The organism is Limnohabitans sp. MMS-10A-192 (assembly GCF_003063335.1).
In the GTDB taxonomy this organism is placed as follows: Bacteria; Pseudomonadota; Gammaproteobacteria; order Burkholderiales; family Burkholderiaceae_C; genus Limnohabitans_A.
Genome location: NZ_NERX01000003.1, coordinates 1 through 114,870, shown reverse-complemented (window position 1 = coordinate 114,870; position 114,870 = coordinate 1). Strand labels below are relative to the sequence as shown.

General features: G+C 58.6%; 107 protein-coding genes and 1 tRNA gene (1 of these 108 only partly in view). 79 read left to right on the top strand and 29 right to left on the bottom strand.

Going from position 1 to position 114,870, the window contains the following annotated elements; genetic code table 11:
• The 8 genes from ubiE to aspS form a co-directional block, all read left to right on the top strand.
• A protein-coding gene (gene ubiE / locus B9Z43_RS07705) for a bifunctional demethylmenaquinone methyltransferase/2-methoxy-6-polyprenyl-1,4-benzoquinol methylase UbiE (RefSeq protein WP_108324265.1) crosses the window boundary here: on the top strand, positions 1-378 show its 3' portion. It extends 354 nt beyond the left edge of the window; only the last 378 of its 732 coding nucleotides appear in the window; its start codon lies beyond the left edge, outside the window; the stop codon is at positions 376-378.
• Positions 379-416: 38 nt separating this feature from the next.
• A complete protein-coding gene (locus B9Z43_RS07700; RefSeq protein WP_108324264.1) occupies positions 417-1,391 on the top strand; it encodes a Tim44 domain-containing protein in 975 nt (324 codons plus the stop codon).
• Positions 1,392-1,438: 47 nt separating this feature from the next.
• Positions 1,439-1,987, top strand: coding sequence for a hypothetical protein (locus tag B9Z43_RS07695; RefSeq protein WP_108324263.1), 549 nt, complete (start codon positions 1,439-1,441; stop codon positions 1,985-1,987).
• Positions 1,984-3,549, top strand: a complete 1,566-nt coding sequence (gene ubiB, locus B9Z43_RS07690; protein WP_108324262.1) for a ubiquinone biosynthesis regulatory protein kinase UbiB — start codon at positions 1,984-1,986, stop codon at positions 3,547-3,549. The genes B9Z43_RS07695 and ubiB overlap by 4 nt, the downstream gene beginning before the upstream one ends.
• 30 nt (positions 3,550-3,579) lie before the next feature.
• Positions 3,580-5,025, top strand: a complete 1,446-nt coding sequence (locus tag B9Z43_RS07685; protein ID WP_108324261.1) for a sodium:solute symporter family protein — start codon at positions 3,580-3,582, stop codon at positions 5,023-5,025.
• Between the two features lie 102 nt (positions 5,026-5,127).
• Positions 5,128-5,439 (top strand): FmdB family zinc ribbon protein, encoded by a 312-nt coding sequence (locus B9Z43_RS07680; RefSeq protein WP_108324260.1) that lies wholly within the window; start codon positions 5,128-5,130, stop codon positions 5,437-5,439.
• A 21-nt stretch (positions 5,440-5,460) separates the two neighbouring features.
• The gene (locus B9Z43_RS07675) at positions 5,461-6,126 is read left to right on the top strand and encodes a DUF502 domain-containing protein (protein WP_108324259.1); all 666 of its coding nucleotides are present in this window, start codon (positions 5,461-5,463) and stop codon (positions 6,124-6,126) included.
• A 62-nt stretch (positions 6,127-6,188) separates the two neighbouring features.
• Positions 6,189-8,003, top strand: a complete 1,815-nt coding sequence (gene aspS, locus B9Z43_RS07670) for an aspartate--tRNA ligase (RefSeq protein WP_108324258.1) — start codon at positions 6,189-6,191, stop codon at positions 8,001-8,003.
• 205 nt (positions 8,004-8,208) lie between these two features.
• On the opposite strand, the gene B9Z43_RS07665 is transcribed toward aspS, so the two are convergent.
• The gene (locus B9Z43_RS07665; RefSeq protein ID WP_108324257.1) at positions 8,209-8,595 is read right to left on the bottom strand and encodes an RNA-binding protein; all 387 of its coding nucleotides are present in this window, start codon (positions 8,593-8,595) and stop codon (positions 8,209-8,211) included.
• Between the two features lie 364 nt (positions 8,596-8,959).
• On the bottom strand, positions 8,960-9,604 hold the full coding sequence (locus tag B9Z43_RS07660; RefSeq protein ID WP_108324256.1) for an ATP-binding cassette domain-containing protein: 645 nt from the start codon (positions 9,602-9,604) through the stop codon (positions 8,960-8,962).
• Positions 9,605-9,645: 41 nt separating this feature from the next.
• Between B9Z43_RS07660 and nudB the strand changes: the two genes are divergently transcribed.
• The 6 genes from nudB (at position 9,646) to B9Z43_RS07630 (ending at position 14,158) form a co-directional block, all read left to right on the top strand.
• Positions 9,646-10,110 carry a dihydroneopterin triphosphate diphosphatase gene (gene nudB / locus B9Z43_RS07655; RefSeq protein ID WP_108324665.1) on the top strand — a complete coding sequence of 155 codons (465 nt, stop codon included), beginning with the start codon at positions 9,646-9,648 and terminating at the stop codon, positions 10,108-10,110.
• The gene (locus tag B9Z43_RS07650) at positions 10,110-10,862 is read left to right on the top strand and encodes an endonuclease/exonuclease/phosphatase family protein (RefSeq protein WP_108324255.1); all 753 of its coding nucleotides are present in this window, start codon (positions 10,110-10,112) and stop codon (positions 10,860-10,862) included. The genes nudB and B9Z43_RS07650 overlap by 1 nt, the downstream gene beginning before the upstream one ends.
• A 2-nt stretch (positions 10,863-10,864) precedes the next feature.
• Complete coding sequence (gene clsB / locus B9Z43_RS07645) at positions 10,865-12,094, top strand: cardiolipin synthase ClsB (protein WP_108324254.1); 1,230 nt, start codon at positions 10,865-10,867, stop codon at positions 12,092-12,094.
• 85 nt (positions 12,095-12,179) lie between these two features.
• Entirely contained in the window at positions 12,180-12,908 is a 729-nt protein-coding gene (gene folE / locus B9Z43_RS07640) for a GTP cyclohydrolase I (protein WP_108324253.1), read from the top strand.
• 2 nt (positions 12,909-12,910) lie between these two features.
• A complete protein-coding gene (locus B9Z43_RS07635; RefSeq protein WP_108324252.1) occupies positions 12,911-13,333 on the top strand; it encodes a BLUF domain-containing protein in 423 nt (140 codons plus the stop codon).
• Positions 13,334-13,339: 6 nt separating this feature from the next.
• Entirely contained in the window at positions 13,340-14,158 is an 819-nt protein-coding gene (locus tag B9Z43_RS07630; protein WP_108324251.1) for a DUF429 domain-containing protein, read from the top strand.
• A gap of 52 nt (positions 14,159-14,210) precedes the next feature.
• Here B9Z43_RS07630 and B9Z43_RS07625 read toward each other — a convergent pair whose 3' ends face one another.
• Positions 14,211-15,488: a DUF4113 domain-containing protein gene (locus B9Z43_RS07625; RefSeq protein WP_108324250.1), complete on the bottom strand. Its 1,278-nt coding sequence runs from the start codon at positions 15,486-15,488 to the stop codon at positions 14,211-14,213.
• A 136-nt stretch (positions 15,489-15,624) separates the two neighbouring features.
• On the opposite strand from B9Z43_RS07625, the gene B9Z43_RS07620 reads away from it, so the two are divergent.
• From B9Z43_RS07620 to B9Z43_RS07605, 4 genes are all read left to right on the top strand, one after another.
• On the top strand, positions 15,625-16,068 hold the full coding sequence (locus B9Z43_RS07620; RefSeq protein WP_108324249.1) for an SRPBCC family protein: 444 nt from the start codon (positions 15,625-15,627) through the stop codon (positions 16,066-16,068).
• Between the two features lie 159 nt (positions 16,069-16,227).
• Complete coding sequence (locus B9Z43_RS07615; RefSeq protein WP_108324248.1) at positions 16,228-17,523, top strand: SRPBCC family protein; 1,296 nt, start codon at positions 16,228-16,230, stop codon at positions 17,521-17,523.
• Positions 17,520-18,002, top strand: a complete 483-nt coding sequence (locus B9Z43_RS07610) for a nuclear transport factor 2 family protein (protein WP_108324247.1) — start codon at positions 17,520-17,522, stop codon at positions 18,000-18,002. The genes B9Z43_RS07615 and B9Z43_RS07610 overlap by 4 nt, the downstream gene beginning before the upstream one ends.
• A 17-nt stretch (positions 18,003-18,019) precedes the next feature.
• A complete protein-coding gene (locus B9Z43_RS07605; RefSeq protein WP_108324246.1) occupies positions 18,020-19,006 on the top strand; it encodes a tripartite tricarboxylate transporter substrate binding protein in 987 nt (328 codons plus the stop codon).
• A 12-nt stretch (positions 19,007-19,018) separates the two neighbouring features.
• On the opposite strand, the gene B9Z43_RS07600 is transcribed toward B9Z43_RS07605, so the two are convergent.
• Genes B9Z43_RS07600 through B9Z43_RS07585 form a run of 4 tightly spaced genes read right to left on the bottom strand, consistent with a single transcriptional unit; the run spans position 19,019 to position 24,038 of the window.
• Positions 19,019-20,704, bottom strand: a complete 1,686-nt coding sequence (locus tag B9Z43_RS07600) for a SulP family inorganic anion transporter (RefSeq protein ID WP_199222274.1) — start codon at positions 20,702-20,704, stop codon at positions 19,019-19,021.
• A 23-nt stretch (positions 20,705-20,727) separates the two neighbouring features.
• On the bottom strand, positions 20,728-22,062 hold the full coding sequence (locus tag B9Z43_RS07595) for a sulfatase (RefSeq protein WP_108324245.1): 1,335 nt from the start codon (positions 22,060-22,062) through the stop codon (positions 20,728-20,730).
• A gap of 4 nt (positions 22,063-22,066) precedes the next feature.
• On the bottom strand, positions 22,067-23,044 hold the full coding sequence (locus B9Z43_RS07590) for a tripartite tricarboxylate transporter substrate binding protein (protein ID WP_108324244.1): 978 nt from the start codon (positions 23,042-23,044) through the stop codon (positions 22,067-22,069).
• Between the two features lie 34 nt (positions 23,045-23,078).
• Positions 23,079-24,038 (bottom strand): tripartite tricarboxylate transporter substrate binding protein, encoded by a 960-nt coding sequence (locus B9Z43_RS07585; protein ID WP_233249960.1) that lies wholly within the window; start codon positions 24,036-24,038, stop codon positions 23,079-23,081.
• Between the two features lie 133 nt (positions 24,039-24,171).
• On the opposite strand from B9Z43_RS07585, the gene B9Z43_RS07580 reads away from it, so the two are divergent.
• Positions 24,172-24,726: a MarR family winged helix-turn-helix transcriptional regulator gene (locus B9Z43_RS07580; protein ID WP_108324661.1), complete on the top strand. Its 555-nt coding sequence runs from the start codon at positions 24,172-24,174 to the stop codon at positions 24,724-24,726.
• A 5-nt stretch (positions 24,727-24,731) separates the two neighbouring features.
• Entirely contained in the window at positions 24,732-25,253 is a 522-nt protein-coding gene (locus tag B9Z43_RS07575; protein WP_233249959.1) for a thermonuclease family protein, read from the top strand.
• A gap of 65 nt (positions 25,254-25,318) precedes the next feature.
• On the opposite strand, the gene B9Z43_RS07570 is transcribed toward B9Z43_RS07575, so the two are convergent.
• The 3 genes from B9Z43_RS07570 to gpmA form a co-directional block, all read right to left on the bottom strand.
• Positions 25,319-26,074 carry a molybdopterin-synthase adenylyltransferase MoeB gene (locus B9Z43_RS07570; RefSeq protein WP_108324657.1) on the bottom strand — a complete coding sequence of 252 codons (756 nt, stop codon included), beginning with the start codon at positions 26,072-26,074 and terminating at the stop codon, positions 25,319-25,321.
• Between the two features lie 5 nt (positions 26,075-26,079).
• Positions 26,080-27,534: a S41 family peptidase gene (locus tag B9Z43_RS07565; protein ID WP_108324242.1), complete on the bottom strand. Its 1,455-nt coding sequence runs from the start codon at positions 27,532-27,534 to the stop codon at positions 26,080-26,082.
• Positions 27,535-27,657: 123 nt separating this feature from the next.
• A complete protein-coding gene (gene gpmA, locus B9Z43_RS07560) occupies positions 27,658-28,395 on the bottom strand; it encodes a 2,3-diphosphoglycerate-dependent phosphoglycerate mutase (RefSeq protein ID WP_108324241.1) in 738 nt (245 codons plus the stop codon).
• 113 nt (positions 28,396-28,508) lie between these two features.
• Between gpmA and B9Z43_RS07555 the strand changes: the two genes are divergently transcribed.
• From B9Z43_RS07555 to B9Z43_RS07540, 4 genes are all read left to right on the top strand, one after another.
• Complete coding sequence (locus tag B9Z43_RS07555) at positions 28,509-28,910, top strand: rhodanese-like domain-containing protein (protein WP_108324240.1); 402 nt, start codon at positions 28,509-28,511, stop codon at positions 28,908-28,910.
• An 11-nt stretch (positions 28,911-28,921) separates the two neighbouring features.
• Positions 28,922-29,182 (top strand): glutaredoxin 3, encoded by a 261-nt coding sequence (gene grxC / locus B9Z43_RS07550; protein WP_108324239.1) that lies wholly within the window; start codon positions 28,922-28,924, stop codon positions 29,180-29,182.
• A 124-nt stretch (positions 29,183-29,306) separates the two neighbouring features.
• Positions 29,307-29,768, top strand: coding sequence for a protein-export chaperone SecB (gene secB, locus B9Z43_RS07545; protein WP_108324238.1), 462 nt, complete (start codon positions 29,307-29,309; stop codon positions 29,766-29,768).
• An 18-nt stretch (positions 29,769-29,786) separates the two neighbouring features.
• On the top strand, positions 29,787-30,785 hold the full coding sequence (locus B9Z43_RS07540; protein WP_108324237.1) for an NAD(P)H-dependent glycerol-3-phosphate dehydrogenase: 999 nt from the start codon (positions 29,787-29,789) through the stop codon (positions 30,783-30,785).
• Positions 30,786-30,792: 7 nt separating this feature from the next.
• On the opposite strand, the gene B9Z43_RS07535 is transcribed toward B9Z43_RS07540, so the two are convergent.
• The 4 genes from B9Z43_RS07535 to metG form a co-directional block, all read right to left on the bottom strand.
• On the bottom strand, positions 30,793-31,644 hold the full coding sequence (locus B9Z43_RS07535) for a ScpA family protein (RefSeq protein WP_108324236.1): 852 nt from the start codon (positions 31,642-31,644) through the stop codon (positions 30,793-30,795).
• A gap of 33 nt (positions 31,645-31,677) precedes the next feature.
• Positions 31,678-31,881 (bottom strand): DUF3460 family protein, encoded by a 204-nt coding sequence (locus B9Z43_RS07530; protein WP_108324235.1) that lies wholly within the window; start codon positions 31,879-31,881, stop codon positions 31,678-31,680.
• A 69-nt stretch (positions 31,882-31,950) separates the two neighbouring features.
• Complete coding sequence (locus B9Z43_RS07525; RefSeq protein ID WP_108324234.1) at positions 31,951-33,630, bottom strand: SulP family inorganic anion transporter; 1,680 nt, start codon at positions 33,628-33,630, stop codon at positions 31,951-31,953.
• Positions 33,631-33,645: 15 nt separating this feature from the next.
• Positions 33,646-35,754, bottom strand: coding sequence for a methionine--tRNA ligase (gene metG, locus B9Z43_RS07520; RefSeq protein WP_108324233.1), 2,109 nt, complete (start codon positions 35,752-35,754; stop codon positions 33,646-33,648).
• A 104-nt stretch (positions 35,755-35,858) separates the two neighbouring features.
• Here metG and apbC point away from each other — a divergent pair, with 104 nt between their 5' ends.
• Positions 35,859-36,947: an iron-sulfur cluster carrier protein ApbC gene (gene apbC / locus B9Z43_RS07515; protein ID WP_108324232.1), complete on the top strand. Its 1,089-nt coding sequence runs from the start codon at positions 35,859-35,861 to the stop codon at positions 36,945-36,947.
• A gap of 47 nt (positions 36,948-36,994) precedes the next feature.
• Here apbC and B9Z43_RS07510 read toward each other — a convergent pair whose 3' ends face one another.
• The gene (locus tag B9Z43_RS07510; RefSeq protein WP_108324231.1) at positions 36,995-38,560 is read right to left on the bottom strand and encodes a benzoate-CoA ligase family protein; all 1,566 of its coding nucleotides are present in this window, start codon (positions 38,558-38,560) and stop codon (positions 36,995-36,997) included.
• Between the two features lie 64 nt (positions 38,561-38,624).
• Positions 38,625-40,196, bottom strand: a complete 1,572-nt coding sequence (locus tag B9Z43_RS07505; protein ID WP_108324230.1) for a 3,4-dehydroadipyl-CoA semialdehyde dehydrogenase — start codon at positions 40,194-40,196, stop codon at positions 38,625-38,627.
• Positions 40,197-40,388: 192 nt separating this feature from the next.
• Here B9Z43_RS07505 and B9Z43_RS07500 point away from each other — a divergent pair, with 192 nt between their 5' ends.
• From B9Z43_RS07500 to B9Z43_RS07290, 44 genes are all read left to right on the top strand, one after another.
• Positions 40,389-41,303 (top strand): helix-turn-helix transcriptional regulator, encoded by a 915-nt coding sequence (locus tag B9Z43_RS07500; RefSeq protein WP_108324229.1) that lies wholly within the window; start codon positions 40,389-40,391, stop codon positions 41,301-41,303.
• Between the two features lie 161 nt (positions 41,304-41,464).
• Complete coding sequence (gene boxC / locus B9Z43_RS07495) at positions 41,465-43,123, top strand: 2,3-epoxybenzoyl-CoA dihydrolase (protein ID WP_108324228.1); 1,659 nt, start codon at positions 41,465-41,467, stop codon at positions 43,121-43,123.
• A gap of 88 nt (positions 43,124-43,211) precedes the next feature.
• Positions 43,212-44,639 (top strand): benzoyl-CoA 2,3-epoxidase subunit BoxB, encoded by a 1,428-nt coding sequence (boxB, locus tag B9Z43_RS07490; RefSeq protein ID WP_108324227.1) that lies wholly within the window; start codon positions 43,212-43,214, stop codon positions 44,637-44,639.
• Positions 44,640-44,952: 313 nt separating this feature from the next.
• Positions 44,953-46,242, top strand: a complete 1,290-nt coding sequence (boxA, locus tag B9Z43_RS07485) for a benzoyl-CoA 2,3-epoxidase subunit BoxA (protein ID WP_108324226.1) — start codon at positions 44,953-44,955, stop codon at positions 46,240-46,242.
• A gap of 6 nt (positions 46,243-46,248) precedes the next feature.
• Positions 46,249-47,970 (top strand): NADH-ubiquinone oxidoreductase-F iron-sulfur binding region domain-containing protein, encoded by a 1,722-nt coding sequence (locus B9Z43_RS07480; RefSeq protein WP_108324225.1) that lies wholly within the window; start codon positions 46,249-46,251, stop codon positions 47,968-47,970.
• A 271-nt stretch (positions 47,971-48,241) separates the two neighbouring features.
• Positions 48,242-51,031 (top strand): formate dehydrogenase subunit alpha, encoded by a 2,790-nt coding sequence (gene fdhF, locus B9Z43_RS07475; protein ID WP_108324224.1) that lies wholly within the window; start codon positions 48,242-48,244, stop codon positions 51,029-51,031.
• Positions 51,032-51,110: 79 nt separating this feature from the next.
• Complete coding sequence (locus B9Z43_RS07470) at positions 51,111-52,601, top strand: sensor histidine kinase (protein ID WP_146183881.1); 1,491 nt, start codon at positions 51,111-51,113, stop codon at positions 52,599-52,601.
• 14 nt (positions 52,602-52,615) lie between these two features.
• Positions 52,616-53,173 (top strand): DUF3305 domain-containing protein, encoded by a 558-nt coding sequence (locus tag B9Z43_RS07465; protein WP_369910083.1) that lies wholly within the window; start codon positions 52,616-52,618, stop codon positions 53,171-53,173.
• Positions 53,170-53,820 carry a DUF3306 domain-containing protein gene (locus B9Z43_RS07460; protein WP_108324221.1) on the top strand — a complete coding sequence of 217 codons (651 nt, stop codon included), beginning with the start codon at positions 53,170-53,172 and terminating at the stop codon, positions 53,818-53,820. Before B9Z43_RS07465 ends, B9Z43_RS07460 begins: the two co-directional genes overlap by 4 nt.
• Complete coding sequence (locus B9Z43_RS07455) at positions 53,747-55,873, top strand: 4Fe-4S binding protein (RefSeq protein ID WP_233249958.1); 2,127 nt, start codon at positions 53,747-53,749, stop codon at positions 55,871-55,873. Before B9Z43_RS07460 ends, B9Z43_RS07455 begins: the two co-directional genes overlap by 74 nt.
• Positions 55,874-55,879: 6 nt before the next feature.
• On the top strand, positions 55,880-56,506 hold the full coding sequence (locus B9Z43_RS07450; RefSeq protein WP_108324219.1) for a molecular chaperone: 627 nt from the start codon (positions 55,880-55,882) through the stop codon (positions 56,504-56,506).
• Between the two features lie 147 nt (positions 56,507-56,653).
• Positions 56,654-57,772: a TRAP transporter substrate-binding protein gene (locus B9Z43_RS07445; protein WP_199222273.1), complete on the top strand. Its 1,119-nt coding sequence runs from the start codon at positions 56,654-56,656 to the stop codon at positions 57,770-57,772.
• Positions 57,773-57,844: 72 nt separating this feature from the next.
• A complete protein-coding gene (locus B9Z43_RS07440) occupies positions 57,845-58,471 on the top strand; it encodes a TRAP transporter small permease subunit (protein WP_108324218.1) in 627 nt (208 codons plus the stop codon).
• Positions 58,468-60,417, top strand: coding sequence for a TRAP transporter large permease subunit (locus B9Z43_RS07435; RefSeq protein WP_108324217.1), 1,950 nt, complete (start codon positions 58,468-58,470; stop codon positions 60,415-60,417). The genes B9Z43_RS07440 and B9Z43_RS07435 overlap by 4 nt, the downstream gene beginning before the upstream one ends.
• 229 nt (positions 60,418-60,646) lie before the next feature.
• Positions 60,647-60,853, top strand: a complete 207-nt coding sequence (locus B9Z43_RS07430; RefSeq protein WP_108324216.1) for a formate dehydrogenase — start codon at positions 60,647-60,649, stop codon at positions 60,851-60,853.
• A 47-nt stretch (positions 60,854-60,900) separates the two neighbouring features.
• Positions 60,901-63,861, top strand: a complete 2,961-nt coding sequence (locus tag B9Z43_RS07425) for a formate dehydrogenase subunit alpha (protein WP_108324215.1) — start codon at positions 60,901-60,903, stop codon at positions 63,859-63,861.
• Positions 63,862-63,871: 10 nt separating this feature from the next.
• Positions 63,872-64,474, top strand: coding sequence for a formate dehydrogenase FDH3 subunit beta (gene fdh3B / locus B9Z43_RS07420; RefSeq protein ID WP_108324214.1), 603 nt, complete (start codon positions 63,872-63,874; stop codon positions 64,472-64,474).
• Positions 64,475-64,476: 2 nt separating this feature from the next.
• Positions 64,477-64,713, top strand: a complete 237-nt coding sequence (locus B9Z43_RS07415) for a hypothetical protein (RefSeq protein WP_108324213.1) — start codon at positions 64,477-64,479, stop codon at positions 64,711-64,713.
• An 18-nt stretch (positions 64,714-64,731) separates the two neighbouring features.
• Positions 64,732-65,898, top strand: coding sequence for a formate dehydrogenase subunit gamma (locus tag B9Z43_RS07410; RefSeq protein WP_108324212.1), 1,167 nt, complete (start codon positions 64,732-64,734; stop codon positions 65,896-65,898).
• Between the two features lie 14 nt (positions 65,899-65,912).
• A complete protein-coding gene (locus B9Z43_RS07405; protein WP_108324211.1) occupies positions 65,913-66,254 on the top strand; it encodes a hypothetical protein in 342 nt (113 codons plus the stop codon).
• 73 nt (positions 66,255-66,327) lie between these two features.
• Positions 66,328-67,212 (top strand): formate dehydrogenase accessory sulfurtransferase FdhD, encoded by an 885-nt coding sequence (locus tag B9Z43_RS07400; protein WP_108324210.1) that lies wholly within the window; start codon positions 66,328-66,330, stop codon positions 67,210-67,212.
• 130 nt (positions 67,213-67,342) lie between these two features.
• A complete protein-coding gene (locus B9Z43_RS07395) occupies positions 67,343-69,856 on the top strand; it encodes an ABC transporter permease (protein ID WP_108324209.1) in 2,514 nt (837 codons plus the stop codon).
• Between the two features lie 181 nt (positions 69,857-70,037).
• A complete protein-coding gene (locus tag B9Z43_RS07390; RefSeq protein ID WP_108324208.1) occupies positions 70,038-70,442 on the top strand; it encodes a group II truncated hemoglobin in 405 nt (134 codons plus the stop codon).
• Between the two features lie 37 nt (positions 70,443-70,479).
• Positions 70,480-71,118 carry a Smr/MutS family protein gene (locus tag B9Z43_RS07385; protein ID WP_108324207.1) on the top strand — a complete coding sequence of 213 codons (639 nt, stop codon included), beginning with the start codon at positions 70,480-70,482 and terminating at the stop codon, positions 71,116-71,118.
• 122 nt (positions 71,119-71,240) lie between these two features.
• Positions 71,241-72,068: a symmetrical bis(5'-nucleosyl)-tetraphosphatase gene (locus B9Z43_RS07380; RefSeq protein ID WP_108324206.1), complete on the top strand. Its 828-nt coding sequence runs from the start codon at positions 71,241-71,243 to the stop codon at positions 72,066-72,068.
• Positions 72,069-72,469: 401 nt separating this feature from the next.
• Complete coding sequence (locus tag B9Z43_RS07375) at positions 72,470-72,763, top strand: GIY-YIG nuclease family protein (protein WP_108324205.1); 294 nt, start codon at positions 72,470-72,472, stop codon at positions 72,761-72,763.
• A gap of 119 nt (positions 72,764-72,882) precedes the next feature.
• The gene (locus B9Z43_RS07370; RefSeq protein WP_108324204.1) at positions 72,883-74,172 is read left to right on the top strand and encodes a hemolysin family protein; all 1,290 of its coding nucleotides are present in this window, start codon (positions 72,883-72,885) and stop codon (positions 74,170-74,172) included.
• A 92-nt stretch (positions 74,173-74,264) separates the two neighbouring features.
• Positions 74,265-74,561: an H-NS family nucleoid-associated regulatory protein gene (locus B9Z43_RS07365; protein ID WP_108324203.1), complete on the top strand. Its 297-nt coding sequence runs from the start codon at positions 74,265-74,267 to the stop codon at positions 74,559-74,561.
• Positions 74,562-74,717: 156 nt separating this feature from the next.
• A complete protein-coding gene (locus tag B9Z43_RS07360) occupies positions 74,718-75,269 on the top strand; it encodes a transcription termination/antitermination protein NusG (protein WP_108324202.1) in 552 nt (183 codons plus the stop codon).
• Between the two features lie 109 nt (positions 75,270-75,378).
• Positions 75,379-76,101 carry a polyprenyl diphosphate synthase gene (gene uppS / locus B9Z43_RS07355; RefSeq protein WP_255417089.1) on the top strand — a complete coding sequence of 241 codons (723 nt, stop codon included), beginning with the start codon at positions 75,379-75,381 and terminating at the stop codon, positions 76,099-76,101.
• A gap of 343 nt (positions 76,102-76,444) precedes the next feature.
• Positions 76,445-77,575 (top strand): dTDP-glucose 4,6-dehydratase, encoded by a 1,131-nt coding sequence (gene rfbB, locus B9Z43_RS07350; protein ID WP_108324201.1) that lies wholly within the window; start codon positions 76,445-76,447, stop codon positions 77,573-77,575.
• 287 nt (positions 77,576-77,862) lie between these two features.
• A complete protein-coding gene (gene rfbA / locus B9Z43_RS07345; RefSeq protein ID WP_108324200.1) occupies positions 77,863-78,735 on the top strand; it encodes a glucose-1-phosphate thymidylyltransferase RfbA in 873 nt (290 codons plus the stop codon).
• Between the two features lie 4 nt (positions 78,736-78,739).
• Positions 78,740-79,039 (top strand): nucleotidyltransferase domain-containing protein, encoded by a 300-nt coding sequence (locus tag B9Z43_RS07340; RefSeq protein WP_108324199.1) that lies wholly within the window; start codon positions 78,740-78,742, stop codon positions 79,037-79,039.
• Positions 79,036-79,512 carry a hypothetical protein gene (locus B9Z43_RS07335; RefSeq protein ID WP_108324198.1) on the top strand — a complete coding sequence of 159 codons (477 nt, stop codon included), beginning with the start codon at positions 79,036-79,038 and terminating at the stop codon, positions 79,510-79,512. Before B9Z43_RS07340 ends, B9Z43_RS07335 begins: the two co-directional genes overlap by 4 nt.
• Before the next feature lie 47 nt (positions 79,513-79,559).
• Complete coding sequence (gene rfbC, locus B9Z43_RS07330) at positions 79,560-80,111, top strand: dTDP-4-dehydrorhamnose 3,5-epimerase (protein ID WP_108324197.1); 552 nt, start codon at positions 79,560-79,562, stop codon at positions 80,109-80,111.
• 22 nt (positions 80,112-80,133) lie between these two features.
• Positions 80,134-81,018, top strand: coding sequence for a hypothetical protein (locus tag B9Z43_RS07325; protein ID WP_146183880.1), 885 nt, complete (start codon positions 80,134-80,136; stop codon positions 81,016-81,018).
• A gap of 14 nt (positions 81,019-81,032) precedes the next feature.
• Positions 81,033-82,301, top strand: a complete 1,269-nt coding sequence (locus B9Z43_RS17035; protein WP_146183879.1) for a hypothetical protein — start codon at positions 81,033-81,035, stop codon at positions 82,299-82,301.
• Positions 82,298-83,521, top strand: a complete 1,224-nt coding sequence (locus B9Z43_RS07320; protein ID WP_108324195.1) for an oligosaccharide flippase family protein — start codon at positions 82,298-82,300, stop codon at positions 83,519-83,521. Before B9Z43_RS17035 ends, B9Z43_RS07320 begins: the two co-directional genes overlap by 4 nt.
• Positions 83,522-83,545: 24 nt before the next feature.
• Positions 83,546-84,328: a glycosyltransferase family A protein gene (locus B9Z43_RS07315; RefSeq protein WP_108324194.1), complete on the top strand. Its 783-nt coding sequence runs from the start codon at positions 83,546-83,548 to the stop codon at positions 84,326-84,328.
• A gap of 4 nt (positions 84,329-84,332) precedes the next feature.
• Complete coding sequence (locus B9Z43_RS07310; protein ID WP_108324193.1) at positions 84,333-85,436, top strand: glycosyltransferase; 1,104 nt, start codon at positions 84,333-84,335, stop codon at positions 85,434-85,436.
• A gap of 16 nt (positions 85,437-85,452) precedes the next feature.
• A complete protein-coding gene (locus tag B9Z43_RS07305; RefSeq protein WP_108324192.1) occupies positions 85,453-86,601 on the top strand; it encodes a glycosyltransferase family 4 protein in 1,149 nt (382 codons plus the stop codon).
• A complete protein-coding gene (locus B9Z43_RS07300; protein ID WP_108324191.1) occupies positions 86,585-87,178 on the top strand; it encodes a sugar transferase in 594 nt (197 codons plus the stop codon). Before B9Z43_RS07305 ends, B9Z43_RS07300 begins: the two co-directional genes overlap by 17 nt.
• Complete coding sequence (locus B9Z43_RS07295; RefSeq protein WP_108324190.1) at positions 87,175-87,828, top strand: acetyltransferase; 654 nt, start codon at positions 87,175-87,177, stop codon at positions 87,826-87,828. Before B9Z43_RS07300 ends, B9Z43_RS07295 begins: the two co-directional genes overlap by 4 nt.
• 19 nt (positions 87,829-87,847) lie before the next feature.
• Positions 87,848-89,056, top strand: coding sequence for a DegT/DnrJ/EryC1/StrS aminotransferase family protein (locus tag B9Z43_RS07290; RefSeq protein WP_108324189.1), 1,209 nt, complete (start codon positions 87,848-87,850; stop codon positions 89,054-89,056).
• Here B9Z43_RS07290 and B9Z43_RS17540 read toward each other — a convergent pair.
• Positions 89,025-89,366 (bottom strand): hypothetical protein, encoded by a 342-nt coding sequence (locus B9Z43_RS17540; protein WP_369910081.1) that lies wholly within the window; start codon positions 89,364-89,366, stop codon positions 89,025-89,027. The two genes, B9Z43_RS07290 and B9Z43_RS17540, sit on opposite strands and share 32 nt — an antisense overlap.
• Here B9Z43_RS17540 and B9Z43_RS07285 point away from each other — a divergent pair.
• A complete protein-coding gene (locus B9Z43_RS07285; RefSeq protein ID WP_369910080.1) occupies positions 89,356-90,990 on the top strand; it encodes a polysaccharide biosynthesis protein in 1,635 nt (544 codons plus the stop codon). The two genes, B9Z43_RS17540 and B9Z43_RS07285, sit on opposite strands and share 11 nt — an antisense overlap.
• 31 nt (positions 90,991-91,021) lie before the next feature.
• Here B9Z43_RS07285 and B9Z43_RS07280 read toward each other — a convergent pair whose 3' ends face one another.
• From B9Z43_RS07280 to purT, 4 genes are all read right to left on the bottom strand, one after another.
• Positions 91,022-92,275: an O-antigen ligase gene (locus tag B9Z43_RS07280; protein ID WP_108324187.1), complete on the bottom strand. Its 1,254-nt coding sequence runs from the start codon at positions 92,273-92,275 to the stop codon at positions 91,022-91,024.
• A 7-nt stretch (positions 92,276-92,282) separates the two neighbouring features.
• Positions 92,283-93,296 (bottom strand): UDP-glucose 4-epimerase GalE, encoded by a 1,014-nt coding sequence (gene galE, locus B9Z43_RS07275; RefSeq protein WP_108324651.1) that lies wholly within the window; start codon positions 93,294-93,296, stop codon positions 92,283-92,285.
• Between the two features lie 145 nt (positions 93,297-93,441).
• Entirely contained in the window at positions 93,442-94,770 is a 1,329-nt protein-coding gene (locus B9Z43_RS07270; RefSeq protein WP_108324186.1) for a protein kinase, read from the bottom strand.
• Positions 94,771-95,017: 247 nt separating this feature from the next.
• On the bottom strand, positions 95,018-96,154 hold the full coding sequence (purT, locus tag B9Z43_RS07265) for a formate-dependent phosphoribosylglycinamide formyltransferase (protein WP_108324185.1): 1,137 nt from the start codon (positions 96,152-96,154) through the stop codon (positions 95,018-95,020).
• A gap of 127 nt (positions 96,155-96,281) precedes the next feature.
• On the opposite strand from purT, the gene B9Z43_RS07260 reads away from it, so the two are divergent.
• The 3 genes from B9Z43_RS07260 to B9Z43_RS07250 are packed head-to-tail and all read left to right on the top strand — an operon-like array spanning position 96,282 to position 99,438.
• Positions 96,282-97,508 (top strand): efflux RND transporter periplasmic adaptor subunit, encoded by a 1,227-nt coding sequence (locus B9Z43_RS07260; RefSeq protein ID WP_233249957.1) that lies wholly within the window; start codon positions 96,282-96,284, stop codon positions 97,506-97,508.
• 12 nt (positions 97,509-97,520) lie between these two features.
• Positions 97,521-98,753, top strand: a complete 1,233-nt coding sequence (locus B9Z43_RS07255) for an FtsX-like permease family protein (protein ID WP_108324184.1) — start codon at positions 97,521-97,523, stop codon at positions 98,751-98,753.
• Positions 98,746-99,438, top strand: a complete 693-nt coding sequence (locus tag B9Z43_RS07250) for an ABC transporter ATP-binding protein (protein WP_108324183.1) — start codon at positions 98,746-98,748, stop codon at positions 99,436-99,438. Before B9Z43_RS07255 ends, B9Z43_RS07250 begins: the two co-directional genes overlap by 8 nt.
• A gap of 539 nt (positions 99,439-99,977) precedes the next feature.
• Here B9Z43_RS07250 and B9Z43_RS07245 read toward each other — a convergent pair.
• From B9Z43_RS07245 to B9Z43_RS07230, 4 genes are read right to left on the bottom strand one after another with little or no spacing between them, the layout of a single operon-like run.
• On the bottom strand, positions 99,978-100,979 hold the full coding sequence (locus B9Z43_RS07245) for an adenosine kinase (RefSeq protein WP_108324182.1): 1,002 nt from the start codon (positions 100,977-100,979) through the stop codon (positions 99,978-99,980).
• Between the two features lie 44 nt (positions 100,980-101,023).
• On the bottom strand, positions 101,024-101,887 hold the full coding sequence (rapZ, locus tag B9Z43_RS07240) for an RNase adapter RapZ (RefSeq protein WP_199222284.1): 864 nt from the start codon (positions 101,885-101,887) through the stop codon (positions 101,024-101,026).
• The gene (gene recN, locus B9Z43_RS07235) at positions 101,884-103,539 is read right to left on the bottom strand and encodes a DNA repair protein RecN (protein ID WP_108324180.1); all 1,656 of its coding nucleotides are present in this window, start codon (positions 103,537-103,539) and stop codon (positions 101,884-101,886) included. Before recN ends, rapZ begins: the two co-directional genes overlap by 4 nt.
• 6 nt (positions 103,540-103,545) lie before the next feature.
• The gene (locus tag B9Z43_RS07230; RefSeq protein WP_108324179.1) at positions 103,546-104,439 is read right to left on the bottom strand and encodes an NAD kinase; all 894 of its coding nucleotides are present in this window, start codon (positions 104,437-104,439) and stop codon (positions 103,546-103,548) included.
• Between the two features lie 28 nt (positions 104,440-104,467).
• On the opposite strand from B9Z43_RS07230, the gene hrcA reads away from it, so the two are divergent.
• From hrcA to B9Z43_RS17495, 3 genes are all read left to right on the top strand, one after another.
• Positions 104,468-105,472, top strand: coding sequence for a heat-inducible transcriptional repressor HrcA (gene hrcA, locus B9Z43_RS07225; RefSeq protein WP_108324178.1), 1,005 nt, complete (start codon positions 104,468-104,470; stop codon positions 105,470-105,472).
• Between the two features lie 34 nt (positions 105,473-105,506).
• Positions 105,507-105,583: transfer RNA gene (locus tag B9Z43_RS07220), tRNA-Ile, on the top strand.
• Positions 105,570-105,962 (top strand): IS3 family transposase, encoded by a 393-nt coding sequence (locus B9Z43_RS17495; RefSeq protein WP_108324177.1) that lies wholly within the window; start codon positions 105,570-105,572, stop codon positions 105,960-105,962. The genes B9Z43_RS07220 and B9Z43_RS17495 overlap by 14 nt, the downstream gene beginning before the upstream one ends.
• A gap of 179 nt (positions 105,963-106,141) precedes the next feature.
• Here B9Z43_RS17495 and B9Z43_RS07210 read toward each other — a convergent pair whose 3' ends face one another.
• Complete coding sequence (locus tag B9Z43_RS07210; RefSeq protein ID WP_108324176.1) at positions 106,142-107,191, bottom strand: LacI family DNA-binding transcriptional regulator; 1,050 nt, start codon at positions 107,189-107,191, stop codon at positions 106,142-106,144.
• A 321-nt stretch (positions 107,192-107,512) separates the two neighbouring features.
• On the opposite strand from B9Z43_RS07210, the gene B9Z43_RS07205 reads away from it, so the two are divergent.
• From B9Z43_RS07205 to B9Z43_RS07195, 3 genes are all read left to right on the top strand, one after another.
• The gene (locus B9Z43_RS07205; RefSeq protein ID WP_158270083.1) at positions 107,513-109,699 is read left to right on the top strand and encodes a TonB-dependent receptor; all 2,187 of its coding nucleotides are present in this window, start codon (positions 107,513-107,515) and stop codon (positions 109,697-109,699) included.
• Between the two features lie 62 nt (positions 109,700-109,761).
• The gene (locus B9Z43_RS07200) at positions 109,762-111,447 is read left to right on the top strand and encodes a glycoside hydrolase family 3 protein (RefSeq protein ID WP_158270082.1); all 1,686 of its coding nucleotides are present in this window, start codon (positions 109,762-109,764) and stop codon (positions 111,445-111,447) included.
• A gap of 11 nt (positions 111,448-111,458) precedes the next feature.
• The gene (locus tag B9Z43_RS07195; protein WP_108324173.1) at positions 111,459-112,724 is read left to right on the top strand and encodes an MFS transporter; all 1,266 of its coding nucleotides are present in this window, start codon (positions 111,459-111,461) and stop codon (positions 112,722-112,724) included.
• 111 nt (positions 112,725-112,835) lie between these two features.
• Here the strand turns inward: B9Z43_RS07195 and B9Z43_RS07190 are convergent, their stop codons facing one another.
• From B9Z43_RS07190 to B9Z43_RS07180, 3 genes are all read right to left on the bottom strand, one after another.
• On the bottom strand, positions 112,836-113,678 hold the full coding sequence (locus B9Z43_RS07190) for an alpha/beta fold hydrolase (protein WP_108324172.1): 843 nt from the start codon (positions 113,676-113,678) through the stop codon (positions 112,836-112,838).
• Positions 113,656-114,525, bottom strand: coding sequence for an alpha/beta hydrolase (locus B9Z43_RS07185; RefSeq protein ID WP_108324171.1), 870 nt, complete (start codon positions 114,523-114,525; stop codon positions 113,656-113,658). The genes B9Z43_RS07190 and B9Z43_RS07185 overlap by 23 nt, the downstream gene beginning before the upstream one ends.
• A gap of 29 nt (positions 114,526-114,554) precedes the next feature.
• Positions 114,555-114,870: biopolymer transporter ExbD (locus tag B9Z43_RS07180; protein ID WP_108324170.1), on the bottom strand; the 316-nt coding region annotated here is incomplete at its 5' end.

Here is a 114,870-nt window from a genome sequence, read left to right as displayed (position 1 = left end):
AAGTTGCCTTTTCCGGACAACCATTTCAACGTGGTCAGCGTGGCCTTTGGCTTGCGCAACATGACGCACAAGGATGTGGCGCTCAAAGAGATGTGCCGTGTGCTCAAGCCTGGTGGCAAATTGCTGGTGCTGGAGTTCTCCAAAGTGGCCAAGCCGCTGGAGAAAATCTACGACTGGTACAGCTTCAAGATCCTGCCGCACATGGGCAAGCTGGTCGCCGGCGATGCCGACAGTTACCGCTATTTGGCTGAGTCCATTCGTATGCATCCCGGCCAGGAAGAGCTGAAAACCCTTATGAAAAACAGCGGATTTGGCCATGTGGATTTTCATAATTTATCGGCAGGGGTGGTAGCCTTACACGCAGGCATCAAGTGTTGATGCCAGATTTGTGAGTTTTGTTATCCATTGGAGACACCGTGAACAAGTTCTTGACCCTTTTGCTCGCTGGCGTTTTGGCCCTGGGCAGTTTGAATGCTGAAGCTGCCCGTCGCATGGGCGGTGGCAAATCCATTGGCCAGCAATCGAACCAAGTGACGCAACGTGAAGCTGTGCGTCCACAACAAGCGGCAACCCCCGCGCAGCAAGCGGCGCCTGCCGCTGCAAAACCTCCGGTCGCAGCACCTGCAGCCAAGAAGCCTTGGGGTGCGATGCTGGGCGGTTTGGCAGCTGGCTTGGGCTTGGCTTGGCTGGCCCATTCCTTGGGCATGGGTGAAGCTTTTGGCAACGTCCTGATGTTCTTGTTGATTGGCGTAGCCGTGATGGCGGTGATCGGCATGATCATGCGCCGTAAAAGTGGTGCAGCCCAACAAGGGGGCCTGGCTTACCAAGGCGCAGGCGCGTCTGCTGAGCAGCCTGCATCGTTCAAACAATACAAGCCCGAGACAGTCGGCAACGATGCTTCGGCCCGTCCCTGGGAAGCCCAGGGGACACAGTTTGACGGCTCAGCAGCCGCTCAAACCGGTGGTTCGATGATTGGCTCTGCCTTGAGTGGCTCTCAGGCCTGGGGTATTCCTGCTGACTTTGATGTGGCCGGTTTTGTGGCTGCCGCCAAACAGAACTTTGTCACCTTGCAAGACGCTTGGGACCGTTCGGACATCGCCACTTTGCGCTCCATGATGACCGACACCATGGTGTCCGAAATTCGCAGCCAATTGACTGAGCGTGAAAGCCAGTTCCCTGGCCAGCCCAACAAGACCGAAGTGGTGATGCTTGAGGCACAGTTGTTGGGCACCGAAGAGCAGGCTGAGGCTTATCTGGCCAGCGTCGAGTTCAACGGCATGATCCGCGAAGATGCTTCGGCAGGCCCCAGCCCCTTCCGCGAAGTCTGGAACATGACCAAGTCCAAACACGGCGGCGGCTGGTTGGTTGCTGGCGTGCAAGCGCTGCAATAAAACACCGGCCCCAGGCGGGGCCTTTGTTTCGGGAATAATCGGGGACTATGGCAACACAGTCCCCTTTTTCTTGGGCCGCTCAGGCGCTACCCCAATTCGCTTCCAACTTTCAGCCACCCGCCTGGGTGGTCGATGAGTCGGTCAATCGCCTCGTCCTGTTCCTCAACCATGTGCTGCAAAGCGAGCCTGAGGCCATGGCCCGTCTGGCCCGCCAAAAAGGGCAGCGCATCGAGCTGGTCTGGGACCGCATCCAGCTGCAGCTGACACCCACGCCCGCCGGCTTGCTTGAACGCGGCCGCTTCGAGGGCTTTGATTTGCGCCTGACGGTGACCGAAGCGTCCCCGGTGTCTTTGGCCTCGGCCCTGGCCAAGGGCGATAAACCCAAAGTGCGCATCGAAGGCGATGTGCAACTGGCCGCCGAGATCAACTGGTTGATCGACCATGTGCGTTGGGACGCTGAAGAAGACCTGGCCCGCCTGGTGGGGGATGCCATGGCCCACACGCTGGCACAAGCGGCCCGCAAAGCCATGGAAGCCCTGCGTGGCTTTGTGGCCAAGCGCCCTGGCAACGACATCGTTTCCGGTAGCGCAGCATGAGCCGCCTCGGCCGCGGCGCGTTCATCGTCTTCATTGTCCTGCGCTATGGCCTGGACGAGTTGGTGCTCTCCAGTTTCCAAAAGCCCTGGATCCGCCTGTTGGCCCGCGTCCTCTCGGTGGGGCGTGACCTGCGCTCGCCCCGTGCGGTGCGCCTGCGCGAGGCGCTGGAGCGCCTGGGTCCGATCTTCGTGAAGTTCGGTCAGGTCTTGTCCACCCGGCGTGATTTGCTGCCATTGGACATCGCCGAAGAGCTGGCCAAACTGCAAGACCGCGTGCCGCCGTTCAGCTCGGACATTGCTGTGGCCACCATCGAGCGGGCTTTTCGCAAGCCCGTGGACACGATCTTTGAAAGCTTCGAGCGTGAACCCGTGGCCAGCGCATCGATCGCGCAGGTGCACTTTGCGACCTTGCGCAGCAAGTCTGGTGAACTGCGCGAAGTGGCGGTCAAGGTCTTGCGCCCGGGCATGTTGCCCGTCATTCAAAAAGACCTGAGCCTCATGCGCATGATGGCCGGCTGGGTCGAAAGCCTGAGCGCCGACGGCAAACGCCTCAAACCGCGCGAGGTGGTGGCCGAGTTCGACAAGTACCTCAACGACGAGCTGGACTTGGTGCGTGAAGCCTCCAACGCTGCCCAGCTGCGCCGCAACATGGAAGGACTGGACCTGGTGCTGATCCCCGAGATGGTCTGGGACTATTGCCAGCCCGAAGTGCTGGTGATGGAGCGCATGCACGGTGTGCCCATCAGCCACGTGGACCGCTTGCGCGACGCCGGAGTGGACATCCCCAAGCTGGCCCGCGATGGCGTGACCTTGTTCTTCACGCAAGTTTTTCGTGACGGTTTTTTCCACGCCGACATGCACCCCGGCAACATCCAGGTTAGCCTGGCGCCCGAGACTTTTGGTCGCTACATCTCGCTGGACTTTGGCATCGTGGGCACGCTGACCGAATACGACAAGGAATACCTGGCGCAGAACTTCACTGCTTTCTTTCGCCGTGATTACAAGCGCGTGGCCGAGCTGCACATCGAGTCAGGTTGGGTGCCGGCTGACACGCGTGTGGACGAACTTGAAGCCGCGATCCGTGCGGTTTGCGAGCCTTACTTTGACCGTCCGCTCAAGGAAATTTCTCTGGGCATGGTGTTGATGCGCTTGTTCCAGACTTCGCGGCGCTTTCATGTCGAAATCCAGCCCCAGCTCGTGCTTTTGCAAAAAACCTTGCTAAACATCGAGGGCCTGGGGCGCCAGCTCGACCCCGAGCTGGACCTGTGGAGCACCGCCAAGCCCTTTCTTGAAAAGTGGATGCTGGACCAAATCGGACCCAAAAAGCTCTGGGAAGAGCTCAAGGCCCAGGCGCCGCATTACGCCAAGTTGTTGCCGCAGCTGCCGCGCCTGTTGCACGATTACCTCAAGCAGCCGCGCCAGGGGGATGCACGCCAGTTGGAGCAGCTGCTGGCTGAGCAGCGCCGCACCAACCGTTTGCTGCAAATCCTGCTGTATTTGGGCATGGGATTCCTGCTCAGCTTGCTGGGGCTGCAGGTCTGGTCGCACTTGCAGTTGTACTGATTTTTCGTTTCTCAAACAGGAGACATTGCCGTGTTGCTGACCCTCGTGATCGCCTACCTGCTGGTGACCATCGCGATTGGCCTGGTGGCTGCCAAGCGCGTGAAAAATTCTGCCGACTTCGCCATTGCGGGTCGGCATTTGCCCTTGGCCATGATCATCACCACCACCTTTGCCACCTGGTTTGGCTCCGAGACGGTGTTGGGCATCCCGGCCAAGTTCGTCAACAGCGGCCTCAATGGTGTGGTGGAAGACCCCTTTGGCGCGGGCAGTTGCCTGATTTTGGTGGGCCTGTTCTTTGCTGCCAAGCTCTACCGCATGACCTTGCTGACCATCAGCGATTACTTCCGTGAGCGCTATGGCCGCAGCGTGGAGGTCATCTGCTCGGTCATCATCATGGTCAGTTACCTGGGTTGGGTCACGGCGCAGGTCACGGCGCTGGGCTTGGTGTTCAACGTCTTGTCCGACGGCACCATCAGCATGCCGCTGGGCATGGTGATCGGCGTGGTGTCCATCCTGGCCTACACCTTGTTTGGCGGCATGTGGTCGGTGGCCATCACCGACTTCATGCAGATGATCATCTTGGTTGTGGGGCTGGCCATCCTGGCGGTATTTGCGGGTCACCAAGCCGGTGGTGCAGAAAAAGTGCTGGCGCTGGCGGTGAGTCAGGACATGTTCAAGTTCTGGCCAGAGCCCAATTTCAAGGACATCATTTTCTTTTTTGCCGCATCCATCACCATCATGTTGGGGTCGATTCCGCAGCAGGACGTCTTCCAACGCGTCATGTCGGCCAACAGCGAGTTTGCGGCCACGCGGGGCCCGGTCATCGGTGGCATTTGCTACATCCTGTTTGCCTTTGTGCCCATGTTCCTGGTGGTCAGCGCCATGATCATCATGCCCGAGCAAGCGGCCAAACTGATCGCCGAAGACCCGCAAAAAGTCTTGCCCACGCTGGTCATGACCCAGATGCCCTTCATCATGCAGGTGCTGTTTTTCGGGGCCTTGCTCTCCGCCATCAAGTCCTGTGCTTCGGCCACCTTGCTGGCCCCCAGCGTGACCTTCACGGAGAACATCTGGCGCCAGTTTTTCCCGCACCAAAGTGACCAACAAGAGCTCAAGGCCATGCGCATCACGGTGCTGGTGTTCAGTGTTCTGGTGCTGATTTATGCCATCGCGATGCAGGGCACTTCGATCTACGAAATGGTTTCTGGTGCCTACCAGGTCACGCTGGTAGGGGCATTTGTGCCCCTGGCCTTTGGGCTGTACTGGAAAAAAGCCAGCACCCAGGGTGCCTTGCTGGCCATCGTCTTGGGCTTGTTGACCTGGCTTTTGTTCATGCTCACGGCTGTGGGCGAAGAGTTTCCGGCGCAGTTGGCGGGTGTCTTGGCCAGTCTGGCGGGCATGTGGCTGGGCTCTGTGGCGCCACAATGGCTGGCCAACCAGCATGCAGGGCATCACAAAGTGGTGGGCTTGGAGTAATCCTCGATCGAAACCAGGCTCAAAGCGTCGGCGGGGCTTGAAGAGTCGCCCCCCGCCTATAATTGAGGGTTTTGAATTTTCAACCTGAAAAGAGCCCTCTTCATGCCCATTTACGCCTACAAGTGTGAGTCCTGCGGACATGCCAAGGATGTTCTGCAAAAAATCTCCGACGCGCCTTTGACCGACTGCCCAGCCTGCGGTGCCCCCAAGTTCAGCAAACAGCTCAGCGCCCCGGGTTTCCAGCTCAAGGGCTCTGGCTGGTATGCGACCGATTTCAAAGGCGGCAGTGGCGGTGTGACCGGTGCTGCTGCGGCTTCCAGCCCTGCCACCAGCGCGGAGCCTGCGGCGGCGGCTGCCGATACCTCGATCCCAGCGGCTGCTGGCGGTTGCGGTACCTCCTGCGCTTGCCATTGATCCCCAACTGATCGCCACTTCATGAAAACACGCAGCTTCAAACAGTACTTCATCACCGGTCTGCTGGTGTGGCTGCCCATGGGCATCACCGTCTGGGTCCTGACCTGGCTGGTGGGCTTGCTGGACGGCATATTTTTGGCCGTGTTGCACGCGGCAGATTCATTGATTCCCGGCATGCACAAGCTGGCCGAAGCTTTGCGGGGTGTACCTGGTCTGGGCGTGATCCTGGTGGCCTTGGTGATTTTTGCAACAGGCGTGTTTGTCGCCAACATGTTTGGCCAGTGGTGGCTGCGCAAGTGGGACAACCTGATGAACCGCATCCCTGTGGTGCGAACCATTTACACCAGCGTCAAACAGGTCGCCGACACCTTGTTTTCGGGCAGCGGCAATGCGTTTTCCAAAGCCCTTTTGGTGCAGTACCCTCGCCAAGGTTCCTGGACCATCGCCTTTTTGACCGGCACGCCTGGTGGCGAAGTGGCCAAGCACCTTGCGCAGCCCATGGTCAGCGTGTATGTGCCCACCACGCCCAACCCCACTTCAGGTTTCTTTTTGATGATGCCCAAGGCCGACGTGATCGAACTCGATATGAGTGTGGACGATGCCCTCAAGTACATCATTTCCATGGGCGTGGTGGTGCCCGGTGGTCCTGATCAAATTTCCTCGGTTGAAGCCTCAGCCCTCAAATAATCCTCGTGAATGTGGTGATCGCCTGAAGGCCGATGACCGATTGAATTAAGAAAGCAAAAAACATGTCCATGCGTTCCCACTATTGCGGTCTGGTGACCGAAGCCTTGAGCGGCCAAACCGTGAGCCTGTGCGGCTGGGTCAACCGTCGCCGTGACCACGGTGGCGTGATCTTCATCGACTTGCGCGACCGCGAAGGCTATGTGCAAGTGGTGTGCGACCCCGACCGCCCTGAGATGTTCAAAGTGGCCGAAGACGTGCGCAACGAGTTTTGTGTGCAGATCAAAGGCGTGGTGCGTGCCCGCCCCGATGGCACAAGCAATGACAACCTGAAAAGCGGCAAGATCGAGGTGCTGTGCCATGAACTGATCGTGCTCAACGCCTCTGTCACGCCGCCTTTCCAGATCGACGAAGAAAACCTGTCCGAGACGACCCGCCTCACGCACCGCGTGTTGGACCTGCGCCGTCCGTACATGCAGAACAACCTGATGCTGCGCTACAAAGTGGCGATGGAAGTGCGCAAGTACTTGGACGAAAACGGCTTTGTGGACATCGAAACCCCTATGCTGACCAAGAGCACGCCTGAAGGCGCGCGCGACTACCTGGTGCCCAGCCGCGTGCACGATGGCCAGTTCTTTGCCTTGCCCCAGTCGCCCCAGCTGTTCAAGCAGCTCTTGATGGTGGCGGGCTATGACCGTTACTACCAGATCACCAAGTGCTTCCGCGACGAAGACTTGCGCGCTGACCGCCAGCCCGAATTCACACAGATTGATATCGAAACATCGTTCCTGACCGAAGAAGAAATCCGCGACATGTTCCAGGGCATGATCAAGCGCGTGTTCCAGAAGACCATCGGCGTGGACTTGGGTGAGTTCCCGGTCATGACCTACCAGGACGCGATGCACTTGTACGGTTCTGACAAGCCCGACTTGCGCGTGAAGCTGCAGTTCACTGAAGTGACCGACGTCATGGGCGATGTGGACTTCAAGGTGTTCTCGGGCGCAGCCAACATGAAAGGCGGCCGCGTGGTCGCCTTGCGCGTGCCCAATGGTTCCGTTGAAGGCGGCGGCATCAGCCGTGGCGAGATCGACGCCTACACCGAGTTCGTCAAGATCTACGGTGCCAAGGGCCTGGCCTATATCCGCGTCAACGACCTGTCCAAAGGCCGTGACGGTTTGCAGTCGCCGATCGTCAAGAATATCCACGACGCCGCATTGACGGCTGTGCTGGAGCGCAGCGGTGCACAAAACGGCGACCTGATTTTCTTCGGCGCTGACAAAGAAAAAATCGTCAACGATGCCATCGGTGCCTTGCGCATCAAGATCGGCCACAGCGCCTTTGGCAAAGCCAATGGCCTGTTTGAAGACCGTTGGGCCCCGATGTGGGTGGTCGACTTCCCGATGTTCGAATTCGACGACGAAAACCAGCGCTACACCGCTGTGCACCACCCCTTCACCGCGCCCAAAGACGGCCACGAAGACTGGATGGTCACGGCCCCCGAGAAGTGCATCTCCAAGGGCTACGACATGGTGTTGAACGGTTGGGAGATGGGTGGCGGCTCGGTGCGTATCCACCGCGCCGACGTGCAGCAAAAAGTGTTTGACGCTTTGAAGATCACGCCCGAAGAAGCCCAGCTCAAGTTCGGCTTCCTGCTCGACGCGCTGCAATACGGCGCGCCTCCACACGGCGGCTTGGCCTTTGGTTTGGACCGCATCGTCACCTTGATGACCGGTGCCGAGTCCATCCGCGACGTGATTGCCTTCCCCAAGACGCAACGTGCTCAGTGCTTGCTCACGCAAGCGCCAAGCCCAGTGGACGAAAAGCAGCTGCGCGAATTGCACATCCGCTTGCGCAATGTGGATGCCGTCAAAGCCGCTTAAGCTGCCGTAAGACCCACCAAAAGCCAACGCCACCTTCCGGTGGCGTTGGCTTTTTTGTGGCTTTAAATCCGGCCGGGCACTGCGCAACCGGGCCACAAAAAAGGCCTCAAAACCGAAGTTTTGAAGCCTTTGATGTCTGTGCTCAGCGGTGAGGCCGAGTCAGAAAATGTGCAACGGCCTTCAGGCCGTTGAAGGGGTGCAGGGCTTAGTAGCCGCCGCGACCGCCGCCGCCGTAGCCGCCACCGCCGGAGCGATCGCCACCGCCGTAGCCGCCACCGCCTGAACGGCCGCCACCGCCGTAACCGCCACCACCACCGAAACCACCGGTACGTGGAGGACGAGCTTCCATCGGACGGGCTTCGTTCACGGTGATGCTGCGGCCACCCAAAGATTGGCCATTCATGCCTTCAATAGCGGCTTGCGCTTCGGCATCGCTGCCCATTTCGACAAAGCCGAAACCTTTAGAACGACCTGTGTCGCGTTCCATCATGACTTTGGCGCTGGTGATGGCGCCGAATTCGCCGAATGCCTGTTGCAGGTCTTCGTCGCGAACGGTGTACGGCAGATTGCCGACGTAAAGTTTATTGCCCATGGGGACTCCTCAGAAATACAAAAAAACAAAGCGATGGGGTCCCGAAAGCACAACAAACTGAAAACTGCCGCCGTAGCGCGCGAAACTGACCGATCACCTGACATGTGCCGTATAAAAAAATACGCACAGACACATTATGGGGCATCACGGCAAAAAGACATAAGCCTTTCTTGTCGATTTGTTTGTAAACGCACATGTGACAGGGCATTGACTACATCTCAAGTGATCAATTTGCGGTTTTCGGCGTTGAGCATGACCGTTTGTGTGGTCTGGCGACCACTCGTGTGTTGTGCCACCTGTGGCCATCGCCCTCAATCAAGTCCGACGTGCGCAGTGATCAGCTTCACGGTGTCGGCTTGTTTTCTCAAGTCCCGCTTTCTTCTCCCACTGAGCGATGGCCGCTCCGTGAGTCCAGATCGAGTACACCCCGATGCGGCCATCCCGCCGGCACTTCGTAGTCCGCCACGATCCATGCACGTTGGGGGTGCTCAGCGGCTTCGCTCAAAAAATCTTGGATTGTCTGAATCGAGGCCAGGTCGAGTGACACAAAGGGCTGGTCCAGCAATGTGACGGTGGCGCCTGAGGCCAGCGCCCCAATGACCATCACTTTTCGTCGGCTGCCGGTGGACAACATGTTCAGCCGTTTATGGCGGTGCTGATCCATATCGAGATCGCTGATCAGTTGTTGCAGGAGTTCTTCATTCCATCGCGGGCAGTTTTTGCGCATGGCATCCCAGCAGTCTTGAACCAAGACCTGGTCGTGTGCAGCACCTTGCAGATCTACCCAGAACACGCCGCCTTCTGGCCTGCTCACGCTGCCCGTCATGGTGGGTAAATCGCCCGCCAGCAGTCGGAGCAAGGTGGTTTTGCCGGTGCCTTCGTCACCGCAGATCCAGTGGACTCCGGCGCTCCAAGCATGCGTCAAATTTTGAATGAGGGGCAAGTTACCCGGTCCTCCGCTCAGGGCCGTGACGTGCAGGTGGGAGGGGGCGTGTGAGAAAGACGACATGGCGCAATCCTAGCAAGCTTGCGCCTGCCTAGAATGGGGTGGTGACCTCCATTGATTACAAAATCCCCGAATCCGTGCTGGTGGTGATCTACACCCCCAGCCGTCATGTCTTGCTGATCCGCCGCGTGGATGCGGGCACCTGGCAGTCGGTCACCGGTAGCAAGGATTTTCTGCACGAAGACTGGGCCGAGACGGCCGTGCGTGAGGTGCAAGAGGAAACCGGCATCGATGCGCTTCACCCGCAGTGCCAGCTGCAAGACTGGCAGCTCGAAAACACTTACGACATCTACCCGGCCTGGCGCTGGCGTTACGCGCCTGAAGTCAGCCGCAACACCGAGCGGGTGTTTGGCCTCTTGGTGCCCGAGGGCACGCCTGTGACGCTGAGCCCGCGCGAGCACACCGAATGGCAGTGGCTGCACTGGCAGCAGGCCGTGGACACCTGTTTTTCGCCATCGAACGCAGAAGCCATTTTGATGCTGCCGCGCTTTGCCCAAGGGTGTACCTGATGCCTCAGCGCCACGAACACCCCACGCTGCGGGTGGCCACCTGGAACATCCACAAAGGTGTGCAGGGGCTGGGGCCTGTGCGGCGGCTGGAGATCCACAACATTGGCCATGCGGTGGAGCAGCTCGATGCCGACATCGTTTGCCTGCAGGAAGTGCGGCGCATGAACCGGCGCGAAGCACTTCACTTTGCCCATTGGCCTGCCCAGCCGCAGGCCGACTATTTGGCGCCCGAGGGTTACGAAGCGGTGTACCGCACCAACGCCACCACGCGCCACGGCGAACATGGCAACGCCATGCTCTCGCGCTGGCCCGTGCTGTCGCACCAGCACCGCGACATCTCGGACCACCGGTTTGAGCAGCGCGGCTTTTTGCACACCGAAGTGCAGGTGGTGGACCGCGTGGTGCATGTGATCGTGGTGCATCTTGGGCTGGTGCCCGCCAGCCGCGTGCGTCAGACGCAAGCTTTGCTGGACTACATCGCAGCCCACATTCCGAGCCACGCGTCAGTGTTGGTGGCGGGGGATTTCAACGATTGGGGCACAGGACTTGGGCGGCGCATGGCGTCTGCGGGCTTTGCCGAGTGGCGCGATCAGCCGACACCCACTTACCCCTCTCGCTTGCCCTTGAACCAGCTCGACCATGTCTATGCCCGTGGCCTTCGCCCAGTGCGCGCCATGGTGCCCGCCGGGCGCATCTGGCCACGCATGTCTGACCACTTGCCGCTGGTGGCCGAGCTGGCCTGGACCGACTGACGATGCGCTACAGCCCGCCCCTGCGAGACGGCCACCAGATCAAGCTGATCGAGGGCGGCCAGGCCTACTTCGAGTCGCTGGTGTCGGCGCTCGAGCAAGCCCGCTCGCAGGTGCACATGGAAACCTATATTTTTGATTTCCACGGCGCAGCCTTGATGGTGGCCGAAGCGCTGGAGCGCGCCGCCTTGCGAGGCGTGCGGGTTTGGCTGGTGGTGGACGGTGTGGGCACCCCACGGCTGCCTGCCGAGTGGCGTGAGCGTTTCGAGCGCGCCGGTGTGGCCTGGCACATTTATTCGCCCTTGGGCACTTTGGGGCTCTTGATTCCCAGCCGTTGGCGCAGGCTGCACCGCAAGCTGTGCGTGATCGATGGGCACCTCGCGTTTTGCGGCGGCATCAATATCCTGGACGATTGGTATGACCCGCATCATGGCGCCTTGCCCGAGCCCCGCTTTGATTTTGCAGTGTGCGCCCGAGGGGCCTTGGTGCAGCAGATGCAAGAGACCATGTCGCAGCTGTGGTGGCGCATCCAGGGCGTGCGCCATGTGCGCCAGCAAAAGTTTCCCGAGGCCTTCAGCTCCTTTCGGGCGGCGGGTCTACACTTGCCCTGGTCGCACGAGGCCGGTGGCGCTGCCGGCGCCCATGTCGTGGCCAAAGCGGGTTTGCTCTTACGCGACAACGTGCTGCACCGCACGCAGATCGAGAAAGCGTATTTGCGGGCCATCGGCGCGGCGCGCCATGAAATTGTCATCGCCAATGCCTACTTTTTGCCCGGGCGCCGTTTGCGCAAGGCCTTGATCCATGCGGCGCAGCGGGGCGTGCGGGTGCGTTTGCTGCTGCAAGGGCGCTACGAATATTTCATGCAGTACCACGCGACCCGGCCGGTCTATGGCGTGTTGTTGGCCGCAGGGGTGGAGATTCATGAGTACGAAGCCAGTTTTCTGCACGCCAAGGTGGCTGTGGTCGACCCTGATCACGACCGCCCCTGGGCCACGGTGGGGTCGTCCAACCTGGACCCTTTGAGTTTGCTGCTGGCTCGGGAGGCCAATGTGGTGGTGGCCGACAAGGTGTTTGCGCGGCAATTGCACCAGCGCTTGAGCCGCGCCATCGATGAGCAAAGCAGCCCTGTGGTGGTCGATACCTACACCCAAAGACCCTGGCCGCAAAGGCTGCGCGACCGCGTGGCCTTTGGCCTGATGCGCCTGGCCTTGTTTTTGAGCGGCAACCGTTACTGAAGCCGTAGTCCTTCGCCCGGGCATGGGTGTTGGCCGGGCGGCCGGGCCAGCTTGATCAATCGCTGTTACGATCCTTGCCATGTTAATGAAAGCCCCAGACGCCATGACTGCTTCTGCCGCCACGCCCGAAGACGAAGGCGTTCCTGTTTCCGTCAAAATCCGCGAGCGCATCCATGCGGCCCGCAAACGCTTCCACGCCAACGACAACATCGCCGAATTCATCGAACCCGGTGAGCTGGACAAGTTGTTGGACGAAGTCACCGCCAAGATGGAAGGTGTGCTCGATTCGCTGGTGATTGACACCGTGAACGACCACAACACCGGCGACACCGCCCGCCGTGTGGCCAAGATGTATTTGAAGGAAGTGTTCAAAGGCCGTTATGTGGACGGCCCCGAGATCACCGAGTTCCCCAACGCCGAGCACCTCAACGAGCTGATGATCGTCGGCCCCATCACCGTGCGCAGTGCTTGCAGCCACCACTTTTGCCCCGTGATCGGCAAGATATGGATCGGCGTGTTGCCCAACGAACACACCAACGTGATTGGCCTGTCCAAGTACGCTCGCCTGGCCGAATGGATCATGGGCCGCCCCCAGATCCAGGAAGAAGCCGTGGTGCAACTGGCCGACCTGATCCAGCGCAAAACCCAGCCCGATGGCCTGGCCATCGTCATGGAGGCCAGCCACTACTGCATGGGCTGGCGCGGCGTCAAAGACATGGACAGCAAGATGATCAATTCGGTCATGCGTGGTGCCTTCCTCAAGGACCCGAACCTGCGCCGTGAATTCCTGTCCCTGATTCCTGGAAAGAACTGACCATGTTGGTACGCCTGCTTTACGCCAGCCGCGCTGTGGACACCCGTGCGGAGACCATCGAATCCATCCTGGCCCAGTCGCGCCAGTTCAACCCGAGCAGTGGCATCACCGGCATCCTGTGCTACGGCGGTGGCATCTTTTTGCAAGCCATCGAAGGTGGGCGCAACGCCGTGAGCGAGCTGTATGGGCACATCCAGAAAGATGCGCGCCACAAAGAAGTGGTCTTGCTGCACTACGAAGAAATCTCCGAACGCCGCTTTGGTGGTTGGACCATGGGTCAGGTGGATGCCTCGCGTGTCAACACCAACATTTTGCTCAAATACTCCGAGCGCGCCGAGCTGGACCCCTACAGCGTCTCGGGCAAAGTGTCCCTGGCCCTGCTTGAAGAGCTGATGGCCACGGCGTCCATCATCGGCCGCGCCTGATCGGTCGTGGCGTCTCTGATCGGCTGCGACTTTTCCAGCAGCCCCAGCAAGCGCAAACCCATCGTGCTGGCGCTGGGCCAAGCCCGGCAGGGCCGGGTGCAACTGCAAGCCCTTCAAACCTTTGACAAGCTGAACGCATTTGGCGATTGGCTGGCGCAGCCTGCCGATTGGGTGGGCGGCTTTGATTTGCCCTTTGGGCTGCCGCGTGAACTGGTCGAGACGCTGGGCTGGTCTACCGACTGGGCCGCCTGCATGGACCATTACTGCGCGCTGGAGCGCCCCCAAATTCGCGAACAATTTGCCGCCTTTTGCAATGCCCGCCCCGTGGGTGGCAAGTTCGCCCACCGCGCTGCAGACAAACCCGCAGGCTCGAGCCCATCCATGAAGTGGGTCAACCCGCCCGTGGCCTACATGTTGCACGCGGGCGTACCGCTGTTGCGCCAAGCGGGTGTGCACCTGCCCGGTTTGCACGCGGGCGATCACCGCCGTGTGGCTTTGGAAGCCTACCCCGGCCTGCTGGCGCGCGAGGTGTTGGGCAGCCGCAGCTACAAAAGCGACGACAAAGCCAAACAAACACCCGAGCGTCTGCTGGCTCGGCGTGAGCTGCTCGGTGCATTGGAGCGCGGCCAGACCCGTCTGGGCCTGCGTCTGGTGGCCAGCAATGCGCTGTTGGGCCGCTTGGCCGACGATGCCAGTGGCGATGCGCTCGACGCCACGCTGTGCCTGATGCAAGCGGCCTGGGCGCAGCAGCAACACGAAGCCGGACACCCGCAATACGGCTTGCCGCCCTGCGATCCGCTCGAAGGCTGGATCGTCACGGCCTGAGCGCTGTTGCTTCTGATCGCGAGCGCAGCCATGGCGGTCCATGGCCAGCACATCAGCGCTCTGTCTCCAGATCCGGAATCCGGTTGAACGCGATGCGCATGGGTGCGGCATCCAGCGTGTGGTGTGCGCTGGCAAAGTAGACCGCGTTTTTGCCATGCGTGCGGTTGAGCGCGTCCATGGCCGACATCAAGCGGGTCCGGTCACGCTGCACCGGGTGGTTTTGCAGGGCCTGCGCGGTCGTGATGGGGGCTTCTTCCAGCATCTCAAACAAATCGGGCGTGTGTTGACTGGCCAGCACCAGACCGCACAACTGCACACCCACCGCTTTGGGGTGTTGCAACAAATGCAGCCCGCTGAACCACAGCTGGTCGAGTGTGTGCAGCAAAAACCCGGTGTCCTGCGTCTCGCCCACATGCACATAGCGCTCGCCACCGGCCTCGCGCTGCCAGCGGTGCGCGCAATGCACAAACACCTGCATAGCCGTGGCATAAAAGCCCTGCTTGCGCAGCCGCATGGCGGCCTTTTGCGTCAGCCGGTGCAGCACCTGGCGCGCCCCTTCCGGGTGGCGCAAGTCGGGTGGCAACACATGCGAATGTCCCAGCGACCTTGCCACCGTGGCGCGTGGCCCGTACCACTGGCCGCGCAGCTTGTCGTACATGTCAGCCCCCGCCAAACCACCCCAGGCCGTGTGCAGCAAATCACGCGGCGCGGCATAAAGCTGCGCCATCGTCTCGATGCCGCAGCGCGACAAGCGCTCGCGCATGCGCGGGCCAATGCCCTGGATGTCCGACAGCTTCAGATGAAACAAGCGCTCGGGCAACTCGTGCTGCTCGATCACCGTCATGCCATCGGGCTTGTGCATGTCGGAGGCCAGCTTGCCCAGCAGCGTGTTGGGCGCGATGCCAATCGAGCTGCGCAGGCATTCGCCCACGCTGCGCTGCACCTCGGCCTTGACCTGATGCGCCAATGCGATGGCCCGGTCACGTTCACGCCAGCGACCGGTCAACTCGCACTCCATCTCGTCAATCGACAGCACCTGGCGCACCGGCACGATCCGGTCCACCGCCGCCACGGCTTGCTGGTGAATCTCGACATATTTGGCATGGTCGGCCAGCACGATGGCGATGCCCGGACACAAACGCTTGGCCTCGGCCACGCCCGTGCCCGTCTTCACCCCGAAGGCCTTGGCCTCAATGCTGGCCGCAATGCAGCACGAAGAATCGGCCATGACCGGCACCACCCCCACCGGCCGCCCACGCAGGGCCGGGTTCAGGTGCTGCTCGACCGAGGCGAAGTAGCTGTTGAAGTCAACGAAGAGGGTGCGGAGCATGCCTTGAATATACTGTAAATAAATACAGTATTTTTACCATCCATCATCCCTTGACGAACAGAAAGTGTGAAGCATCGGGCGAGCAGGCTGTTGTGCCCCTGATAAGCTTCAAGTCCCTCTGAAGGAATGACTCCCCATGACCCACACCGTCCGTTTTCAACGTGTCCTGCGCGCTCCCGCCGAGCGGATTTTTCGTGCATTCATCGACCCCGATGCCATGGCCAAGTGGTTGCCGCCGCACGGTTTCACAGGCCGGGTCCACGAGATCGATGCCCGCTTGGGGGGCAGCTACCGCATGTCGTTCACCAATTTGGGCAATGGCCAGTCCCACAGCTTTGGCGGCACCTTTTTGGAGCTGGTGCCCAGCGAGCGTTTGAGCCACACCGACACTTTTGACGATCCCAATTTGCCTGGGCAGATGACCACGACGGTGACTTTCAAGCCTGTCTTGGTGGGCACCGAGGTGAACATCGAGCAGTCGGGCATTCCCGAGATGATCCCGCCAGAAATGTGTTGTCTGGGTTGGCAAGAGTCATTGACTTTGCTGGCGCTGCTGGTCGAGGCGGAGATTCCAAGTTGAACTTTTGAGTTACTGCGCATGCGCAAGCCTGTCGGCTCATTGGGAAATGCGTGCTCTGCACGCGGGTTGGCTCAGTCATCTGCATGACAAGTGCCCTGAGGACTTGGCCTTATGTTTGGGCTGAACCACTCTCCAACGTGAAAGCCCAGCTTGACCGATATGAACACGCCAGCCCATGCCAGCCACGAAGCCGTGGTGCGCGGCCCCACCAGCTCTCGAGAAAAGACCGCCCGCCCATGGCCTGCTGAGGGCTATACCCGGGCCCCGTATTGGGTTTACACCGATCCGGACATTTACGCCCAAGAGCAAGTCAAAATTTATCGGGGCAAGACTTGGAACTATTTGGGCCTGGAGGCCGAAGTGCCCGAGGTGGGCAGCTTCAAAACCACTTACATCGGTGACCAGTCGGTGGTGCTGACCCGGGCGGAAGATGGCTCACTGCATGCGGTGGTCAACCGCTGCGCGCACCGGGGCAATATGCTGTGCCGCGATGCGTTTGGCCAGGCCAAGAAGCTGTATTGCGTCTACCACGCCTGGAACTACAACCTCAAGGGTGACCTCACGCACGCGGCTTTCAGCCACGGTTTGCGGGGTGAAGGCGGCTTGCCCAAGGACTTTCAACTGTCCGAACATGGTCTGCACAAATTGCGTGTGGAAACGATTTGCGGTCTGGTCTTTGCGACCTTCTCGGACGAGGTTGAGTCCCTGCAAGCCTGGCTGGGTGATGTGGCCGCAGGCATCCGACGTGTGCTGCACAAGCCTTTGAAGGTGCTGGGCTACGACACCCAGCGCATCCATGCCAACTGGAAGACGTACCACGAGAACCCTCGGGACTCTTACCACGCCAACATCCTGCACACTTTCTACGGCACCTTTGGTTTGTCGCGCCAGTCCCAAGAGTCGGGGATGACGCTCGATCAAAGCGGCCGCCATGTGTATTTCTACACCAAGGCCGGCACCGAAAAAAAGTCGGAAGACTTTGACAAAACCAGCGCCGCCTTGCGGTCCGTGAACGACGACATGAAGCTGGAGGACCCCAGCATCCTCAAGTGGCGTGACGAGTTTGGTGATGGCGTGAGCGTGCAGATCCTGACGACCTACCCCAGCTTCGTTCTGCACCAAATTGCCAACAGCTTGGCGACCCGGCAGCTCATTCCGCGCGGTGTGGGTGAGTCGGATTTGGTCTGGACTTATTTTGGTTTCGCCGATGACGACGAGGCCACCACGCAAAGCCGCTTGGTGCAAGCCAATCTGGCTGGATCGGCCGGCATGATCTCGGTGGAGGATGCGGCTGTTTGCGAGATGATGCAAAAAGCCATGGCCGATGGGCAAAGCGGCGAGAGCTTCATTGAAATGGGCGGCAAAACGCTGGAAAGCGGCGGCACCAGCAAACTCTCGGAGCGCGCCATCCGCAACTTCTGGCACAACTACCGATCAGACATGGATTTGGCATGAGCGCGCAACACGAACAACATTTCCGGGCAGTTGAAAACCTCATCTACGAATGGGCCCGCGCCATCGACGAAGACCGGGTGGAAGCCATTGCAGAGCTCTTGCTGCCCGATGGCCGCTACACCGTGCAGTCGCGCTTCAACCATGACCGGGGCTTGCCCATGGCCATCATCGACGCCCGCAGTGCCGCGCAGCTGCGCGACCGCATCAAGTCCATGCGCGTGGCCAACATTTACGAGCCGCACCACTACCGGCACATCCTGTCGGGTGTGCAAATCGTGGGTGAGGCCGATGGCGTGCTGCAGGTGCGCTCGAATTACCTGGTGGTGCGCACCATGTCGCTGGACGGTGACATGGCGATTTTTTCCACCGGCCAATGCCAAGACGAAGTCGTGATCACGCCCGACGGGCCGCGCTTCAAGCGGCGCTTGTTCTTGTACGACTCGCGCATCATCGAAACCTTGTTGGTCATTCCCCTTTGAAACGCTGAAAGCTTGCCATGACACACCACCGTCGCCGTGAATTCTTGAGTGCTTCTTTGGCCCTGAGTCTGCCTGGCTGGGCCACCACGGCGGGGGCGCAAAGTCCTGCAGCCTGGCCGCAAAAGACCATCAAGATTTTGGTGCCCAACCCCGCAGGCGGCAGCGCTGACTTGTTCCCCCGCTTGGTCTCGGAAGCCCTGTCCAGCAAGCTGGGGCAAACGATCGTGATTGAAAACAAGCCGGGTGCAGCAGGCAACATCGCTGCCGAAATGCTCTTCAATGCCGAGCCCGATGGCTACACCTTGATGGCTGCGCCGCCGCCGCCCTTGTCGATCAACGTGAGCCTCTACCCCAAGCTCAATTACGACCCGGCCAAGTTCGTGCCGATCACGGTGTTCTCTTTGGTGCCCAATGCCTTGATGGTGCACCCCTCGGTGCCTGCCAATTCGGTTCAGGAATTGATCGCTTATGCCAAAGCCAATCCTGACAAGCTCAGCTATGCCTCGCAAGGCAACGGCTCCACCGCGCACCTGACGGCAGAGTTGTTCAAGCAAAAAACCGGCACCAAGCTGGTCCATGTGCCTTACAAAGGCGATGCGCCTGCCGTAGCCGATTTGCTGGCCGGACATGTGAATGTGATGTTCGGCAATGTGGCGCAAGCATCGGCCCATTTGCGCAGTGGCAAGCTCAAGGTTTTGGCGGTCACCAGCGCCAAGCGCATACCGAGCATGCCGCAGACGCCTGCCTTGCAGGAGATCGTCCCAGGCGTGGTGGCGGTGGCCTGGTTCGCCTTGGTGGCACCGCCCAAAACGCCCGTGGCCATTGCGCAGCGTCTGTCCAGCCTGATTGGCGACATCTTGCGCACCCCTGAGATGATGCGCCGTTTTGCCGAGGTGGGTGCCGAGCCTGTAGGCAATACGCCAGAAGAGATGGCGCAATGGATGAAGGAAGACACCGAGCGTTGGCGTCAGGTCATCAAAAACGGTGGCGTGACCATCGACTGACCCACGCCTGTTTCAGATGTTGGCCGCCGCGATGTCATTAGGCAGCGGCGCCAACTGTGCCAAGGCTTGCAGCGCATCGGCATCGGTGCGGTACATCTTCAGCAGCGGGTTGGCGGGCAACTCGCCGGCACGTCTGAGGGCCGTCTCTACCGGCAGCTTGATGCCGCTGATGTGCAGTGTGATGCCTCGGCTGAACAATTGTCTTTGCAGCTGACCGAAGGTTTCCACACCCGTGGCATCGACCCGGTTGATCGGGTGTGCAAACAGGCACACATGCGCCACCTCGGGGTTGAGCGCCAAGTGTTCGGTGATGGCGCGTTCGAAACCGCTGGCAGCGGCAAAGTCCAGCTCGGCGTCCATGCGCAAGGCATACAAATGGGGTGCCAGAGGCGGCAGCTTCCACAGGTGGCGATCGCGCAAGCTGCCATCGGGGTGCAGGCCCACTTCGATGATGCGCGGGTGCAGCCGTGTGTGCAAAAAGTGGCTCAGGCCCACCAGCACGCCCGCCATCACACCCCAATAGATGCGCGGTGCCGTGGCCAGGGTGATCGCAAAAGTCACCGCCGCGGTCATGGTCTCGACCCGGTCAATGCGCCAGAGTTTGAGGAACTGTTTGGGCTGGAACAAGTTGAGCACGGCCACGATCACCGCAGCGGCCATGACCGAGCGCGGCACGTATTGCAGCGCGGGCATGAGCAGCAGCAAAGCCAGCAAGACAAAACCAATGGATGCCACCACGGCCCAGCCCGAGCGGGCACCCGCGTACAGCATCAGGGCCGAGCGTGAAAACGAGGTGCTGGTTGGGAAGCTGCCTGAGAAAGCCGAGGCCAGTTTGGCCAGGCCTTGTGCAAACAACTCGGTGCTGTCGTCCCAGCGTTTGCCGTCGCGCTGGCATTCGATGCGGGCGCTCGATGCGGTCTCCAGAAAGCTCACCAGGGCGATCACCATCGCTGGCACCCACAGCTGGTTGAGCATGTCCAGACCAGGCCAGTGTGGCCAGTAAAAGTCAGGCAGGCCAGCAGGCAACAGGCCCACCACGCTGCCGTGTTGTTCATACCCGCTGGCATAGCCCAGCGCCGAGGCCGCCGCCATCACCAGCATGATGCCGGGCCAGCGCGGCTTGAATTTGCGCAACAACAAGAGCGCGATCAGGCTTGCCAAGCCAAACAAGGCAGGCCATCCAGTCATCCAGACACCCCAGGTCTGCACGTCCCAGCTCCAGGCTTTCACACCCAGCAAGGCGGGCACTTGTGAGGCCATGATCAGCAAGGAAGCCGCTTGCGTGAAGCCCATCATCACCGGGGAGCTGACCAGGTTGATGAGCCAGCCGTAATTGCCCAGCCCCAGCAGCAGCTGGATGCCGCCCGACAACAATGACAGCCACACGGCCAGTGAAACCCATTCAGGCGAGCCTGGTTCGGCCATGCCTGTCAGCGATGCGCCAATCAGCACGCAGGTCAGCGCAGCAGGGCCGACCGACAAGCGGTTGGCACTGCCCAGCAAAGCGGCCAGCAAAGCGGGCACCAGGCAGGTGTAGAGCCCTGTGACCAAGGGCATGCCCGCCAGGCCCGCATAGGCCACCGCCTGGGGCACCATCACCAGCGCGACCGTCAGTCCGGCCAGCACTTCGGTGCGGGCCAGATCAGCGCTCAGGCGCGGCCAGTGGCGAAAAGTCAAAAAACGTTGCATGGAAGCCATGCTTGATCTTAGCCGCCCGCGCCTCAGCGCTGAGGCATGTCTTTGACAGAGTAGCCCAGGCTCACCGTCGCGTCCTCGGGGATGGCGGGCACGGTGGCGTCCCATGCCTCCCACGCAGCGCGCATGGCTTGCAATCGCTCGGCTTGGCGCCCGCCCAGGTTCGCGCGTTCGCGTTCGTCGGCGGGGATGTTGAACAGGTAGTCGTTGCCGTCCACCCGCAGGTACTTGTAGTCGCCCATGCGCAGGGCGCGCTGGCCCCGGTGGTTCATGCGCCAGTAAAGCGGCCGGTCAAATTGGTGCTGGGCGTCGCGCAGCACGGGCAGCATGGACACGCCGTCAAAGGGCAAGTCGTCATGGGCCTTGGCACCAGCCAGCTCGACCATGGTGGCCGACCAGTCCATGGTCATGCAGTGCTGGGCCGATGTGCCGCCGGGTGCGATCACAGCGGGCCAGTGCGCGATCCACGGCACGCGGATGCCGCCTTCGGTCAGGTCCATCTTGCCGCCCACCAGGGGCCAGTTGTCGCTGAAACGCTCGCCGCCGTTGTCGCTGGTGAAGACGATCAGGGTGTTGTCGAGTTGCCCGGTTTTTTGGAGCGCCTCGACCACCCAGCCAATGCCTTCGTCCATGTGGTGGATCATGCGCTGGTAGGTGTGGATGTTGCCGCCGTGCAGGTGAAAGATGTTGTCTTTCACTTCAGCCGCCAGCGCATGGTCTTCGCGGGTTTCCCAGGGCCAGTGCGGCGCGGTGTAGTGCAGGCTCAAAAAGAAGGGCGTGCCTTGTGCAGCGCCCGGCGCCACGCGCTCGACATAGTCCACCGCACGCTTGGACAGCATGTCGGTCAGGTAGCCGTCTTCAGGGGTTTCGTCTTCCCCTGTGAACAGGTCGTGCGCGCCGCTGGAGGCGCAATGAGTGAAGTAGTCCACCCCGCCCGACATCGGACCAAAGAATTCGTCATAACCCGATTTGAGCGGGCTGAAATGGGGTGGGTATCCCAAGTGCCATTTGCCGATCAAGGCGGTGCGGTAGCCGCTTGCCTTGAGCAAGGACGGCAGCGTGGGGTGCTCTGGTGGCAGCCCCAACACGGCGCTGCCACGGCTGCGGCTGTTGATGGGCTCGTCGGCGCCGCCGCGCAGCCGGTACTGGTAACGCGCCGTCATCAGCGCAAAGCGGGTGGGCGAGCACACGGGGGAGTTGGCATAACCCTGCGTGAACTTGAGGCCCTTGGCGGCCAACTGGTCCAGAACAGGAGAGACCTTGCCGAACTTCGCGTCTCGGCCGCCGTAGCAGCCCAGGTCGGCAAAGCCGAGGTCGTCGGCGACGATGAAGATGATGTTGGGGCGTTGGGTGTTGGTCATGGGCTTATTCCACTTTCATGCCGGTGGACTTGACCACACGACCATAGCGCTGCGATTGGTCGCTCAGGCGTTTGGCCGCATCGGGGCCGGTCAGGCCTTCATAAAACAAATCCATGCTGGTCAGCTGGGCTTGTGTGTCGGGGCGCTTGAGCGCATCGGTGAAGGCTTTTTGCAACAACTGCACCACGGGCTCGGGCGTGGCCGCAGGCACCATGGCCACGTACAGCACTTCGAGTTCCAGGTCTTTCAGACCGGCTTCTGTGACGGTGGGAATGTCGGGGGCCGAGCCTGAACGCTGGCGGCTGGTCACGGCCAGCGCGGTGATCTTGCCCGTCTTGACATGGGGCAGCATGCCGGGGGTGGCCAGCACGCCTGCGTCCACCTCGCCCGCCAGCACAGCGGTCACGGCCGGGGTGTTGCCTTTGTAGGGCACATGCTGGATCTTGATGCCTGCCGCGTCCATGAAGATTTCGGCTGCCAAGTGGCCCGGGCTGCCGCTGCCCGCGCTGCTGAAGTTCAGGCCCTTGCCTTTGCCTTGGGCGATCAGGTCTTTGAGTGTTTTGAAGCCTGTGCTGGGGTGCGCACCGACCAGCAAGCCCGAAGACACCATGACCATGATCGGCCGCAGGTCTGCGGGCTTGAAGGCCATGCTTTTGTAGATGTAGGGGTTGACCGTGAAGGTGGTGTCGATGCCAAACAGCACGGTGTAGCCATCGGCCGGGCTTTTGGCGACAAAGTCAGCCCCGATGTTGCCGCCCGCGCCGGGCTTGTTTTCGGCCACCACAGGCTGTTTGAACTGGGTGGTGATGGCTTCACCCACCGTGCGGGCTAAAAAGTCCGATGGCCCGCCCGCTGGAAAGTTGGTGATGAATTTGATGGGTTTGCTGGGGTAACTTTGGGCCCAGGATGGGGCCACTGCAGCGCAGGCGAGCAGACACAGGGCGGCGCTCCAGCGCTTGCGGGAAAGGAAAAATGTGTTCATGTCAAAAGGCTTGATGTCAAGGGGATAAACAGGTTCAGTCGAGCTGTACGCCCGTGGTTTTGATGGGTTTTTCCCAGCGTGTCAGATCGGCTTTTTGTGCGGCAGCCAATTCGATCGAGCTGGAGCCGATGGGCTCGTAGCCCAGTTTGATCATCTTGTCTTTCATGGCCGGATCGCGTGCGATTTTCATCATGGCTTTTTCCAGGCGGATGAGCGCTTCGCCCTTCAGGCCCGCCGGTCCATACATGGCGAACCACGCAGTCGCCTCCATGTTCACACCGGCTTCTTTGAGGGTGGGCACTTCAGGCACTTGTGTGTCTCGTTTGCTGCCGGTCACGGCGATGATGCGGGCCTTGCCGCTGTGGTGCAGTTCAGCGGTCTCACTGACCACGTCGAACTTGTAGTCGATGTGGCCACCCAGCAGGGCATTGTTGGCTGGGGCACCGCCTTGAAAGGGCACGTGGTTCAGTTGCACGCCGGCCGACTGCTCCATCAGCACGCCCATGAAGTGGGGCAAAGTGCCTGCGCCTGGCGTGCCGTAACTGTTGACGCCGGGCTGCGCTTTGGCTTTGGCGATCATTTCACTGACGCTCTTAACCCCCGAAGCCGGACCCGCCACCACGCCGAATTGAAAGCGGGCAATTTGCGAGACCGGTGTGAAGTCCTTGACAGCGTCGTAGTCGAGTTTTTTGTAAACGTGAGGGAACAGCACCATCGGACCACTGGGCAGCACGATCACGGTCTGGCCATCGGGCTTGGCGGTTTTCACCATGTTCAGCGCAATGCGGCCACCGGCGCCGGGTTTGTTGTCGACCACGATGGGGCTGAAATCTTCGCGCAAGGCGTCGGCCACCAGTCGAGCCATCACGTCGGCCGAGCCACCGGGCGGGAAGCCCACCAAGATTTTGAGGGGCGGTTTTTCCTGGGCATGGGCGCACAAGGCTGCCATGAGCAGCAGGCCAGAGCCCAGGCGGTGGCGAATGGATTTCATCATGAAAGCGATTTTTCAGGGTGGATCGATGAGGACTTGCGATGACCCAAGCCGCGCAAGCGTCTGCTCCACAATGTAGGCTTTTTGAGGTGATTGATCTAATCAACCATCCCCCCTGAAAACCCTGATGCCACCGATGACACTGTCTCCATCCCAACGCTTGGCTTCGGTCGATGACCTGTTGCTCTACCGCATCGGCCAACTGTCGGCCGCCGCTGGCGCGATGGTGGTGCGCCTGTGCGAAGGCGGCTATAGCATCACGCGCCGTGAGTGGGGCATGCTGGCCCAGTTGCATGCGCATCCCGAAGGCCTGCTGTCCTCGGCGCTGGCAGAGCGCATGCACCGCGATCGGGCGCGTACGTCGCGCGCCATCACGGCCTTGTTGCGGAAAAAATTGATCGTGCGCACGACTTTGCCGCACGACCGGCGCAGTGCGCGCGTCAGTGTGTCGCCGGCCGGGCAGGCGCTGTATGCGCAATTGATGCCGCAAATCCAGGACATCAACAGCCGCATCCTGTCGGTGCTGTCGTCCGCTGAGGCCGCAGCGCTGGATGACGCGCTGGAGCGCTTGCGCCAGCAGGCGTTGGCATTGCAAGAAACGCTGGGCCCGGATTTGCCCAAGGCGGACCGCCGCAGAGGGCGCTCTGCGTCTGCATCTGCGCGGGCCCCGGTGCAAGGCAGCACCACGTGAAGCCTGTGAGCGCATCCAACTTTTCCCGCATGGCGCTGGGCTTGCTTTGCAGTTTGCTGGCTTGTCCTGTGGCTTGGGCGGATGAGGCCGTGGCGACGACCGCCTGGGTGAGTTGGGTCATGGATGGCGACACCTTGCTCCTGGTGCCGCAAGGCCACAAGGAGCCCTTCACCGTGCGCATCGATGGCATAGACGCGCCAGAGACTTGTCAGCCCGGTGGCGAAGCTTCACGCGACGCCATGATCCGCTTGGCCTTGCGCAAAACCGTGCAGGTGCAAGCATTCGGTCAAGACCATTACGGCCGACAAGTCGCACAAGTGCGCATCGATGGCGTGGATTTGGGGGCGGAGATGGTCCGCAGCGGCATGGCTTGGGCTTACCGCTACCGGGTGGGGGCTGGGCCTTATGCGAAGCTGCAAAAGCGGGCTCAAAAAGACAAACGTGGCTTGTTTGCAGCATCCGACGCTGCGATGGCTCCGCCGGTATTCAGAAAGTTTCATGGCACTTGCCATGCTCCCTTGAATTGAGGATTGGACGGGCCGGCTCGTTGCAGGTCGGCGCTTCAGCTCCGACGTAAGGTTCAAGCAGCGGATCAGCTCCGGTGTGCTGCGCAAACAGGGCATTGGGCGTTGCGCCCCATGCGGATGTCGGTCCAGGACAGGTCGCGCCCCTCCAGCATCAAGAGGCGTCCGGCCATGTGGCTGCCCATGCTGCTCAAAATCTTGAGGGCCTCGGCCGCTTGCACACTGCCGATGATGCCCACCAGCGGCGCGAACACGCCCATCGTGGCGCAGCGGGTTTCTTCGGGCGCTTGGTCGGGCGGAAAGATGCAGGCGTAGCAAGGGGCATCGGCCTGGGTGCTGTCAAAGACCGAGACCTGACCGTCCATGCGGATGGCTGCGCCCGACACCAGCGGTTTGCCGTGCAGCACGCAGGCGTGGTTGACGGCGTGGCGGGTTTCAAAGTTGTCGCAGCAGTCGATCACCACATCGGCTTGTGCCACCAGCGTGTCCAGCAAGGCGGCATCGGCCCGCTGCGTGATGGGCGTGACGCGCACATCGGGGTTGATCTGGGCAATCGCGGTGCGCACCGAGTCGGCCTTGTATTGGCCCACGCGGTCGAGGGTGTGGGCGATCTGGCGCTGCAAGTTGGTGGCGTCCACCTGGTCATGGTCGACCACGGTGATGTGGCCCACGCCTGCACTGCCCAGGTACAGGCTGACCGGAGAGCCCAAGCCGCCTGCGCCAATGATCAGGGCATGCGAGGCCAGCAGTTTTTCCTGGCCGTCGATGCCCAGTTCATTGAGCAGGATGTGCCGCGAATAACGCAGCAGCTGGGCGTCATCCATGGCGCTCACTCGTCTTTTTTCTCGGCCTTGCGTTCTGCCAGTGTGGTGCTGGCTTTGACGGGCAGTCCCTTGAGCTGGTTCAGGGCTTGCTGCAGCTGGAAGTCCTTGTCAGAACCGAATTCGGGCAGGCGGCGCTCTGCCAAGGGTTTCTTGGCATCTTCTTCGAGTTTCTTCATGGCCTCTTCGCGTGCTTTTTCACGCTCGGGGTCCAGCTTCTCGTCTTCCTTGCCTTTGCCGTTGGACAGGTGTTTTTGCAGATCGGCTTCGCGGGTGCGCAAGGCGGCAAACAGGTTGCCGTTCTCGGTCTCGTCGAGCATCACATCGGGCACGATGCCCTTAGCCTGGATGGCGCGGCCATTGGGCGTGTAGTAGCGGGCGGTGGTGATCTTGAGCGCGGTGTCCGGGCCCAGCTGGCGCACCGTCTGCACCGAGCCTTTGCCAAAGGTCTGGCTGCCCATCAAGGTGCCGCGTTTGTAGTCTTGCAGGGCACCGGCCACGATCTCGCTGGCCGAGGCCGAACCTTCGTTGACCAGTACGACCAAGGGCACTTTCTTGAGCATGCCACCGGTGGCTTGCGTCAGGCGCTGGATCGGGTCGTTGCTTTCGTTGCGACGCCAGAACTTGGGCGAGGCCTTGTAGGTGAATTTGCTTTCTTCGAGCTGGCCGTTGGTGGAGACCACAGTGACGTTCTCGGGCAGGAAAGCGGCAGACAAGGCCACGGCGGCGTCGAGCAGGCCGCCCGGATCGTTGCGCAGGTCGAGCACCAGGCCTTTGAGCTGGGGCGACTGCTTGACCATGTCTTCGACCTTGCGTGCAAAGTCTTCCACGGTGCGTTCCTGGAATTGCGACACGCGCACCCAGCCATAGCCCGGCTCGATGAGTTTGACCTTGACCGATTGGGTCTTGATTTCCTCACGGATGATGGTCACCGGGAAGGTGCGGCTGTCGTCCTTGCGGAAGATGGTCAACACCACTTTGGTGTTGGGCTCGCCACGCATGCGCTTGACGGCTTCATTGAGCGACAGGCCTTTGACGGCGGTGCTGTCGATCTTGGTGATCAGGTCATTGGTTTTGAGGCCTGCGCGGTCCGCAGGCGAGCCTTCGATGGGCGAGACAATCTTGATCAGGCCGTCTTCCTGGCTGATCTCGATGCCCACGCCGACGAACTTGCCGGAGGTGCCTTCGGAAAATTCCTTGAAGCTCTTTTTGTCAAAGTATTGGGAATGCGGGTCCAGACTTGCGACCATGCCGGAGATGGCTTCGGTGATGAGCTTTTTTTCGTCCACAGGCTCGACGTAGTCGCTTTTGACCATGCCAAACACGGCCGCCAATTGCTGCAATTCTTCGAGGGGCAAAGGCGCCATGTTGCCGCGCGCCACGGTTTGCAGTGACACGGTGGTGAGTGCGCCCGCCAAGGCGCCCACGCTGAGCCAACCGACGATCTTGAGTTTCTGTCCCATATTGCTGTCTGTTCCCTGTAGGAGATACGGTTCAATATACACCGCAGGCCCAGCCCCTGCTGGGGTGGGCCTGTAATTTCAGGTAAAGACCCAGGGCGACGGCAAAGCGCCGTCCCAGGTGGATCAGGCCTTGCCTTGGTTGCCCACGGCGGCTGCTGCTGCAGCGGCTGCGGCGGCATCGCCCAGGTAGTAGTGGCGGATCGGCTTGAGGTTTTCGTCCAGCTCGTACACCAGCGGGATGCCGTTGGGGATGTTCAGGCCCACGATGTCGCTGTCGGAGATGCCGTCCAGGTACTTGATCAGGGCCCGGATCGAGTTGCCGTGGGCCGCGATCAGCACACGCTTGCCTGCTTTGATGCTGGGGGCGATGCTGTCGTTCCAGGCGGGCAGCACGCGGGCCACGGTGTCTTTGAGGCATTCGGTCAAGGGCACGGCGTCGGCATTGGGGTAGCGGCGGTCGCTCTTTTCGCTGCGGGGGTCGGTCGCTTCCAGGGCCGGTGGCGGCGTGTCGTAGCTGCGGCGCCAGACCAAGACCTGCTCGTCGCCGTACTGCTTGGCCATGTCGGCCTTGTTCAGGCCTTGCAGACCGCCGTAGTGGCGCTCGTTCAGGCGGTAGTCCTTGACCACGGGCAACCACGTGCGGTCCATCTCGTCCAGCGTCAGCCACAGGGTGCGGATGGCGCGCTTCAAGACCGAGGTGTAGCACAGGTCGAAATCCCAGCCTTCGGCTTTGAGCAGTTTGCCGGCCGACATGGCTTGTGAGACGCCGGTGGGGGTCAGGTCCACATCGGTCCAGCCGGTGAAGCGGTTTTCAAGGTTCCAGGTGGATTCGCCGTGGCGGATCAGGACAAGTTTGTACATGGTGAGTGGCAGCAGAAGCTGTGAAAAACAAGGGACAAGCCCGCCATTTTAGAATCTTGACTTGGCGGCCCGCTGACGGGCCGGTGTTTTGATGCCTTACAAAGGTTTATTTCGTGAAATTTTTCCTCGACAACTGGATGTTGATCGCCGTGGCCCTGGCCTCTGGTGTGGCCTTGATCGTGCCCGTGCTGGGCAAAGGCAGTGGCCTGAGCCCGCAAGACATGGTGCAGCTGATGAACCGTGAAAAAGCCGTGGTCATCGACGTGTGCGAGCCTGGCGAGTTTGCCCAAGGCCATGTGATCGGCGCCAAAAACCTGCCATTGGGCGAGCTGGAGGCCAAATTGGCCCAAGTGGTCAAGAACAAAGCCACCCCGGTGGTGATGGTGTGCCAGGTGGGGGCCCGTTCGGCCCGCGCTGCCGCAGCCGCCCAAAAGCTCGGTTACGAGAACGTGCAATCGCTCGCCGGTGGCCTCAAAGCCTGGCAAGCGGCCAGCATGCCGGTTGAAAAAGTCTGAAAGGAAATGGGATGCAAGCCGTCAAGATGTACACCACCGCCGTTTGCCCTTATTGCATCCGCGCCAAGCAGGTGCTCAAGGCCAAGGGTGTGGAGCAGATCGAAGAGATCCGCATCGACCTGGACCCCGCCCAGCGTGACCACATGATGCAAATCACCGGCCGCCGCACTGTGCCTCAAATTTATGTGGGCGACACCCATGTGGGCGGCTGCGACGACCTGATGGCGCTGGACGCCAAGGGCGGCTTGGTGCCCCTGCTTCAAGGCGCTTGATGCGTTGATTTTTTCACCCGCCCGTTTTCGTTAAAAACAGGGGGGGTCTGATCGCGGATAATTCTGCTGTTTCATTCAGGGCGGTCCCTTTTGGACTGCCCAATTTTTTCTCAAGTGAGCCACCATGTCCGACATCACCAACACCGCCGAAGCCCAAGATCCTGTTTTTCAGATCCAACGTGTGTATCTGAAGGAAGCTTCGCTGGAGCAGCCCAACTCGCCTGCCATTCTGATCGAGCAGCAGCAACCCAGTGTGGACATTCAGTTGGGCGTGGAAGCCACGCCTGTGGCCGATGGCGTGTTTGAAGTTTGCGTGAGCGCCACGGTCCACACCAAAATCGGTGACAAGACCGTGTTCCTGGCCGAGTGCAAACAAGGCGGCATTTTTGAAATCCGCAATGTGCCCGAAGACCAGATGGGCGCCATCATGGGCATCGCCTGCCCGCAAATCGTGTACCCCTACCTGCGTGGCAACGTGGCCGATCTGATCACCCGCGCTGGTTTTCCACCCGTGCATTTGGCCGAGATCAACTTCCAGGCCATGTACGAGCAGCAACAAGCGCAAGCCGCTGCGACCCAGCAGTAATCGACAGGGCATTGGCGGATGCGCATCACGGTCATTGGCGCAGGCGCCTGGGGCACAGCCATTGCGATGGCTGCTTGCCGCATCCGTGGTCACGATGTGCGTCTGCATGCCCGCGATGAGGCGCAAGCCGCAGCCCTGCGGGATCAGGGCCAAAACGCCCGGTACCTGCCGGGCGTGGATTTGCCTCCCAGCCTGAGCATCCTCAGCGGCCCATTGGCGCCGCTGGTGGCGCAAGCCCAGGCACAAGACCTTTTCATCGTCGCCACGCCCATGTCGGGCCTGCGCGGCACTTTGCAGGCTTTGCAAAACGTGCCTGGCCCTGTGGCCTGGCTGTGCAAGGGTTTTGAATCCGGCAGCGGCCTCATGCCGCACGAAGTGCAAGCCCAAGTAGCCCCCGATTTACAAGCCGGTGCCTTGAGTGGCCCCAGCTTTGCGCTCGAAGTGGCCCGAGGCCAACCCACCGCTTTGGTGGCGGCCAGCCCACATGCGTCGGTGCGCGATGCCTTGGTGCAAGCCTTTCATGGCTCAGCCCTGCGCGTTTACGCCAACGACGACATCGTGGGCGTGGAAGTGGGCGGTGCCGTGAAAAACGTGCTCGCCATTGCCACAGGCTTGTGCGATGGCCTGGACCTGGGGCTCAATGCCCGCGCCGCGCTCATCACCCGCGGCTTGGCCGAAATGACCCGCCTGGGCCTGGCCCTGGGGGCCAAGGCCGAAACTTTCATGGGTTTGTCGGGCTTGGGCGACCTGGTGCTGACAGCCACCGGCGATTTGAGCCGCAACCGCAAAGTGGGTTTATTGTTGGCCCAGGGCCTGACGCTGGCGCAGGCCGTGGACTCGCTGGGCCATGTCGCCGAAGGCGTGTACAGCGCCCGCACCGTCTGGCAGCGGGCGCAAAGTCTGTCGGTCGACATGCCGATCACCGAAGCGGTGGTGGCCCTGCTGGATGGTCGACTGCAGGCGCGCGAAGCGGTGCAGGTCTTGATGGGCCGTGGCCCACGCGGCGAATCGGTTTGATCCCGCCTCAGTTGGGCGTGTAAGCCAGCCGCACGTAAATCGGTGCGAAGGCCTCGGCCTGGGTGATCTCGATCAGGGTTTCCTTGGCCAATTCCAGCAAGGCGATGAAAGTCACCACCAACACCGGCACGCCCAGGGTGGGGTCGAACAGGTTTTCGAACTCCACAAATTTTCGGCCTTGCAGGTGCTTGAGCACGATGCTCATGTGTTCGCGCACGCTGAGTTCTTCGCGGCTGATCTTGTGGTGCTGGACCAGTTTGGCGCGTTTGATGATGTCGCGCCAGGCCGACTGCAGCTCGTCCAGGTTCACATCCGGAAAGCGCGGCTGCAGGCTTTGTTCGATGTAAACCTCGGCCTTGATGAAGTCCCGGCCGTAATGCGGGATCTGGTTGAGCTGCATCGAGGCGAGCTTCATCTGCTCGTATTCGAGCAGGCGGCGCACCAGCTCGGCTCGAGGGTCTTCGGCTTCTTCGCCTTCGGCCACTTTCTTGGGCGGCAGCAGCATGCGCGATTTGATCTCGATCAGCATGGCGGCCATGAGCAGGTATTCGGCGGCCAGCTCCAGGTTGTGCTGGCGGATTTCATCGACATAGCTCAGGTACTGGCGCGTCACGCCGGCCATGGGGATGTCGAGAATGTTGAAGTTTTGCTTGCGGATCAGGTACAGCAGCAAGTCCAGCGGCCCTTCGAAGGCCTCCAGAAACACCTCCAGCGCATCCGGGGGGATGTACAGGTCGGTGGGCATCGAAAACAGGGGCTCGCCGTAAAGGCGGGCCAAGGCGACTTGGTCCACCACCTGCGGCATGGGCGCAGGCGTGCTGTCCAGTGGCTGGGGCAGCTCGGTGGCTTGGGTGCTCATGGGTGTCGCGATGCCAAGGCGCAAGGCCTCAGATCAGGCCTGGGTCTGGTAGACGTAGGGTTTTTGGGCCACGCGGCCCGCCTTGAAGGCTTGCTGCTCGTCGCGGCTCAGCTGTTTGTCCCACAACAGGGCGCGGCCTTCTTGTTGCTGGGCATTCAGTTCAGGGCGCTGGGTCTTGAGCTGGTTGATGAACTGGGTGGTGTCGGACTGGTAGTCGGGGCGGCGGAATATGGACATGGTGTTTTCACTCAAAAAGCAAAGGGTTCGGGCAGGCCTGGAGTCTGCCAATCCGTATCACAGGGCATTTTACCGGTCCATGGCGTTCGCCTGACTGACGGCACGGGCCAGGCCTGCAGGCAGGTCGGACTCGAGCTGGCCTTCCAGGTGCTTGAGCAGGCCACTGCGGCGGGCAATGTCCAGTGGCTGGTGCAGCAAGCCGCAGACGATCAGTTGAACTTGTTTCTTGCGGCAGGTGTGGATCAGGTTCATCAAGGCGTCGGCACCTGACGAGTCCACATAGATCACGTTCTTCAGGTCCACCACCAGCAAGGGCGTGTTGAGTTGGTCTTCGATCTCTTCGATCAATTTGACGGCCCCGAAAAACAGCGCCCCATAAAGGCGCCAGGCTTGGATGTTGGCGCCATGCGCTGCCAGATTGGGGTGTTCGGCAGGGCTGACTGCCTCGCTGCGGCTCAGGCTGGAGATGCGGTAGATGAAGGTCATGCACGCAGCCACCAAACCGACTTCGACCGCGACCGTGAGGTCAAACACCACCGTGAGGAAAAACACCGCCAGCAGCGTGATGCGGTAAGGCGTGCGGTACTGGCGCAGCAGCAAAAATTCGCGCCATTCGCCCATGTTCCAAGCGACGAACATCAAGATGGCGGCCAAGGCGGCCAGCGGGATGTTTCCCGCTAAGGGCGCGGCGACCAGCACCACAGCCAGCAATGTCAACGCATGCACCATGCCCGAGATGGGGCTGGTGCCACCGCTTTTGATGTTGGTGACGGTGCGTGCGATGGTGCCGGTGGCCGGCATGCCGCCAAAGAAAGGCGTCACGAAGTTGGCCACGCCTTGGGCCATCAACTCTTGGTTGGGGTTGTGGCGGTCGTCCACCATGCTGTCGGCGATGCGGGCGCACAGCAGTGACTCGATGGCGCCCAGCAAGGCCAGCGTGAGCGTGGGCATGATCAAAAAGCGGGCGCTGTCCCAGCTGAAGGCGGGCCAGTGAAACGAGGGCAAGGTGGCCGGTATGCCGCCGAATTTGCTGCCGATGGTCTCGACTGGCAAGGACAGTGCCATGCTGGCGAGGGTGGCAAACAGCAAGGCGATGATGGAGCCGGGGATGGTGCTGACCCATTGGTAGCGCGTTTCCAGCAGGCGTCGACCCAAACGCATCCAGCCCACCAGCAAGGACAGGGAGCCCAAGGCCACCAGCAAGGCGGCCAAGTTGGTGCTGCCCAGGTTGCTGGCGAGTGCATTGAGCATGCCAAAAAAGTCCGCAGGCATGGCCGTGACTTTCAGGCCAAAAAAGTCCTTGACCTGTGAAAGCATGATGAGCACCGCAATGCCGTTGGTGAACCCAATGACCACCGCCACCGGGATGAAGCGGATCAGGCTGCCCAGCCGGAACAGTCCCATGAGGAAAAGGACCACACCCGACATGGCGGTGGCCAAAATCAGGTTGGCCAAGCCGTAGCGTTCCAGAATGCCATAGACGATGACGATGAAAGCGCCCGCTGGTCCGCCAATCTGAACCTTGCTGCCGCCCAGAGCCGAGATCAAAAAGCCCGCGATGATGGCGGTGAACAGACCCGCTTCAGGCTTGAGGCCTGAGGCGATGGCAAAGGCCATGGCCAGTGGCAGGGCCACGATGCCGACGGTGATGCCTGCGCCGATGTCTTGTCCCAGTTTCTGGCGGTTGTAGCCGTGCAGGCTGTCGAGCAAACGAGGACGAAAAATCTGAGTTGCTTGCAGCCAGTTCATGGGGCGTGTCCGCTGTCAGTGGATGCGCATGCCGGGCTTGGCGCCGGGCCAGGGGTGCAGCACGTGGATGCCGGGTTCGGCTTTTTCGTCGGCATGGCTGGCGGCCAGCACCATGCCTTCGCTCACGCCGAACTTCATCTTGCGCGGGGCCAGGTTGGCCACCATCACGGTGAGTTTGCCAATCAGGTCTTCGGGCTTGTACATGCTGGCGATGCCGCTGAACACATTGCGCAGGATGGGACGTCCTTGTGAGTCCGGGCCCTCGCCCACGTTGAGCGTCAAGCGCAAGAGCTTGACCGAGCCTTCGACCGGTTCGCAGTTGACGATTTCGGCGATGCGCAAATCCACCTTGGCGAAGTCGTCGATGCTGATGGTGGGGGCGATCTCTTCGCCGCCAGGGATCAGCTTTTCCTCGACCACGGCCGGTGGCTCGAACAGGGCTTCGAGTTGCTCGGGCGTGACGCGTTGCATGAGGTGCTGGTAGGCGTTGATGACGTGCCCTGCGCCCAGCAGGCTTTGCGCTTGGGCAAAGGCGAAGGGCGTCACGTTCAGAAAGGCTTCGACCTGAGCGGCCAGCGCTGGCAGCACGGGCTTGAGTTGCAGGCTCAGCAGGCGGAAGGCTTCGATGCAGGCGGTGCACACATCGTGCAGGCGGGCATCCATGCCTTCTTGCTTGGCCAACTCCCAAGGCTTGTTTTGGTCGACATAGGCGTTGACTTTGTCGGTCAGCAACATGATGTCGCGCAGCGCTTTGCCGTATTCGCGTTCTTCATACAACGCGGTGATGCCGGGGGTGGCCGCTTGCAGCGCGCTCAACAGCGCTTGGCCGTCAGCGCTCACGCTGCCCAACTGGCCTGCAAAACGCTTGGCGATGAAACCGGCCGAGCGCGAAGCGATGTTGACGAATTTGCCAATCAGGTCCGAGTTCACGCGGGCCATGAAGTCTTCGGCGTTGAAGTCGATGTCTTCGTTGCGGGCTGAGAGCTTGGCGGCCAGGTAGTAGCGCAGCCACTCGGGGTTCATGCCCAGGCTCAAATATTTGAGCGGGTCCAGGCCCGTGCCCCGGCTCTTGCTCATCTTCTCGCCGTTGTTCACCGTCAGGAAACCGTGCACGTTCACCTTGTTGGGCGTCTTGCGACCCGAAAAGTGCAGCATGGCGGGCCAAAACAGCGTGTGGAAGGTGACGATGTCCTTGCCGATGAAGTGGATCTGCTCCAGATCCGGGTTGGCCATGTAGGCGTTGTAGTCCTCGCCACGCTTGTCCAGCAGGTTTTTGAGCGACGCCAGGTAGCCCACAGGCGCGTCCAGCCAGACATAGAAGTACTTGCCCGGTGCGTCCGGAATTTCGATGCCAAAGTAGGGTGCATCGCGCGAGATGTCCCAGTCGCCGAGGCCTTCGCTGGTCGTGCCGTCCGGGTTGGTGCGCACGCTGAACCACTCTTTGACCTTGTTGGCCACTTCGGGTTGGAGCTTGCCGTCTTGCGTCCACTGGGTCAAAAACTCGACGCAGCGCGGGTCGGACAGCTTGAAGAAAAAGTGCTCTGATGTCTTCAGCTCAGGCTTGGCACCTGAGAGGGCCGAAAACGGGTTGATCAGGTCGGTGGGCGCGTAGACCGCGCCGCACACCTCGCAGTTGTCGCCGTACTGGTCTTTGGCGTGGCACTTGGGGCACTCACCTTTGATGAAGCGGTCGGGCAAGAACATGTTCTTTTGCGGGTCAAAGAACTGCTCTACGGCGCGCACTTCGATCAGTGAGCCGCCTTTGTCGGTGCTGATGTCGCGCAGGTCGCGGTAAATCTGGCGGGCCAGCTCGTGGTTCTCCGGCGCGTCGGTGCTGTGCCAGTTGTCGAATTGGATGTGAAAGCCGTCCAGATAGGGCTTGCGGCCCGCGGCGATGTCGGCCACGAACTGCTGGGGCGTCTTGCCCGCTTTTTCGGCCGCGATCATGATCGGTGCGCCGTGCGTGTCGTCGGCCCCCACAAAGTTGACCTGGCTGCCCTGCATGCGCTGGAACCGCACCCAGATGTCGGCCTGGATGTACTCCATGATGTGGCCGATGTGGAAGTTGCCGTTGGCGTAAGGCAAGGCGGTGGTGACAAACAGCTGGCGGGTAGGGGCAGACATGGTGGACAACTTGTAGGGGAATCCGCGATTTTAGAGGGTGCAGGGGGCAGTTGTCGGTAAACTGCGCCCCATCTCTTTGATAGCTCAGAAAGCGTCCGACCCCCATGGCGACCCCCGAACAACTCCTGCAAGCCCTGCAAACCGTCATCGACCCGAACACGGGCAAAGATTTCGTCTCCACCAAAACCCTGAAAAACCTGACCGTCGAAGGCGGTGATGTGTCGTTTGACGTCGAGCTGGGTTACCCCGCCAAGAGCCAGATCCCGGCCCTGCGTCAAGCCCTGATTGCCGCCGCCAAAGGCGTGGCGGGCGTGAGCAATGTGTCGGCCAATGTGAGCAGCAAGATCGTGGCCCATGCCGCCCAGCGCGGCGTGGCCTTGCTGCCGCAAGTCAAAAACATCGTGGCCGTGGCCTCGGGCAAGGGCGGCGTGGGCAAAAGCACCACCGCCGTCAACCTGGCGCTGGCGCTGGCCGCTGAGGGTGCCAAGGTGGGTCTGCTGGATGCCGACATATACGGCCCCAGCCAGCCCATGATGATGGGCATCGAAGGCCGCCCCGAAAGCGAAGACGGCCAGACCATGGAGCCGATGGAAAATTACGGCGTGCAAGTCATGTCCATTGGCTTTCTGGTCGACCAGGACGAAGCCATGATTTGGCGCGGCCCCATGGCCACCCAGGCGCTCGAGCAGCTGCTGCGCCAGACCAACTGGAAAGAACTCGATTATTTGATCGTGGACATGCCCCCCGGCACGGGCGACATCCAGCTGACCCTGAGCCAGCGCGTGCCCATGACGGGTGCTGTGATCGTGACCACGCCGCAGGACATCGCCCTGCTGGACGCCAAAAAAGGCATCAAGATGTTCGACAAAGTCGGCGTGCCGATTTTGGGGCTGGTGGAAAACATGGCCGTGCACGTGTGCACAAACTGCGGCCATGTGGAACACATTTTTGGCGAAGACGGCGGCAAGCGCTACGCCGCCGACAAAGGCATCGACTACCTGGGCGCTTTGCCTTTGAACATGCAGATCCGTCTGCAGGCTGACAACGGCAAACCCACGGTGGTGTCGGACCCGGACGGCGAGGTCGCCCAGATCTACAAGGCGGTGGCCCGCCAGGTGGCGATCAAGATCGCGGCCAAGGCCAAGGACTTTTCTAGCAAGTTCCCCAGCATCAAGATCAGCAAAGACACCTGATCTGACGAACGCCCATGAAAAAACCGGCCTCGGCCGGTTTTTTTGTGTCAGCGTGCGGCGTTTTCGAGGTCGCGCAAACGGAAGCGCTGGATCTTGCCCGTGGCGGTCTTGGGCAGCTCGGCCACAAAATCGACGAAGCGCGGGTACTTGTAAGGCGCCAGGCGCTCTTTCACGAAGGCTTTGACTTCGGCTTCTGTCAGGCTCTGACCGGCTTTGAGCACGATGAAGGCCTTGGTCTTGGTCAGGCCGTCGGTGTCTTCCTTGCCGATCACAGCAGCCTCCAAAATGGCCGGGTGCTGCACCAGCGTGGCTTCGACTTCAAATGGCGAGACGTAAATGCCGCTGACTTTGAGCATGTCGTCGTTGCGTCCCGCGTAGGTGTAGTAGCCCTCTGGGTCGCGGGTGTACTTGTCGCCGCTTTTGGTCCACACGCCCTGGAAGGTGTCGCGTGTTTTTTCGCGGTTGTTCCAGTACATGAGGGCGCTGCTGGGGCCCTGGATGTACAGGTCACCGATCTCGTTGTGGCCGGTGACCACGCTGCCGTCTTCGTTGCGCAGCTGCACTTCGTAGCCGGGCACGGCCTTGCCGGTCGTACCGTAGCGCACGTCGCCGGGGCGGTTGGACAGGAAGACGTGCAGCATTTCGGTGGAACCGATGCCGTCGATGATTTCGCAGCCGAAGTGGGCCGTCCAGCGCTCGCCAATGTCGCGGGGCAGGGCTTCACCGGCCGACGAGCACAGGCGCAGCGCGACCTGGCTCTTGGCGGGCAGATCGGGGCTGGCCAACATGCCGCCGTAGCCGGTGGGGGCGCCGTAAAACACGGTGGGTTGGTGGTCGACCAGGCGTTTGAAAGTGGCTTGGGGGGTGGGGCGCTCGGCCATCAACACCACGCTGGCACCCACACTCAGGGGGAAGGTGAGCGCGTTGCCCAGGCCGTAGGCAAAGAACAACTTGGCGGCAGAAAACACGGTGTCGCTTTCTTGGAGCTCCAGCACGCGCTTGCCGTACAGCTCGGCCGTCCAGTACAGGTTGCCCTGGCTGTGCACGGTGCCCTTGGGCTTGCCGGTGGAACCCGACGAATACAGCCAGAAGGCGGGCTCGTCCGCCAGCGTTTGTGCGGGCAGCACAGCGGTGTTTTGCGCCACGAAGTCGGCCATGTTGAACTGGCCTTGTGCCAGTGCTGCGGCTGGGCGCGAAACGACCACATGCTGCACTTCGGTTTTCACCAAATCCATCGCCGCTTGCAAGGTGGGCAGCAGGGCGCCCGACACCAGCGCGGCTTGCGCCCGGCTGTTGCTCAGCATGAAGGCATAGTCTTCGGCCGTGAGCAAGGTGTTGACCGCTACCGGCACCACGCCTGCATACAGCGAGCCCAGAAAGGCCACGATCCAGTCGCTGCTGTCTTGCATGAGCAGCAGCACACGTTCTTCGCGCTTGAGGCCCAGGGCCTTGAGGCCTCCGGCAAAACGTCGGATCTGCTCGGTCAGCTCGCCATAGGTCAATGTGCCCACATCGTCGATCAGGGCGGTTTTGGTGGCGCGCACGGCGTTGCTGGCGATCAGGTGCTGGGCAAAGTTGAAGTCTGCGGGTGGTGGGGTCACGGGGCGTGTCATGGGTGTCTCCTCGGGGGCTCAGTGTTCTTCAAATGGATTGTTTTGGCAAATGCTTTGCAGCAACTCAGAGGGCCAGCTTGCCGCCTTGGGCCGCGAGTTGGTCCAGCGCGAGTGAGCTGCCCTGCACCGCAGTGCGGCGGTGGTAGAAATTGAGCGCCCTGAGGCCGCCCAGCTCTTCGCCACCACCGGCGCGGCCGGGGCCGCCGTGCAGGCTCATGGGCATCACGTTGCCGTGGCCACTGTGCAGGGCTGCCACGTCGGGCGAAATCGCGTGCACCCGGCCGTGGCTGCTGGCCAACTCGACCGAGGCTTGCGCGGTGAAGGCCGGGTCTTCGCTGTAGACCGAGCACACCAGTGAGCCTTCGCCGCGGCGGATCATGGCGTAAGCCTCTTCGATGCTGTCGTAAGGCATCAGGGTGGACACGGGGCCGAACACTTCGACCGCGTGCAGTACTTTGGCGGTCATGGGCGACTCACTGCCCAACAACACTGGGGCCACGCAGGCGCTGGCTGCGTCGGCGTCCACCAGACCCGCAGCGCTGCCGTCAAACAGCACGGTGGCTTCGGTTTTGAGTTGGGCAAGTCCTGCTAGCACGCTGGCCTTTTGTTCCTGGCTCACCAGTGCGCCCATGCGCACGGTCTCGTTGCGTGGGTTGCCCACAGTCGTTTTGGCCAGGCGAGCGCCAATGGCTTCAGCGGCAGCTTGGTACAAGGCGCGCGGCACAAACACACGGCGAATGGCCGTGCACTTCTGGCCCGACTTGACGGTCATCTCGCGGGCGACTTCGGCCACCAGCAGCTTGAAGGCTTCGCTGTCTGCTGTGGCTGTGGGTGCCAGAAGAGCCGAGTTGAGGCTGTCGGCTTCGATGTTGCAGCGCACCGACAGCTCGGTCACGGCGCGGTGGCTGCGGATGATCTTGCCGGTCTCGGCCGAGCCGGTGAAGCTCACCACGTCAAAGGCCTGAAGCTGGTCCATCAGGCCTGCGGACGAGCCGCAAATCACCGACAAAGCGCCCACGGGCAGCACGCCCGCATCGACCACGTCTTTGACCATGCGCTGGGTCAACCAGGCGGTGGCGGTGGCGGGTTTGATGATGACGGGCACGCCTGCAAGCAGGGCCGGGGCGGCTTTTTCCCACAAGCCCCAGCTGGGGAAGTTGAAGGCGTTGATGAACAGCGCCACGCCGCGTGTGGGCACCTGGATGTGTTGTGTCTGGAAGGCCGGGTCCTTGGCCATGCGGATGCGTTCGCCGTCGAGCAGCAGCGTCGCGTCGCCCAGTGCCGCGCCTTGTTTGGCGTAGTAGCCCAGGGTGAAGATGGCGCCGTCGATGTCCACCCCCGAGTCCTTGGCCACGGTGCCGCTGTTGGCGGTGGCGATCTCATAGTAAGCGTCGCGGTTGGCTTGCAGCACCTCGTTGATTTTCGTCAGGAGGGCTGCGCGCTGGCCGTAGCTCAGGGCACGCAGGGCCGCGCCGCCTTGCTCACGGGCAAAGGCAAAGCCTTCGGCCAGGTCGATGCCTGCGCTGGACACGCGGGCCAGCTCGGTGCCCAGCACCGGGTCAAACATCGGCGTGCCTGCGCCGGTGCCGGTTTGCCAGCGGCCTGCGAAAAAGTTGGGGAGCAATGAGGTCGTCATGGGGCACTTTCCAAGAGGTGGTGTGGGTGTGCAGGCCGTGGCATGCAACAAAAAACTGTTCTTGCTGTCCAGTTGGCGGTATAAACAGTGGTTGATGCACTATTGTGCTTGCCCGATAGTATGCAGTAAAGTGCATGTTTTGGGTTTGTTGAAATTTAAGGGTTTTCCCTTGCCTTTGATCAAAAGTTGAACATGAGCAGTCAAGAGTCCACATTGATGGCGCCACCAGAGCCGGAAACCAAGCGCAGTCCATTCTTGGAGGCGCTGGGCGAGCGCGTGCGCACCCTGCGTTCGCGCCAAGGCATGACGCGCCGGGCCGTGGCGGTGGCCGCCGATGTGTCCGAGCGGCACCTGGCCAATCTGGAATACGGCACGGGCAACGTCTCGGTGCTGGTGCTGCTGCAAGTGGCCAGTGCCTTGCAGTGTTCTTTGGCCGAGTTGTTGGGCGACGTGACCACCACCTCGCCCGAGTGGCTGCTGATCCGTGAGTTGCTGGGCAAGCGCAGCGAGGCCGATTTGCGCCGCGCCCGTGTGCAGCTGAGCGAAATGTTTGGCGAAGGCGGCAATGCGCAAGAGCGCAAGAACCGCATCGCCCTGATCGGTTTGCGCGGTGCAGGCAAGACATCACTGGGGCAGCGTCTGGCCGACAACTTGGGCTTTCCGTTCATTGAACTCAGCCGCGAGATCGAGCAGTTTGCCGGTTGCCAGATCAGCGAGATCCACAATCTGTATGGCGCCAATGCGTACCGCCGTTACGAGCGCCGGGCACTCGAAGAAGCGATCCAGATTTACCCCGAAGTGGTCATCGCCACGCCCGGCGGCTTGGTGTCGGACTCGGCCAACTTCAATTTGCTGCTCTCGCACTGCACCACCGTGTGGCTGCAGGCCGATGCCGCTGACCACATGGGCCGCGTGGCCGCGCAAGGCGACATGCGCCCCATGGCCGCCAGCCGTGAGGCCATGGAAGACCTCAAGCGCATCCTGGAAGGGCGCTCGGCTTTTTATTCCAAAGCCGATCTGGCCATCAACACCAGTGGCCGCAGCGAAGACCAGGCTTTTGAAGCCTTGCGTACTTCGGTTCGCCAGCACTTGACGCTGCCGATTTGATGGGTGGAAGAAAATTGCATTTCCTAGGGTAAATACCAATTAAATGCAGTAAAGTGCATATTGCGTGGTCGGGTAACCTGCACTAAAATTCAATGCAACATGCACTGAAATGCATTTTTTGACTGAAATCAAGATCCACCTCACTCAACGGAGACACTCACATGACGCAAGCTTTCCAGGTTGATTACCAAACCAACCCTTCACAGTACAAGCACATCAACCTGGCCTTCGATGGCGAGATCGCGACCTTGTCGATCAACATCAACGAAGACGCCGGCATCCGCCCTGGCTACAAGCTCAAGCTCAACAGCTACGACTTGGGTGTGGACATCGAATTGCACGACGCATTGCAGCGCATCCGCTTTGAGCACCCCGAAGTGCGCTCGGTGGTGGTGACCAGCCTGAAGGACCGCGTGTTCTGCTCCGGTGCCAACATCTTCATGCTGGGTGTGTCCAGCCACGGCTGGAAAGTGAATTTCTGCAAATTCACCAACGAAACCCGCAACGGCATCGAAGACTCCAGCAAGCACGACGGCCTGAAATTCGTCGCGGCCCTGAACGGCGCTTGCGCTGGCGGTGGCTACGAGCTGGCTCTGGCTTGCGATGAAATCGTGTTGGTCGATGACCGCTCCAGCGCCGTGTCGCTGCCCGAAGTGCCTTTGCTCGGCGTGTTGCCTGGCACCGGCGGCTTGACCCGTGTGACCGACAAGCGCCATGTGCGCCACGACCTGGCCGACATTTTCTGCACCAGCGTCGAAGGTGTGCGTGGTCAAAAAGCCGTGGACTGGCGTCTGGTCGACGCGATCGCCAAGCCCGCCGTGTTCAAAGAAGCCGTGCAAGCCCGCGCTCAAAAACTGGCCGCTGGCAGCATCCGCACCGCAGGTGTCAAAGGTGTGGCATTGACCCCGTTGAACCGCACCATCGCAGCCGATGCCCTGACTTACACCAACGTCACCGTGGAGATCGACCGCGCCAAGCGCATCGCCACTTTCACCGTCAAAGCCCCTGCCTCTGCGCAGCCGACCGACATCGCCGGCATCGAAGCCGCAGGCGTGAACTGGTGGCCGCTGCAGATGGTGCGCGAACTCGACGACGCCATCTTGCACATGCGCACCAACGAACTCGACATTGGCACCTGGGTGCTCAAGACTTCGGGCGATGCGGCTGCCGTGTTGGCGTCTGACGCCACCCTGCTGGCCCACAAAGACCACTGGTTGGTGCGTGAAACGATTGGCCACCTGCGCCGCACCTTGGCCCGCATGGACGTGTCTTCGCGCAGCCTGTTCGCCCTGATCGAAGAGGGGACATGTTTTGTCGGCACACTCGCCGAGCTGGCTTTCTGCGCCGACCGCGCTTACATGTTGGCTTTGCCTGACGATGCCGCCAAGGCCCCCAAGATCCAATTGAGCGAGATGAACTTCGGTTTCTTCCCCATGGTCAACGACCAGACCCGCCTGCAGCGCCGCTTCTACGAAGAAGTGCCCGCCATGGAAGCCGCACGCGGCGCCATCGGCCAAGCGCTCGACGCCGATGCCGCTTTGGCCCTGGGCTTGGTCACGGCTGCACCAGACGACATCGACTGGGCTGACGAGATCCGTTTGGCCCTGGAAGAGCGCTCTTCCATGTCGCCTGACGCGCTGACCGGTTTGGAAGCTAACCTGCGTTTTGCCCAGAAAGAAAACATGGCCACCCGCATCTTTGGTCGCCTGACCGCCTGGCAAAACTGGATCTTCCAGCGCCCCAACGCCGTCGGCGAAAAGGGTGCTCTGAAGGTCTACGGCAAAGGCGAAAAAGTCCAGTTCGACATGAACCGCGTTTGATTGTTGCGTTGTGCAGCGTGGTTCCCGGTGGTCCGCGCTGCAACCGAAATTTTCCCCCACCGTTGCTTTTTAATTTCTGGAGACTCTCATGTCCGGTATCAACTACAGCGAAAAAATTCCCAACAACGTCAACTTGAGCGAAGACCGCACGCTGCAGCGCGCGCTTGAGCAGTGGCAGCCCAACTTCATCAACTGGTGGGACGACATGGGCCCCGAAGGCTCCACCGACATGGACGTGTACCTGCGCACGGCCGTGAGCGTTGACCCCCAGGGCTGGGCCCAGTTTGGCCACGTCAAGATGCGCGACTACCGTTGGGGCGTGTTCATGAACCCCGGCGAGCAAGACCGCAAGATCCATTTCGGCGACCACATCGGTGAAAAAGCCTGGCAAGACGTGCCTGGCGAACACCGCGCCAACCTGCGCCGCATCATCGTGACGCAAGGCGACACCGAGCCCGCATCGGTCGAGCAGCAGCGCCACTTGGGCCTGACAGCGCCCAGCATGTACGACCTGCGCAACCTGTTCCAGATCAACGTCGAAGAAGGCCGCCACCTGTGGGCCATGGTGTACCTGCTGCACAAATACTTCGGCAAAGACGGTCGTGAAGAAGCCGATGCATTGCTCCAGCGCAACAGCGGCAACCAAGACAACCCCCGCATCTTGCAGGCCTTCAACGAGAAGACCCCTGACTGGTTGTCGTTCTTCATGTTCACTTACTTCACCGACCGTGACGGCAAGTTCCAACTGTGCGCTTTGGCCGAGTCGGCATTCGACCCCCTGGCCCGCACCACCAAGTTCATGCTGACCGAAGAAGCGCACCACATGTTCGTGGGCGAGTCCGGTGTGAGCCGCACCATCCAGCGCACCGTCGATGTGATGAACGAACTCAAGACCGACGACGTGGGCAAGTTGCGCGCTGCCGGTGTGATCGACCTGCCGACCATCCAGCGTTACATCAACTTCCACTTCTCGGTGACCATCGACTTGTTCGGTGCCGACGAGTCGTCGAATGCCGCCACCTTCTACAGCTCCGGTCTGAAAGGCCGTTACGAAGAAGGCAAGCGCACCGATGACCACGTGCTCAAGGGCAACAGCTACAAGATCCTGTCGGTCGAAGACGGCAAGCTGATCGAAAAAGAAGTGCCGATGCTCAACGCTTTGAACGAAGTGCTGCGCGACGACTACATCACCGACTCCAAAGGCGGCATCGACCGTTGGAACCGTGTGATCGCCAAGGCGGGCATTCCTTTCACTTTGAAGGCACCGCACAAAGCGTTCCACCGCAACATCGGTTCTTTGTCCGGCTCCAAGATCACACCCGATGGTCAAGTGGTGACCGACGAGCAGTGGATGGCGCAAGTGGGCGAATGGTTGCCCACCAACGAAGACCGCGCCTATGTGGCCAGCCTGATGGGTCGCTGCGTCGAGCCAGGCAAGTTCGCCAACTGGATCGCGCCTCCCGTCATGGGCATCAACCGTCAGCCTGTGGACTTTGATTACGTCCGTTTCAACTGATGCGTTGAGCTTTTGATCGACTGCTGCTTCCTTGATGGGAGCAGCAGTTGACAGAGGAAGGGGCGGGTTCCTCATACCGGGGTACCGAAAAATCGTCACCCGCCCCTTCCTCTGTCAACTGCATGGGTGCGTGAAGCGCTCAAACACCGGTAGACTGCCGAGGTGAAAACTGGCACAGAGCGGCGGCGTGGCCTGGGGCCGGGCGCCGATTTCTGGTACCCCAGTATGAGGCGCCCGGCCCCAGGCCATGACGTTGCGGACCTCGCAAGCCAGAGAACCCAAACACAACACTGAAAGCCTGAGGAGGCATTCCATGAGCACAGACATCCTGATCAAACAGCACGTCATCGATCCCGAGATCTGCATCCGCTGCAACACCTGCGAAGCGATCTGTCCGGTCGGCGCGATCACGCACGACTCGCTCAATTACGTGGTCAAGGCCGACATCTGCAACCTCTGCATGGACTGCATCTCGCCATGCCCGACAGGCTCGATCGACAACTGGCGCATGATGCCCAAGGCCAAGGCCTACAGCATCGAAGAACAACTCAAGTGGGACGTGCTGCCTGATGAGCTGAGTGCTGAAGAACTGGCAGCTGCCGGGGGTGATGCCGGTGATGCTGCAACAACGCCAGACGCCGCAGCCGATACCGCTTCGGCCGCCTCTGCAGCCAGCACCGCTGTCGCTGCGGGCTTCAACTCCGCCCAATTCGGCGCGACCATTCCACCTTGGTCGGCCGCCCACGCCTACACCAACCTCTACGGCCCCAAGGCTGCCGACAAAACCATCACCGCCACCGTCACGGGCAATCTGCGCGTGACCGAAATCGGCAAAGACTACGACACCCACCACATCGTGCTCGACTTCGGCAACCTGCCTTTCCCCGTGCTCGAAGGCCAGTCGATCGGCATCTTGCCCCCGGGCGAAGACGCCAAAGGCAAAGCGCACCATGCCCGCCAATATTCCATCGCCAGCCCCCGCAACGGCGAGCGTCCAGGCCACAACAACCTGTCGCTGACCATCAAGCGTGTGCTCGAAGACCACGACGGCCAACCGGTGCGCGGCGTCGGCTCCAACTACATGTGCGATTTGAATGTGGGCGACAAGGTGCAGGTGATTGGCCCGTTCGGCGCCAGCTTCCTGATGCCCAACCACCCCAAGAGCAACATCGTCATGATCTGCACCGGCACGGGCTCGGCCCCCATGCGCGCCATGACCGAGTGGCGTCGCCGCCTGCGTGCCAGCGGCAAGTTCGAGGGTGGCAAGCTGATGCTGTTCTTCGGCGCCCGCACGCCCGCTGAGCTGCCGTACTTTGGTCCGCTCAACAACCTGCCCAAAGATTTCATCGACATCGAATTCGCCTTCTCGCGCGAAGAGGGCAAGACCAAGCGTTATGTGCAAGACGCCCTGCGCGACCGCGCCGCCGATGTGGCCGCCTTGCTCAAAGACGGCAACACCTGCTTTTATGTCTGTGGTCTGAAAAGCATGGAAGAGGGCGTGGTCATGGCGCTGCGCGATATCGCACAAAACGCGGGCCTGGACTGGGACCACATCGGCGCGGCCCTGAAAAAAGAAGGCCGTCTGCACCTCGAGACTTATTGAGCTGGCATGGCGAACGCTACCCACATTGGCCTGGATCAGGTTCGCCAGCAACTGCGCAAGCCCCGCTCGCAACTCAAAGGCCGACAAGCCTCTGACGAGGCCCGAGCCGAAGTGCAGGCCCTGATCGGTGCGCAGCCCACAGAAGGTCATCGCCGCGACCTGCTGATCGAGCACCTGCATGTGCTGAACGACCATTTCTATGGTCTGTTTGAGCGCCACATCGTGGCGCTGGCGGCCGAAATGCGCTTGCCCGTGGTCGAGGTGTTTGAGGTCGCATCTTTCTATCACCACTTTGAAATTCTGAAAGACGATGCACCGGCCCCGCGCATCACCGTGCGGGTGTGCGACAGCTTGAGTTGCAGCTTGGCGGGCAGCGACACCTTGCTGCGCCAATTGCAGCGGGATCTGACGGGCGACGTGCAGGTCGTCAATGTGCCTTGTTTGGGCCGCTGCGAGCAGGCGCCTGCGGCGCAAGTGGGGCAGCAGGCGGTGGCGCTTGCCACGGCTCAAAATGTGAGCCGCTTGGTGGCCGAGAACTGCACGCAGCCCCTGCCCTTGCCTCAGGCGCTGCGTTACGACGATTACAAAAAAGCTGGTGGCTACCAGCTGGCCCTGCAAGTGGCCGCCGGTCTGAAAGACCACGAATCGGTCATCCAGGTGCTGGAGTCTTCTGGCTTGCGTGGCCTGGGCGGCGCGGGTTTCCCGGCGGGCCGCAAATGGCGCATCGTGCGCAGCCAGCCCGGCCCACGCCTGATGGCGGTGAACATCGACGAGGGGGAGCCCGGCACCTTCAAGGACCGCACTTGTCTGGAGGCCGACCCGCACCGTTTTTTGGAAGGCCTGCTGATTGCTGCCAGCGTGGTGGGCTGTGAGGCGGTCTACATTTACCTGCGCGACGAATACCACGAAGCCCGCCTGCTGCTGGCCCAAGCGCTGGCCGATTTGCAGGCCAACCCGCCTTGTGACTTGCCGCGTATCGAACTGCGCCGAGGTGCAGGGGCCTACATCTGCGGTGAAGAGTCGGCCATGATCGAGAGCATCGAGGGCAAGCGTGGCGAGCCGCGACTGCGCCCGCCCTACATCGCCGAGGTGGGCCTGTTCGGTCGCCCGACCCTGGAACACAACTTCGAGACCCTCTATTGGATTCGCGAACTGCTGGAGCAAGGCGCAGACAGCTTTGCAGCGCACGGGCGCCATGGCCGCAAGGGCCTGCGCCGCTTCAGCGTGAGCGGTCGCGTCCAACAACCGGGCGTCAAGCTCGCACCTGCGGGCATCACACTGCGCGAGCTGGTGGATGAATACTGCGGCGGCATGGCCGAAGGGCACACGCTCTACGCCTACTTGCCCGGCGGGGCCAGCGGCGGCATCTTGCCCGCACGGCTGGCCGATGTGCCGCTGGACTTTGACACGCTGCAGCCGCACGGTTGCTTCATCGGCTCGGCCGCCGTGATGGTGCTCAGCCAACACGACAGCGCCCGCGATGCGGCGTTGAACGTGATGCGATTTTTTGCGCACGAAAGCTGCGGCCAGTGCACACCCTGCCGCGTGGGCACTGAGAAGGCTTCGCAGCTGATGGCTGCCGATGTATGGGACGCCGATACGCTCAAAGACCTGGCGCAAGTCATGGGCGATGCGTCCATCTGTGGCCTGGGTCAGGCCGCCCCGAACCCGATCCGTTGTGTGCTGGACTACTTCCCGCACGAAGTTGCAGCGGAGGCGAGCCGATGAGCACACGTCTTTTGTCATCCTTGGGCTTGAGCCGAGGATCTTGCGTCATGAAGGCATGGATGCCCGATCAAGTCGGGCATGACAGTTGTCAAGTAGTCGGGCATGACAGTTGTCAAGTAGTCGGGCATGACAGTTGTCAAGTAGTCGGGCGTGCCCACCTTTCTGTCATACCCGCGCACGCGGGTATCCATGCATTCAAAACCTGGATGCCCGATCATGTCGGGCATGACAGCTCTGACGTAGTCGGGTATGCCATTCAGTGGGGCAGCGCATGAGCACCGTTCAATTCAGCCTCAATGGCCAGTCTGTTGAAGCGCCTGCTGGAAAAAGCATTTTCAACATCGCCAAAGAGTTGGGCATCGCCATCCCGCACCTGTGCCACAAGGAAGGCTTGGCCCCCGACGGCAATTGCCGCGCCTGTGTGGTCGAGATCGACGGTGAACGCACCCTGGCACCGAGTTGCTGCCGCAGCGCCACTTCGGGCATGAAGGTGCAGACGAACAGCGAGCGCGCCGTCAAAAGCCAGAAGATGGTGCTGGAGATGCTGCTGGCCGACTTGCCCGAGCAAGGCCACAAATGGCTGGACGATCGCGCCGAGGCCCCACATGGCGAGCTGAGCCAATGGGCTGAGCACCATGGCGTGCAGGTGCGCCCAGCATTGGCCGCGCTCAAGCGAGATGCCGTGCCTGCAGATTTGTCACACCCGGCCATGGCCGTGAATTTGGACGCGTGCATCCAGTGCAACCGCTGCGAACGCGCTTGCCGTGATTTGCAGGTCAACGACGTGATCGGTCTGGCCTTCAGGGGTGCACACACCCAAGTGGTGTTTGACCTGGCCGACCCGATGGGGGGGAGCAGCTGCGTGGGCTGCGGTGAATGCGTGCAGGCCTGCCCCACGGGCGCGCTCATGCCCAAGAGCCACATGGGCCCGCAAAAGGTGGACCGTGAAGTGGACTCCGTCTGCCCGTTTTGCGGCGTGGGCTGTCTGGTCACCTACCAAGTCAAAGATGAAAAAATCATCAGCGTCCAAGGCCGCGAAGGCCCGGCCAACGAAGGCCGCTTGTGCGTCAAGGGCCGCTTTGGCATGGACTACATCCACAGCCCGGACCGCATCACCCAGCCACTGATCCGCAAAACGGGCGTGGCCAAAGACGTGTCCCTGCTGGATGGCCACACCGACTGGCGCGAAGTCTTTCGCGAAGCGACCTGGGAAGAAGCGCTCGATCTGGCGACGCAGCCGCTCAACGCACTGCGACAAGCGCACGGCCCCAAGTCGCTCGCCGGTTTTGGCTCCGCCAAAGGCAGCAACGAAGAAGCCTATTTGTTCCAAAAGCTGGTGCGCACCGGCTTTGGCAGCAACAACGTGGACCACTGCACACGCCTGTGCCACGCCTCCAGCGTGGCGGCCTTGCTCGAAGGGGTGGGCTCGGGCGCGGTGAGCAATCCGGTGCGCGATGTCGAGCATTCGGACCTGATCATCGTGATTGGCTCCAACCCGACAGCCAACCACCCGGTGGCCGCCAGCTGGATGAAGAACGCCGCCCAGCGCGGCACCCGCATCGTGCTGGCCGATCCGCGCATCACCGACATCGGCCGCCATACTTGGCGCAACCTGCAGTTCAAGCCCGACACCGATGTGGCGCTGCTCAACGCGATGCTTCATGTCATCGTGCATGAGGGCTTGTGCAACGAACAATTCCTGAAAGAGCGTGCCGACAACGTGGCCGAACTCAAGGCCCATGTGCAGGACTACACGCCCGAAGCCATGAGCGCGGTGTGCGGCATCCCGGCCGACACCATCCGCGAAGTGGCCCGAGCCTACGCCACCGCCAAAGCCGCCATGATTTTGTGGGGCATGGGCGTCAGCCAGCATGTGCACGGCACCGACAACGTGCGCTGCCTGATCGCGTTGGCCAGCATCACCGGCCAGATCGGCCGACCCGGCACGGGCCTGCACCCGCTGCGCGGCCAGAACAACGTGCAAGGCGCGAGCGACGCGGGCCTGATCCCGATGATGTACCCCAACTACCAACGCGTGAGCGACAAGTCGGCGCATGACTGGTTTGAGAAATTCTGGGACACGAAGCTCGACGACCAGCCCGGTTACACCGTGGTCGAGATCATGCACAAAGCCTTGGCCTCGGACAGCGACCCGCACAAGGTGCGCGGCATGTACATCATGGGCGAGAACCCGGCCATGAGCGATCCGGACTTGAACCATGCCCGTCACGCGCTCGCCAGCTTGCAGCACCTGGTGGTGCAAGACATTTTCTTGACCGAAACCGCCTGGCTGGCCGATGTGGTGCTGCCCGCCAGCGCCTGGCCTGAGAAAGCCGGCACCGTCAGCAACACCGACCGCACGGTGCAAATGGGCCGCCAGGCCGTGCTGCCGCCGGGCGATGCGAAACCCGATTTGTGGATCATCCAGCAGATCGCCGAGCGCATGGGCCTGAACTGGCGCTATGCGGGCGAGCACGATGGTGTGGCCGAGGTGTATGAAGAGATGCGCCAGGCCATGGCCCCGGCCATTGGCGGCATCGACTGGGCGCGCCTGAATGCGGGCTCGGTCACTTACCCGTGTGTGAGCGCCGACGACCCGGGCCAGCCCATCGTCTTCCATGACCATTTCCCCACCGCCGACGGCCGTGTGCGGCTGGTGCCCGCCAGCCTGATCCCGGCCAACGAGCAGCCCGATGCGGAGTACCCGATGGTGCTGATCACCGGGCGGCAACTGGAACACTGGCACACGGGCAGCATGACGCGCCGGGCCACCGTGCTCGACGCGCTGGAGCCTGCGGCCACGGCGTCCATGCACGCGGCCGACATGGCCCGCTTGGGCCTGCAGCCGGGTCAGCGCATCCGCGTGGCCTCGCGCCGGGGGCATGTGGAGCTGGCTGTGCGCCAGGACAACGGCACGCCGCTGGGCGCGGTGTTCATCCCGTTTGCCTATGTGGAAGCCGCAGCCAACGAGCTGACCAACGCCGCGCTCGACCCGTTTGGCAAGATCCCGGAGTTCAAATACTGCGCCGTCCAGATCCAGACCCTGACCTTGACCGCATAATCAGCGGCAATCAAAAGTCATCGGGCCTCACCAATAGGCCGGGTGGGTCAGACAAACACGATGGGTCAAGGAGGCCTGCTTGAAACTGGATGTGCAACTCATCTTCTGGGTAGATGCGTTCATGTACCTGATGCTGCACGCGGCCTTGTGGTACGGACTGGCCCGATTCCGCAGCCGCGTGGCGGTGCTGTGGAGTGTGTCCGGTATTTTGAGTGCGCTCAGCCTGTGCGTGCTGGGCAGCAGGGGCTTGATTCACGTCGACCATGTCGTTGTGTTTGGCCAATTGTTGATGGCCTTGGGCAACTGGGGGCGGCAAATTGCCCTGCGTTCGCTCGATGGCCCACCCGATGCCCGCTGGCTCTGGGGCATGGGCCTGTTCAACGTGCTGGCTTTGGGCTTGAGCTTTGGCCTGCATTTTTCGGGCGCACCCGAAAGCACCATCATGGTGGTGTTCTATTCGTTTTACACGCTCAATTGTCTGGAATATTACGTCTCTGGGCGCCACATGGCGCGCAGCCATGACAGCATTGGTGCCACCTCGGTCCGTTGGGCGGGTTTGGTGTTGTCCGGAAGTCTGGGCATCAAGGCCTTGGCCATGATCACGGGGATTGGTTCGGACGATGTGTACGAAGCATCCTGGGACCATGCGGTGGTGTTCGCGGGGCAGTTTGCCGGCATCACCCTGCTGAGTGTGGGCTTCATGCAGATTTTCATAGACAAGGCGCACCGCTCAAAAATCGCAGTGCAGGAACAGCTGGCCCGTGAGCAAGAGCACGCCGCCTTGGTGTTGGAGCATTCGCAAACGCTGTCGAGTTTGTTGGCTGAGCGTGAAGAAATCATTCGGCAATTGACCTTGTCCAATAAGAGCGCAGGCATGGGTGCATTGGTGGCCAGTTTTGCCCACGAGCTCAATCAACCGTTGGCCGCCACACTGTTGCATGCTGAGTTGATCCAGGCGCAGGTGAAAGCCACGCAGAACGCAGGGCGAACCATCGATCAACAGTTGCTGGGCACCGTGGCCAGCCACATCGTGAACGACACCCAAAGGGCAGGTGACATCATTCGCAAACTTCGCGCCTTGTTCCGCATGAGCAAGGGTGAGTTTTCGAAAATCGACTTCAAGCAATTGGTGCTCGATGTGTTGGACATCGTTCAGGGCAAGTCGGCTTTGGAGAAGGTTCGCATTGTCAGTACATTCGACGAGGGGTTTCGCCTGACGGGCGATGTCACGCAACTGCAACAAGTTGTCCTCAATTTGGTGACGAATGCGATGGACGCCATGAGCGACATTGGACACCGTGAGCGTGTGTTGCACATCCGTGGCCTGGTCTTGCCCGGCCATCTGGACCTGCAAGTCGAAGACAACGGCACAGGTATTGCGCTGGACAAACAAGCAGAGGTTTTCAGTCTTTTCAAAAGCACCAAATCCGAGGGCATGGGCGTAGGTCTTTGGTTAAGCCAGGCGATCGTTGAGTCGCATGGCGGCACATTGACCTTTGCCAGTCAGCCCGGTCAAGGCACGGTTTTTACCCTGCGATTGCCCTCGTCAGACTATGTTTTGCCCGCTTGATGAACAATGCCCTCATGAACACCCCATCTCAAATTGACGTGGCTGTGCTGATGCGCCGCGAGCCGGTGCAAGGCCCCATGGCCCGCTGGCAAAGCCACCGCTGGACGCTGGACGATGTGGTCTTGCAGGAAGCCAGCTTTGGTCAGGCCGTTCGTTGCCTGCGTGAAACGCCGGATGCCTCGCAATGGCTCTATCCCAGCTGGTCGGTTCAGTTGTTTCCCGACGATGCCGAAGGCTATTGGCTCAACGCCACATCGCCCACGCCCTGCTGGTTTGTGATGTGGCGCATGATCGAAGTCGATGGTCAAGCGCCGCGTGCAGAGCCCCAGGCGGTGAGCCTGAGCTACCACGATGCAGGCCGTTGGCTGGATGCCCAAGAAACCGTGGAGACCATCCCGGCCCCCGCAGAGGTGGTGCAGTGGATCCGTGAATTTGCCGAGCACCACTATGTGCCCGAAGTGAAGAAACGCCAGCGCCCTCAAAGCTTTCAGGGCCTGACCGATCGCTTTGGCCAGCCAGCATCGGTCAGCACCACCGAGAAACGCAAAGGCGGGCAAGGGCAGGGCGCATGAGCGATCATTTTTTGAGCCGCTGGTCACGCCGCAAGCAAGAAGCGGCCAAGGGCCTGCCGCTGCAAGAGCCTGAGCAGTCCGAAATTCGTGCCACCACGGCGCCCGGCCAAGCGGCGCCAGTGGTTGTCGATCCGTTGGTTGGGCAAACCTCGGCGACACCCCCCCCGGATGAGCCCCTGCCTACGCTGGAAGACGCACAAGCCCTCACGCCCGAATCGGAGTTCGGTGCCTTCATGCAACAAGGTGTGCCCGCCGAGGTGCGCAACCTGGCAGTCAAGAAATTGTTTGCCGACCCGCACTTCAATGTGATGGATGGCCTGGACATTTACATCGGCGACTACAACTTGCCAGACCCTTTGCCTGCCGGCATGCTGCAAAAGATGGCCAGTGCCCAGTTCATGAATTTGGTGCCCCCTGAAATCCCAGAACCCGCCGAACCATTTGAGGCTGTAGGGGTATTGCCGCATGAAAACCCTGATTTGCGCACCCAAGACCCAGAAACAGCTCAGCTTGTGGCACAGTCTGCGCCATCGCAAGCCACAACGGCATTGCCAGACTTGCCCTTAAGCGAACATGACGACCCTGATTTGCAACTGCAACCAAACCATGCCCCTGCAAGCCCAGACCCTGGGCCAGGTGCTGGGTGAAGATTTAAAACTCCACACCACACTGTGCCGCCGCGAGGCGGGCGAATTTCAGCGTGCCGTCAAAAGTGGCCAGACCGTGGTGGTGGCCTGCACACAAGAAAAGCGTTTGTTTTCTGAGCTGGCCGAACAAACCGAAGGCGCTGTGTCGCCCATCCGCTTTGTCAACATCCGCGAGACCGCAGGCTGGAGCAGTGAAGCCGCCAACGCCAGTCCCAAGCTGGCCGCCTTGTTGGCTGCGGCCCGCTTGCCCGAGCCTGAGCCGGTGCCCACCGTCACCTACAAAAGCGAAGGCCGTTTGCTGATCCTGGGGCCCATCGACCAAGCCGAGCGCGCTGCCGCCTTGGTGTCCGATGCGATGCAAGTCACGATCTGGGCCGAAGGACCTGGCAATGCCGGCGGCGCCCAAGAGCGCCGCTACCCCGTCTTGGCCGGACGCCTGCAAAACCTGACCGGCTGGCTCGGGGCCTTTGATGTGAGCTGGGACGCCAGCAACCCGATCGACCTGGACCTGTGCACCCGCTGCAATGCCTGCGTGGCCGCCTGCCCAGAGCAAGCCATTGGTCTGGATTACCAAATTGATATGTCGCGCTGCAGCTCGCACCGCGATTGCGTCAAGGCCTGCGACGCCGTGGGCGCCATCAACTTCATGCGCGAGCCACAAGCGCAAAGCGCACGCTTTGACGTGGTGCTCGATTTGCGCGGCGCCCAAGCGTCGCCCACCTTCACTTCGCATGCCTTGCCTCAAGGCTATTTCCGATGGGACGGGCAGGACCTGCAGACCTTGCTCAAGCTGCGCGAGCTGGTGGGCGAGTTTGAAAAGCCCCGCTTCTTTGCCTACAAACAAAAGCTGTGCGCGCATAGCCGCAACGAACAAGTCGGCTGCAATGCCTGCGTGGACATTTGCTCGGCTGAAGCCATCAGCTCGGACAAGGCGCGCCAGCAAATCAAGGTCAACCCCAACCTGTGCGTGGGCTGCGGTGCCTGCACCACGGCTTGCCCGACCGGGGCACTGACCTACGCTTACCCGCGCCCGGCTGAGCAGGGCGAGAAGATCCGCACCCTCTTGAGTACCTACCAAGCTGCCGGTGGCCGCGACGCCGCTTTGCTGCTGCACAGCCAGGACAAAGGCCAGGCCCTGATCGATGAGCTGGGCCGCGGTGCACAGCTCAAGGTCATGCAAGGCGTGCCCGCCCGCGTGATGCCGGTGGCCTTGTGGCACACCGCCAGCGTGGGCCTGGAGCTGTGGCTGTCGGCCGTGGCCTATGGCGCCCGGCAGGTTTTGGTCATGCTGACCGACGAAGAAGCCCCGCAGTACAAGAGCGCTTTGATGGAGCAAATGGCCGTGGCCCAAAGCCTGTTGAATGGCTTGGGCTACGAAGGCGTGCATTTTGAATTGCTGCAAGTGGGCAACGCCGCCTCGCTCGACGCCGATCTGCAGCGCCTGTCAGGACGAGCTGTCAAAGCCCCTGCAGGCCCTGCTTTGGCGGCGCGGCACGCGGTGCAGGCCGAAAAGCGCAGCAACCTTGAGCTGACCCTGGACCACCTGATGGCGCAGTCACCGGTCATGGCCGCGCCGTCTCGTCCGGCGGCTTTGGCCTTGCCTGCGGTGGGCTCACCGCTGGGCACCATCGTGGTCAATGCCAGCAAATGCACCCTGTGCATGAGCTGTGTGGGGGCCTGCCCTTCGTCGGCCTTGCAAGACAACCCGCAGCAGCCCGAAATCAAATTCATCGAGAAAAACTGCGTGCAGTGCGGCCTGTGCGCCACCACCTGCCCCGAGCAAGCCATCACCTTGGAGCCCCGCCTGTCGCTCGTGCCTGAGCGCACACAGGCCCGGGTGCTGCACAACAGCCCACCTTATGGCTGCGTTCGTTGCGGCAAACCCTTTGGCACGGTCAAGGCCATCGAGACCATGCTCGGCCGCCTGGCCGGGCACAGCATGTTTCAGGGCCCCGCATTGGAGCGCCTCAAAATGTGTGGCGACTGCCGCGTGGTGGACATGTTCACCGACGAAAACCAGGTCCGCATGGCGGGCGACAAACCCCTGAATTGATTTTTCATGAGCTCAGATCTGAACTTGTCGAACACCAGCCATGCGCTGGACGAAGAAACCGCACGCGCCGAGATATACGGCCTGCTCTCATCGCTTTATTACCAGCCGCCTTCGCCAGAGCTGTTGAATCAGTTGCAGGTGGCCGTGACCGAAGCGCCCGATGCAGGGGCCTTCTTGGAAGATTCCTGGCGGGAACTGGTGGCGTCTGCACGCGAGTTGAGCTTGGTACAAATTGCCAGTGAATACACCAGCTTGTTCGGTGGCGTGGGCAAGCCCGAGGTGTATCTGTTTGGTTCGCACTACCTCAGTGGCTTCCTGAATGAAAAGCCTCTGGTCAAGCTGCGCCACGACCTGATAGCCCTGGGCTTGGGGCGCAGCGATGACATGCCCGAAACCGAAGACCACGCGGCCTATGTGCTCGAGGTGATGCGTTTTCTCATTGCCGGAGACGATGTCTCTGTGGCCAACCTGAGTCATCAGCAGGCATTTTTCAGTCAGCATCTGCAGCCTTGGATGTCGCAAATGTGTCAGGTGCTTGTGGGGCATCCCCGTGCCCATTTTTATGCCGGTGTTGCCGCATTCACGGATGCGTTTTTGAGCGTGGAAGTTCAGGGCTTTGACTTGTTGCAGTGATTGAAAAAATCTTCACAACGCTGTGAGAAAAAAGACGAGGCTTTGTCGGGTTTTCACTTAGCCCAGTTTGACAATGCCATTCAATAATGAAATGACCGAGCTAATTCATTGGTGCTTGGCTATTTTTACAACGAATGGAGAATCACTGTGTCAGAAAACCAAACCCCACGTCGCCGTAACCTCCTCAAGGGCGCTGCCTTGGCCGCAGGTGCCATCTCCGCCCCCATGATTGCCAAAGCCCAGACTGGCCCGATCAGCATGCGCTGGCAGAGCACATGGCCTGCCAAGGACATTTTCCACGAATACGCTTTGGATTACGCCAAGAAGGTCAACGACATGACCGGTGGCGATCTGAAGATCGAAGTGCTGCCTGCTGGCGCTGTGGTGCCTGCATTTGGTTTGCTCGAAGCGGTGTCCAAAGGCACTTTGGACGGCGGCCACGGCGTGTTGGGCTACCACTACGGCAAGCAAAACGCTTTGGCCTTGTGGAGCTCCGGCCCTGCTTTCGGCATGGATGCCAACATGATCCTGGCCTGGCACAAGTACGGCGGCGGCGCTGAGCTGTTGGCCAAGTTGTACGCCTCGATTGGCGGCAACGTCCAGTCTTTCCTGTACGGCCCCATGGCCACTCAGCCCTTCGGCTGGTTCAAGAAGCCGATCACCAAGACGGCTGACCTGAAAGGCCTGAAGTTCCGCACCAACGGTCTGGCGATTGACCTGTTCACCGCCATGGGCGCTGCCGTGAACGCCTTGCCAGGCGGCGAGATTGTGCCTGCGATGGACCGCGGTTTGCTCGACGGTGCCGAGTTCAACAACGCCACATCCGACCGCATCTTGGGCTTCCCCGATGTCTCCAAAGTCTGCATGCTGCAAAGCTACCACCAGGCCTCGGAAACCTTCGAGATCATGTTCAACAAGACCAAGTACGATGCACTGCCTGCCAAGTTGAAGTCCGTGATTTCGATCGCGACAGAAGCCGCTTCGGCCGACATGTCCTGGAAAGCCATTGACCGTTATTCCAAGGACTACATCGAATTGCAGACCAAGGACAAGGTCAAATTCTTCAAGACACCTGATGCGATCTTGCAAGAGCAGCTCAAGGTCTGGTCTGAAATCCTAGAGAAGAAGTCTGCCGAAAACGCGATCTTCAAGGAAGTGGTGGCCTCCCAGAAAGCTTTCGCAGCCCGTGCTGTGAAGTGGGACCAGGACACCAACATCAGCCGTCGCATGGCAGTTAACCATTTCTTTGGTGCCAAAAAAGGCTGATCACCTTCTCAAGCCTTCCCCATCAGCCATCTGGGCATTTCCAGATGGCTGATTCATTTATGTGGTTCCCTTATGCAAAACCTGTTGCTTTTTATTGACAAAGTCAGCACATGGATTGGCCAGTTTTTTTCTTGGCTGATCGTGGCGCTGACTTTCATGATTTCCTGGGAGGTTTTCTCCCGATATGTGCTGGACAGTCCCCACGCCTGGGCCTTTGACGTCATGAGCATGATGTATGGCTCACTTTTCATGATGGCGGGTGCTTACACCTTGTCCAAAAACGGCCATGTGCGCGGCGATGTGCTGTACGGCTTTTTCCCGCCCCGCCTGCAGGCCTGGCTGGATTTGATTTTGTACATCGTGTTCTTTATTCCCGGTGTGGTGGCATTGGCTTATGCAGGTTACGGTTTTGCAGCCGAATCTTGGGCTATCCACGAACACTCCAACATCACGGCTGACGGTCCACCGGTTTACCCCTTCAAGACCATCTTGCCCATTGCAGGTGCCTTCTTGCTGGCCCAAGGCTTGGTCGAAATCGTGCGTTGCATCGTCTGCATCAAGCAGGGCGAATGGCCCAAGCGCGGCGATGACGTGGACGAAGTCGATGTCGAAAAACTCAAGGAAATGGTCAACGTCAAGGACGAAGACATCGCCAAACTCGATGTGCTGGTGACGGCTGACAAGGGAACTCACAAATGAAAAAAGAAGTCTGGTTCGGCCTGACGATCATGGCCTTGGTCGTGTTGTCGGCCTTTGTTTTGCTGCCGGCTCCGTCCGAGATGACCAATGGTCACTTGGGGCTGTTGATGTTGGCGCTGGTGGTGGTGGCGATCATGTTGGGTTTCCCGACCGCCTTCACCCTGATGGGCATGGGCATGATCTTCGCTTGGATCGCCTACAAAAGCCAAAACCCCGATTTGGCGGTCAGCCAAACACTGGACCTGATGGTCCAGCGGGCTTATTCGGTCATGTCCAACGACGTGCTGATCTCGATCCCGCTGTTCGTGTTCATGGGCTACCTGATTGAACGCGCCAACCTGATCGAAAAGCTCTTCAAGAGCATGCACCTGGCCATGGCCCGCCTGCCAGGCTCATTGGCGGTGGCCACCATCGTGACCTGTGCGATCTTCGCGACGGCCACGGGCATCGTTGGTGCAGTGGTCACGCTCATGGGCTTGCTGGCGCTGCCTGCCATGCTGCGTGCGGGCTACAGCGTGCAGTTGTCAGCCGGTGCCATCACGGCCGGTGGCTGTTTGGGCATTTTGATTCCGCCTTCGGTCATGTTGATCGTGTACGGTGCGACGGCTGGTGTGTCGGTGGTCAAGCTGTATGCCGGTGCATTTTTCCCCGGCATCATGCTGGCCACTTTGTATGTTGTTTATGTGGTGATCATTGCCAAGATCAAACCCCACATGGCACCGCCCATGTCGGCTGAAGACCGCATCGTGCCCTTGCCTGCTTTTGCGCAAGTGGTGTCCAAAGACGTCAGCAACACCGTGTTGCCAGGCCTGATCGGCGCCATCAAGGGCAAGCGCAATGTGGCCGTGCCCATGCGCGAATTGCTCAACCATTTGGGTATCGCTTTGCTGCCCGCCTTGGCGGTAGCCGCCATCATGGGCACCATTTACTTCAAGGTCACAGCGCCTTTGCCTGTTGAGGCGGTCGAAGGTGTGGTGGCCATGGGTGGTGAGTTGTCTGAAACTTCAGACGATCAAGAGGCTGAAAGTGTCAGCGGTTTGTCTGAACCTGAAGCCGATGGTCTGCAAACGCCGCCCGGTACGGCCGAAGTCGCCAAGGTCGAAGCGGCGCCTGCTGCAGAACCCGCCAAAGCGCCTGCACCGGCAGCGGTCAGTGCTGCGGCTGAAACACCAGCGGCCCAAGCCGAGCGCCAGCCAGCGCCGATGTCCTTCTGGATTGGCCTGGCCAGCTGTGCCGTGGCACTGGCCATCTTCTACGCCTATTTCAGCTTTGTGCGCCTTGAAATCTTCAAGATGCTGCTGGGTTCGTTCTTCCCACTGGCCCTGATGATTCTGGCGGTGCTGGGCACCATCGTCTTTGGCTTGGCCACGCCCACCGAGGCTGCGGCCATGGGTTCGCTGGGCGGCTTGTTGCTGGCCGCAGCTTACCGCCGCCTGAACTATGTGGTGCTGCGCGAGTCGGTGTACCTCACGGCCAAAACCAGTGCCATGGTGTGCTGGTTGTTTGTGGGCTCCAGCATTTTCTCGGCCGCGTTTGCGTTGCTGGGTGGTCAGGAGATCATCAACACTTGGGTGCTGGGCATGGACCTGACGCCTGTGCAGTTCATGATCTTGGCGCAAGTGGTCATCTTCTTGCTGGGCTGGCCATTGGAATGGACCGAGATCATCGTGATTTTCATGCCGATCTTCATTCCTTTGCTGCCTCACTTCGGCATTGATCCGCTGTTCTTCGGCCTGTTGGTGGCCTTGAACCTGCAGACCGCATTCCTGAGCCCACCCGTGGCGATGGCAGCGTTCTATTTGAAGGGTGTGAGCCCACCGCACGTCACGCTGAACCAGATCTTCGCAGGCATGCTGCCTTTCATGGCGATCCAGGTTTTTGCGATCGTGCTGCTCTACATCTTCCCGGCCATCGGCATGTGGTTGCCTGAAGTTCTGTACAAATAAAAAGAACACCGTGCGCTCACGCACACACAGCCCAAGTGGTTTGTGTGCGTGGGCGTTTTTTTTCGCTCTTTGAGGGTGTCGGCTGTCACCCACTTGACGAAAATGAATTTGATCTAAGGGTTTTTACATGAAAAGCCTGCTGGGCAGACAGTAAGATCACCTATGTACCTTTTTGCCTAGGCCATAAGTTCTGCTGATCCATCAGCTTGCCTTTTTTCAGGAGTCTTTGATGTCATCCAAAACTTCCTCTCTTTCGCGTCGCAGCCTGTTTGCAGGCGCTGCCACGGTAGGCGCTGTGGCTGCGGCAACGGCCGTGTTGCCCGGTGTTGTGAAGCAGTCGGCACCAGTGGCCGCTGCTTTGCCCAAACCTGCGCGTGGTGGCGGTTACACCCTGAGCGAACACGTTCAGCAGTACTACAAAACCACCCGCATCTGACCTGGCCACTGGCCGGTCTTTCATCTTTCCCCCAACTGGAGCCCTCCATGTTGTTGACCAAAAAGCAAAGCACCACCTCGGGTGGCGTTTCCTCTCCTTTCATTCACAGCCTGCGCCGCGGTTTGTCGCAAGCACTGCCTACACTCGACCGTCGCAGCTTTTTGCGCCGTTCGGGTCTGGGTGTGGGCGTGGGTCTTGCCGCATCTCAGCTGAGCTTGGTGCAAAAAGCCCAGGCGGCCACTGGCGCTTCCATCCTGGGTGCGGGCAAAGTCGAAGTCAAACGCACTGTGTGCACCCATTGCTCGGTGGGTTGCGCGGTCGATGCCGTTGTTGAAAACGGCGTCTGGGTCCGCCAAGAAGCCGTGTTCGATTCGCCCATCAACCTGGGCGCCCACTGCGCCAAGGGCGCGGCCCTGCGTGAACACGGCCATGGCGAATACCGCCTGCGCTACCCGATGAAGCTGGTCAACGGCAAATACGAGCGCATCAGCTGGGACACTGCCCTGACTGAGATCAGCGCCAAGATGCTGGAGCTCAAAAAAGCCAGCGGCCCTGACAGCGTGTACTTCATTGGTTCGTCCAAGCACAACAACGAACAAGCCTACTTGATGCGCAAGTTCGTCAGCTTCTGGGGCACCAACAACTGTGACCACCAGGCCCGTATTTGCCACTCCACCACCGTGGCCGGTGTGGCGAACACCTGGGGTTATGGCGCCATGACCAACTCGTACAACGACATGCAAAACAGCAAGGTCGCTTTGTACATCGGCTCCAACGCAGCCGAAGCCCACCCCGTGTCCATGCTGCACATGCTGCACGCCAAGGAAAACGGCTGCAAGATGATCGTGGTCGATCCACGCTTCACCCGCACTGCGGCCAAGGCCGACGAGTACGTGCGCATCCGCTCAGGCACAGACATTCCTTTCCTGTTCGGTGTGCTCTATCACATCTTCAAGAACGGCTGGGAAGACAAAAAATACATCAACGACCGCGTGTATGGCATGGAAGCCGTCAAGGCAGACGTGTTGGCCAAGTGGACACCGGACAAAGTGGAAGAAGCTTGCGGCGTCAAAGAAGACCAAGTCTTCAAGATCGCCAAGATGCTGCACGAGAACAACCCTGGCACCGTGGTCTGGTGCATGGGTCAGACCCAGCACACCATCGGCAACGCCATCGTGCGTGCGTCGTGCATCTTGCAACTGGCCTTGGGCAACGTGGGCAAGAGCGGTGGCGGCACCAACATCTTCCGTGGCCACGACAACGTGCAAGGCGCCACCGACGTTGGCCCCAACCCTGATTCTCTGCCCGGCTATTACGGTCTGGCTGAAGGCTCCTGGAAGCACTTTGCCAACGCCTGGGGCGTGGACTTCGAGTGGATTAAAAAGCAGTTTTCTGCCCCCGCCATGATGGGCAAGAATGGCATCACCGTGTCCCGCTGGATCGACGGTGTGCTCGAGAAAAACGAACTCATTGACCAGGACAGCAACCTGCGTGGCGTTTTCTACTGGGGCCATGCGCCCAACTCCCAGACCCGCGGTCTGGAGATGAAGCGCGCCATGGACAAGCTGGACTTGCTGGTGGTGGTGGACCCTTACCCATCGGCCACAGCCGCCATGGCCGCCATGCCAGGCAAAGCCGAAGACCTGAACCCCAACCGCGCCGTGTACCTGTTGCCCGCCGCCACGCAATTCGAGACCAGCGGTTCGTGCACCGCGTCCAACCGTTCGCTGCAGTGGCGCGAGAAGGTCATCGACCCGCTGTGGGAGAGCCGCTCTGACCACATGATCATGTACCAGTTGGCTCAAAAATTGGGCTTTGGTACCGAGCTGGTCAAAAACTACAAAATGCAAAAAGTCAAAGGCATGGACGAACCCATGCCCGAAGACATCCTGCGCGAAATCAACAAATGCGTTTGGACCATTGGCTACACCGGCCAAAGCCCTGAGCGCCTGAAGGCCCACATGAAGAACATGAACGTGTTCGATGTGAAAACCCTCAAGGCCAAAGGCGGCAAAGACAAGGAAACCGGCTACGACTTCACAGGCGACTACTTCGGTCTGCCATGGCCTTGCTACGGCACGCCCGAACTCAAGCACCCCGGCTCGCCCAACCTGTACGACACCTCCAAGCACGTCATGGACGGCGGTGGCAACTTCCGCGCCAACTTCGGTGTGGAACGCGAAGGCAAGAGCCTGCTGTCTGAAGACGGTTCGCACTCCAAAGGTGCTGACATCACCACCGGTTACCCGGAACTCGACCACATCTTGCTGAAAAAGCTGGGCTGGTGGGACGAGTTGACCGATGCCGAAAAAGCCAAGGCCGAAGGCAAGAACTGGAAGACCGACAACTCGGGCGGCATGATGCGTGTGTTCATGCAAAACCATGGCTGCCACCCCTTTGGCAACGCCAAAGCGCGTGCCGTGGTCTGGAACTTCCCGGACCCCATTCCTCAGCACCGTGAGCCTTTGTACGGCACGCGTCCTGACATGATGGCCAAGTACCCCACGCACGACGACAAGAAAGCTTTCTGGCGTCTGCCCACCCTGTACAAAACGGTGCAGGACAAGAATATCGCCGACAAGATGCACGAGAAGTTCCCGCTCATCCTCACCTCTGGCCGTTTGGTCGAGTACGAAGGTGGTGGCGAAGAGACCCGCTCCAACCCTTGGTTGGCCGAGTTGCAGCAAGAGGCTTATGTCGAGATCAACCCGAAGACAGCGGCTGACCGTGGCATCCGCAACGGCGACCGTGTCTGGCTGATGGGTGCCACTGGCGCACGTCTGGACGTGCAAGCCCTGGTGACCGAGCGTGTCGACACCGGCACCGTCTGGATGCCATTCCACTTCTCGGGTCGTTGGCAAGGTGCCGACATGCTGGCGCATTACCCCAAGGGCGCTGCCCCGGTGGTGCGCGGCGAGGCGGTCAACACCGCCACCACCTATGGTTATGACAGCGTCACCATGATGCAAGAGACCAAGACCACCATCTGCAACATCCAGAAGGCCTGAGGAGAACACGATGGCACGAATGAAATTCATCTGTGACGCCGAGCGCTGCATCGAATGCAACGGCTGCGTCACTGCTTGCAAAAACGAACACGAAGTCCCATGGGGTGTGAACCGCCGCCGTGTGGTCACCCTGAACGACGGTGTTCCTGGTGAAAAGTCGATCTCGGTCGCTTGCATGCACTGCTCGGATGCGCCTTGCATGGCCGTTTGCCCGGTCAACTGCTTCTACAAAACCGATGAAGGTGTGGTTCTGCACGACAAAGACGTGTGCATCGGCTGCGGCTACTGCTCATATGCTTGCCCCTTTGGCGCACCGCAGTTCCCAGGCCAAGGCACATTCGGTGTGCGCGGCAAGATGGACAAATGCACCTTCTGCGCCGGTGGCCCCGAAGAGCACGGCAGCCAAGCCGAGTTTGAGAAATATGGCCGCAACCGCCTGGCCGAAGGCAAATTGCCTGCTTGCGCCGAGATGTGCTCCACCAAAGCATTGCTCGCCGGTGACGGTGATGTCATCACCGACATCTTGCGTGGTCGCGTCATTCAGCGCGGCAAGGGTGCCGAAGTCTGGGGCTGGGGCACCGCCTACGGCAACCAAGCCAAGCAAGGAGCCTGATGATGCGAAGCACTCTGATTTTTGCAACGGCTGTGGCCGCTGTCTTGGCCTTGTCGGCTTGCGGCGAAAAGCCGCAAGACAAGATGGGCATCCGCAGCGACCAGCCTGCGCAAGCGGGTACCGGTGTGGCTGCCTTCACCGAGCCTGGATGGAAAGCCGGTGACCATGCCAGCTGGTCCAACCACCTCAAGGCCCGTGCCAACTACGGCATGAACGATCACCAGCGCGCGCCCAAGTGAGCGCATGAGGAGTTCATCATGCGTCGCTTGATCATCACTTTGAGCCTGAGTTGGCTCGCGTTGGGCGCTGCTGCGCAGGCGGTGGCCCCAGGGGCCGCACCCGCTGCCGATGCGGCCGGTGGCGTCAAAAGCGCCAACATCTTCCAGATCGCGCCCGGCGCCGATGCCGATCCCAAATACAAAGACCAGACCAACGCCGAGCGCGGCCAAGTCCAGCCCGGCAACAATGCGCCCATGTGGCGCCAAGTCGGGCAGGGCGTGACCGGTTACAGCAGCCTGCCCCTGAGCCAGGCGCCCGAGGCGGGCAACCTGATCCAGAAGTTCGTGCAATACCCTGGCTCGCGCCTGACCAACGCCGGTGAAGCCTGGCGCCAAGTGCGCAACCAGTACCTGATCCCTTACGGCGGTGCGCTGTTGTTGATCGTGCTGGGTGCGATCGCGCTGTTTTACTGGCGCAAGGGCACCATCGAATTGCACGGCCAGGAAACCGGCCGCAAGATCGAACGCTTCACGCCATTTGAGCGCTCGGCCCACTGGGCCAATGCCATCGCTTTTTGCGCTTTGGCCATCTCGGGCATCGTCATGGCCTTTGGCAAGTTTTTCATCTTGCCCGTCATTGGCACGGCCTTGTTTGGCTGGCTGACCTACGCGCTGAAAAACATCCACAACTTTGCAGGCCCTTTGTTTGCGGTGTCCCTGGTGATCGTGATCGTCACGTTTGTGCGCGACAACATCCCCAGCAAAGAAGACCTCACCTGGGTCCTCAAGGGCGGTGGTTTGGTCTCGGGCACCGAAGTGCCTTCGCACCGCTTCAACGCCGGTGAAAAGATCCTCTTCTGGTCCGGTGTGTTCTTCCTGGGTCTGGTGGTGGTGGCTTCGGGCCTGGTGCTCGACAAGGTCATCCCCGGTCTTGTGTACGAACGCGGCACCATGCAGATCAGCCACATGGTGCATGCCGTGGCCACATTCTTGATGATGACCATGTTCCTGGGCCACATCTACATGGGCACCATCGGCATGCGCGGCGCTTACAGTGCTATGCGTGACGGCTATGTGGACGAAACCTGGGCCAAAGAACACCACGAACTTTGGTACGACGACATCAAAGCCGGCAAGATCCCGGCCAAACGCTCGACCCCCATCACGGCAGCACCGACTGCCACCTCCAAGGCCGCATCGGCTTGAACAGGAGCACCTCCATGAAAAAGACCTTGCTTGTTTTGTCCGCACTGGCGCTGAGCTTCAGCGCAGCTGCCAAACTGCCCGCGCCCAGCGACGAAGCCAAAGCCAAAGCCGCTGAAGCGGCTGCCAAGACAGCCCACGGCAACAAAGTGGCCGACTTCCAGTTGTGCAAGTCACGCGAAAAAGTCGCGGCCCACTATTACAAAACGGCCAAGGCCACCGGTGCCAAAACCAATGCACCCACGGCCACACCAGCGTGCGCAGACCCAGGTGCTTACAAGCCCGCAGAGCAAGCGGCCGCTCCAGCAGCTGCGCCCGCAACACCTGCACCCGCTACCGCACCGGCCAAAAAAGGCTGATCTTTCTTCCAGAGTCTCCAGCCTCAGATCCCCCGTCCTCACCGGCGGGGGATTTTTACGTTAGGCTCACACCATGTCTGCCGTTTTGACCGATATCACCGACACCCCTGTACGCCTCAAACCCGCGTTGACGCACGCCCGCGCCTCGCTCACACGCACAGTGCAGGTTTGCAACGAGTTGGGTGAACAGTCCGAGACGCAGATCCCGGCAGAGCGCGCCCTCACGATTTACCTCGACAAAAAAGAACTCGTCACCCTGATGACCTTGGGCGCCGAGCCCGAATGGTTGGTGCTGGGTTTCTTGCGCAACCAGCGCCTGATCGATTCGGTCGAGCAAATCGAGTCCATCACGGTGGATTGGACGATTGGCGAAGGCGAAACCGGTGAGCCGGGTGTGGCCGCCGTCAAGACACGTCCCGGCGCGCATATCACCACCCAACGCAGCGCCGAACGCGTGGTCACCACCGGCTGCGGCCAAGGCAGTGTCTTTGGTGACCTGATGGCCCACATCGACGACATCGTGCTGCCCGAAGCGCGCATCACGCAAGGCCAGCTCTACGCCCTGGTCAACGCCATCCGCGTGCAGGAGTCCACCTACAAATCATCCGGCTCGGTGCACGGCTGCGCGCTGTTTCAGAACGACCAGATGCTCATGTTCGTGGAAGACGTCGGGCGCCACAATGCGGTCGACACCATCGCCGGCTGGATGTGGATGAACGACATCAGCGGCCAGGACAAGGTGTTCTACACCACTGGCCGCTTGACCAGCGAGATGGTCATCAAGTCCGCGCAAATGGGCGTGCCGATTGTGGTCTCGCGCAGCGGCATTACCCAAATGGGCCTGGACGTGGCCAAGCGCCTGGGCCTGTGCGCCATCGGCCGCGCCACCAACAAACGCTTCCTGTGCTTCAGCGCCCCCGAGCGCATGGTCTGGCAAACGGCATTGGCCAGCACCTGATTCTGGATTGCCACGTCGCTGCGCTCCTCGCAATGACGTTTTCGATGTCATCGCGAGCGAAGCGTAGCGATCCAGCCCGAGCAATCCCGTTTTCGATCGCCGTGAATGTTTTCTGCGGTATCGTCAGCCCATGAATACTCAAGGATGGATGCACGGTTTGGCCCTTGGCGCCCGCCAGTTGTGGCGCGACCTGCGCGCAGGCGAATTGCGGCTGTTGATGTTGTCGGTGGCCTTGGCGGTGGCTGCGCTCACGGCAGTGGGCTTTTTGGCCGACCGTTTGCAAAACGGCCTCTGGCGCGATGCGCGGCAATTGTTGGGTGGCGATGCCGTGGTCGTCAGCGACCAGCTCACGCCCCCCGACTTTGCACAGCAAGCCAAGCAACGCGGCTTGCAGACCAACACCAATGTGAGCTTCCCAACCATGGCGCGGGCCCTGCCCGAACAAGGCGGTGCCAGCCGCTTGGTGGCCCTGAAGGCGGTCGAGCCCGGCTACCCGCTGCGTGGCCGCCTCGAAGTGGCCCCAAGCCAAGCCGCCATCCCGCCTGTTGGCGAAGTCTGGGTAGACCCGGCCTTGCTTGAAGCCCTGAACCTGCAAACTGGCCAGATGCTGGGCTTGGGTGATCGCCAACTGCGCATCACCGCCACCATCGTGCGCGAGCCAGACCGTGGTGCCGGCTTCATGAGCTTTGCGCCCCGCGTGATGCTCAATGCCGCAGACCTGCCGTCCACCGGCTTGGTGCAACCGGCCAGCCGCGTGACCTGGCGCATGGCCGTGGCCGGGCCGACCCCCGAGGCTGATCGCTTTGTGCAATGGGCCAAGACCGAGATCGACGCCCGCCCTGTGCGCGGTGTGCAGATCGAATCCCTCGACACCGGCCGCCCCGAAATGCGCCAGACCCTCGACCGGGCCTCCCAGTTCTTGAACCTGGTGGCCTTGCTGGCGGCCTTGCTCTGCGCTGTGGCCGTGGCTTTGGCCTCACGCAGTTTTGCCGAACGGCAGCTCGACGCCTGTGCTTTGCTGCGGGTGCTGGGGCAAAGCCAGCGCACACTCACATTGAGCTACGGCTTGGAATTTTTGGGCGCAGGCCTGATCGCCAGTGCGCTGGGCGTGCTGATCGGCTACGGCGTGCACCTGGGCTTTGTGCAGCTCTTGGCCGGTCTCGTCGAGACCCAATTGCCCGCCGCCACCGCATGGCCCGCGCTCATGGGCATGGGCATGGGGCTGACCTTGTTGGTCGCCTTTGGCCTGCCGCCCGTGCTGCAACTGGCCAAGGTGCCACCTTTGCGCGTCATCCGGCGTGACCTCGGCGGGCTGCAAACCCATTCGGTGCTGGTGCTGGCCATGGGCCTCGTCGGCTTTGCGCTCACGCTGCTCATGGTCAGCCGCAGCCTGACTTTGGGCCTCATCACCGTGGGCGGCTTTGCCGTGGCCTTGATGGTGTTTGCGAGTTTGGCCGCCTTGGCCTTGTGGCTCTTGCGCCGCACCGTGCCCGGCGAACAGGCACCGCGCTGGTTGCGTTTGGCCACACGGCAGGTGGCGGCGCGGCCTGTGTTTGCGGTGGTGCAGGTCAGTGCTTTGTCGGTTGGTTTGCTGGCGCTGGCCTTGCTGGTGCTCTTGCGCACCGACCTGGTCGCCAGTTGGCGGCAGGCCACACCGGCCAATGCGCCCGACCGCTTTGTCATCAACGTGCAGCCTGAACAAGCCAGCGACTTCCTGGCCAGCCTGCAGCGTGCAGGCGTGCAATCGCCCGACTGGTTTCCCATGATCCGTGGCCGGCTGGTGGCCATCAACGGGCGCGAAGTCGGCCCGAACGATTTTGTGGCCGAGCGCGCCAAACGCCTGATCGACCGCGAGATCAACCTCTCGCACAGCGCCGACTTGCCCACGCACAACCCGCTCACGGCGGGCCGTTGGGTCGGTGGCGAAGCCGATGGACTGAGCGTTGAACAAGGCATTGCCGACACCCTGGGCCTCAAGCTGGGCGACACCCTGCGCTTTGACATCGCCGGTCAAGCACGTGAAGCGCGCATCACCTCGCTGCGCAAGGTGGACTGGGCCTCCATGCGGGCCAACTTCTTCATGCTGTTTCCTGTGGCGCAAATGCCCGACTTGCCCATGACCTACATGGCCGCGTTTCGCTCACCTGAGCGCAGCGCAGGCTTTGACAACGCGCTGGTCAAGCAGTTCCCCAACATCACCAGCGTGGACATGCGCAGCACCCTGGCGCAAGTGCAGCGCGTGATGGACCAGGTCATCCGTGCGGTGGAGTATTTATTTGGCTTCACCCTGGCCGCTGGCGTGATGGTCCTGCTGGCCGCTGTGGGCGCCAGCCGCCAAGCGCGTGAACGCGAATACGCCATCATGCGTGCGCTGGGCGCCAGCCGCCACTTGCTGGCCCAAGTGCAGCGCACCGAACTGCTGGGCCTGGGCTGGCTGGCGGGCTTCATGGCCAGCACCATGGCCTTGGTGGTGGGCTGGGCCTTGGCCCGCTTCGCGTTCGAATTCACCTGGGGCCCGCCACTGTGGGCACCGCTGGCAGGCGGCGCGCTGGGCGCTTTACTTGCTTGGGTCGCAGGCAGCTTGAGTTTGTCGGGCGTGCTGCGGCAACCCGTGATGCAGACTTTGCGGCAGTCGACAGAATGAAGATGGACCCCGGATCCAGTCCGGGGTGACAAGTTTTCAAATCAGGGCTGACAAGTTTTTCGAGTGCGGTGTGATGAGTTTTTCAAGTGCCGGGTGACAGGCTTACGCTTCCCCTTTGTCATCCCGGGCGAAGACCCGGGATCCATCTGCGTGGACCTCAATCCCCGTCACAATAAGGCCTATGCACATCGAAGAAAAACCACCGTTTGACACGCCCTTTGAATGGATTGGCGGCGAGGACCGCGTGCGTGCCCTGGTGGACCGCTTTTATGACCTGATGGACCTGGAGCCCGCTTACAAAGAGCTGCGCGCCGCACATGGCAGCACCTTGCAAGACGCTCGCGACAAACTCGCGTGGTTTTTGTGCGGCTGGCTCGGCGGCCCGGACCATTACATCGAGCGCTTTGGCCACCCACGCCTGCGCATGCGGCACATGCCGTTTTCGATCGGTATTCTTGAGCGCGACCAATGGCTGGCCTGCATGGACCAAGCCATGGGCGAGACCGGGGTCGATCCGGTGCTGCGCGAACGCCTGAGCAAAAGCTTTTTCCAAACCGCCGACTGGATGCGTAATCGCGGCGCCTGAGCGTCCGATCCGCCAACCACCCTCATCAGGACCGCCGGTGAAAATCAATTCCCTCCAAGACCTCAAGAAGGTCCAGAAACAACTGGCCGAGGCACACGAAAAAGCCCAGGCCGAAGCCGCTGCCCGCGCCGCCGCAGCGCGCCAGCGTGAAGCCGAAAACAACCTCTTTGCACGTGCCGTGGGCGTGGTCCAGCGCATGCCCGACCCCGTGCGCGCACCGGCCCCCAAAACGAATGTGGCCCCTGTGGCCAAGCAACGTCAAAAAGACGAAGAAGCCGTGTTGCGCGATGCGCTCAGCGACGAGTTCGATGCCAGCACCTTGCTCGACACCGACGAGATGCTCAGCTTTCGCCGCCCCGGCATTGGGCGCGACGTGACGCACAAACTGCGCAAAGGCGATTGGGCCATCCAACGCGAAGTTGATCTGCACGGCCTGCGCAGCGAAGAAGCCCGCGTGGTGCTGGCCGAATTCATCCGCAACGCCCACCGCCAAGGCCTGCGCTGCCTGCGCGTGGTGCACGGCAAAGGCCTGGGCTCGCCCGGCAAGACGCCGGTGCTCAAATCCAAGGTGCACAGCTGGCTGGTGCAAAAAAACCAGGTCATGGCCTTCGTGCAAGCCAAACCCGCCGAGGGCGGGGCAGGGGCCCTGGTGGTGCTGCTCAAGCCCGCAGGCTGAACCCCTAGATCGCCACGCTCCGCTCGCAATGACAAGGGAGGGGCTCGCGATGGCAAATTTCGGTCATTGCGAGGAGCGCAGCGACGCGGCAATCCAGCACAATCGCCCTCAAAGGGTTTCTTATGTCTGTTTATTTGATTGGTGACATCCAAGGCTGTGACGCCCCCTTGGCGCGCTTGTTGCTGCAAATCGATTTTTCCCCCAGCCGTGACCAGCTTTATGTGTTGGGTGACTTGGTCAATCGCGGGCCGGACTCGGCAGGGGTGTTGCGTCGCCTGATGGTCATGGGCGCATCGGTGCAATGCGTGCTGGGCAACCACGACCTGCACCTGCTGGCCGTGGCCGAAGGTGCCAGCACCAGCAAGCGCTTGGACACCTTGGATGACGTGTTGCAAGCCCCAGATCGCCAAGCCCTGCTCGATTGGTTGCGCCAACAGCGCATGGCCATTTTTGAGCATGGCATCTTGATGGTCCATGCGGGCGTGCTGCCCGCCTGGACGGTTGACAAAACCCTGGCCTTGGCCGCCGAGGCCGAAGCCGTTTTGCGCGGCCCACACTTGTCTGCATTTCTGCACCAGATGTACGGCAACCAGCCCGATGCCTGGCGTGAAGACCTGCAAGGCACAGACCGCTTGCGCGTGATCGTCAATGCCCTGACGCGCTTGCGCTTTTGTTCGGCAGAGGGCGTGATGGAATTCAAGGCCAAAGAGGGCGCACATGCCGCGCCCAAGGGCTTCATGCCTTGGTTCGATGTACCCGGCAGACAAACGGCCCATGTCCCGGTGGCTTTTGGCCATTGGTCCACCTTGGGCTGGCTGAACCGCCCGGACGTGCTGGCGCTGGACACCGGCTGCTTGTGGGGCGGTTGCCTGAGTGCGCTGAAACTTGCACCAACTGGCGCGCACGAACTGGTGCAAGTCAAGTGCGCTCAAGCGCAAAGCCCCGTTTAGTGCCCATTCAAACGCTGGATCGCCACGCTTCGCTCGCGATGACGAAGATTTGAGCTCACGATGCCGCATATGCCGTCATTGCGAGGAGCGAAGCGACGTGGCAATCCAGTCACAGCGCGTGCAAAGGCACTGGATCGCCACGCTTCGCTCGCGATGACGAAGATTTGAGCTCACGATGCCGCATATGCCGTCATTGCGAGGAGCGAAGCGACGTGGCAATCCAGTCACAGCGCGTGCAAAGGCACTGGATCGCCACGCTTCGCTCGCGATGACGAAGATTTGAGCTCGCGATGCCGCGTATGCCGTCATTGCGAGGAGCGAAGCGACGCGGCAATCCAGTCAAACACCTCTTGCGCATGCCCTTTCTTCGCCTCTAAAGTTGTGCAAAAGGGAGCATCCGCATGAAACAGCCGCATGTTTACATCCTGGCCAGTGCGCGCAACGGGACGCTTTACGTGGGCGTGACCAGCTACTTGGTTCAGCGCATTTGGCAACACAAAAACCATGTGATGGATGGTTTCAGCCAACGCTATGGGGTGGATCAGCTGGTGTGGTTTGAAACACACAGCAGCATGGAGGCGGCCATCTTGCGAGAAAAGCAAATCAAGTCCGGTTCCCGCAAGCGCAAACTGGATTTGATCGAAACCATGAACCCAGACTGGCGGGATCTCTACGAGGACATTCTGGGTGGATGAATCACTGGATTGCCACGTCGCTGCGCTCCTCGCAATGACGCAATGACAAAGGGGTGTCATCGTGAGCAAAGCGAGGCGATCCAGCAGAGGCTGTCACACATCCTTGGCACAATGGCGGCATGGACTTTTTGTTGATTGCTTTTCTCACCCTGCTCAACGGCGTTTTCGCCATGTCAGAGCTGGCGCTGGCTTCGAGCCGCAAGGCCCGCTTAGCCGCCATGGACGAGGCGGGGGACAAGGGCGCGCAAGCCGCGCTCAAACTGCTCGAAGAACCCACACAATTTCTGTCCACCGTGCAAGTGGGCATCACCTCGATCGGTGTGCTCAACGGCATCGTGGGCGAGGCCGCTTTCAGTGCTGGATTGGCCCAATGGCTGGTGCAATGGGGCCTGAGCACACCGGCCGCCAGCGTCAGTGCCACCGCCATCGTGGTCACGCTCATCACCTTCACCACCATCATCTTTGGCGAGCTGGTGCCCAAACGCATCGGTCAGCTCTACCCTGAGGCCGTGGCCCGTGTTGTCGCGCGGCCCATGGCCTGGCTGGCCAAAGTGGCGGGGCCGTTTGTCCGACTGCTTTCCTTGTCAACCCAAGGCATGCTCAAACTCATGCGCATCGACAGCAAAGGCAGCCAGGAAGTCACCGAAGAAGAAATCACCGCCAGCTTGGCCGAAGGCGTCAGCGCTGGCCTGATTGAAGAGCACGAACACCAGATGGTGCGCAACGTCTTCCACCTGGACGACCGGCCCTTGACCTCGATGATGACCCCCCGAGGCGACATCCAATGGCTCGACGCCAACCTGACCACCCCCCAAGCCATGGCCCGCATCAACCAGATGCGGGTGGACGGCAACCACTCCTGGTACCCCGTCTGCCGCGAAAACTTGGGGCATGTGCAAGGCGTGATCAGCGTCTCGCAACTGCTGTCCCTGCCTGCCGACGATGAGCACACCCTGGAGCACTATGCCCAGACGGCCCACTTTGTGCCCGAAACCCTGACCGGCATGGAACTGCTTGAACAAATGCGCGACCAACCCAGCCGCATGATGTTTGTCGTCGACGAATACGGCGAAGTGCAAGGCCTGTTGACCCCACTCGACTTGCTCGAAGCCATCACCGGCGAACTCAAGCCCGACACCCAAACCGAAGCCTGGGCTACCCAGCGCGCCGACGGCAGCTGGCTGCTTGACGGCCTGATGCCTGTGAACGAACTCAAATCCCGGCTCGACATCAAGGATTTACCCGCCGAAGACAAAGGCCGGTACAACACACTGGCCGGATTGCTGCTGTATGTATTGGGCCAATTGCCTGTGGAAGGGCAATGCATTGATTTGGGTGAATGGCTTTTTGAAATCGTCGATTTGGATGCCCGCCGCATCGACAAAGTATTGGCCACACGACTGGCATAAACCCAAGATAATCACCCGATAAATAAAATATTCAGAATCTTGATTTAAATCGGTTATATTCACGCATCTTTTATTTCCATTCAGGAGTTGTCATGACCCAAAGCTATAAAGACCTGCTGCAACAACGCGAAGCCTTGGAGCAAGCCATTGCCGCAGCCCGCCAACGCGAAATCTCTGAAGCCGTCGCCAAAGTCCGCGAATTGGTGGCCGAATTCGGTTTGACAGCGCAAGACATCTTCCCAGGCCGTGGCGCCAAAGCCGCTGGCAAGCCCGTCAGTAAAGTCGCCGCCAAATACCGCGACCCAGCCACCGGCCAAACCTGGACAGGCCGTGGCAAAGCACCTAAATGGATCGACGGCAAAGACCGCAACCAATTCGTGATCGCCTAAATTGGTGGCCATTCGGCCATGGCCCGCAAAGCCATAGCCCTCAAACCCCGCAACAGCGGGGTTTTTTACGCCTCTTAAATATCAAAAATGATAAGCATTCGGCGTTAAAATCCATAATCGAAAAACCACGATAGCACTGGCCAACCCGCATTCACCATGACTCTTGCGCCAAACGATAATCTCCCGATTGAAGAAAATCCGGCGCAAGACCGCTGGTACTTGGCCTATACAAAACCGCGTCAAGAACAAATCGCACTGGTCAATCTGGAGCAGCAAGCGTTTGAAGCCTATTTGCCGCTGTACAAAAAATTCAAAAAAACGGAACAAGGCCCGGTCGCGTTGTTTGAGCCGATGTTCCCGCGCTACATCCTGTTTCGCCCCAGCCGACCAGAGCAAAGCATCTCGGTGGTGCGCAATACCAAAGGCATCGCCACCATCGTGCGTTTTGGTTTCGAGCCCGCCTTGATCAACGACGAACTCGTGCGCCGCATCCGTTTGCTCGAAGAAGACCGCAGCCACGCCACCTTGCTGGAATTGAGCAACCTCAAAGCAGGGCAGACCGTGCGCCTGAAGCACACCGCCTTGGGTGGCATCGAGGGCCTCATCCAAAGCGTCTCCAGCAAACGAGTGGCTGTTTTGCTGGAAATATTGGGTCGCCCCACCGTGGTGCAGGTGGAGCACCACCAGGTCGAAGTGACGGACCACTGACTGGATTCCTACCTGTCATCGCGAGCGAAGCGTGGCGATCCAGTCCCAACACCCCATCGTCAGGCAAAGCCACTAAAATCTCGAACCATTCAGAACAGAACGCAGTCCTTTGTCCTCATCCACCCCCAACAACCCACAGCCACAGCACATTGCCATCATCATGGATGGCAACCGGCGCTGGGCCAAAAAGCGCTTCATGCCTGCGGCCCTAGGCCACGCTGCAGGGGCCAAGCGGGTGCGTGACATCGTCAAAAGCTGCGCCGAAATGGGCATCCCCCACCTCAGCCTGTTTGCCTTCAGCACCGAAAACTGGAAGCGCCCCGAAGAAGAAGTCTCCAGCCTCATGAACCTGTTCATGACCTATTTGCAAAAAGAGGTCGACAGCATGAACAAAAACGGTGTTTGCCTCAAAGTGGTGGGGGATCGCTCGCGCTTCTCGCCTGTGCTGCAAGAACTCATTGCCCGAGCCGAAGCCGTCACAGCAAATAATCAAGCCATCACATTGACAGTGTGCGCCAACTATGGCGGTCGTTGGGACATGATCCAAGCCGCCCAAGCGTGGCAGCAAGCCCACCCCGGCCAAAGCCTGCAAGACCTGACCGAAGAAGCTTTGGCCTCACACCTGAGCACCGCCTACGCCCCCGAAGTGGACCTGCTCATTCGCACCGGGGGCGAATCGCGCATCAGCAACTTCATGCTCTGGCAAGCGGCTTATGCCGAGCTTTATTACACCGACGACCTCTGGCCCGACTTCACCCCCAAGCGCCTTGCCAAAGCCATCGACTGGTTCCAGCACCGCGACCGCCGTTTTGGATCATCTGCCCCTATCTGATCTCGGTAGTGTCATTTCTTTGGCTGATCCAGGCCGCTCGATGGCTTGCTCTGCGACGGCCGCCTTCAGGCGGGCACCAAGCCCCTCAAATGTCCTATGGTGAAGCCAAAGCATAAGACACGCCGATCAAATACCTGAAATAAGGTATGGCTGCTTCAAAATATTGCTTTCAAAAGCATTCGTTGTCAGCGAGCAGCCAATGTACTCAAGATTACAATTGGTAACTTTGCCCAAATTGCTGTTTGTAGGGCAGAACTTATTTTGAATTGCTTGATACACAGCAAGTCTGATCCACAGATCGGACTGCGGTAGCCTGCCTGCTTCACTTTTCACAAGCTCAAAAATGACCATCCTTGTCACCGGCGGAGCCGGCTTCATCGGCGCTAACTTTGTGCTTGACTGGCTCGCTGGCTGCGACGAACCCGTCGTCAACCTCGACAAACTCACCTACGCCGGCAACCCCGAAACCCTGGCCAGCCTGCAAGGCGACAAGCGCCACATCTTTGTGCAAGGCGACATTGGCGATGCCGCACTGGTCAGCCGCTTGCTGGCTGAACACCAGCCCCGCGCCGTGGTCAACTTCGCGGCCGAGAGCCATGTGGACCGCTCTATCCATGGCCCCGGCGAGTTCATCGAAACCAACATCATGGGCACCTTCCGCCTGCTGGAGTCGGTGCGCGGTTATTGGCAGCAGTTGCCACGCGAAGAACTGGATCGCTTCGTTCCTCGCGATGACGGTTCAAGCGTCATTGCGAGCGAAGCGTGGCAATCCAGTCTGACCCAGCAAAGCTTCCGCTTCCTGCACGTCTCCACCGACGAGGTCTATGGTTCGCTCAGCAAAGACGACCCCGCCTTTGCCGAAACCAACCGCTACGAACCCAACAGCCCCTACAGTGCCAGCAAAGCCGCATCCGACCACCTGGTCCGCGCATGGCACCACACCTACGGCCTGCCCGTGCTGACCACCAACTGCAGCAACAACTACGGCCCTTACCACTTCCCTGAAAAGCTCATCCCCCTGATGATCGTCAACGCCCTGGCCGGCAAAGCCCTGCCCGTGTACGGCGACGGCATGCAAGTGCGCGACTGGCTCTACGTGAAGGACCATTGCAGCGCCATCCGCACCGTGCTCCAAGGTGGCCGCTTGGGCGAAACCTACAACGTCGGTGGCTGGAACGAAAAACCCAACATCGAGATCGTGCAAACCGTCTGCAAGCTGTTGGACGACATGCGCCCCAAGGCCGACGGCAGCAGCTACGCCAGCCAAATCACCTACGTGACCGACCGCCCAGGGCACGACCGCCGCTATGCGATCGACGCCCGCAAGCTGGAGAAAGAACTCGGCTGGAAACCTGCAGAAACCTTTGACACCGGCATCCGCAAAACGGTGGAGTGGTACCTGGCCAACCCTGACTGGGTGGCGCACGTGCAAAGCGGTGCTTACCGCGACTGGGTGCAAAAGCAATACGCATGAAAACCTGGACCCCGGGTCAAGCCCGGGGTGACACTTTCAAAAGCGTCACCCCGTCCTTAACCCCGCCATCCCAGACCCACACCGCCTCCCGTCCCACACCGCCTCCCGTCCCGCACTGTCATCCCGTCCCGCACTGTCATCCCGTCCCACACTGTCATCCCGTCCCACACTGTCATCCCGGGCTGGACCCGGGATCCATTGAGTCACTTACCAAAACGCCATCTCAGGCTTTATCTAAATTTGTCATCCCGGGCTTGACCCGGGATCCATCCCCGCAAACCACGACCATGACCAACCGCAAAGGCATCATCCTCGCAGGCGGCTCCGGCACCCGTCTGTACCCGGTGACGCAAGCCGTGAGCAAACAGCTCATGCCGGTGTACGACAAGCCCATGGTCTATTACCCGCTGACCACGCTCATGCTGGCCGGCATCAAAGACGTGCTGCTCATCAGCACCCCACAAGACACCCCGCGCTTTACCGAGCTCTTGGGTGACGGCAGCCAATGGGGCATGAACATCCAGTACGCCGTGCAACCCAGCCCCGATGGCCTGGCGCAAGCCTTCATCATCGGCAAAGACTTTGTCGGCAACGACCCCAGCGCACTGGTCTTGGGCGACAACATCTTCTATGGTCACGACCTGGTCAAGCTGCTAGCCAGCGCCAACCAGCGCACCTCGGGCGCCAGCGTGTTTGCCTACCATGTGCACGATCCAGAGCGCTACGGCGTGGTCGACTTTGACGACCAACAACGCGCCAAAAGCATCGAAGAAAAACCCAAAGCCCCCAAGAGCAACTACGCCGTCACGGGCCTGTACTTCTATGACCAGCAGGTGTGTGACATCGCTGCAGACATCCAACCATCGCAGCGTGGCGAGCTGGAAATCACCGACGTCAACAAACGGTATCTGGAGCTCAACCAGCTCAACGTCGAAATCATGGGTCGAGGCTACGCCTGGCTCGATACCGGCACGCACGACAGCCTGCTTGAAGCCGCAGGCTTCATCGCCACGCTGCAAAAGCGCCAAGGCCTCATGGTCGCCTGCCCCGAAGAAATCGCCTTCCACCAAAAGTGGATCAGCGCCGAGAGCCTGCAAAAGCTGGCCCAGCCCCTGGCCAAAAACGGCTATGGCCAATATTTGTTGAACCTGCTCAAATAAACCCATGCGCCTGACCCCGGCTCAAATCGACATCATCAAAACCACAGCACAAACCGTGCTGGGCGATGGTGCGCGGGTCATGCTGTTTGGGTCGCGCGTAGATGATGAAACCAAAGGCGGCGATGTGGACGTGATGATTGAAGTCCCACAGTCTCTGGCTGAGCCTGCGTTGGTTTCGGCACGCATTGCGAGCCGGATTTCTCGTGCCATGCATGGCCGCAAGGTCGACGTTTTGCTCAAGGCTCCTAACTTGCAAGAACAGGCAATTCACCGGATCGCCGCTCAACAAGGAGTGACCCTGTGAGAGTCGATGAAAGCCAATGGGTGCGACTGCAGTTCTTGGCCCGAGTGACGCACAAAGAGTGCCAGTATCTGCTGGAAACGGACCAGCGGCTCTTTACCGGCCCCATGACGATCGATTTGGTCCAAAAGATCGAAATGGATCCACTTCTTGCCGAACGATTGGACGCCTTTGTCTCCCGCTTTGGTCGGCTCCAAGACAACCTGGGTGACAAGCTTTTGCCCCAATTGCTGGATGCCATGGCCGAGCCGGTTGGGGCTGTGATCGAGAACTTGGACCGGGCCGAGAAGCTGGGCTGGCTCAGTTCTTCAGACACTTGGCTGGAGATCCGAAAACTGCGCAATCAGATGGTGCATGAATACATTGAAGACCTTGCCATTCTGAGCAGCGCCCTCCAAGCAGGTCATGCCTATGTGCCTGTGCTGATTGACACCGCCAAACGCCTGACCGCCCAAATCAACAAGCTCAACCCCTGATAGCTTCTTTGTCATTGCGAGCGAAGCGTGGCAATCCAATACCCCCTGTGCCCTACACCGTCACCCCCACCCACATCCCCGACGTCCTGATCCTCGAACCCAAAGTGTTCGGCGACAGCAGAGGCTTCTTTTTTGAAAGCTTCAACCAGCAAGACTTCAACCAGGTCACAGGCCTGGATGTGAACTTTGTGCAAGACAACCACAGCCGCAGCGCCCAGGGCGTGCTGCGCGGGCTGCATTACCAGCTGCAACAAGCCCAAGGCAAGCTGGTGCGCGTGGTGCGCGGCGCCGTGTTTGACGTGGCGGTGGACATCCGCAAAAGCTCCCCCACCTTTGGCCAATGGGCCGGGGTTGAGCTGACTGAAGACAACCACAAACAATTCTGGGTGCCGCCAGGCTTCGCACACGGCTTTGTTGTCCTGTCTGACACTGCAGACTTTTTGTACAAAACCACCGACTACTACGCACCCGCGCACGAGCGCTGCATCGCCTGGAACGATCCGGCCATCGGCATCACCTGGCCTAAAGGCTTGACGCCACAACTCTCGGGTAAAGACCACGCAGGTCTGCGTTTGGTGCAGGCTGAGGTGTTTGCTTGATGACCAGTTACTAGATATGACCATGATCACTCCAGATTCAACTTCCGAAATTACTAATCCAAACGAAACCAACATGGCTCAACAGTTCACACTGCTCGACTTGTTACTGGTCATTGTCGAGAATTTGCGCTTGTTGATCTTGGGTCCTCTCGTGGCTGGGCTAGTTGCGTTTGGAGGTGCAACGCTGATGCCTAAAACTTATGAAAGTACGGCTATTCTCAAAGCTGAGCAAAGTACGGCCACTCTCATGAACAGTGCGTCTGTGTTGGATTCGATTGCAGTCAGTTTGGGGTATACCAAAAGACTAGATATGGACGAGGCACGACTTAATCTTCAAAAGGAAATTCATATTCATTTAAACGCCAAAGATAAGTTGCTACATTTAACTGCCCAAGCGGAAACTCCACAGGCTGCTCAAACATTAGCACAGGCTATTTTGAATCAGACATTTACAAAGAGTCAGCCACGAGATAGCGAGAAAATGAGACTTCAAAAACAATTGGAGCAGGCGCAAACTCGAGAAAAAATGGCTCAGCAATCAGCCGACGTAATGGGTAAAAAGCTTGAAAGTATTACTACTGGTGGTTCATCCGAAGTTGCACAGGGTTACGCGCAAATGATACGCGTTGTGCAAGAAAGTCAAGCGGCTCAGAATGATATCGAGCGTCAGCTAAATGGGTTGGATTCGAGTGAATTGGTACAGGAGCCGACACTGCCCACCAAGCACAAAGAAATTAAGCGCGGACTTATTAGTTTTCTAGCAATGCAATTTGTTTTATTTATTATATTTTTGAAAATAACAACTTCTATTGCTATTAAAAATTCAGCAGAGAATATTGATAATATTAAAAAAATCGAAAATATAAAAAATACCTTTAAGAAATCTATTTATTTTTGGAAGATCTAAAATATTAAATAAATATGAATTTAAATAATTTAAATTCTTCAGCATTAATAGTTGATCGGCGATGGCTTTGCAGACAAGAAGTGCTTATTATGTTTGCGGCATCTCTTTTGGTTGTTTTGGGTGATGTTCGTAATGTAATAACCCCGATGGGATATTGGTTGTTGTGGGGTGTGTGGTCCTGTGTATCTATATTTTATCATAAAAAGTACGTAGTTAATAAATATGATGGTTGGGGTAAGTCTGCCTATTTTAAAATTTTCGTTATTGGTTCTTTGTTAATGATATTTGGATTCATTATATCTGCATTGGTGAATGTTGATTTAAAGACTTTTTATCAATCGATAAAGATATTAATAATAATTTTAATTGGTTTTATATTTATTGAGATTTCAAAAAATATTGATAGGCGATCAATATTTTTAATATCTGCAATGGCGGTTTTGGTTTCGTTGTCTGTATATCTGCTGTCTAAATATATTTTCACGTCATATTATATTCTGTTGGGTGATGGTCGACAAGGAAGTGCACTGTCTTACCCAGGTGTTTTTTGGAAAACTGGAGCATTCTTTTCAATTATTGCTTTTGGGTATTTTATTTCTTCAGCTAAATGGGGTTTGAGATATTTATTTATTTATTTGGCCGGCGCTTTCATCGTCATTTCCGATGGTAGTAGAACTGGTTTTTTATGGTTTATTTTTTCTACTGCACTAATTCTATTTATTAGAGTGATGGATAAAGGAAGGAAGTTTTCATTTTTTGCTACGATTGCTTTTGGATTAATATTGTCAATAACTCTAACATATCTGTTGATTAAGATTTCCGAAACAGTCGGGGGGCTGTCAATACTTGCGTTACCACTGGATCGGTTGACGGCTGGAGATGGTTTACGAATAAAGATGCTAGATGATGTATTAAATCAAGCCGAAAAATGCCTGCCTTTTGGGTGTGGTTTTGGTAAAGCCGTAACAGAAACTGAAGGTGAAAGTATGGTTGTTCATAATGCATATTTGGCATTGCTCGCAGATGTAGGTGTCATAGGTTTGAGTGGATTTTTAATAATTATATTTGGCCCTTTTCTTGTCTTGGTGTATCAGTTAACAAAATCTAAAAATATTCTAATTTCATCTAACTCATACTTTACTGCTGCCGCAGCACTGGGTGTTGCTGGCTTTGCTTTCACGATGGCTATTCACCCGTATAGTACAGAAATGTCTGAGTGGGGCTTATTTTTTCTGATGACGACTTGGCTGTTTTCAAAAAATGAAATGACGGTAGTTAAATGAAAGTAGTGGCAAAAAATACAGCCTACTTAACTGTTGCACATCTCGTAGGATACGTTATACCATTACTAGAGATACCAATTTTAGCTCGAGTGTTAGGACCTACTACCTATGGACAGCTAGTTCTAATTCAATCAATCGCAGTGCTGATGTCAGTTGTTGTTGAGTATGGATTCAATCTAAGTAGTGCTCGTGAGGTTGCGCAAGCAATTGACAATAAGGAAAAATTAGGAGAGATTTTTTCGGATGTCCTAACTGCGAAACTTATATTGTCAGCATGTATGGCAATGTTTTTTATAATTTATATTTCGATGGGGTTAAATTCAATTAATTCATTTAATTTCAATCAAATTATTTGGGGAATATTATATTTTCTAGCCTTCGCTTTTAGTCCTTTTTGGTTTTTCACGGGAAGAGAAAAAGTGGGGGCGGTAATTATTTTTGAGCTATTTCTTCGCTCGATTTGCCTTATTTTACTTTACATACTTGTAAGCGGGCCCGCTGATGCGGATCTGGCACTGGCATTGATGGCTATAACAAGTTTTGCAAATACATTTATTACCAACGGACTTTGCTTAAGATATTTGCCTCGTATTCGACTGAGGTTTGCCGGTGGAATTGATGCAATCAGATTGGGCTTCAACGTATTTGTTTATCGAAGTTCAAATACTATTTTGATAACTGCAGCGCCAGCGCTTATTGGGACGTTTTCAGACCGAGCAGCTGTGGGAATCTTCATTCCTGCCGAAAAACTCATTCGAGGTGTTATAGGTCTTTCGACGCCCTTCTTCACAGCAGTGTTTCCTCACTTTTCACGTGTCCTTACTAAAGCAGATGCAAAAGATTATAAGGTCGCCTGGACTGTTGTGGCATTATCAGTTATTATAGGCATAATATGTGCTATTTTTCTTTATTATTTTGGCCCTCACTTTATTTTGCAAGTGATTGGACAAGAGTTCATCAAAACGGCTGATCTGTTGAAATGGTTTGTTTGGCTAATACCACTACGCATCATTAATCAAGCAATTGGACTGGTGATTTTAATTCCTGCTGGAAGAGCTAGAAAAGCTAGCCAAGCAACGGTATTTTTTTCATTATTTAGCCTGTTGATTGGCTCGATATTGTTACATGAGTTCGCAGCTTTGGGAATGGTCATGGCACTCCTCATCTCAGAGTTTGGTCTTGCGTTCGTACTTTTGTTATTGGCTTTAAAAAAATATTAATTTAACTGTGTGCACTAACGAATCATGATTACTATACTTACGCCAGCATTTAACCGCGCTCATACTTTACTACGTTTATTTGAAAGTCTTCAAGTACAGACTTTAAAGACCTTTGAGTGGCTTATCGTTGATGATGGTAGCACTGATCATACAGAGTTGCTTGTTGAGAAACTAAAAAGTTTGCATAGTGGCTTCCCCATTCGGTATATTTATCAAAGCAACGGGGGTAAGCATGTGGCCATCAATAAAGGAGCAAATAAAGCTCTTGGTAATTGGGTTTTCATCGTGGACAGCGACGACGCACTGACCCAGGATGCGATTCAAGCTTTGTCCTTGGAGATTGATAAGGTCGGGGAAACTGGAGCAACAGGTATTTGTTTTAGAAAAGCTTATTTTAATGAATCAATTATTGGGAAAAGTTATTTTGGAGATGAGCCTAAATTCATGCATCCGACTGCAGCGGGTGAATATTTTAAAGGTGATTTGGCTTATATTTTCAGAACTGAAGAATTGATCAATCATCCATTTCCTGTCTTCAAGGGTGAGAAATTTGTCCCTGAATTGTACGTCTGGAATTTAATAGGCGATGACGGGCCTGTTTGGTTTATTCCGGAAAAGGCAATTTATCTCTGTGAATATTTGGCAGATGGTTACACAGCAAACTTTAAAAAAAATCTAAGGAAAAACCCAAAAGGATTTGGTATATTTTATAGAAATCAGTTTCTCAGGGAAAAATCTTGGATATTAAAGATCAAATGTTCTATACGTGCAATGCAATGTTTATTCTACTCGACCGTGTCGAGGTAGCACGATGAAAATTCTATTTGTGATTACTGGTCTTGGTGTTGGTGGTGCTGAGCGTCAGGTGGTTGATATTGCCGATCGCCTTGCTGTACTTGGACACGAGGTAAAAATAGCCTATCTCACAGGGCCTTCACCAATTAGGCCTAATTCGGAGAAGGTAGAAATTGTCGGGATGGGTATGAAAAAGACGGTCAGTGGATTTTTTCACGCGTATTTTGGACTGAGAAATTTGATCCATTCATTCAAGCCTGCAGTAGTTCACAGTCATATGGTCCACGCAAACATTCTTACACGCCTTGTCAGACTGAGTTGTCGTATTCCAAGGCTGGTTTGTACGGCACACAGCACAAATGAAGGTGGAAAGCTGAGAATGCTTGCGTACAGATTAACAACATCGCTTGCAAATATTTCAACTAACGTAAGTGTGGAAGCTGTTACTTCATTTGAAGCTCAAGGAGCTGTGGCGCGCGGAAAAATGATTGCAATACCTAACGGTATTGACGTAGAGAGATTTAAATCAGAAGAATCAATTCGAATAAAAATTAGAAAGCAAGTGGGTGTAGCTGAAAATGAAAAAGTAGTTATTGCTGTTGGTCGATTACACGAGGCAAAGGATTACCCCAATCTTTTTCGTGCATTCGCGAACGTAATGCTTATAACCAACAATGTTCGTCTTTGGATCATTGGTGATGGAGATCTTCGATCCAATTTGAGTCAAGAGGTGAAGAAACTCGGGATTGAAAACAAAGTCAATTTCTTCGGCGTTCAAAGCAAAATTTCAGATTGGATGAATGGGGCTGATGTATTCGTGTTGTCTTCTGCCTGGGAGGGTTTTGGGCTTGTTGTCGCTGAAGCTATGGCATGTGAAAAAGTAGTTGTTGCAACAGATGCTGGTGGTGTCAAGGAAGTTTTGGGCGATTGTGGCTTTCTCGTCCCTACACGCGATTCAAAACTTTTATCTGAAGCTTTGGTTAGAGCTTTGGCACTGTCAAGTAGCGAAGCACAGGCTTTGGGTGCAGATGGACGCCAACGTGTGTTGACTCATTTCTCGTTGGATTTTGTGGTTCAAAGATGGTTGGCTATTTATAAGTCAAATTTAGATTTTAATTAAGAATTTATATATTTAAATGAATTCAAAGTTATTTATTATTTCGCACTACGCGGCTTCGGTTGTCAATTTCCGTGGGCCATTAATCAAAGCATTGCGAAAAGAGGGTGTGCAGGTCGTGGTCATCGCACCCGATTGGCAGCCGCAGATGGAAACAGCCGTGTTAGCCTTGGGCGGGAAAATAGCAAACTTTCATATGTCCCGCGCAGGCCTAAATCCGATTAGTGATTTGAGCACAGCTCTTCAGTTGTGGCGCTACTTTAAGGCTGAAAAGCCAGATATTGTGTTCACCTATGCAGCGAAGACCAATGTTTGGGGCGTTCTGGCGGCGGCATTGGCTGGGGTTCGTCATCGTGTTGCCATGGTCGAGGGCATGGGTTATGCGTTTACCGAAGGCATGAATGGACGCAATGCCAAACAGCGTTTGTTGGGCATGGTCTTGGCCGTACTGTATCGTGTTGCTTTTAAGTTTGCACACCGGGTGGTTGTGCTGAATCCTGATGATGCTTGCGATCTACATCGTATGTGCGGTCTTCCTCTACGCAAAACTTTTTTACTGGGTGGCATTGGCGTGCCTCTGGAGGATTGGCCAATTCAGGCATTTCACACCGAGCCTCTAACATTTACTCTCATCGCCCGCTTGCTCCGAGAAAAGGGCATATTGGAATATCTTCAAGCCGCTCGCTTAGTTAAAGCGCAGCATCCTAAGGTCCGTTTCTGTCTGTTGGGAGGGCTTGACGACAACCCCGGGGCGATCTGCCAAGCTGACATACAACCTTGGCTTAATGATGGCACTGTGGAATGGCCAGGGCAGGTAAATGTTAAGCCTTGGCTAGCCAAAACCAGTGTTTATGTTTTGCCTTCATATCGCGAAGGCGTTCCGCGAAGCACCCAAGAAGCCATGGCCATGGGCCGCCCAGTCATCACCACAGACGTACCAGGTTGTCGTGAAACAGTTGTAGATGGTGTCAATGGTTACATAGTGCCGCCTCGAGATGTGTCTGCCTTAGCATTTGCGATGTTACGGTTTGTGCAAAACCCCGAGCTGGTTTCAACAATGGGAACCGAGAGTCGTCGTCTTGCCGAAGAGCGTTTTGATGTTCGCATAATTAATCAAAAATTGATGAAAATTTTGAATGTGGTGGCGGAGAATGAAACGAGTTTTTGATGTTGTTATCGGTTTTGTATGTCTGGCGATCCTAGGACTTCCCTTGCTGTTGTTGGCTTGGCAAGTAAGACGCAAACTAGGAGGCCCTGCGTTGTTTCGGCAAGTACGACCTGGTTTGAATGGCAAGCCATTTGAAATGGTGAAGTTTCGTTCCATGACCGACGAGCGCGGACAAGATGGTGAGTTGTTGCCAGATGCTCAGCGGCTCACTCCATTTGGTCGTTTTTTGCGGAGCAGCAGTTTGGACGAGTTGCCTGAACTATGGAATGTAATCAAGGGCGAGATGAGCTTTGTAGGACCACGTCCTTTGCTGATGGAGTACCTGCCGCTCTACACCCCCGAACAATCGCGACGCCACGAGGTGCGACCAGGCATCACGGGTTGGGCGCAGGTCAATGGCCGCAACGCGATCAGCTGGGCCGACAAGTTCGCTCTGGACGTTTGGTATGTGGACCACCGCAGCTTGTGGCTGGATATGCGCATTTTGTGGCGCACGGTGCGCAAGGTGCTGGTGCGTGATGGCATCAGCGCGGCAGGGGAGGCGACGATGTCCAAGTTCACGGGGTCAGAGTCATGAAGCGGTTCGCCATTTTTGGGGCCAGTGGTTGTGGCCGTGGCGTGCTGCCTTTGGTCCGCCAGCAATTGCAGGCCGATTTAACTGCGGGATTGGCTGATCTGGTGTTCGTGGACGACCAGCCGAGTGCGCCTTTGATCAACGGACAGCGGGTGTTGACCTATGCCCAATGGATGGCCGAGCCCGCCAGCTCGCGCCACATGAATGTGGCCATTGCCAACAGCCAAGTGCGCCAGAAATTGGTGGAGCGCTGCACTGCCGATGGCGTGCAGTTTTATGAGGCGCGTGCAGCCAACGTTGTGCAGCTGGACGATGTGCAGCTGGGTCAGGGCGCGGTGTTGTGTCCTTTTGTCACGCTGACCAGCAATGTGCGTATTGGTCATCATTTCCACGCCAACCTTTACAGCTATGTCGAACACGATTGCGTGATTGGCGACTATGTGACTTTTGCGCCGGCTGTGAAGTGCAATGGCAACGTGCACATTGAGGACCATGCCTACATTGGCACTGGCGCCGTCATCAAACAGGGTTTGCCGGGTGCACCCCTGGTGATTGGCCGTGGCGCCGTGGTGGGCATGGGCGCGGTAGTGACCAAGAGTGTGCCTCCAGGAGTCACGGTGGTGGGCAATCCAGCTCGCGCGATGGTGCGTTAATTATTTTTACGGGTTGTAAATGCTGAATACAAATTTTTCTCCATGGCCCAGTTTCACGACAGAAGAGGCCGATGCAGTTCATCGCGTAGTCATGTCTAACAAGGTGAACTATTGGACAGGTGCCGAGACCCGTGAATTTGAAAAAGAATTCGCAGCATGGTCTGGCACGCGCTATGCAGTCGCTTTGTCCAACGGCACTTTGGCTTTGGATGTGGCATTGAAGGCCTTGGGCGTTGGGCCCGGCGATGAAGTGGTGGTGACGCCGCGCACGTTCATTGCGTCCATTTCTTGTGTGGTCAATGCAGGCGCAATTCCTGTTTTTGCCGATGTCGATGCCGCTTCAGGTAACTTGTCGGCAGAGACCATTGCCAAGGTGTTGACGCTAAAAACCAAGGCAGTGATTTGTGTTCATTTAGCGGGTTGGCCCTGTGACATGGATCCGATCATGAGTTTGTCGCAAACTCACAATTTCAAAGTCATAGAAGACTGTGCGCAAGCTCATGGTGCGCGTTACAAGGGACGACCTGTTGGCAGCATCGGTCACGTTGGGGCCTGGAGTTTTTGTCAGGACAAAATCATGTCCACAGGTGGCGAAGGCGGCATGGTCACGACGAATGACGAGGCACTCTGGCGCAGCATGTGGTCTTTCAAAGACCATGGCAAGAGCTATGAAGCTGTCTATGAACGTCAGCATCCACCAGGTTTCCGTTGGTTGCACGAGAGTTTTGGCACCAACTGGCGCATGATGGAAATGCAAGCCGCCATTGGGCGTATTCAGTTGCGGCGGATGCATGGCTGGTCAAGTGCACGCAAAGCCAATGCACGCGCTATTTGGAATACCTGCAAATCGTTTTCTGCCCTGAGAGTGCCTGATGTTCAATGTGCCTCATGCCCAGGGCAGTGCATAAGCAAGGCGGCTGCTTGTGAACATGCGCATTACAAGTGCTATGTTTATGTGCGCCCAGAGCAATTGGCCACGGGTTGGACTCGTGACCGGATTGTCGAAGCCATCAACGCTGAGGGCGTACCTTGTTACCAAGGGTCTTGTTCAGAGGTCTATTTGGAAAAGGCGTTTGACGGCACTGGCTGGCGTCCAGAGCAAAGACTGCCTGTGGCCAAAGAGTTGGGCGAGACTTCCATCATGTTCTTGGTCCATCCTACCTTAACTCAGGCAGAAATCACCAAGACCTGTGAAGTCATTCAACAAGTGATGCAGCAAGCATGTTGAGTCGGAAAGTCGCTAATTTTTTGGTCTCTTTGCCAAGACCTATCAAGCGAATCGTTGCTGTCGCTGTGGACGGCGCTCTGTGTGTCTTGACGGTCTGGGCGGCATTTGATTTGAGATTTGATGCGCTGACACCTTGGTCTTCGGCGCATGCCATCGCATCTGTTCTTAGCTTTGCGCTGGGGGTCACTGTCTTCACCGGGTTCGGTCTATATAGAGCGATTTTCAGATATGCCGGCTTACCTGCATTGATCACTGTGCTCAAAGCCATCGCTGCGTACAGTGTTTTGTATGGATTGGTGATGACTGTCATCTCAGTTCCAGGCATTCCACGAACGGTGGGGGTGCTTCAGCCTTTGTTGTTGTTGATTGCCATCACCTTGTCACGTGTGACTGTCCGGGTGTGGTTGGGGGGCATCTACAGAGGGATTTTGACTCGTCAGAATTTGCCGAAGGTGCTGATTTACGGCGCTGGTTCAGCAGGGCGCCAGCTGGCTGCAGCTCTCAAGACCAGCCCTGAATTGGTAGTGGTTGGGTTGCTTGACGACGATGACCGCTTGCATGGGCAGGTGCTCAATGGTTTGAAGATTTACAACCCGCAAGATCTCTTGTCTTTGGTCGGTAAGTTGCGTGTGAATCAGGTTTTTTTGGCGATTCCGTCGGTCTCACGCGCACGACGTAATGAGATTTTGGACGTGGTCCGTGCCGCACATGTGCAGGTTCGCACACTGCCAGGCGTGATGGATTTGGCACAAGGCCGCGTTCATGTCTCTGACTTGCGTGAACTGGAGGTGGAAGACTTGTTGGGTCGTGACCCGGTGCCCCCTAACCCCTTGATGATGGGCAAGAACATCACCAGCAAGGTGGTCATGGTCACGGGCGCAGGCGGATCGATTGGCTCAGAGTTATGTCGTCAGATTGTTACGGCCAATCCATCAACCTTGTTGTTGGTGGAGTTGACTGAATTTGCTTTGTATGACATCCACTACGAGTTGGAACAGACCTTGGCAGAGACGGGTAATGAGTCGATCACATTGGTGCCTTTGTTAGCCAATGTGCGGGATGCCGACCGGATGGCAGAGATCTTGCGCACTTGGAGGCCCAGTACGGTGTATCACGCTGCGGCATACAAGCATGTGCCTTTGGTTGAGCACAATCCTGCTGAGGGTATCAAAAACAATGTGCATGGCACGCTGGTCACTGCTCAGCAAGCGGCTTTACATGGGGTTTCTGATTTTGTGCTGGTCAGCACAGACAAGGCGGTTCGCCCCACCAATGTGATGGGTGCCAGCAAGCGTCTGGCCGAGATGGTGTTGCAAGCACAAGCCGAAGCCATGAAGGCACAGGGTGGCCAAACACGGTTCAGCATGGTGCGCTTTGGCAATGTGCTTGGCTCTTCGGGCTCTGTGGTGCCGTTGTTCCGTCGTCAAATCAAGGATGGTGGACCGATCACGTTGACAGATGAGCGGATCACGCGTTACTTCATGACCATCCCGGAGGCGGCGCAGTTGGTGATCCAGGCTGGGGCTATGGCCAGCGGTGGCGATGTGTTTGTGTTGGATATGGGTGAGCCGGTCAAGATCATGGACTTGGCCAAGCGCATGGTGGAGTTGTCTGGCTTGAGCGTGCGTGGTGAAGCGAATCCTGAAGGTGATATCGAGATCGCAGTCACCGGCCTGCGTCCAGGTGAGAAGCTTTACGAGGAATTGCTCATTGGTGACAACCCATTGCCGACCAGCCACAAGCGCATCATGAAGGCGCACGAAGAATTTCTATCCTGGTCAATATTGCAGGGGCAACTGGCTGAGTTGAACAAGGTTTTGAACGCGAATGACGTGCCTGTGATTCGTAGCTTGCTCAAGGGCTTGGTGCCCGGCTATCAGCCCGATGGCGATGTGGTGGACTGGGTCTGGATGGAGAATGAAAAGAGCGCTTGAGCGGTTGCAACAGGAGCTTAAACAAAGGCGCCTATGGCGCCTTTGTTGTTTCTGACTTGGAGTAGAACCACAAGGTGAAGCAGATCATCAGGGACAACATGGTCGGATAGTAGTTGTGGGAAAAGTTCACATTGGTCTGTGTTGTTGTCAAATGCATCACGAGGATGCCCGTCAATGTATAAGCACTCGTGTGAGCTTGTTGCCGAACAAGTTTGGAAATTACAAAAAGCAAGCCAGCGGCGTAGCTCAGAAAGCTGGCCAAGCCCCATATCCCGTGGTCGAGCAGTGTGTGCAAATAGTCGTTGTGGACATGACCAAAAACCGGGGGATTTGCTAGTTGCGTGTCGTTCGCCCAAGTTTGCAGGAGTTGTTTACGCTGGGCATGACCGTATCCGATCCAAGGTGATTGGCGGATTGCCTCTACGCTTCGTTTCCACAAATACAAACGGGCACCTACAGAACTGTTGTAGTTGTCAGATAAAGATGATTGAGACTTTCGAAGTTCTTCAAGCGCGACTTGGATGGCGATGACAGGCTTTACGATCACAGGAGATTTTTGCAGCCCCCATAAACTGCCAACGACAAGCAAGGCACATCCTGCATAAATACCCCAGGATCTTTTGCTTGCTATTTGAGGCGCTAACAGACCAGCGATTTTGTGGCGCCAAAGAATCCAAGCCAAGCAGGGCAAGATGATGACCAGTCCATAAGCACCGCGCTTTTCGCTGGCCAGCACAGCCATAAGACCGATGATGCTGCCTGCCAATGTAAGCCAGCGCGACCAAGTTGTGGCGTCCATGTAAAAAACACCAAGCAGCCAGCAGCTGACGAATGCCATACCTGCAGCCCAGGGAATGGAGTTGGTGGGAGTCCCCCATTGGCCATAAAGCAGCATGGTGATCAGCCCTGCTGTGCAAAAGATCGCACCTGCAAAAGTCAAATACCGCATGGCTTGTTTGTCCAGCGGAGCTGCACGTGTCAGGCCATACAGACCCAATGCGCCAAGAAACAAACGCAGTTCGGCATGTCGCTCTGCCCATGGGTCTTGCCAATAGAGTGTGGGAATGGTTTTGAGAACCAATGCCATCGCTGTAAAGATCAGCCAAGTTCGTGCCAGTTCATGAGCTTGTGATGCAGGCTGACTTGGTGTGGAACGCCTGATCCAAAGCGAGGCCAGACCGGCTAACAAAAACCATGTCCAAGCTGCACCTGCAAATTTGGTGCTGTAACTGGCCAATGCCAAGCAGATGGCCAGTGGAATCCAGATGAGCTTAGGTGTCGTCATGCGGCGTTCAATACCCGTTTGGATTTTGCGACTGCCAGCGCCATGCGTCAGCGCACATGCGGTCCACGCCCAGCTCGGCCTTCCAGCCCAGGGCTTCTTGGGCCAGGCGGGTGTCGGCGTAGCAGGCGGCCACATCGCCCGGGCGGCGGGCAACATATTGATAGGGCACAGGCACGCCGGTCACTTGGGCAAAGGTGTCGGCCAGCTCTTTCACGCTCACGCCTCGGCCTGTGCCCAGGTTGACGGTGATGCTGGCTTGCTTGTCTTGCAGGTAGCGCAGCGCCGCCAAGTGGCCCAAGGCCAGGTCGACCACGTGGATGTAGTCGCGCACGCCGGTGCCGTCGGGCGTGGGGTAGTCATTGCCAAAGATGCTCAAAAATTCGCGCTTGCCCACCGCCACTTGGGTGATGAAGGGCATGAGGTTGTTGGGAATGCCGTTGGGGTGCTCGCCCATGGTGCCGCTGATGTGCGCACCCACCGGGTTGAAGTAACGCAAGATGGCCACGTGCCAGCGCGGGTCAGACGCTTGCAGGTCACGCAGGATGTCTTCACACATGAGCTTGGTGCGGCCATAGGGGTTGGTCACTTGCAGCGGGCTGGATTCGGTGATGGGCACTTGTGCCGGGTCGCCATACACAGTGGCCGATGAGCTGAACACGATGCGGCGCACATTGGCGCGGTCCATGGCTTGCAGCAGGGTGAGGGTGCTGCCGAGGTTGTTGTCGAAGTAGCGCACCGGCTGGGCGACCGATTCGCCCACGGCTTTGAGGCCAGCAAAGTGGATGACGCCTTCAATGGGGTGCGCCTGGAAGATCTGGTCCAGCGCTGCGCTGTCACGCACGTCGGCTTGCACAAAACTGAAGTTCTTGCCGGCCAGTGCTTCGATGCGGTCGAGCACTTTGGCGCTGCTGTTGCACAGGTTGTCCACGATGACCACGTGGTGGCCAGCATTCATCAATTCCACTGCTGTGTGCGAGCCAATGTAGCCAGCGCCGCCGGTGATCAATATCGTTTTTTGCATCATTTGATTGTAGTGTTTCGTCACGGACCGTCATCGCGAGTTCCTTCATCTGTCATCGCGAGCGAAGCGTGGCGATCCAGTGTGTGAGCGGGCACAGCAGCTGGATTGCCACGTCGCTGCGCTCCTCGCAATGACGAGAAGTACGTCATCGCGAGCGAAGCGTGGCGATCCAGTCTTCGATGACCTCAAAGCCTGGCCTCTCAGCGGGTGTCTCACGCAGACACTGCTGCTTTAAATCCTGCAGCCCTGCCAGCGCGGCTTGGGCCAGACCTTCCACATCGCAACGGTCCAGCAACTCTTCGAGCAGGCAGCCGAAGGCGCGCACTTCGAGTTGTTGCAGTGCCTGCGCGGTTGAGGGGGCTGTGCTGCCCAGAAGCCAGGCCGCGCCGAAGTCGCCGAGCAGGGCGTGGCCTTGGCCGTCGTGCAGGATGTTGTGGGCATACAGATCGCCGTGCATGATGCCTCGCTGGTGCAAGTGCCGGGCGGCCGAGGCGATGCCATGGGCCAGTTGCAATGCAGCGCTCAGCGTGAAGCGGGTGGTCTCGGCATAGGTGTCGCGGGTGCACGAGGCCAGGCTGGGTGGCTCGGCCAGGTTGCGCATGCGCGGATCGATCAAGGGCATGACCAGGCCTTGTGTGGCCGCAGGGTGGCCCGTGATTTGGCCCAGCGCCGGGATCAGCTGCGGGTGCGTGCCTGCGTGCAGGCAGACGGCCATTTCGGTGTGCGGCCAGCCGTCGCTGGTGACGGCACCTTTGAACAGTTTGACGGCCACGGGGAGCAGGCCTTGCGGTGTGTGCAGCAGCGCTTGGTGGATGACGCCCGATGCGCCTTGGCCCAGCTGTTGCTGCATTTGCAGGTCTGACCAGGCGATGTGGGCGATGGGTGCGTGGTGCAGCACCTGCGCTTCAGCGGCTTCGCCAAATGGGTTGCCCCCACAGGCCAGCCAGGTCAGCCGGGGCATGCGCAGCAGCCAGTCGGGCAGCGCGGTCAGGCGGTTGGCCGAAATGCGCAGCAGCTCCAGCTTGTGGCATGCGGCCAGCTCGGGTGGCAAGGCGCTCAACTGGTTGCCAGCGAGCATGAGCTTTTGCAGCTGGGCGCATCGGCCAATCTCTGGGGGTAGGGCGCTCAGCGCGTTGTCGGTCAGGATCAGCCAGCGCAGCGTTGCGGGCAGGGCTTGGCCAGGCAGGTGGCGGATGCGGTTGGCCTTGAAGCCGACCATGCTGAGCGCCGGGCACTGGCCCAGAACTTCGGGCACTTCGGTGAATGCGTTGTCGGAGGCAAAGAAGATGCGCAACTTGTGCAGCCGCGCAAAATCATCGGGCAAGGCTGACAAGGCGTTGCCCGACAGGTCCAGCACTTCCAGCGTGTCGGCCAAGTCGAATATTTCACGCGGGAACTCGCTCAGGCCGCCCGCGATTTTTATCTCGCGGGCGCCTGCCAGTTGGCCGGAGCGCAGTTGTTCCAGGGTGTGCATGTTTCAGGACTGAGAGTGCTTGTTTGTGGGTTGGTGGTGCTTTGAAGATGGATCCCGGGTCAAGCCCGGGATGACAAACTCAAATCGTCAATGCCAGCCAGAGTGAAGATGGATCCCGGGTCTTCGCCCGGGATGACAAAACGAATTTGTCTCCGCCCGCCAATTTGTAAGCGCTTGCCGTGTCATCCCGGGCTTGACCCGGGATCCATCGGCGTGTCACGGCACATCATCTCAGCGTGAGCCCGACTTAAACCACCACCTTGATCTTGCCCGCCGCATCCCGCGCACGTTGCAGTGCGTTGGGGCCTTTGGCCAGGGCCACGGCCATGCGGCGGTAGGGGCGGGTGGTGGGTTTGCCAAACAGGCGCACGTCCACGCCGGGTTCGCTCAAAGCGGCTTCGACACCAGTGAACTTGGGGTCTTTGCCTTCCTTGTCGGCCAGCACCACGGCGCTGGCGCCTTCGACGCATTCGATGGTCGGAATCGGCAGGCCCAGCACAGCGCGGGCGTGCAGGTCGAACTCGCTCAGGTTCTGGCTGATGAGGGTGACCATGCCGGTGTCGTGCGGGCGGGGGCTCAGTTCGCTGAAGATCACCTCGTCTTTGGTCACGAAAAACTCCACGCCAAACAGGCCCGCACCGCCTAAGTCGGTGGTGACTTTTTCGGCCATGTCTTGTGCGGCTTTGATTTGCTCGGGCTTCATGCCCTGGGGCTGCCAGCTGTATTGGTAGTCGCCGCGCTCTTGCACGTGGCCAATGGGTTCGCAAAACAGCGTGGGGCCCTTGCGCTGGCGCACCGTGAGCAGGGTGATTTCAAACTCGAAGTTGATGAATTCTTCGGCGATGACTTTCTGGCGGTCGCCGCGCATGCCGGCGCAGGCGTAGTCCCAGCTGGCCTGGATGTCGGCGGCGGTCTTGGCCACGCTTTGGCCTTTGCCCGACGAACTCATGACCGGTTTGATGACGACCGGAAAACCGATTTCCTTGGCGCGGGCCATCAGCTCTTCGGCCGACTCGGCGTAGCTGAACTTGGCGGTGCGCACGCCCAGGCCCACGGCCACATCGCGGATGCGGTCGCGGTTCATGGTCAGGTTGGCGGCGCGGGCGCTGGGGATGACTTCAAAGCCTTCTTTTTCCACGTCGAGCAGCACTTCGGTGCGGATGGCTTCGATCTCGGGGACGATCAAATCGGGCTGGTATTTGGCAATGGCGGCGCGCAGGGGCGCTTCGTCGAGCATGCTGAAGACGCAAAACTCGTCGGCCACTTGCATGGCGGGGGCACCGGCGTAGCTGTCGCAGGCGATCACGTGGCAGCCCAAGCGCTTGGCGCTGATGACGAATTCTTTGCCGAGTTCACCAGAACCCAAAAGCAGTATTTTTTTCATAAGAGTTAGGGGTGTAAATAAGTGGACAGCCGCTATTGTTGCCCAGATCACTGACGTGAGGCCTGCAGGCGATGGGTTCTTGACCTGCGTCATGTGCACCCGTGTGCAGGCCCCACACAATGGCCGCATGAATGCTGTTTGGACCTGGGTTCGCCAACATGGCGGCAAATTGTTGATGGGTTTGCTGGCGCTGCTGCTGGGCGCTGCTTTGTGGCGCTGGTGGATGGGTCCGCAGGTGCAGACCGAGGCGGTGCAGCCCCGTGATTTGTTGCAAACCGTGGTGGCCAGTGGCCGGGTGGAGACGCCGCACCGGGTAGACATTGGTGCGCAGATCACCGGCACGGTGGCGCGTGTGCCCGTGGTGGAGGGGCAGGCCGTCAAGGCGGGCGATGTGCTGATCGAGTTGGTCAGCTCCGAGCTGCAGTCGGCCAAGCGCCAGGCCGAGCTGGCCGTGGTGCAGGCACAAGGCAGGCTGCGCCAGTTGAACGATTTGCAGGGGCCGGTGGTGCAGCAGACGCTGCGCCAGGCACAGGCCAACTTGGACGCAGCGCGGGCCAGCGGGCAGCGCAATCAGGCTTTGTTTGAACAAGGCTTCATCGGGCAGGCTGCGCTGGACGAGTCGCGCAAGGCTTTGGCGCTGGCCGATGCGCAAGCGCTGGCCGCACAAAAACAAGTGGCATCGACCCAAGTCGGCGGCGCTGAACACAGCCTGGCCGTGGGTGCCGTGGCCGAGGCGCAGGCCAACGCCGAAGTGGTGGGCGCCAAGGCCCGCTATGCGGTGGTCAAGGCGCCCGTGAGTGGCCAGCTGATTGGCCGCACGGTGGAGGTGGGCGATGTGGTGCAAGCGGGCAAGGTCTTGATGACTTTGTCACCCGAAGGGGCCACGCAGCTGGTGGTGCAGATCGATGAAAAAAACCTGCGCCTGATCGCGCTGGGTCAGCAGGCGTTGGCCTCGGCCGATGCTTACCCACAGCAAAAGTTCAAGGCCCAAGTGGCCTACATCAACCCCGGCATCAATGCGCAGACCGGGGCGGTGGAGGTCAAGCTCGATGTGCAGGAGCCTGTTCACACTTTGCGGCAAGACATGACCGTGTCGGTGGACATGGCGGTGGCGCGCAAGCCGCAAGCGTTGGCGCTGCAGGTGGGGCACGTCAACGACATCAATGGGCCAGCGCCCTGGGTGTGGCTGCGCGATGCGGGCCATGCGGTGCGCCGCCCGGTGCGGCTGGGCTTGCGCGGTGGCGCGTGGGTCGAGGTGTTGGCCGGTTTGCGCGAGGGCGATGCCGTGATCGCCATGCCTGGCGGTGGTGCTAATACGCTGCGCGAAGGCCAGCGCGTGCGTGCGCAACCTTGAGCGGGCCTCAGCATGTTCAAGCCTTGGGTGCCGTTTGAATGGATTGTGGCGATCCGCTTTTTGCGCGAAGGCCGCATGCAGACGGTGTTCATTTTGGTGGGTGTGGCCATCGGGGTGGGCGTGATCGTGTTCATGTCGGCGTTGCTGGCGGGCTTGCAGGGCAACTTCATTGCGCGGGTGTTGTCGGCGCAGGCGCACATCCAGCTTTTGCCGCCCAAAGAGGTCACGCGCACTTTGCAGGCGGTCACGCCCAGCGAGGTCAATGCGGCCATCGTGCAGCCGCCTTTGCAAAGGCTCAAGTCGATTGACCAGTGGCAATCTTTGCTCACCACGGTGCGCGACATGCCCGATGTGACGGTGGTCTCGCCGGTGGTCAGTGGTTCTGCCTTGGCGGTGCGCGGCAGCGCGAGCCGGGCCATCAGCGTGACGGGCGTGGAGGCCGAGGATTATTTTCAGATCGTCAAGCTGCCCGAGAAAGTGGTGCGCGGTGTGCCGCGCTTGACGGGGCAAGACATTTTGATTGGCACCGATCTGGCCAGCGACTTGGGTGTGGATGTGGGCGACAAATTGCGCGTGGCCAATGCGGCGGGTGTGGCCACCACTTTGACCATCAGCGGTGTGTTTGACCTGGGCAACAAAGGCGCCAACCAGCGCAGCACCTTTGTGACCTTGCGCACGGCACAAAGCCTGCTGGGCCTGTTGGGTGGTGTGACCAGTATCGAGGTGACGGTGCGTGATGTGTACGCGGCCGAGATCCTGGCCCAGCGCATTCAGGCCGCCACCGGCGTGCAGGCCGACAGCTGGATCAAGACCGGCGCGCAGTTTTTTGCGGCGGTGAGTGCGCAGAGCACCGCCAACACGGCGATCCGGTTTTTTGTGGGGCTGTCGGTGGCGTTTGGCATTGCCAGTGTGCTGGTGGTGTCGGTGGTGCAGAAGTCGCGCGAGATCGGGATCATGCGGGCGATGGGCATTTCACGCGGGCAGGTGCTGCGCGTGTTTTTATTGCAAGGCGGCTTGCTGGGTTGGGGTGGCGCGGTGCTGGGCTGCGTGGTGGGCGCTTTGGGGCTGGTGATGTGGCAGCACCTGGCTTTGAATGCCGATGGCACGCCGCTGTTCCCGCTGGTGCTGGACCCGGTGCTGTTTGCTGTGGCCTTGGGCCTGGCTACGGTGACAGGGCTGGCCGCAGCCTATGCGCCAGCTTTGCGGGCGGCACGTTTGGACCCGGTGGAGGCGATTCATGGATAAGTCAGATGTGGTGGTGTGTTTGCAGGGCGTGCGCAAGGCCTTCAATGTGGGCACCGGCATCGAGACCGAGGTCCTGCATGGCATTGACCTGACGCTGCACCGGGGCGACTTTTGCGCGGTGATGGGGCCTTCGGGCTCGGGCAAGAGCACCTTGCTCAACATCATCGGCTTGCTGGATCGGCCCACCTCGGGCTTGTTGCAAATGGCGGGCGAAGAAACCACGCTGCTGGCCGACCAAGCCTTGACGCGCTTGCGCGGCCACCACATTGGCTTTGTGTTCCAGTACCACCACCTGATCTCGGCCTTTACGGCACTCGAGAATGTGATGATGCCCATGTTGGGCGCGGCGGGTTTTCCGAATCAAGCCATGCGCGAGCGCGCCGAAGCCCTGCTGGAGAGCGTGGACCTGACGCCCTGGAAAAACAACATGGCCAACAACATGAGCGGCGGCCAGCAGCAGCGCGTGTCTTTGGCGCGGGCCCTGGCCATGAACCCGGCCCTGTTGCTGGCCGACGAGCCCACCGGCAACCTGGACACCAAGAGCGCCGACGCGGTGTTTGCGCTGCTGCGGCGCATCAACCAGGAGCAAGGCACCACGGTGCTGCTGGTCACGCACAACCCGGAGCTGGGCAAGCGCTGCGACAAGACCATCCAGGTGGTGGATGGCCTGATCCAAAGTGGTTGATGGGTGGCAGTGAAGTTTGAATCCGCTCAGGTGGATCTGTAGCTTCTGTCAGCCCAGACTTGCCTTACTTGTCATCCCGGACTTTTTTCAGTCATCCCGGACTTCTTTTTTTCAGTCATCCTGGACTTCTTTTTTTCAGTCATCCCGGACTTGATCCGGGATCCATTGCATGCAAGGGAGATGGACCCCGGGTCTTCGCCCGGGGTGACAGTGGGGCGTGTTTTCGCCCGGGGTGACAAGGGGGCGCGTCTTCGCCCGGGGTGACAAGTCAGGGCAACTTGCTGCGCCTGTCATCCTGGACTCTTTTTCAGTCATCCCGGATTTCTTTTTTTCAGTCATCCCGGACTTGATCCGGGATCCACTGCATGCAAGGGAGATGGACCCCGGGTCTCCGCCCGGGGTGACAAGGGGGCAGGTCTTCGCCCGGGGTGACAGGGGGGGCGGGTCTGCGCCCGGGGTGACAGGGGGCTACCTCTTCGTCTGGGGCGACAGGGGGCCAGCTCTACAGCCTCAGGCCAGCTCTACAGCCCCGGGCCAGCTCAGCAGGCCGTTGCAGCTTGGGCGGCAATGCCTTGCAGTTGTGCGGCCGTCAGGCGGTTGCCGTGTTGGCTGACCACGGCAGCGGCGGCGCGGTTGGCCAGTGCGGCGGCTTGCGCGGGGCTTTGGCCGTGGGTGATGCCGTACAGGAAGGCGCCCGCAAACATGTCGCCTGCGCCGTTGGTGTCCACCGCCTTGGTGGGCACGGCGGGCACTTCGATGCGGTTGCCACCTTGCACGACGATGCAGCCTTTGGGGCCACGCGTCAGGCACAGCGTGGTGGCCAGCCGTGACAGCTGGCCGATGATGGCGTCCAGGTCGGTGGTGCCGCACCACGTTTGCGCTTCTTCTTCGTTGGCGAACAGGTAGTCCAGACCGTTGCCGATCATGGCTTCCAAGCCAGCGCGGCAGAAGTTGATCATGCTCACATCGCTCAGGGTCAACGCGGTTTGCACCTTGTGCTCCGTGGCGATCTGGCGGCCTTTGACAGCGGCTTCCAGGCCCGTGGGTGAGGCGGCCAGGTAGCCTTCCATGTAATAAATTTTGGACTTGGCGATGTCGTGCGGGTGCAAGGCGCTGGCGTCCAGTTGCGATGTCGCACCGAGGAAGGTACACATGCTGCGCTCAGCGTCTGGCGTGACCAGCACCATGCAGCTGCCGGTTTGGCCTTCTTGCGCGGCGGTGTGGCTCAGGTTGGTGGCCACGCCGTTGGCTTGCAGGTCCTGGCTGTAAAAGGCGCCCAGTTCGTCGTCGGCCACACGGCATGAGTAAAACGCTTGGCCACCCAGCTGGGCCAGCGCCACCACCGTGTTGCCTGCCGAGCCACCCCCAGTGCGGCGGGCGTGCAGGCCGTGCACATGGTCGAGCAGTTCGGCGCGTTGTGCGGTGTCGATCAAGGTCATGTGGCGCTTGCTCACGCCCATGGTCTGCAGCAAGGCGTCAGAGACTTCGTATTCGGTATCAACCAGGGCGTTGCCGATGGCGTAGAGGTGGTAGTGGGACATGACCGGTCAGTGAATGCAAAAGCAGTGAGTTTACTGCCCTGCGTTCATTTGCCGTCTTGTTCGCGGTGCCGTTTGAGGGTGAGCCAGCGTTTGCCGAAGCTTTGGGCCAATTGCTCCACCATGAAGACCGAGCGGTGCTGCCCGCCGGTGCAGCCGATGGCCACCGTGAGGTAGCTGCGGTGGTCGCGCTCGATGGCGGGGATCCATTGCGCCAGAAAGCCTTCGATCTGCAACTGCATTTGCACAAACTCTTCGGACTGGCGCAGGTAGTCCTGCACAGGGGCATCCATGCCGGTCAGGGGGCGCAACGCGGTTTCGTAGTGCGGGTTGGGCAGCATGCGCACGTCAAAGACATAGTCCGCATCGGTGGGGATGCCGCGTTTGAAGGCAAAGGATTCGAACACCAGCGTCAGCTGCGCAAACGGGGCGCTGACCATGGTTTTGACATAGGTTTGCAGCTGGGCAGAGCGCAGCAAGCTGGTGTCGATGACGTGGGCGCGTTCGCGCAGGTCGGACAGCAGCTCGCGTTCAAACGCGATGGTCTCGGCCAGGTCTTTGTCGTTTTGCGGTTTGTTGCCGCCCGACAGGGGGTGCTTGCGGCGCGTCTCGGAGTAGCGGCGCATCAGCGTGTCAGAAGACGAGTCCAGAAACAGGGACTTCACCGTCATGCCCATGTCGCGCAAGATGGCCATTTGCTCGGGCATCAGGTGCAGCGAGTTGGCGCTGCGCACATCGATGGCGATGGCCAGGCGCGGCTCTTGTTGTTGTTCTTCGAGTTTGACAAAGGGGATCAGCAGTTCGGGCGGCAGGTTGTCCACGCAGTAGTAGCCGGCGTCCTCCAGGGCGTGCAGCGCCACCGATTTGCCGGAGCCGGACATGCCGGTGATCAGGATGATGTCCATGTTCAGCCTTGTGGGGTGCCCAGCATTTCGCGGGCGTGGGCCAAGGTGGTGGCCGAGAGTTTTTCGCCGCCGAGCATGCGGGCGATTTCGCTGACGCGTTCTTCGCCACTGACGGCGCGCACTTGGCTGCTGACCTGGCCTTGGGCTGCGGCTTTGCTGACCAGCAGGTGGTGGTCGGCACACGCGGCCACCTGGGGCAGGTGGGTCACGGCCAGCACCTGGCGGTGTTGGCCCAGTTGTTTCATCAGGCGGCCCACGGTTTCGGCCACGGCGCCGCCCACACCCGAGTCGACCTCGTCAAAAATCAAGGTGCCCGCTTCGCCCAACTCGCTGGTGGTGACCGCAATGGCCAGCGCGATGCGCGAGAGCTCGCCGCCCGAGGCCACTTTGCCCACGGGGCGTGGCGTGCTGCCTTCGTGACCGGCCACCAAGAAGCTGACTTCTTCCAGGCCATGCTGCGCGGGGGCGTCCAGCGTTTGCAGGCTGACTTCAAAGCGCCCGCCTTGCATGCCCAGTTGCTGCATGGCCGCCGTGACGGCTTTGGCCAGCGGCTTGGCGGCTTTTTGGCGCTGCGCCGAGACCTGCTTGGCCGCTTGCAGGCAGGCAAGGTGTGCGGCTTGTTCGGCTTTTTGCAGCACGTCCAGATCGGCGGCGGCGTCCAGCCGGGCCAGGTCGTCGCGCCATTGGGCAAGCACTTGGGGCAGCTCTTCGGGGGGCTTTTTGTAGCGGCGGGCCAGTGACAGCCACAGGCCCATGCGCTCGTCGAGTTCGGCCAGCGTTTGCGGGTCGAGGTCGGTTTTGCGCAGGTAGCTGTGCAGGCTGTGGGCCACGTCTTCGGCTTGGGCCTGGGCCGACAGCAGCACCTCGGCCAGGGCGTTGAATTCGGGCTCCACATGGCCCAGCGCTTGCAGGCTCTGGATGGCGCGGGACAGCTGGCGCAGGGCGCCGCCTTCGTCGTCGCCCTCCAGCAGCAGTGTCGTTTCGTTGGCCGCGTCGATCAGGGCTTGGGCATTGGCCAAACGGCTGTGTTGGGTGCTGATGTCTTCCCATTCGCCAGCGGCGGGCTTGAGTTTGTCGAGCTCGCCAATTTGCCAGGCCAGGCGTTCGCGCTCGTTGGCCAGGGTGCTTTGCGCTTGCTGGGCGTCGGCCAGGGTTTGCTGGGCCAGGCGCCAGGCGTGCCAAGCGGCTTTGAGCGGGCGGGTGTCGATGCTGGCATAAGCGTCGAGCAGGCCCCGCACCGCGTCAGGGCGGGTCAGGCTTTGCCAAGCGTGCTGGCCGTGGATGTCGAGCAGATGTTCGCCCAGCTCGCGCAGCTGTGTGGCGGTGGCGGGGCTGCCGTTGATCCAGGCGCGGCTTTTGCCGGTGGTGTCTACCGTGCGGCGCAGCAGCAGGCTGGCTTCGTTCACAAAACCCGCTTCGTTAAGCCAGGCCGCCACAGCGGGTGTGGGCTCGAATTCGGCGCAGACTTCGCAGCGGCTGGCGCCTTCGCGCACCACGCTGGTCTCTGCCCGGGCGCCCAGGGCCAGTTGTAAAGCGTCAATCAGGATGGACTTGCCGGCACCGGTCTCGCCCGTGAGGACGCCAAAACCGGTGTTCAGGTCCAGTTCCAGTTCGCGCACGATCACGAAATCGCGCAGGGTGATGTGCGTCAGTGCCACGGCAGGTCAGGCTCCTTCGTTCCAGTGCATTTTTTTGCGCAGCGTGTCAAAGTAGTTCCAGCCCTCGGGGTGCAAAAAGCGCACCGTGTGCTCGGAGCGTTTGACCATGATGCGGTCACCCAGGATCAGGTCGGCCAGCGATTGCATGTCGAAATTGGCGCTCACATAGCGGCCGGCCACGATCTCGATGCTGATCTCGGACGATTCGGGCAAAACGATGGGCCGGTTGGACAAGGTGTGCGGCGCAATCGGGGCCATGACCCAGCCACCAATGGCCGGGTGCATCAGCGGCCCGCCCACCGACAGCGAGTAAGCGGTGGAGCCCGTGGGTGTTGCAATGATCAGGCCGTCGGCGCGCTGGTTGGAGACAAAGCGGCCATCGACTTCGACGCGCAACTCGACCATGCCCGAGGTGCCGCCACGGTTGACGACCACGTCGTTCATGGCCAAAGCGCTGAAGACCGAGCGCTGGTCGCGCATGACGTGGGCTTGCAGCAAGCTGCGGTCTTCGGTCTGGTAGTGGCCCTGCAGCATGGGGCGCAACACATCCTGGTAGCTTTGCAGGGGAATGTCGGTGATGAAGCCCAGCCGCCCTTGGTTGATGCCCATCAGCGGCAAGTTGAAACGGGCCATTTGCCGGCCAATGCCCAGCATGGTGCCGTCGCCGCCAATCACCAAGCCCAGATCGCATTGGGTGCCAATGTCGGTCATCTCCAGCATGGGGTATTGGTTCAGACCGGTGTGCAGGGCGGTTTCTTTGTCCAGCACCACGTCGCAGCCTTGCCTGGTCAGGAACTGGGCGACGTCGTCCAAAGCCCGGCGTGAACTCTCCAGCGCACCGCCTTGGGTGGTCGTGTGGTACTTGCCAAACAGCGCAACGTGACGGAATTGGGATCTCATGCGCAAATTACATCATTAAAATGGCCGCATGCTCGACGACCGTGCCAAGTTATTGCTCAAAGCCCTGGTGGAACGCTACATTGCGGACGGCCAACCGGTGGGCTCACGCACGCTCTCGAAAGCCTCGGGGCTGGACCTGTCGCCTGCGACCATCCGCAACGTGATGGCCGATCTGGAAGAGCTGGGCCTGATCGCCAGCCCGCACACCTCGGCCGGGCGCATTCCGACCACGCGGGGCTACCGCCTGTTTGTGGACACCATGCTGACGGTGGACCGCACCGGCTTGCAGGCCCCGGCGCTCACGCCCGATCAACCCCAAAAGGTGATTGCCAGCGCGGCCAATTTGCTGTCGAGCCTGTCGCAGTTTGTGGGCGTGGTCATGGCGCCCAAGCGGGCCTCGGTGTTCAGGCACATCGAATTTTTGCGCCTGTCCGAGCGGCGGTTGCTGGTGATCATCGTCTCGCCCGAGGGTGACGTGCAAAACCGCATCCTGTTCACCGAGACCGATTACTCGCAAAGCCAGTTGATCGAGACCTCCAACTACCTGAACACACATTACGCGGGCATGGCGATCGAGCAGGTGCGCAGCCGCGTGCAGCAGGAGCTGGTCAGTCTGCAAGGGGAGATCGCTACCTTGATGCAGGCGGCGGTTCAGGTCAGTACCGAGGCCATGGCCGATGACCACAACGAGGTGGTCATTTCGGGTGAACGCAACTTGTTGTCGGTGAGCGATTTCTCAGGCGACATGGGGCATCTGCGTCGGGCTTTTGATCTGTTTGAGCAAAAGACGCAGCTCATGCGCTTGCTCGACGTGTCCAGCCAAGCCGAAGGCGTGCGCATCTACATTGGCGGCGAAAGCCAGATCGTGCCCATGCAGGAGTTGTCTGTGGTCAGCGCGCCCTACGAGGTCGATGGACTGATCGTGGGCACCTTGGGTGTGATCGGCCCGACCCGCATGCCCTATGACCGCATGATCCAGATCGTCAACATCACCTCACGACTGGTCAGCAATGCGCTGAGTCAGTCGAAATAAGCCCCTTCGGCCCACTACAATCACGGCTTCGGTTGGGGCGTTAGCTCAGTTGGTTAGAGCAGAGGACTCATAATCCTTTGGTCCACGGTTCAAGTCCGTGACGCCCTACCAGCAATTGGAAAAGCCACTGATTTCGGTCAGTGGCTTTTTTTCATTGAATGCTCAATTGCTCATACGGAAGCCGAGACAGCTTTTGCCACCCGCTCCAGCGCGATGCGCTGCGCTGACGCAGGCGCTGGGCGAACGGATCTTGGACATTTCTCATGTACGCCGCAGATTTGGCTACCGGCGCAGCCTCGACTTGCTGCGCTCGGAGTTTCCGGGCGTTAAACACAAGCGGGTCTATCGCTTTTACAGAGATGCCAATTTGGCCGTGCGCAGGCGCAAGAATGCCAAGCGCCCACCATGCGAGCGTGTGCCCTTGCAGTTGGCGGAAAAGGTCAACGATGTGTGGAGCTTGAACGAGCAGTTGTTCTTGAGCTTGCCGTAAGCCAGACGGTGCATTGCTGAATGGAGGCAGGTCATCAATCTATGTTGGCACTGCCGTCTGCACCGCGTTTCGTGGCACCAGTAGCGGCGAAGTTTTATCAGCCAATTGTTGGGTGATGGCAAATCATTGAATCTAGAAAGTCCCGTTTGAGCCAGATAAATTTTGCATTTGCAGACAGCTCAATTCAATTTGCGAATTGCTTGGGCCACCGAACTCCTTAAGATCACGTCGCACGCCAAGACAAGCTCTTCATCTTGCTCTTTACGCTCGAGTGCTCTGATCACTTGTCTTGCTGCCATTTCTGCCATTTCTTCTGCTGGCAGATGGGCCGTAGTCAATGAGGGTGAAATTTTGCGAGCCAATCCAAAGTTGTCAAAGCCACAGATGGACAGTTCGTTGGGTAGATCAATTCCTAATTCCTGAGCTGCAGCGATAACGCCTGCGGCAATGTCATCGGTCAAACACTGGATGGCGGTAGGGCGGTTTTTTTGGCGCAATACGTGTAGACCTTGCCTGTACCCGTCTTCGAAGAACACGCCGCATTGGTAAATCTCATACTGGATCTTTTGAGATTTGCATTCTTGAATGGCATCAGTGAAGCCTTTTTGTCGTTCTTTGGTGGCACGTTGTTTATTGCTGCCTCCAACGAATGCAAAACGCTGGTGACCCAACTCAATCATTGAGCGGGCCATCTTGTAGGTGGCGGTTCTCTCATCAGCAATGACCTTCAAATCTGAGCTGGCTGGGTCGTTTGCGCTGATGGTGGAAAAGATGATGGCGTTGTCTTTCAGAGTTTTGGAGAGGCCCGGATATTCCGTTGCTGGTGCAGCCACGATGTATGCGCCAATCTGACGAGAGCCAATGCGCTTGATCAAGGTCTTGACATCATTGGCGTTGCGGATTTCCAGGATGGTCACGGCATATCCGAACTGGTTGCAGATATTTAAGGCACCCATCAGCAACGCGTACTCGTATTCGTAACCTTGTCGTAGTTTTCGAAGCTCTTCGTAAGAGGGAATGACAATGCCGATCACTCGTGGGAACGACCCCGACAAATTTCTGGCGGATTGAAGTGGGATGTATCCCAACTCTTCGATGACTTGAAGGATTCTCTTCTTTGTCTCTTCGGCGATGTGCCCTTGATTTCGGATGACTCGGGAAACTGTCATGGCTGACACGCCAGACTTTTCTGCAACTTCCTTGATAGTGATTTTGGGTGATTGCTGCATTCTGAAGATCTAAACCGCTGATGACAGTCGTCATATTCAACTGTGGGGTGATCGCCAAGCTAAATTGGCCAAAACTAGCATGTTAACTGACGACATCACGCCACTTTGAGCCGAGAGGTGCTCGGCATGGCAATGCTTGGTCAATGTTCGAGTCTGGACCGGCTCAATTTTTTCAGCTTGTGAGTTGTGACGGTGGGCTGGGTCTTGCTTAGGGTAATTACGAATGTGAAACGACAGTGACTTTGAGTAAAGTCAAACATGTTAACGTTAACATACGTTGGCATACAGGACAAACAAGACAAAACTCAACAGGAGATTGACATGGGTAATTTCAAGAAAAGGCCGGTGGCCATCGCATTGCTGGGCGTGTTGGCGACGTATGCCCAGGTGGCTGCACATGCGCAAACAGCGGATGCAGATCAAATTGTGGTCACGGCCAACAAGGTGTCTCAGTCGGCGCTTAAAGTTGGCGCATCGCTGTCAGCCATCAGTGCAGATGACATCCGCGACAAAGGCGTTACAGATGCCAAATCGTTGACTGACTTGATGCCAAACACGCAGATCAGTCAAGCAGGTAACAGCTCGGTTGTGGTGAACATCCGTGGCATTGAAAACACAAACACCACGACATTGGGTGATCCCGCGGCGGCATTTCACATCGATGGCGTGTATTTGGGACGTATGTCAGGGGCTGGCGCAGCCTTTTATGACATCGAGCGCGTAGAGGTGCTTCGCGGCCCACAAGGAACACTGTACGGCCGAAACGCCAATGCTGGTGTTGTCAACGTCATCACTAAAGGTCCCAGCAATAAGCTTGAAGGATCTGTCGGTGTCGAACTCGGCAATTTAGGACAAAAACGCGTTGATGGCATGTTCAACCTGCCCGTTAATGACGCTTTGGCGTTGCGAGCTGCGTTTTCGAGCAACCGTCGCGACGGTTTCTCAGAAACTAAAACAGCCACCAACGGCTTTACACAAAATCAAGACAGCATCCACACGGACTCGGTACGCTTGCAAGCGCTGCTCAAGTTTTCTCCAAGTACGCGCCTCAATGTGTCGTATGACGAGAGCACCAATAAGACCACCGGTCCGAATTATTACGATTTGAAAAACGGAATTCCCACGAAGCTGGTCGACAGCAGCCCCATGATCCAAGGGCGTTTTGACAACAAAATGACCGGCTTTAAAGCCGAGCTGAGCACAGATGTTGGGTTTGCAAACCTGAACTACATCTACGGCAATCGCAGCACAAAAACCAAAGAAGACTACAGCACAGGCCCATTGCTTTTATTGACTCAATTTAAAGTTGAGCAAGCTTCGCATGAGTTGCGTTTCTCCTCTAAAGACGTCAAGGCACCGCTGCAGTGGGTGGGTGGGTATTTCAACTTTAAAGAAACAGGCACTAACGGTCTGCTCGACGGTAATGCACCGTTTTATCTGTTTGGCCCGACTGCGCCAGGACCAGCCCCCTTTGGACCCAGCCAGTGTGGTGGTTTTGCGGCTTGCTACCCAGGCTTGCAGTATCAGGACCGCTTGGTTACCAATGCTTCAGATGCATTTTTCGGCCAAGTCAGCTACAGCATCGCCCCATCGGATCGTGTGATCGTAGGTGCTCGTACAACTCAGGACAAAAAATCACGCGACGGCACACAGGTATTTGCGCTCAATGGCACTGACTACTCTGCAAGTGGTAATGCTGTGACACCATTGTTTGGACAAGCCACATGGAGGAGCTCAACTTACAAATTGGGCTATGAGAAAGACTTGTCTGCTTCGGAAATGGCCTACGCCACAGTTTCTACAGGCTTTAAATCCGGTGGCTTCAATGACGGCGACACCAGCAAAAACCCTGAATTGATTTTCCGCCCTGAGAAAATCACATCTTACGAGGCGGGTTTGAACGGCAAATACCTCGACAATGCATTGCAGTTGACATCGTCCATCTTCCACTACGACTACACCGACATGCAAAAGTCGGGGGTTGTTAACAGCAGCATGTTGACTGTGAATACCGGTTCAGCCACTGTTGATGGTGCTGAGGTTTCAGCGCGCTACCGCGTGAGCAAAGCCGGCCGTTTGGACGCTAGTTTGGGTTTGTTGAAAGCCAAATACAAAACCTACACAACACCAAATGGCACTGATTTTTCGGGCAAAGCACTGGACAAAACTCCTTCTGTGACTTTGAACCTTGGTTACGCTCACAACTGGAATTTGGCTTCAGGTGCACGCTTGACGGCTTACGCGGGTACAAAGTATTCAGCCTCTTATGTGACAACTGACACTGGCACTGCAACGGCAGCACCAATTCAGTTCAAGCAAAAAGCTTTCACGAAGTCCAATTTGTCGCTCACATATGCCAACGCAGAAGACACCATGGATGTTCAGGTGTATGTGAAAAACATCGAAAACAAATCTCAACTGTTGGGCTCTGTTGCTTTCTTTGGTGGCAACTACGGCTACATGAGCGAACCACGCACAGTGGGTATTCGCAGCAACTTCCGTTTTTAAATCGGCACGAAGAGGGCCTGCACAGCATGTGCAGGCCCTTTTTTTTGCATGTTCGAACAACTATGACCGACAAAGACCCTATTGCCTCCATCTTGTGCAAGGCGCCGTTTGCGCTTGCCGCTGCAGAGATCGACTGGGTGCGGCAAATTTTTTGCGAGCTCAGCCCGCAAGAAAAAATATGCCAATTGATCAATTTGCAAATCATGCCTGGAGACGAAGCGGCACTTCAGGCTTTTGAGCGGCACCCTTTGGGTGCCGTATCCATGATTCATTTTTCTGACCCCGTTGCGTGTCAAGCCGCTATTGCACGTGTCAGGAGCGTTAGTCGCATTCCGCCACTGGTCAGCGCCGATTTGGAAGGGGGTGTGACCAGTGGCCGCCTGACCAGCATTTTCCCCAATCAACTGGGCTGTGCGGCTGCAAATTGTCTGTCCACGTATGGCCATGCTTTGGACGCTTTGTCGAGTGAACTGAAAGCATTGGGCATTCACTGGACATTTTCTCCAGTACTGGATGTCAATCATTCGTTTCAAAGTGCAATCGTCGGAACGCGCTCATACGGCAGTGAACCTGCTTTGATTTCTGACATGGCGCAACTGCATATTGACGTGTTCCAGCGTAATGGCATCGCCACCACAGCTAAACATTGGCCAGGCGAGGGCTACGACGATCGAGATCAGCATTTAGTCACCACGATCAATCCGTTAGCCATGTCCGAGTGGCATGATGTTTTTGGACGTCTTTACAAACGAGCCATTGATTCGGGAGTTTTGTCCATCATGTCTGCCCACATTGCTTTGCCTGCCTATGCGCAAAGACAGGGTGAAGAGGGGGTGGAGTTGTATCGACCCGCATCCATCAGCAAGCATTTGAATCTTGGATTGCTACGCGGGGACCTCGGATTCAACGGCCTCATTGTCTCGGATGCCACGTTGATGGGGGGGCTCGAAAGCTGGGGGCCTCGCCACCAGTGGCTGCCCGAGGTGATTGAAAACGGCTGTGACATGGTGTTGTTTTCAGAGTCGCTCACCGAAGATATTCACACCCTACAACAAGCCCTGGCAACAGGTCAGCTCAGTGGCAAGCGTTTAGATGAGGCTGTTATTCGTGTGCTCGGACTCAAAGCCAAACTGGGTGTGCATCGTCAATCTGCCACCGATGCGGTCGATGAACCGAGCATCGATCTCCTGCAGCACCAAGCGATCATGTCGCGCTTGTCTGACTTATCGATCACGTGCGTGAAGGATACGCAAGCTATCTTGCCATTGAACCCACAGCGCTATCGTCATGTATGGATGTTCAAAGAAGAGAACGTTCATCCTTTGGGTGCCGATGCTGATTTCAGGATTGGCATAGACGAGGCATTGCAGGCGGAGGGCTTTGAGGTCCATGTGTTTGATCCGGCGCTCCATAAGTTGGATGACTGCGCAAATGCGGACTTGATCATCTATGCCATTGCTCAGGAGTCGCTGTTGACCAAGTCACGTCTATTTTTGGACTGGGCAAAGCTGCACGGGGGGGCCATGGCTGGCATGCGCCGGATGTGGTGGGATAAGCCCACCATGCTCATCTCATTTGGCCATCCCTATTACTTGTATGACGCACCGCGCATGCCCTGCGTCATTAATGCCTACACCGCTACGCCGCAGGTACAAAGCGCATTGATCGAAAAATTGATGGGACGCAGCACCTTCACTGGGAAGAGCCCAGTGGATGCATATTGCGGACTGCCCGATGCCATTTATTGAAAGATAACACCATGAGCGATGATGTCACTATCCCGGGGCACAGCCCCAACATTCCCGATCCCTCGCACTGGTTTGTTTTTAACCTCATCGCGGTGTACTTTGCCTTGTCTATGGCATTGCTGACACCGCCCATGATGACCATCGCCATGCGGGTGGCACAAATTGCGCCTGAAAACAAAGAGCAAGTGCTGGGTTTGCTGTTGGGAATTGGTTCTGTTGTGGCTATCTTGGCCAATCCATTGGCAGGTTATTTCAGCGATCGGACGAAGTCGTCATGGGGCAAGCGAAAAATTTGGATGGTCATGGGGACCTTGGTGGGTACATTTGGCTTGGGCCTCATTGCCTGGGGTGGTGTGGCGGTGATGGTGGTAGGCTGGTGCCTCACGCAGTTAGGCCTGAATGCTGTGGCTGCGGCCTTAATGGCACTGCTGCCTGACAAAATTCCGCAGCGCACACGCGGCATGGTCAGCGGAGCGTTAGGAATGACGATTCCAGCTGGCATTTTGGCAGGCATTGCGTTGACCAACTTCACAGACGGAAATGTTTACGCCATGTTTTTGATCGAGCCTGCAATCTTGTTGCTTGCCGTGATGGTTCTTTGTGCTTCATACCGTGATGCGCCATGCACAGCCGATAACAGTGTGCCATTTTCGTTGCGTCGTTTGGGCAAAGATTTTTACTTCAATCCAATGGCCCAATTGGATTTCACTTGGGCCTTTATCAGCCGCTTCATGTTTTTCATGGCCATGGCCACCTTTTTTGGGTACCAGGTTTACTTCTTGATGGATCGTTTGGGCTACGAAGTCAGTGCGATACCTGAGGTGATGTTGAAGCTGAATTTGGTGACCTCAGCCATTCAAATCGGTAGCAGTTTCTTGAGCGGCTGGCTGTCGGACCGTATGAAAAACCGCAAGTTCTTCATTTGGACATCGGCTGCAATGTACGGAATTGGCTTGGTTTTGGTTGCTTACTCCAACGACTACAACTCATTCTTGTTGGGTGCGAGCGTGATGAGCTGCTCTTTTGGTGTGTATTTGGCAGTGGATATGGCGTTGGTGACTGAGGTGCTGCCCGATCCTGAGAACAATGCAGCCAAAGATTTGGGGATCTTCAATATTGCAGGCACGATGCCACAAACTCTGGCACCTGCAATAGCGCCGATCTTTTTGTTCATGGGTAATGCGGATAGCCCTAATTACAATGCCTTGTTTCTTGCGGCTGCAGTGTATGCCGTTCTGGGCGCATGGGCCATCTTCCCGATCAAAGGCGTGCGTTGATCGAGTACATCTGATATGGAATTGCCCCCTTTTTGCAAGGGGTGCAGAAGTAGCAACGTGGCGCAGCCATGACCAGTCGCTGTTTTGGAGTGAAGATTTTTAGACTGCACGTCAACTGATGAATTGCGTCAACAGTTGGTTGAACTTGTCTGCTTGTTCAATTTGAGGGGCATGTCCACACTGGTCAAAAATATGAACCTCTGAGTTCTTCAAGAGACCCTGGAATGTGGCTGCATGGTGAACAGGCAGCAGCGGGTCTGAATCACCCCAGATGATCAAGACGCGCGTGTCAAGCGCTTTAATCTTCTGGTGTAACTGTTCGATGTCTCGGCGTTTGAAACCTCGAAGATCGATCATGGAACGGACGGTGGCCAGTGCGCTGGCTTGTGCACCTGGCCGCAGCGAATCTTGAAACTTTTCATCGATCCTTTCCTGCGAAAGTCGGCTCTGGTCAACAAATACAGATGACCAGCCAACTTGATGTTTGATACGGTCGGGTTTTGTCAGCAACTTGCCGATGATGGGCAGCGTTTGTAAACGCATAGCATGAGGGGCATCAGCCGCTCCACCGGCAGATGCGGCCAAAGTCAGACTTATTGCCCTATTTCCTAACATGCTGGCCATTTCTATGGCGACGCGTCCACCCAGTGAGTTGCCGACCAGATGCACTTCTTCTACATGCAGATGTCCAAGAATTTTGATTAAGGTTCGCGCTTGATTCACTGGACTGTAGTCATATCCATCAGGCTTATCGCTTTTTCCAAACCCCACCATGTCAACAGCGATAACCGTTGAGTGATCCGCTAATGAGTCGATGTTTTCCGACCACTCAAGGCATGAACAGCCCATGCCATGTATCAATAAAATGGTCGATGATGAATTACCTTTTTTCCAGTAGCGAATGCGATGGCCATCGACCTCAGCCCATTGATCAGCTTGTCGTTTTAATTGCATGAGACTCTTTGCTGGTAACTGTCGTAACGTTCTTCAGCCATTCGGTGTAAAGATTCAACCAGGCGTCAGAAGTATTTCCATTGGTGCGATCACCAAACCCGTGCCCACCATTGCGGAAAAAATGCAATTCTGGATCCAGTTGATGTTCATGCCATGTTTGGATGATGCCCACGCCTTTTCTTGAAAAAAGCGGATCATCACTGGCCATGACACCAAACAAATGCGGAAGCCTGGGGGAGTGAATGTTCATGGTGGTGAGATCACCATAAATCAATCCAAGCGAGCACAGGTCGTGATCAATGGGGTTCTCGGAAATGTATTGGCGTCCGATTAGCGCACCTGCAGAAAAGCCCAAAAAGTGAATCGAAGCGTGCGCCTTTGAAATGTGACTTTTGATCGTAGAGACCGCTTCTTTAAGATCTTCGACAGCATCTTGCACATCGAGATCAGCATTTGCATTGCCAAAATCGTCTTTCAGTAATTTTGAATAGAAGTTTGAGCAATGTTTTTTGAATTCATCATTGTCATGTGGTGTGAAATTCAATCTGTATTGCAGAACATAAGCGTCATAACCCAAAGCAGAAAATTTTTCTGCCAAGCTCACACCTTCATGCGCTATGGCCATCACCATCATTCCTCCACCCGGGGCAATGATGATGGATTCGTTTTTCACTTCAGATCCAGCAGCAGCTGGAAATGACATGAGCTTTGCCACTCTGACATTTCGAACAACAAGATCTGAATTCAGATGGAGCCATTGTTCGGGTAGCTCATTGGATGCGTTGCCCAGAGGCATGCCTTGGGGCATTCCTCTGGGACGATTGATTTCTACTGCATCAAAATTCATGGGCTTGCAATTGACGTGATTGATGTCTGTCAGTTCACAAATTGCTCTGAGCCCACGATCCCCAGTTTGGTCAGGCCAATGCGCTGGGCACTGGCCATCACGGCCGCAGCCGCTTCGTATTTCGCCTTGGCGTGCGAGCGGATGTGCAGCTCAGGCTGCGGCTGCTGGGCAGATGCCTCCTTCAACTTGGCTTCCAGCTCTGCACGGCTGGCCACCGGCTTGCCGTTCCAGTTGATCACACTGTTGGCATCCACATCGATCTTCACCACCACCGGATCGGCCTTCTTGGGCGCGTTGGTGGGCAGCGGCATGTCCAAGTTCACCGAGTGCAGCTGCGCCGGGATC

Coding starts and splice junctions, on each gene's coding strand:
- B9Z43_RS07695 (WP_108324263.1), top strand. CDS start 1,439: ATGGCAACACAGTCCCCTTTTTCTTGGGCCGCTCAGGCGCTACCCCAA.
- ubiB (WP_108324262.1), top strand. CDS start 1,984: ATGAGCCGCCTCGGCCGCGGCGCGTTCATCGTCTTCATTGTCCTGCGC.
- B9Z43_RS07680 (WP_108324260.1), top strand. CDS start 5,128: ATGCCCATTTACGCCTACAAGTGTGAGTCCTGCGGACATGCCAAGGAT.
- B9Z43_RS07675 (WP_108324259.1), top strand. CDS start 5,461: ATGAAAACACGCAGCTTCAAACAGTACTTCATCACCGGTCTGCTGGTG.
- aspS (WP_108324258.1), top strand. CDS start 6,189: ATGTCCATGCGTTCCCACTATTGCGGTCTGGTGACCGAAGCCTTGAGC.
- B9Z43_RS07665 (WP_108324257.1), bottom strand. CDS start 8,595: ATGGGCAATAAACTTTACGTCGGCAATCTGCCGTACACCGTTCGCGAC.
- B9Z43_RS07660 (WP_108324256.1), bottom strand. CDS start 9,604: ATGTCGTCTTTCTCACACGCCCCCTCCCACCTGCACGTCACGGCCCTG.
- B9Z43_RS07650 (WP_108324255.1), top strand. CDS start 10,110: ATGCCTCAGCGCCACGAACACCCCACGCTGCGGGTGGCCACCTGGAAC.
- clsB (WP_108324254.1), top strand. CDS start 10,865: ATGCGCTACAGCCCGCCCCTGCGAGACGGCCACCAGATCAAGCTGATC.
- folE (WP_108324253.1), top strand. CDS start 12,180: ATGAAAGCCCCAGACGCCATGACTGCTTCTGCCGCCACGCCCGAAGAC.
- B9Z43_RS07635 (WP_108324252.1), top strand. CDS start 12,911: ATGTTGGTACGCCTGCTTTACGCCAGCCGCGCTGTGGACACCCGTGCG.
- B9Z43_RS07625 (WP_108324250.1), bottom strand. CDS start 15,488: ATGCTCCGCACCCTCTTCGTTGACTTCAACAGCTACTTCGCCTCGGTC.
- B9Z43_RS07620 (WP_108324249.1), top strand. CDS start 15,625: ATGACCCACACCGTCCGTTTTCAACGTGTCCTGCGCGCTCCCGCCGAG.
- B9Z43_RS07615 (WP_108324248.1), top strand. CDS start 16,228: ATGAACACGCCAGCCCATGCCAGCCACGAAGCCGTGGTGCGCGGCCCC.
- B9Z43_RS07610 (WP_108324247.1), top strand. CDS start 17,520: ATGAGCGCGCAACACGAACAACATTTCCGGGCAGTTGAAAACCTCATC.
- B9Z43_RS07605 (WP_108324246.1), top strand. CDS start 18,020: ATGACACACCACCGTCGCCGTGAATTCTTGAGTGCTTCTTTGGCCCTG.
- B9Z43_RS07600 (WP_199222274.1), bottom strand. CDS start 20,704: ATGGCTTCCATGCAACGTTTTTTGACTTTTCGCCACTGGCCGCGCCTG.
- B9Z43_RS07595 (WP_108324245.1), bottom strand. CDS start 22,062: ATGACCAACACCCAACGCCCCAACATCATCTTCATCGTCGCCGACGAC.
- B9Z43_RS07590 (WP_108324244.1), bottom strand. CDS start 23,044: ATGAACACATTTTTCCTTTCCCGCAAGCGCTGGAGCGCCGCCCTGTGT.
- B9Z43_RS07585 (WP_233249960.1), bottom strand. CDS start 24,038: ATGATGAAATCCATTCGCCACCGCCTGGGCTCTGGCCTGCTGCTCATG.
- B9Z43_RS07580 (WP_108324661.1), top strand. CDS start 24,172: ATGACACTGTCTCCATCCCAACGCTTGGCTTCGGTCGATGACCTGTTG.
- B9Z43_RS07570 (WP_108324657.1), bottom strand. CDS start 26,074: ATGGATGACGCCCAGCTGCTGCGTTATTCGCGGCACATCCTGCTCAAT.
- B9Z43_RS07565 (WP_108324242.1), bottom strand. CDS start 27,534: ATGGGACAGAAACTCAAGATCGTCGGTTGGCTCAGCGTGGGCGCCTTG.
- gpmA (WP_108324241.1), bottom strand. CDS start 28,395: ATGTACAAACTTGTCCTGATCCGCCACGGCGAATCCACCTGGAACCTT.
- grxC (WP_108324239.1), top strand. CDS start 28,922: ATGCAAGCCGTCAAGATGTACACCACCGCCGTTTGCCCTTATTGCATC.
- secB (WP_108324238.1), top strand. CDS start 29,307: ATGTCCGACATCACCAACACCGCCGAAGCCCAAGATCCTGTTTTTCAG.
- B9Z43_RS07540 (WP_108324237.1), top strand. CDS start 29,787: ATGCGCATCACGGTCATTGGCGCAGGCGCCTGGGGCACAGCCATTGCG.
- B9Z43_RS07535 (WP_108324236.1), bottom strand. CDS start 31,644: ATGAGCACCCAAGCCACCGAGCTGCCCCAGCCACTGGACAGCACGCCT.
- B9Z43_RS07530 (WP_108324235.1), bottom strand. CDS start 31,881: ATGTCCATATTCCGCCGCCCCGACTACCAGTCCGACACCACCCAGTTC.
- B9Z43_RS07525 (WP_108324234.1), bottom strand. CDS start 33,630: ATGAACTGGCTGCAAGCAACTCAGATTTTTCGTCCTCGTTTGCTCGAC.
- metG (WP_108324233.1), bottom strand. CDS start 35,754: ATGTCTGCCCCTACCCGCCAGCTGTTTGTCACCACCGCCTTGCCTTAC.
- apbC (WP_108324232.1), top strand. CDS start 35,859: ATGGCGACCCCCGAACAACTCCTGCAAGCCCTGCAAACCGTCATCGAC.
- B9Z43_RS07510 (WP_108324231.1), bottom strand. CDS start 38,560: ATGACACGCCCCGTGACCCCACCACCCGCAGACTTCAACTTTGCCCAG.
- B9Z43_RS07505 (WP_108324230.1), bottom strand. CDS start 40,196: ATGACGACCTCATTGCTCCCCAACTTTTTCGCAGGCCGCTGGCAAACC.
- B9Z43_RS07500 (WP_108324229.1), top strand. CDS start 40,389: ATGAGCAGTCAAGAGTCCACATTGATGGCGCCACCAGAGCCGGAAACC.
- boxC (WP_108324228.1), top strand. CDS start 41,465: ATGACGCAAGCTTTCCAGGTTGATTACCAAACCAACCCTTCACAGTAC.
- boxB (WP_108324227.1), top strand. CDS start 43,212: ATGTCCGGTATCAACTACAGCGAAAAAATTCCCAACAACGTCAACTTG.
- boxA (WP_108324226.1), top strand. CDS start 44,953: ATGAGCACAGACATCCTGATCAAACAGCACGTCATCGATCCCGAGATC.
- B9Z43_RS07480 (WP_108324225.1), top strand. CDS start 46,249: ATGGCGAACGCTACCCACATTGGCCTGGATCAGGTTCGCCAGCAACTG.
- fdhF (WP_108324224.1), top strand. CDS start 48,242: ATGAGCACCGTTCAATTCAGCCTCAATGGCCAGTCTGTTGAAGCGCCT.
- B9Z43_RS07465 (WP_369910083.1), top strand. CDS start 52,616: ATGAACACCCCATCTCAAATTGACGTGGCTGTGCTGATGCGCCGCGAG.
- B9Z43_RS07460 (WP_108324221.1), top strand. CDS start 53,170: ATGAGCGATCATTTTTTGAGCCGCTGGTCACGCCGCAAGCAAGAAGCG.
- B9Z43_RS07455 (WP_233249958.1), top strand. CDS start 53,747: ATGACGACCCTGATTTGCAACTGCAACCAAACCATGCCCCTGCAAGCC.
- B9Z43_RS07450 (WP_108324219.1), top strand. CDS start 55,880: ATGAGCTCAGATCTGAACTTGTCGAACACCAGCCATGCGCTGGACGAA.
- B9Z43_RS07440 (WP_108324218.1), top strand. CDS start 57,845: ATGCAAAACCTGTTGCTTTTTATTGACAAAGTCAGCACATGGATTGGC.
- B9Z43_RS07435 (WP_108324217.1), top strand. CDS start 58,468: ATGAAAAAAGAAGTCTGGTTCGGCCTGACGATCATGGCCTTGGTCGTG.
- B9Z43_RS07430 (WP_108324216.1), top strand. CDS start 60,647: ATGTCATCCAAAACTTCCTCTCTTTCGCGTCGCAGCCTGTTTGCAGGC.
- B9Z43_RS07425 (WP_108324215.1), top strand. CDS start 60,901: ATGTTGTTGACCAAAAAGCAAAGCACCACCTCGGGTGGCGTTTCCTCT.
- fdh3B (WP_108324214.1), top strand. CDS start 63,872: ATGGCACGAATGAAATTCATCTGTGACGCCGAGCGCTGCATCGAATGC.
- B9Z43_RS07415 (WP_108324213.1), top strand. CDS start 64,477: ATGCGAAGCACTCTGATTTTTGCAACGGCTGTGGCCGCTGTCTTGGCC.
- B9Z43_RS07410 (WP_108324212.1), top strand. CDS start 64,732: ATGCGTCGCTTGATCATCACTTTGAGCCTGAGTTGGCTCGCGTTGGGC.
- B9Z43_RS07405 (WP_108324211.1), top strand. CDS start 65,913: ATGAAAAAGACCTTGCTTGTTTTGTCCGCACTGGCGCTGAGCTTCAGC.
- B9Z43_RS07400 (WP_108324210.1), top strand. CDS start 66,328: ATGTCTGCCGTTTTGACCGATATCACCGACACCCCTGTACGCCTCAAA.
- B9Z43_RS07395 (WP_108324209.1), top strand. CDS start 67,343: ATGAATACTCAAGGATGGATGCACGGTTTGGCCCTTGGCGCCCGCCAG.
- B9Z43_RS07390 (WP_108324208.1), top strand. CDS start 70,038: ATGCACATCGAAGAAAAACCACCGTTTGACACGCCCTTTGAATGGATT.
- B9Z43_RS07380 (WP_108324206.1), top strand. CDS start 71,241: ATGTCTGTTTATTTGATTGGTGACATCCAAGGCTGTGACGCCCCCTTG.
- B9Z43_RS07375 (WP_108324205.1), top strand. CDS start 72,470: ATGAAACAGCCGCATGTTTACATCCTGGCCAGTGCGCGCAACGGGACG.
- B9Z43_RS07370 (WP_108324204.1), top strand. CDS start 72,883: ATGGACTTTTTGTTGATTGCTTTTCTCACCCTGCTCAACGGCGTTTTC.
- B9Z43_RS07365 (WP_108324203.1), top strand. CDS start 74,265: ATGACCCAAAGCTATAAAGACCTGCTGCAACAACGCGAAGCCTTGGAG.
- B9Z43_RS07360 (WP_108324202.1), top strand. CDS start 74,718: ATGACTCTTGCGCCAAACGATAATCTCCCGATTGAAGAAAATCCGGCG.
- rfbB (WP_108324201.1), top strand. CDS start 76,445: ATGACCATCCTTGTCACCGGCGGAGCCGGCTTCATCGGCGCTAACTTT.
- rfbA (WP_108324200.1), top strand. CDS start 77,863: ATGACCAACCGCAAAGGCATCATCCTCGCAGGCGGCTCCGGCACCCGT.
- B9Z43_RS07340 (WP_108324199.1), top strand. CDS start 78,740: ATGCGCCTGACCCCGGCTCAAATCGACATCATCAAAACCACAGCACAA.
- B9Z43_RS07325 (WP_146183880.1), top strand. CDS start 80,134: ATGATCACTCCAGATTCAACTTCCGAAATTACTAATCCAAACGAAACC.
- B9Z43_RS17035 (WP_146183879.1), top strand. CDS start 81,033: ATGAATTTAAATAATTTAAATTCTTCAGCATTAATAGTTGATCGGCGA.
- B9Z43_RS07320 (WP_108324195.1), top strand. CDS start 82,298: ATGAAAGTAGTGGCAAAAAATACAGCCTACTTAACTGTTGCACATCTC.
- B9Z43_RS07315 (WP_108324194.1), top strand. CDS start 83,546: ATGATTACTATACTTACGCCAGCATTTAACCGCGCTCATACTTTACTA.
- B9Z43_RS07310 (WP_108324193.1), top strand. CDS start 84,333: ATGAAAATTCTATTTGTGATTACTGGTCTTGGTGTTGGTGGTGCTGAG.
- B9Z43_RS07305 (WP_108324192.1), top strand. CDS start 85,453: ATGAATTCAAAGTTATTTATTATTTCGCACTACGCGGCTTCGGTTGTC.
- B9Z43_RS07300 (WP_108324191.1), top strand. CDS start 86,585: ATGAAACGAGTTTTTGATGTTGTTATCGGTTTTGTATGTCTGGCGATC.
- B9Z43_RS07295 (WP_108324190.1), top strand. CDS start 87,175: ATGAAGCGGTTCGCCATTTTTGGGGCCAGTGGTTGTGGCCGTGGCGTG.
- B9Z43_RS07290 (WP_108324189.1), top strand. CDS start 87,848: ATGCTGAATACAAATTTTTCTCCATGGCCCAGTTTCACGACAGAAGAG.
- B9Z43_RS07285 (WP_369910080.1), top strand. CDS start 89,356: ATGACTGTCATCTCAGTTCCAGGCATTCCACGAACGGTGGGGGTGCTT.
- B9Z43_RS17540 (WP_369910081.1), bottom strand. CDS start 89,366: ATGACAGTCATCACCAATCCATACAAAACACTGTACGCAGCGATGGCT.
- B9Z43_RS07280 (WP_108324187.1), bottom strand. CDS start 92,275: ATGACGACACCTAAGCTCATCTGGATTCCACTGGCCATCTGCTTGGCA.
- galE (WP_108324651.1), bottom strand. CDS start 93,296: ATGCAAAAAACGATATTGATCACCGGCGGCGCTGGCTACATTGGCTCG.
- B9Z43_RS07270 (WP_108324186.1), bottom strand. CDS start 94,770: ATGCACACCCTGGAACAACTGCGCTCCGGCCAACTGGCAGGCGCCCGC.
- purT (WP_108324185.1), bottom strand. CDS start 96,154: ATGAAAAAAATACTGCTTTTGGGTTCTGGTGAACTCGGCAAAGAATTC.
- B9Z43_RS07260 (WP_233249957.1), top strand. CDS start 96,282: ATGAATGCTGTTTGGACCTGGGTTCGCCAACATGGCGGCAAATTGTTG.
- B9Z43_RS07255 (WP_108324184.1), top strand. CDS start 97,521: ATGTTCAAGCCTTGGGTGCCGTTTGAATGGATTGTGGCGATCCGCTTT.
- B9Z43_RS07250 (WP_108324183.1), top strand. CDS start 98,746: ATGGATAAGTCAGATGTGGTGGTGTGTTTGCAGGGCGTGCGCAAGGCC.
- B9Z43_RS07245 (WP_108324182.1), bottom strand. CDS start 100,979: ATGTCCCACTACCACCTCTACGCCATCGGCAACGCCCTGGTTGATACC.
- B9Z43_RS07230 (WP_108324179.1), bottom strand. CDS start 104,439: ATGAGATCCCAATTCCGTCACGTTGCGCTGTTTGGCAAGTACCACACG.
- hrcA (WP_108324178.1), top strand. CDS start 104,468: ATGCTCGACGACCGTGCCAAGTTATTGCTCAAAGCCCTGGTGGAACGC.
- B9Z43_RS07210 (WP_108324176.1), bottom strand. CDS start 107,191: ATGCAGCAATCACCCAAAATCACTATCAAGGAAGTTGCAGAAAAGTCT.
- B9Z43_RS07205 (WP_158270083.1), top strand. CDS start 107,513: ATGGGTAATTTCAAGAAAAGGCCGGTGGCCATCGCATTGCTGGGCGTG.
- B9Z43_RS07200 (WP_158270082.1), top strand. CDS start 109,762: ATGACCGACAAAGACCCTATTGCCTCCATCTTGTGCAAGGCGCCGTTT.
- B9Z43_RS07195 (WP_108324173.1), top strand. CDS start 111,459: ATGAGCGATGATGTCACTATCCCGGGGCACAGCCCCAACATTCCCGAT.
- B9Z43_RS07190 (WP_108324172.1), bottom strand. CDS start 113,678: ATGCAATTAAAACGACAAGCTGATCAATGGGCTGAGGTCGATGGCCAT.
- B9Z43_RS07185 (WP_108324171.1), bottom strand. CDS start 114,525: ATGAATTTTGATGCAGTAGAAATCAATCGTCCCAGAGGAATGCCCCAA.